Raw genomic sequence first — 113,171 nt, 5'->3', positions numbered from 1 at the left:
GGCCATGTCCAGCGGGAAATTCCACGGCACCACCGCAGCGACCACACCCAGTGCTTCGCGGGTGATGGTCGCCAGCACGTTTTGCGCACTGGGGGCGATCTGGTCGTAGAGTTTGTCGAGGCTTTCGGCGTACCAGCGAAACACCCCGGCGGCGCCCGGCACGTCGATGTTGTAGGCGTCCATCACCGGCTTGCCCATGTTCAGCGAGTCGAGCAGCGCCAGTTCTTCGCGGTGGGTCATGATCAGTTCCGCCAGACGCAGCAACACGTGCTTGCGCTCGCTCGGCGAACGCGCCGACCAGGTGCCGGCTTCGAATACCCGCCGCGCATTGAGTACCGCCGCGTCCACCTCTTCATCACCGCAAGCGGTCACGTTCGCCAGACGCTGGCCAGTGGCGGGGTCGATTGCTGTGAAGGTCTGACCCGACTGCGCCGAACGGGGTTTGCCGTCGATCAGGGCCTGGTCGGGAAACCGCAGCGCGGCGGCTTTGTTTTGCCAATATGCAAGCTCGAACACGTTCAGATGCTCCATGGGCTTTTCTTGTGTCTGAATGGTGGCCCAGGCCCGAGTCCAGTAAAAATAGTAAAAAGGTCTTCGCAGACCATGAAAAAACTGGGCAGCCAATCTCCCCGGTGGCGCGGTATGTGGTTATTGTTCAGGCACAACAACACCGTCGTCAGAACGGATGCAGTCGGCGCGAAAATTGCCTGGATGTCGAGTCCATCCACCCCGAGGTTTGCCGTGGCTGCCTACAACCTGCGTCAATTGAAATACTTCATCACCACCGTCGAATGCGGCAGCGTCGCCGAGGCCTCGCGCAAGCTGTACATCGCCCAACCGGCGATCTCCACGGCGATCAAAGGCCTGGAAGACAGCTTCGGCGTGCAACTGCTGATCCGCCATCACGCTCAGGGCGTGTCCCTGACACCAAGCGGCGCACGCTTCTATCGCAAAGCCCAGGAACTGCTGCGCATGGCCAAGGAGTTCGAACAGAATGCCCTCGCCGACAACGACGTGGTGGCCGGGCAAATCGATATCGGCTGCTTCGAAACGGTCGCACCGCTGTACCTGCCGCAACTGATTGCCGGGTTTTCGGCGCTGTATCCGGGGGTGAAAATCCGCATCCGCGACGGCGAGCAGCAAGAGCTGGTGCAAGGCCTGACGTCGGGCACCTTCGACCTGGCGATCCTGTATGAGCACGAGCTCGACGCCACCATTCAGACCGAACCGCTGATGCCGGCGCAACGGCCATATGCGTTGCTGCCGGCGGACCATCGCTTCGCCCAGCTCAAGCAAGTGTCGCTACGTGATCTGTGCCTGGAACCGATGATTCTGCTGGACGTGCAACCGAGCCGGACCTACTTCGTCAGCCTGTTCGAAGAACTGAACCTGTCACCGAACATCGCCTTCAGCTCACCGTCGATCGAGATGGTGCGGGGGATGGTCGGGCAAGGGTTCGGCTTCTCGATCCTGGTGACGCGGCCGCATTCGGAATGCACTTACGACGGGAAGAAAGTGGTGTGCGTGGATATCGTCGAAGAGGTCACTGGTTCGGGATTGGTGGCGGCATGGTTGAAGCGCGGGCAACTGACCAAACCAGCGCAGTTGTTTGCCGATTATTGCCGGGAGCAACTCACTGCCAAGGCCGGGGCAAGCACATGAGCCAAGTGAAATCCTGTGGCGAGGGCGCTTGCTCCCGTTCGACTGCGCAGCAGTCGCATCTCCATTGCATGCGGTGTATCTGACACATTCAGGCGGCCTGATTATGGGGCCGCTTCGTGGCCCAACGGGAGCAAGCTCCCTCGCCACAGTTTTTGTGTTCTACCCCAAGAGTTACTTGCGGGGTTTGATCCGAGCGGTGGCTTCGGCCACCAACGGATCATCCGGCCAATAATGCTTCGGATACCGTCCCTTCAAATCCTTCTTCACCTCGGCGTAGGTACTGCGCCAGAAGTTCGCCAAGTCCTGAGTCACCTGCACCGGCCGCCGCGCCGGGGACAGCAGATGCAGCTTCACCACTTGCCGGCCCCCGGCAATGCGCGGGGTATCGGACAGGCCGAACAGCTCCTGTAAACGCACCGCCAGAATCGGCGGCTGTTCGCTGTAGTCCAGACGAATCGAAGAACCCGACGGCACACTCAGGTGATGCGGCGCCTGTTCATCCAGCCGTTGCGGCAGCGGCCAGGGCAGCAAGTTATGGACGATGCTCGACAGGTCCAGATTGGCGAAATGACTGAGGCGCGAGACTTTGCCCAGGTACGGCATCAGCCAGTGCTCAAGGTTTTTGAGCAGTGCGGCATCGCTGACATCCGGCCATTCACTTTCACCCTTACTGCCGAGGTCCAGCTGTCGCAGCAATGCCACGCGCGCCTGCCACTGACGCAGCTCCGGGGTCCACGGCAACAACTCCAGCCCCTTGCGGCGTACCAGATTGACCAGCGCCTGGCTGCGCGCTGTTTCGTCGAGGCCGGTCAGCGGTTCGCGGCTGAGGATCAACTCACCAACCTTGCGCTGACGCTCGGCGCGCAACACACCTTCGCGCTCATCCCAATCCAGTTGATCGACCACGCGCACTTGCTCGGCCAGTACGGAATCGAACAGCGCCGGATCAAAATCCGCCGCCAGATAAATCCGTTCCTCGCGCTGCCCCTGACGACTGCCCAGATCCGCAATCACCAACCACGCTTGCTTCATCAGACTGTCTGCTTCAGCGAACAACGCCGCACGGCCGTTGGCCAGGCGATATTCAGCGCCACCGGCGCGGCGTTGCTGGGCGACACGGTCTGGATAGGCCAACGCCAACAGGGCGCCGAGCCAGCGTGGATGATCCGGATCGCTGACCGGCTCCGTCGCTTTGCCACGCAGGTAACCGCGATACTGCCGCGCCAGTTGCCGGGCACGTTGCACGCCACCCTGAGCACCGCGAGCCGCACGCTCTTCGCCGGACAACAGCACCAATCGGCTGTGCAGATCCGCTCCGGCGCCACGCAAGATGTCCCGCTCACCGAGCAATGCCGCAACATCGCAGGCCATGTCGGCCAAACCGAGCGCCTGACCGCGCAACAACAAATGGGCGATGCGCGGATGCGCCGGCAATTCGGCCATGGCCTGACCGTGACGGGTCAGCGCGTCGCCGTCCAATGCGCCCAGACGATCAAGCAGATCCTGAGCCTGTGCATAAGCGGCGGCGGGCGGCACGTCGAGCCACACCAATTGCGTCGGTGTCACGCCCCAGCGCCCGAGCTGCAAGGCCAGACCGGCAAGGTCGGCCGAGAGAATCTCCGCGCTGGCATAGGCTGCCAATTGCTCGTGCTGATCCTGCGACCACAACCGATAACACACGCCCGGCTCCAGACGCCCTGCTCGTCCTGCGCGCTGAGTGGCACTGGCTTTTGAAATTCGTTGGGTATCGAGCCTGGTCATGCCGCTGCCGGGATCGAAACGCGGCACCCGCGCCAGCCCGGCATCAATCACCACACGCACGCCGTCGATGGTCAGGCTGGTCTCGGCGATGTTGGTCGCCAGCACCACTTTGCGCTTGCCCGCCGGTGCCGGATCGATTGCCGCTCGTTGGGCGGCGAGGTCCAGCTCACCGTGCAACGGGCAGAGCAAAACCTGTGTGCTCTCGCCCAGCGCATCCGCCAATTGTTGATGCACGCGACGGATTTCCGCCTGCCCCGGCAGGAACACCAGCACGCTGCCGGTCTCATCATTCAAGGCTTCGAGAATCGTCTGCACCAGGCGCGGCTCGATGAATTCGCCGGGCTGGAGCGGCCGACCCCAGCGCATCGCCACCGGGTACATACGGCCTTCACTGCGCAGGATCGGCGCGTCATCGAGCAACCCGGCCAGGCGTTCGCCTTCAAGCGTTGCAGACATCAAAAGGATTTTCAGCGGCTGGTCGTCGCGAAACAGCTCCCGGCCATTCAGGCTCAGGGCCAATGCCAGGTCCGCGTCGAGGCTGCGCTCGTGGAATTCGTCGAAAATCAGCAGGCCAACGCCGTCGAGTGCCGGGTCATCCTGCAAACGTCGGGTGAGAATGCCTTCAGTGACCACTTCAATACGGGTCTTGGGGCCGACTTTGCTGTCCAGCCGGATCCGGTAGCCAACGGTTTCACCGACCTTCTCGCCCAGCTCACTGGCCAAGCGCTCCGCCGCCGCCCGCGCTGCCAAACGGCGCGGCTCAAGCATCAGAATGGTCTGCCCGGCCAGCCACGGCTCGTTGAGCAAGGCCAGCGGAACACGGGTGGTTTTACCGGCGCCGGGCGGTGCTTCGAGCACGGCTTCGTGACGTGTAGCCAAGGCTTCACGCAGGGCGGGTAAAACTTCATCAATCGGCAAAGAAATCATGCTGGCTCCAAAACAGAGCGGCGAGTATAACGGCGAACTGCTCGGCGTTAATGACGGTCCTAATTCATACAGGCGTCCTTTCGTTTTGAAATTACCCAGGAGATTTCATATGCGTGTTCCCTTTCGCTTGATTGGCGGTGTATTGGTCGCGACGTTGCTGACCCAGGTGACCGCTTGCGGATCGATTTTCTATCCTGACCGTCGTGGTCAGATTGACGGCAAGATCGACCCGGCCATCGCCGCGCTCGATGCCGTGGGCCTGCTGTTCTACATCATCCCCGGCCTGATCGCGTTCGCCGTGGACTTCGCCACTGGCGCGATTTACTACGCGCCCGGTGAGACCGCACAGGTAGCCCCGGAAAAACTCAAGGAAGCGATCGGCGCCGACGGCAAAGTTGATAACCATAAGTTGCAGACTATTCTCGAAACCGAGTTGGGCCGTAGCTTCCCGCTGGATGACCCACGCCTGATTCAACACAAAGGCAGCACCCAGCAACTGGCCCTGTTAGGCCTGCAACCCGCCGCGTAATCCGTGCACGTAAAGGAATAGCCGCCCCTATGATTTCCAGCTCCGAACACGCCCGCCTGCTGCGGCTGGCGACTCGTGCCTCGGTGGCGGTGGCGTGTACGCTGATCGTCGCCAAAGCCATCGCCTGGTGGTTGAGCGGTTCGGTGAGCATGCTCGCCGGATTGACCGACTCGGCGCTCGACGGCGTCACCTCCCTGCTCAATCTGCTGGCGGTGCATTACGCGTTGCGCCCGGCCGATGACGATCACCGTTACGGGCACGGCAAGGCCGAGTCGCTGGCGGGCATGGCTCAAGCGTTGTTCATTGGCGGCAGTGCGGTGCTGATTTCTTTGCAGGCGATCGAGCGGCTGAAACATCCGGAACCAGTGGGCGCGCCGTGGATCAGCATCGGCGTGATTGTGTTCTCCCTGGCGCTGACCGTGGCGTTGCTGATGTTGCAACATCGGGTGGTCAAGGCCACCGGCTCCAACGCGGTGCGCGCCGACTCCCTGCACTACCGCTCGGACTTGCTGCTCAATGGCAGCATTCTGCTGGCGCTGGTGTTGGCCGGGTTTGGCTGGCATCAGGTCGACCCCTGGTTCGGCCTGGCAATCGCTGCGTACATCTTCTGGAGCGCGATTCAGATCGCCAAGGAAAGTTTTACGGTGCTGATGGATGAGGAACTGCCGCCGGAGGTGAGCCAGCACATGCTTGAGCTGGCCTGCGGCGTTCCGGGGGTGCTGGGCGCGCATGACCTGCGCACGCGGATTTCCGGCAACCAGTGGTTCGTGCAGTTGCACCTGGAATTGCCGGGGGACCTGACCCTGTCAGTCGCCCACGGCATCAGCGATCAGGCCGCCGATGCGATACACGCCGCTTACCCGCGAGCCGAAGTGCTGGTGCACGCCGACCCGCAGGAAGTGGTACTGGCGGCAAAGACTCAGAAAGAAACCTGATAGCCGCGACTGCTCAGGCAGTTACCTTGAGCCTGGCGGTAGGCTTGCACCACCGACGGGTCTGGCTGGTAGGTGGCCGTCCGCGGACTGAAGCCACTTTGCTGCACCGCGTATTGATAACACTCGTAACCGTCCTGGTTGACCTGCTCCGGCGACTGGCCGTTGGCCGGATAGGCCTCCACGTCGTAGCTGTTGCTGACCGGCTGCGGCTGCATTTGCACCGGCGGCTCGACCACCACGTAGTCCTGAGTGTTTTCCTGATAGGCGTAATACGAACCGGCCGCCAGGAACAGCAGCGCCCCACCGATCCACACCTCACGCGCGTAATCGGGCAAGTAACTGACTCGAATCCCGCGAGGCGGTTGAACCACCACATAACGCGGGCCTTGTGGGCGATACCAGTAGCCGCCGGAATAGAAATAATCCCGACCACCGTAAGGCACGCGGTAGTCACGGTCCGGGAAGCGGTCGATCACATGACCCGGGCGATATTGCGGGCCGGGGCCCCAGCCATTACCGTGCCCATCCGGACGACCCGCCCAACGACGATCATCGGGACGCGGACCGTTGTTCTGCCATTGCTGGTTGTAATTGTTGCGCTGTGGATTGTCCTGATAGTAACCACGCTGTGGCTGCTGGGTCTGGCGCACCGCGTCGGGGCGACCCTGGATCGGCAGGTCATTGGCCGGGAGCTGCGGGGGTGGCGGCGGTGAGCGAACAGGATTGTTGTAGTCGGGCTGCGGACGGTTCTGCCACTGGCCATTGTTCTGAGTCTGGCCGTTGTGCTCGAACTGGCGGCTGTTGTCGCCACGAATGATGTCGTTGTCCTGCGGGCGCGGCTGATTATTGCCGCCATGCCCCTGATTGTTGCCCTGATGGCCGTCCGATCCACGTTGCCCGCCATCGGGGCCACGGTTTTGCTGATCATCGGCCAGCGATTGCGCAGTGACACTCACACACAGCAAACCAACACCGGCCAAACGCCAGATGCGCGACTTCATGCTTTTCCTCACTGCGGGTTAGAGCCTGTACGTAAGACTTGGAAAGTACAGGGCGGTTCTGCAACAGGTTATCAGTCGCGCAACTTATTTATTGAGGGCCGCTCTCAAATTCCAGGCAAAAGAAAAGGGAGACCCGTCGGCCTCCCTTAGAGAACTTCGTCCGTGCTCGACGCTTATGACGTCGGCTCACCTCACGCCGTCTTCTGGACAGTGTGTAGCTCGGAGGCCGGCACATCCCCTGTGGGGGTGGCGGCCGCCGCCGGCCTGATTCGGCGAGCGGCTGTGGACTGTTTGTCCGAGCAGTGATTCTGGTGATAAGAATAGGCCGCGAGTGCCGGCAGAGGATTGCGAAGATTGCTCAATTAAACATCACTTGCGCAATTTTTAACCCTGGATAGATAATCTGCCGCAATAGTTATGACAAAGGCCTGATTGATGAGCAAACTCGACCGATACGACTTGAGCATTTTGGCGGAATTGCAGCGTGACGCGCGCATCTCCAACCAGGAGCTGGCCGAACGCATCGGCCTGTCGCCTTCGCCTTGCTCGCGCCGGGTCAAGCAACTGGAAGACGACGGCTACATCACCCGCCAGGTGGCGCTGCTGGACCGCAAGATGCTCGGCTTGAGCCTCACGGCTTACGTGCTGATCGGCATGGACCGCCATACGCCTGAGCGTTTCGAGAACTTTGAAGCCGCGATTCGAACGTTGCCCCAGGTGCTGGAATGCAGCTTGGTGACGGGGATGGATGCAGATTATCAACTCAAGGTTGTGGTGCCGGACATGGATCACTACCAGAAACTGCTGCTGGGGCATTTGACCCGGATTGAAGGGGTGACCAGCGTTCGTTCGAGTTTTGTGTTGAATCAGGTGCTCAATAGTACCGAGCTGCCGTTAACTCATCTGCGCAGCTGATGTCCCCATCGCGAGCAGGCTCACTCCTACAGTGGATCTCCTGAACACCGAAGATCCCTTGTAGGAGCCTGCTCGCGATAAGGCCGGCACAGGCGACGAATGACTGCGACACACTGCCGCAGGTCAATCCTCCAGCCCGTCCCCATGCCGTATACTCCAGCGCCTTTTAGCCCCGCCCGCGCTGGAGATATTCAATGGATCCTGCCGTACTCGAAGAGTGGATGATGACCGGACTGGTCAGCGTCCTGATCATTTTCATGGGTTTCATCGTCTGGGATCTGGCGAAAAAATCCAAGGCCGGACGTTTTGGCTCGTTCATTCTGTTCTTCGTACTGGGTCTGGGCGTGGCTGCGTTCGTGATCAAAAGCGTGGTCATCGGCCTGATCGAAACCGGCACGCTATAAGCGCGCCGGCACTTCCTTCCACTGGCCCTGATCGAGTCCTTCGATTGTCCAGTCGCCGATTCTGACCCGTACCAGGCGCAACGTCGGCAAGCCGACGGCCGCTGTCATGCGCCGCACCTGACGGTTGCGCCCCTCGCGAATCACCAACTCCAGCCAACTGGTCGGCACGCTTTTGCGAAAGCGCACCGGCGGGTTGCGTGGCCACAGCTCGGGCTCCTCCAATTGCCGCGCCTCGGCCGGCAAGGTCATGCCGTCATTCAGTTCGACGCCGTCACGCAAACGCTGCAACTGCTCAGCGCTCGGCTCACCCTCCACCTGCACCCAATAGGTCTTGGCCAATTTGTGTTTCGGGTCGGCGATTCGCGCTTGCAGCTGGCCATCGTTGGTCAGCAGCAGTAATCCTTCGCTGTCGCGGTCCAGCCGTCCTGCCGGATAGATCCCCGGAATCTCGATGTAATCCTTGAGCGTCGCCCGCCCTCCTTCGTCACTGAACTGGGTCAGCACATCGAAGGGTTTGTTGAACAGGATCAGCTTCGGCTCGGCCGGCGGCGCTTTGGCGACACGGCGCGGGGCTGGGGAGGATGGCGCAGGCTTCGCGCCAGGGCGGCGAGAAACGGGACGTTGTGGACGGGACATGGGAAAGAGGAGCATCTAACGGTCAGGGCTGCCAATGCTAGTGCCCTGACCGTCAAATGACCATCACGAATCAGCGGAACGGCGGCTCGTCGAAGCTGCGCAGTTTGCGCGAGTGCAACGAGTTGAGTTCGGTGCGCAACAGATCCACCGCCTCGATGCCGATCTTCAAGTGCTGGCTGACCGCGCGCTCATAGAAGGCGTTGGCCGAACCCGGCAGCTTGATTTCGCTGTGCAGCGGTTTGTCCGACACACAGAGCAACGTGCCATAGGGCACCCGCAGGCGATAGCCTTGGGCGGCGATGGTGCCGCTTTCCATGTCCACCGCCACGGCGCGGGACAAGTTGATCAGCGGACGCTCCTGCGCCCAGCGCAATTCCCAGTTACGGTCGTCGTAGGTCAACACGGTGCCGGTGCGCAGGCGTTTTTTCAGCTCGTCGCCCTTTTCGCCGGTAATGTTGGCGGCCGCTTGCTGCAAGGCCATCTGCACTTCGGCCAGGGCCGGGATCGGAATGTTCGGCGGCACCACCCGGTCGAGAATCCCGTCACGACGCATGTAAGCGTGCGCCAACACGTAGTCGCCAATGGTCTGCGACTGACGCAAACCGCCACAGTGGCCGATCATCAACCAGCAATGTGGACGCAACACCGCCAAATGGTCGGTGATGTTCTTGGCGTTGGATGGACCGACGCCGATGTTCACCAGGGTCACGCCATGGCCATCGCTGGCAATCAGGTGATAGGCCGGCATCTGATAGCGGTGCCACACCACGCCCGCAGCAATCGCCGAGGCTTCGCCGTGGTCCATGCTCTTTTCGATGATCACGTTGCCGGGCAATACCATGCGCACGAAACGCGGGTCACTGCGCAACTGCTCCAAACCATGGACGATGAATTGGTCAACGTACCGGTGGTAGTTGGTCAGCAGAATCCACGGCTGCACATGACGCCAGTCGCTGCCGGTGTAATGCACCAGTCGACGCAGGGAGAAATCCACCCGCGCGGCATCGAACAGGGCCAGTGGCAGCGGATCGGTGTTCTCCCAGTCGTACAAGCCATCGGCAATGCCGTCGGTCGCGGCGGACAAGTCGGTGCTTGGGAACACCCGCGCCAGCACGGCGGCGGTGACGCCGGAGCCGGCCAGTTCATCGCCCTGCTCGACCACGTAAGGATAAGGAATGTTTTGCTGGCTGATGCCGACTTCGACGGTCACGGTGAAGTCGTGCATCAACGGCACGAGTTGTTCCAGCAGGTATTTACGGAACGCCGCCGGATGGGTGACGGTGACACTGTAGGTCCCAGGCAACTGAACCTTGGCGTAAGCGCGGGTGGTCTGTGGGACTTCGCCCTGGCAGTGGTAGGTCAGACGCAGTTCGGGATAACGAAACATCGCACGCTGTTCAGCGTCCGGCTCGACTCGGTCCTTGAGATAACGCTTGAGCGCCTGGTTCAGCGCAGTGGTTGCACGATTGTGCAAGAGCGCAAGCCGGTCCACGGCTTGCTCGGCGGTTTGAACGACAATAAAAGCTTCGGTCACGATCAGCATCCTGTGTTCTGACTTGCAGAGCTTCATCTTGCCTGCATCGTCGCTTCACGGGAACAGTGGCGTGTTGGCTATATGTCACTGATAGCCCCTGTAGGAGTGAGCCTGCTCGCGATAACGGCTTGTCAGTCACATCGATGTTGGATGTGCCAACGCTATCGCGAGCAGGCTCACTCCTACAGGGGTTCTGTGTGGTTCATGCCATCGTGGTCAAAAACCCTGCGGAGTCGAGCGGGCGACGATCGCCTCAACATCCAGCCCACGCGGCAACGCGCCATACACCCGACCGGCCGAGCCGAGGCGACTGGCGATGAACGCATCGCTGACTGCCGAGTTGCCGGCTTCCAGCAACAGTTTGGCCTGAAGCCCCAGCGCAATGTCTTCAGTGAGCTGCCGCGCACGGTATTGAATGTCGCTGGTGTCCTTGAACGCCGTCTGCAACTGGCTGATGTGCGCAGCCAGGCGCTTATCGCCCTGACCATCACCCAACTCGCTGAACAACACATCAAGCACACCTGGCTCCTTCGATAGCGCCCGCAGCACGTCCAGGCACTGCACGTTACCGGAACCTTCCCACGTCGAATTGACCGGCGCCTCACGGTACAGGCGCGGGAGGATGCTTTCCTCGACATAGCCCGCACCGCCCATGCATTCGGCGGCTTCGTTGATCATTGCCGGGGCGCGCTTGCAGATCCAGTACTTGCCCACCGCCGTTACCAACCGGGCGAATTTGGCTTCGTGGCTGTCATCCAGATGATCCAGCGCCTTGCCCATGCGCAGGCTCAAGGCCAGGGCCGCTTCGCTTTCCAGCGCCAGATCGGCGAGTACGTTTTGCATCAACGGCTGTTCGCTGAGCAACTTGCCGCCGACCATGCGATGTGCGCAGTGATGGCTGGCCTGGGTCAGCGCCTGACGCATCAGCGAGCTGGAACCGACCATGCAATCGAAGCGAGTCATCGCCACCATCTCAATGATGGTCGGAACCCCGCGCCCTTCTTCACCGACCATCCACGCCAGCGCGCCACGGAACTCCACTTCGCTGGAGGCATTGGAGCAATTGCCGAGTTTGTTCTTCAGGCGCTGGATGTAGAACTGATTGCGCGTGTCGTCCGGGCGATGGCGTGGCAGCAGGAAACAGGTCAAGCCCTTGTCGGTCTGCGCCAACGTCAGGAAGGCATCGCACATCGGCGCGGAACAGAACCACTTGTGTCCGACCAATTCATAAGCCTGGCCCGGGCCACTGGCGCCGACCGGGTACGCCTTGGTGGTGTTGGCACGCACGTCGGTGCCGCCCTGTTTCTCGGTCATCGCCATGCCGATGGTGACACCGGCCTTGTGGGCCATGCCGACATTGCGCGGGTCGTATTCGGTCGAGAGGATTTTCGGCAGCCATTGCTTGGCCAAGTCCGGTTGCAGGCGCATCGCCGGGACGCTGGCGAAGGTCATGGTCAACGGGCAACCGCTGCCGGCTTCGGCCTGGCTGTGCAGGTACGTCATCGACGCGCGAGCCACATGGGCGCCAGGTTGCGGATGTGCCCAGGGTAATGAGGTCAAGCCGTGCTCGACCGCCGTGCGCATCAACTGGTGATACGCCGGGTGAAATTCCACCAGGTCGATGCGATGCCCGTATCGGTCATGGCTGACGAACATCGGTTTGTTCTGATTGGCCAGGAACCCTGCTTCCATCAGCGGCCCGCCGGCCAATGCACCATAAGCGTCGATCCGCGACTCGGCCCAACCCGCCCCGAAACGCCGAGACCATTCTTGCAAAGGCAGGTCGATGCGATAGAGGTTGACGCCGTCCAGCGACGGGGGCTGATTGGTGACTTCGTGGGTTTCGGCGAACTGATGCAGGTTCATGACGGGGCTCCTTTGGTCAGCCAAGGGATTCAGTTAAGCACCGCCTCTTGGCCGAACAAAGTGTCATACCCGCCTAAATGTCGGCGCTTTCGCCTTGCCCCGAACAGAGTACCCGGCGATAGAGCGCCGCTTGCAGATCCTCGAATTTCACCGGTTTGCTCAGGTGATCGATCAAGGCTCCCGTCGGGCAGCGCTCACGGTCGGCGCTCACGGCAATCACGAACACCGGCAAGTCGGCACAGCCCGGCAAGCCGCGGATCTGGCAGCAAAAGGCGGTGCCATCCAGCGTCGGCAACTGACCATCGAGCAGGACCGCATCGAAGCTTTCACGCTGCAAGAGGTCGAGCGCGGCAGCGCCGCTGTCGGTGGCGCGCACCCGGAACCCGAGCTTGAGCAACATGCCACGCATCACCAATTGATTGATGCTGTTGTCATCCACCAGCAGCACTGTGCAGTCCTGTGGCAATCGAAGACGCGGAAACTCGCGGGTCATCAAGGGCACTGCCGGCCGCTCGACCACAGGCAGTTCGAACTCGACGTCCAACTGGAAACGGCTGCCGCTGCCGGGCTCGGATCGATGGGTCAGGCGTCCGCCGAGCAATTCGACCAGTTGCCGACAGATCGCCAGGCCTACGCCCAGGCCGCCGTATTCACGGGTCATCGAGCCGTCGAGCTGGAAGAAGCGCTGATACAGCGTCGCCTCTCCCAGATCGGTAAAACCGATACCGGTGTCGATCACCGCAAACGACAGCGATATCCGACCGGTTTCCACCGGTTTGCCCGTCACGCGCAGTGCCAGCCCGCCGACCCGGGTGAACTTGATGGCGTTATCCAGCAGGCATTCCAGGCATTGCGCCAACTTGGCGCTGTCACCGTTCAAGCGATCCGGCAGGCCCGGCATCACTTCGACTTTGAAGTCCAGGGACTTGCCTGAAGCATTGCCCTCGAATTGGGTGCGCAAGGTGTCGACCACGCCACGCAGACTGAACGTTGCCGGGATGACTTTAAGCTTGCCGGCCTGCAACTCGGTGAGGGTCAGGATGCCGTTGACCATGCGCATCATGTCCCGTGCGGAGCCGGCGGCGGTTTGCTGGTATTGCTCCAGCTCCGGGTCCATCTCGACGGTTTGCATCAACTCCAGCGAACCGATCACACCGTTCATGGGCGTGCGCAATTCGTGGGTCAGGGTGGCGAGGAATTCATCCTTGAGCTTGTTACTGTGGGCCAGTTGCTGGTTCAGCACCTCGAGTTTCTGACCGGCATCGAACAGCGTCTGCGCTTGCTGCTCGCGCATGGCGTTGATGCGGTCGGCCAAGGCGAGGGACAGCAGCGCCACTTCGATGGCCGAACCGATCTGGCTGGAATACATGGTCAGGAACACGTTCGGCAGGTATCCCAACACCATGAGGGTGTTGACGATGCCGCCGAGCAGGAAGGCCGACCAGGCAATGATGAAATATCGGGCCACCCGCAAGCCACCGAGCCATGCGCATAGCCCGGCGATGAAAATCGCCACGGTGAAAACCAACGCCAAGGCTGTTGCCAGGCGCAAGGCCAAGGCGTAGCTGGTCATCAACGACAACCCGACCACGAGCGCACTGAACGCCACCAGCGCCAACAGTAAACGGTCGAGCCAGCGACTGTGGTTGGCCGTCTGCAAGAAGCTGCGGGCAAACTGGCTGCCGAACAGTCCAGCACAACCGATGAAGAATGGCGTCGCGGCGTTGGCCCACCACGGATTGTCCGGCCAGAAATACTCCACGGCTGCGCCGTTCACTGACAGTTGATACAGGCCGAAGGAAGCGATGTAGAAGATGTAATAGAGATAGCTGGTGTCGCGCACGCTGAGGTAGATGAACAGGTTGTAGACCAGCATCCCCAACAACACACCATAAATCAGCCCCAGCACATAAAGGCGGACCGGCTGTTCTTCGAGGTAAGCGGTGCTCGACCACAAGGTGACGGGCGCCTGGATCGACCCTTCGCTTTGCAGGCGCAAGTACACGGTTTGCGCCTGGTCAGGCAGGAAATCGAGATCGAACAGGTAGTTGTTCTGGCGGAACTCGCGACTGGCAAACGGCAACGCATCGCCTGTTTGCCGGGCCAATCGAAAGTCACCGCCAGCATCGGGCAAGTAGAGATCGAGGTGATCGAGGGGCGGATAGGCCAGTTCCAGCAGCCAGGTCCGTTGCGCCGCCGGGTTCGACGGACGGTAATGCAGATCGATTTTCAGCCAGAACACCGAACGCGAGTAACCGGCGTTGAGGGTGGCTTTATCGTGGGGCTTGAAGTTACCCGCCGCGGCTTGCGCACGGACATCGGCGATGGTCGCCTGACCGCCCGCGTCTTCGTAGACCTGCAGGGTTCGGCCCAGGGGAAGGCTCTGGGTGAATTCATCGAATTCGACGGCGCTCGCCATGAGGGGCAAGCACAACAGCAACATCAGCAAATAGCGCATTTAAGCCCCAGCGTGGCCTGTCCGGTTATCTCAGGAAGCCCCTCATTCCCTTTGAGTAGACGTAAAACCGGTATTACCTGTTATTGGTTTGGATCCACTCTAGCATAGCCGCTGATGGCCATTGAGCACCATTGAAATTTTTCCTGCAATGGCTCTAGTACGGGCGTTCCAGCGGCACACCTCAGGAAAATCTGTTTATACGGTCAGCTTATGGCTATGTGCAACACCTGAGGCGAGGGAGCTTGCTCACATGGAGGTGCGCAGCGCCCCACCCTTTGCATTCGGTCGGTAACATTGCGTCGCCAGATTCACCACGGCTTCGCAGCGGAACGGGGCAAGCCCTCTCACCACAATGTATCGGCAGACCTGGCGACCACTGCACCCGAAAATCGATGTTTGGTGGTAAGCTCGCGCACCATGAATATCTACAGCTCTCGCCCCGTTGTCCTCTGTCTCTCCGGCCACGACCCCAGTGGTGGCGCCGGCTTGCAGGCAGATATCGAAGCCCTGCTCGCCCAGGGTTGTCATGCGGCCCCGGCCGTCACCGCCCTGACCGTGCAAGACACGGTCAACGTCACTGACTTTCGCGTGCTCGACCGCGAGTGGGTGCTGGCCCAGGCCAACGCCGTGCTCAACGACTCCGAAGTCGCTGCCGTGAAACTGGGCATGCTCGGTTCCCTGGAGATGGTCGACACTGTCGTCGAACTGCTCTCGGCACACCCGCACTTGCCGGTGGTCTGCGACCCGGTGCTGCGCGCCGGTGGCGGCGGACGCCTGGGTAAGGATGAAGTCGGCTACGCCATGCGCGAACGCCTGCTGCCCCTGTCCATCATCGCCACCCCCAACCTGCCCGAAGCCCGGATCCTCGCCGAACTGCCCGAAGGCACCGCGGACGAGTGCGCTGAAAAACTCCTGCCGTTCGTCAAGCACCTGCTGATCACGGGCGGCCATGGCGACGAACACGAAATCCACAATCGCCTGTACAGCCGCGATGGTCACCGCGAAACCTTTACTTGCCAGCGCTTGCCCGGCAGTTATCACGGCTCCGGTTGCACCTTGGCCAGCGCCCTGGCCGGTCGTCTGGCCCAGGGTGAAAATCTCGTCAGTGCCGTGCAGACCGCGCTTAACTACACGTGGCGTACCCTGCGGGATGCCGAGCAGTTGGGCAAAGGCCAGTTCGTGCCGCGTCGCCTGCCGCTGGATTTCTGTTCGTAACTTTCTATTCGCACTGCGGTGAGGCTTGTCCGATGAAACTACGTGGCCTGTACGCCATTACCGACAGCCAGTTGCTGGCCGGTAAATTTCTTTCGTACGTGGAGGCGGCGCTGGAAGGCGGCGTCACCCTGCTGCAATACCGCGACAAAAGCAGCGACGAGGCCCGACGTTTGCGTGAGGCCGAAGCCCTGCGCAATCTGTGCGACCGCTACAAGACTCAGCTGATTATCAATGACGACGCCGAACTGGCCGCTCGCCTGAATGTCGGCGTACACCTGGGCCAGACCGATGGCCCGCTGTCGCCGACCCGTGCGCTGCTCGGTCGCCAGGCGATCATCGGTTCGACCTGTCACGCGCAACTCGAACTCGCCGAGCAAGCAGCCAAGGAAGGCGCCAGTTACGTCGCCTTCGGCCGCTTCTTCAATTCCAATACCAAACCCGGCGCACCGACCTGCAGCCTCGAATTGCTGGACCAGGCCCGCAGCAAACTGCACCTGCCGATCTGCGCGATCGGCGGCATCACCCTCGACAACGCCGCCCCGCTGGTGGCCCACGGGGTCGACTTGCTGGCGGTGGTGCATGGCCTGTTTGGCGCCGAGAGCACGGCTGAAGTGACACGCCGTGCCCGCGCCTTTAACGAATTACTGAAAATCTGATTTGAGAGCCCGATCATGTCTCGTTCCGAAACCCTGTTTGCCAACGCCCAGAAACACATCCCCGGTGGCGTGAACTCGCCTGTTCGCGCGTTCAAAAGTGTGGGCGGCACGCCGCTGTTCTTCAAACACGCCGAAGGCGCCTACGTCACCGATGAAGACGACAAGCGTTACGTTGACTACGTTGGTTCCTGGGGCCCGATGATTCTCGGTCACAGCCACCCGGACGTGCTGGACGCTGTGCGTAAACAACTGGAGCACGGCTTGTCCTACGGCGCCCCGACCGCGATGGAAACCGAGATGGCCGACCTGGTCTGCTCGATCGTGCCGTCGATGGAAATGGTGCGCATGGTCAGCTCCGGCACCGAAGCGACCATGAGTGCCATCCGTCTGGCCCGTGGTTTCACCGGTCGCGACAACATCATCAAGTTCGAAGGCTGCTATCACGGTCACTCCGACAGCCTGCTGGTCAAGGCCGGCTCCGGCGCGCTGACCCAAGGCGTGCCGAGCTCGGCCGGTGTGCCGGCGGATTTCGCCAAGCACACCCTGACTCTGCCGTTCAATGACATCGACGCGGTCGAAGCCATGCTCGCTGACGTCGGCCAGGACGTGGCCTGCATCATCGTCGAACCGGTGGCCGGCAACATGAACTGCGTTCCGCCGGCGCCAGGTTTCCTCGAAGGCCTGCGGACCCTGTGCGACAAACACGGCGTAGTGCTGATTTTCGACGAAGTGATGACCGGTTTCCGAGTTGCCCTCGGCGGTGCACAAGCGCACTTCGGCGTGACGCCGGACCTGAGCACATTTGGCAAGATCATCGGTGGCGGCATGCCGGTCGGCTGCTTCGGCGGCAAGCGCGAAATCATGTCGCACATCGCGCCACTGGGTCCGGTGTATCAGGCAGGCACCTTGTCGGGTAACCCATTGGCAATGGCGGCAGGCCTGACGACGTTGCGCCTGATCAGCCGTCCCGGTTTCCACGACGAGCTGACCGACTACACCAGCCGCTTGCTCGATGGCCTGCAACAGCGCGCCGATGCTGCTGGCATTCCGTTCGTGACCACGCAGGCTGGCGGTATGTTTGGCCTGTACTTCAGCGGTGCCGACGACATCGTGACTTTCGATGACGTGATGGCCAGCGACGCCAAGCTGTTCGGTCGTTTCTTCCACTTGATGCTCGAGGGCGGCGTGTACCTGGCGCCGAGCGCTTTCGAAGCCGGCTTCACCTCGATCGCTCATGGCGAAGCCGAGTTGAAACTGACGCTGGATGCCGCCGAGCGTGCCTTCGCCGCATTGAAATAACGCTGTGCCCGCTGACGTTGGCGATTGCCAGCGTCAGCTTTCACCTGGATTTACACCTTTATTCCTACGCTTCTGCTAATAATCCCCCGTCAATCGGGCGATATATTCCCCGTGCAGCAGAAAAACGAGTAAAGACTTTGTAAGGTTGGCCCTGCTTATTTCATAATGCGCGCTTATTGGATCCCCTCGATGGGTCCGCGCGCCCTTCAGAGGTAAGTCGATTCCCATGAACCGCACCGGCCGCGCCCTTGCACTGGGCTGCCTGTTGCTCCTTCAGCCCCTGCTCGCGCTCGCACAAGCAGGCGGCAACTCGTTGTTAATCCCAGCGATGGGTCGCTGCACCCTCAATACTCAGCCGCAAGACCTGACGCAAGCGCTCGCTGCCTGCCAGAAAGCGTCGGATGAAGGGGATGCACAAGCGCAATACGAGTTAGGTGAGTTCTACTACGACGGCAAAAACACCCCGCGCGACCTCAATAAGGCCCTGGGCTATTTTGAAAAAGCTTCGTTGCAAGGCCACGCCCAGGCGCAATTCAAACTCGGCACCATGTTCTTTCACGGCGAAGGCGTACCGGCCAATAACGTTCAGGCGTATATCGTGCTGAAAATGGCCGCGGTCAACGGTGCTGAAGAGGCACTGGATACGGCCGACGAAGTGGCCGAGAAGATGCCCCGCGAAGACCTTGAGATGGCGACTCAGGTGCTTGGGCAAATCTTCCGTAAATACCTGATGGAATTGCAGAGCGCCGATGGGCGTACGCCGTTTTCGCCGCTGCCCTGATTGACGCAGGCCCCTGTGGCGAGGGAGCTTGCTCCCGCTCGGCTGCGCAGCAGTCGTAACGTCAAACAATGCGGTGAATCAGAAAAACGGTGTTTGCAGAGTTTAGGGCCGCTTCGCGCCCCAGCGGGAGCAAGCTCCCTCGCCACAAACAACCCAGTTCATTTCAAAAGCTTTCCTGCTTACTTCTCAGGCATCGGCATCGGAAACGGCATGACATTGCCGACCGCGCCGCGGGCTTCGCTGATTTTCGGTGTGCCGAGGCGTTCCACTTCGTCGATGCGCACAATCGAATGCATCGGCACAAAACTGCGCACCACGCCTTCGAACTGAGCTTTCAACTTCTCTTCGCTCGGGTCGACGACCACTTGCGTGCGCTCGCCAAAGACGAACTCTTCCACTTCCAGGAAGCCCCACAGATCACTTTGATAGATCTGCTTGGCATACATTTCGTACACCTGGCCCTGGTTGAGGAAAATCACCTTGTAGATTGGGGCTTCACGTTTGGTCATGGTGGGCGGGCAACACATAGGGGATAAAAATGAGGGCGCGAACTATAGCATAGCCGCCGGACGCACAGCGGTAGGAACCTTGGGACATGTTCCCTATAATGCGCGGTTCTTTGAATCACGTGATGACACTGTCCATGGCCAAGAAGCTTTACATCGAAACCCACGGTTGCCAGATGAACGAGTACGACAGCTCGCGCATGGTCGATCTGCTGGGTGAACATCAGGCCCTGGAAGTGACCGCTCGCGCTGAAGACGCCGACGTGATCCTGCTCAACACCTGCTCCATTCGTGAACGCGCCCAGGACCGGGTGTACTCCCAGCTCGGCCGCTGGCGCGAACTGAAACTGGCCAACCCGGACATGGTGATCGCCGTCGGCGGCTGCGTGGCCAGCCAGGAAGGCGCGGCCATTCGCGATCGCGCGCCGTATGTGGACGTGGTGTTCGGCCCGCAAACCCTGCATCGCCTGCCGGAAATGATCGACGCCGCGCGCGCCACCAAGCTGCCGCAAGTCGACGTCTCGTTCCCGGAAATTGAAAAATTCGACCATCTGCCCGAGCCGCGCATCGATGGCCCGAGCGCTTATGTGTCGGTCATGGAAGGCTGCAGCAAATACTGCACCTTCTGCGTGGTGCCTTATACCCGCGGTGAAGAAGTCAGTCGGCCGTTTGATGACGTCATTGCCGAGATCATGCACCTGGCCGAAAACGGCGTGCGCGAAGTGACGCTGCTGGGCCAGAACGTCAACGGCTATCGCGGGACCACGCACGACGGACGTTTGGCCGATCTGGCCGAGCTGATTCGTGTGGTGGCCGCCGTCGATGGCATCGACCGGATTCGCTACACCACCTCGCACCCGCTGGAGTTCTCCGACAGCCTGATCCAGGCCCACGCCGACGTGCCGGAACTGGTAAAACACCTGCACTTGCCGGTGCAATCGGGCTCGGACCGCATTCTCTCGGCGATGAAACGCAACCACACCGCGCTGGAATACAAATCCAAACTGCGCAAGCTGCGGGCAGCTGTCCCAGGGATCTGCATCAGTTCGGACTTCATCGTCGGCTTCCCGGGCGAGACCGAGAAAGACTTCGAACAGACCATGAAGCTGATCGAAGACGTCGGTTTCGACTTCTCCTACTCGTTCGTCTACAGCCAGCGCCCTGGCACCCCGGCTGCGGATCTGGCCGACGAGACGCCGGAAGAACTGAAGAAAGAACGGTTGAACGCGCTACAACATCGCTTGAACCAGCAAGGTTTCGAGATCAGCCGACAAATGGTCGGTTCGATCCAGCGGATTCTGGTCACGGATTATTCGAAAAAAGACCCCGGCGAACTGCAAGGCCGGACCGAGAATAACCGGATCGTCAACTTCCGCTGCGACAATCCGACCTTGATCGGCCAGTTCGCCGACGTGCACATCGACGCCGCACAGCCGCACTCGCTGCGGGGCTCGCTGATTTCGTAACACCGTTAAACCTGTAGGAACGAGGCTTGCCCGCGAAGGCGGACTGACACTCACCACATGAGTCGTCTGAAATACCGCCTTCGCGGGCAAGCTTCGCTCCTACAGGGCCGGTGTTTGGCGCTGGATTATTTAAGAGCTTTCGCACCCAGCCCACTGGCGTTATCCTTGATTTCATCTTAATTGCCCCAGGGCGGCTAAATACGACCTTGAACGCACCCATAGAACCACATCGTTTTATCCTCGAGCCCTTTGAGGCCCGTCGCTTCGCCAATCTGTGCGGGCAATTCGACGAGCATCTGCGCTTGATCGAACAGCGCCTGACCATCGAGATCCGCAACCGCGGAAACCAGTTCGAGCTGATCGGCGAGCCCAAACACACCACCTCCGCGGAAAATCTGATTCGTCGTCTGTATCGGGAAACCAAAGGTACAGAGCTGTCGCCGGACACGGTTCACCTGTTCCTGCAGGAATCGGCCGTCGAAGAGCTGGACAACGTCTCCCCGTCCGAACCCTCCGTCGCCCTGCGCACCAAAAAAGGCATGATTCGCCCTCGCGGCTTGAATCAGCTGCGCTACGTGAAGGAAATCCTCGGTAACGACATCAATTTCGGCATCGGCCCGGCCGGTACCGGCAAGACCTATCTGGCCGTTGCCTGCGCGGTAGACGCGCTGGAACGCGAGCAGATTCGCCGCATCCTGCTGGTGCGTCCGGCGGTTGAAGCGGGCGAGAAGCTTGGCTTCCTGCCCGGCGACCTGTCGCAAAAGATCGACCCATACCTGCGCCCGCTCTACGACGCACTCTACGAGATGCTCGGCTTCGAACACGTCGCCAAGCTCATCGAACGCCAGGTGATCGAAGTTGCGCCACTGGCCTACATGCGCGGTCGTACGCTGAACAACAGTTTCATCATCCTCGACGAAAGCCAGAACACCACCGTCGAGCAGATGAAGATGTTCCTGACCCGAATCGGCTTCGGCTCCACGGCCGTCATCACCGGTGACATCACCCAGGTCGACCTGCCGAAAGGCACCAAGTCCGGGCTGCACCATGTGATTGAAGTACTCAAAGACGTGCCGGGTATCAGCTTCACCCATTTCATGCCCAAGGACGTTGTGCGCCATCCATTGGTGCAACGCATCGTCGAAGCCTACGAGCGCTTCGAGAATCGCGCGGCAGACGAAACACCAAAGGACAGTCGCCGCGATGCTTGAGCTTGATCTGCAACTGGCTACCCAGGCGCCTGCACCCAGCGAAGCCGAGTTCCGCCAATGGTGCGAACTGGCCCTGCGCCAGCGCACTGCCGACTCTGAAATGACCATTCGCCTGGTCGATGACGAAGAGGCCCGCGAGCTGAACCACACCTGGCGGCAAAAGAATTACGCCACCAACGTCCTGTCGTTTCCGGCCGATGTGCCTGACGAGTTTCTCGACATCCCGCTGCTGGGCGATCTGGTGATCTGCGTGGCCGTGGTCGAGCGCGAAGCCGCCGAACAGGGCAAGGAACTAAAGGCCCATTGGGCGCATCTGGTGATTCATGGCTGCTTGCATCTGCTGGGTTACGACCATATAGATGATGACGAAGCCGAAGAAATGGAAGCACTGGAACGAACGTTGCTTGCCGAGTTGGGCTTTCCCGACCCTTATGCGGACGACGAAACAGACACAACCCCTATCGTTACAACAAAGGATTCAGAGTAATCGCTATGAGCGAAGATCGATCGAGCAACGGGCAAAAGTCTTGGCTGGGTAAGCTCACCCAGGCTTTTGCCCACGAGCCGAAGAACCGCCAGGAGCTGCTGGAGCTGCTGCGCGACGCACACCAGAACAAACTGTTGGACAGCGAAGCGCTGGCCATCGTCGAAGGCGCCATCCAGGTCGCTGACCTGCAAGTACGGGACATCATGGTCCCGCGCTCGCAGATGATCAGCATCAAGGCGACCCAGACACCTCGCGAGTTCCTGCCTGCCGTGGTCGACTCGGCCCACTCCCGCTACCCGGTCATCGGCGAAAGCCACGATGATGTGATGGGCGTGTTGCTGGCCAAGGACTTGCTGCCGCTGATCCTCAAGGAGAACGGTGACAGCTTCAACATCAGGGACCTGCTGCGTCCGGCGACCTTCGTGCCCGAGTCCAAGCGCCTGAATGTGCTGCTGCGCGAGTTCCGCGCCAACCACAATCACATGGCCATCGTCATTGACGAATACGGCGGTGTGGCAGGCCTGGTGACCATTGAAGATGTGCTGGAACAGATCGTCGGCGACATCGAAGACGAGCACGACGTCGAAGAAGACAGCTACATCAAGCCGCTGCCCAGCGGTGACTTCCTGATCAAGGCCCTGACGCCGATCGAGAACTTCAACGAGTTCTTCGACAGCGAATTCTCCGACGACGAGTTCGACACCGTTGGCGGCCTGGTGATGAGCGCGTTCGGACACTTGCCAAAACGCAACGAAATCACTGAAATCGGTCCATATCGCTTCCGCATCCTGAACGCCGACAGCCGTCGGATTCACTTGCTGCGCCTGACCCCTATCGCCCGATAAATCCAAGGATTGAAATGCATCGTATGACCCGCCCCGGCTGGCCCGGTAACCTGCTGGCCGTGGCGGCCGGTGCACTCACCACCCTGGCCCTGGCGCCGTTCGATATCTGGCCGTTGGCATTGCTGGCGGTCGGGTTCTTCTATGCCGGCTTGCGCGAACTGAGTCCCCGCCAGGCCCTGGGCCGTGGCTGGTGTTTCGGTTTTGGCTTGTTTGGCGCGGGTACCAGCTGGATCTATTACAGCATTCACCACTTCGGCGGCGCGTCAGTGCTGCTGGCCGGTTTCCTGATGCTGATCTTCACGGCCGCGATTGCCTGGTTCTTCGCCCTGCCCGCCTGGATCTGGGCGCGCTGGCTGCGTCGTAACGAAGCGCCGCTGGCCGATGCCTTGGCGTTTGCCGCGCTGTGGGTTGGCCAGGAAGCTTTTCGTGGCTGGTTTCTCACCGGTTTCCCATGGCTCTATTCCGGTTACAGCCAGCTCGACGGCCCATTGGCGGGGCTCGCACCCGTCGGCGGAATGTGGCTGATTTCCTTCACCCTGGCCCTGACGGCGGCGCTGATCTATAACGCCATGCGCCTGGTGCGCACGGGCCGTAAAGGTTTCATCGCCGCCGGCGTATTGCTGCTGGTCGGCCCCTGGGTGGCCGGCATGGCGCTGAAGGAACACGCCTGGACCAGCCCGGCGGGCCCGGCGCTGAGCGTTGCCGCCCTTCAGGGCAATATCGAACAAAGCATGAAGTGGGACCCGGCGCAGCTCAACGCGCAGCTGGCGCTGTACCGCGACATGAGTTTCAGCTCCAAACGGGTCGACCTGCTGATCTGGCCGGAAACAGCCGTCCCGGTGCTCAAGGAGTCCGCCGAGGGATACCTGAACATGATGGGGAATTTCGCCGCCGAGCGTAAATCTGCGCTGATTACCGGCGTACCGATCCGTCAGGAAGTCCGACACGAGAAGCGCTTCTTCAACGGCATCACCGTCCTCGGTGAAGGCGACGGCACTTATCTCAAGCAGAAGCTGGTGCCGTTTGGCGAATATGTTCCGTTGCAGGAAGTACTGCGTGGGCTGATCGCGTTCTTCGACCTGCCGATGTCCGACTTTGCCCGTGGCCCGGCTGACCAGCCGATGCTGCAAGCCAAGGGTTATCAGATCGCGCCGTTCATCTGCTACGAAGTGGTCTACCCGGAATTCGCCGCCAGCCTGGCGGCCCGCAGTGAATTGCTGCTGACCATCAGCAACGACACCTGGTTCGGCACCTCCATCGGCCCACTGCAACATTTGCAGATGGCGCAGATGCGCGCACTGGAGGCAGGCCGCTGGATGATCCGCGCCACCAACAACGGCGTCACCGGCCTGATCAACCCGTTCGGGCAGATCACGGTGCAGATCCCGCAGTTCGAACGCGGCATCCTGTACGGCGAAGTCGTGCCAATGCATAACCTGACGCCTTACCTGCAATGGCGCTCGTGGCCGCTGATCATCGTTTGTGTGTTGTTGTTTGGCTGGGCACTGGTGGCGAGCCGGATGGCCAAGACCGTCTGACTCTGGCGAGGGAGCATGCTCCCGCTCGGCTGCGCAGCAGCCGCAATACCGGTTAATGCGCTTTGTCAGCCAGAAATGGATTAGCCGGACTCAGGGCTGCTTCGCAGCCCGGCGGGAGCATGCTCCCTCGCCACAGGTCATCAGTAAAACATTGAATACCCGATCTGCCCCACCGCCTCATTCAACAATTGCCCGCTCTGCCAGATCGACTTGAACTCCGGCATCCAGCCGCCCAGTGGCCGGGCGTTGTCCACGCCTAAAAAGCCCACCGGTGCCGGCACCACTTCAAATCCCGCCTGCTGAAAGCTCCAGACTGATCGCGGCATGTGCCAGGCCTGCGTCACCACCACCACCCGTTTGATTCCCTGCGGCAGCAACACCTCGGCGCTGAACTGCGCGTTCTCCCACGTCGTGCGGCTGCGCCCTTCCTGCCAGCGCACGGTGACGCCAAAATCATCAAGCAATGAATCCGCCATCAACTTCGCTTCGGTCGGCGGCGTACCGTAATGCAGGCCACCGCTGGTAAGAATGGGCAACCCGGAGGCCTTGGCCAGGCGTGCCGCATACCGTTCGCGCTCAAGACCTACGCCCGTCGGCTGATCAGCCCCCCAGGCAATATCGCCCCGCTCACGCCCCGAACCCAACACCACAATCGCATCCGCACGCTGACTCAGGGTGGCCCATTCCTCGCGCGCCAGTGGCGGCTCACTTTCCAGGGCCTTGGCGCCCCACTGCACCACCACCGGCAAACTCATTAACAGGAAGCCGCCGAACCCCAAGGCAAAGCACACACCCGCAAGCCGCGGCCTTGAGCGGCGCAACCACCACGCGAGCATCAACAGCAGCAAAAGAATGCCGGGAGGCAACAGAAGTTGTTTCACGAAATAACGAAAAGGCATCGAGCATCTCCATAAGATGCCCGAAGCCTAAGTGGGTTGACGCAATGCGACAACAAATGCGGAAGGACTATGCTTTAAAAAACATGGGTAATGGCTTGCAGCCGTTATTTGAATTGCAGAGACCGGACCTTTTCCGCGTCCCTGCCAGGTGCCTTGTCCTTGAGCCAGATGATCTTGGCCGAACGTGGTGCGTCGAGTTGCTTCACTGCTGCAGACAAGCATCCGTGCGTCTCACGTTCACTGCGATCCAGATAGGCTTTGACCAGTGCAAACTCTGCGGGGCTCAAACCACGCAGTTCCAGCTCCAGGGGACGCTCATCGCGTAGCCGGTCAGCGGTTTTTGCAGCGTCCAGGGCCATCCCCAGACGATCGATCAGTCTTTCGTACAGCTGCGGTTTCGTGACTTTTTGCTGTGACTCAACCATCCCTCACCTCATTGAAGATAAGACTCGCTCCCCATTTAGAGCTTAGCTTCCATGAACAAACCGGCTGGATGCCGCGACCAACGGCCCTCGCGGCAGTTTTCGCAAGACGCGCGGCAGTAATCAGGGTTTCCCTCGGTAGAGTGCGGTCATGTATGCTACGGCGCTTCCTGTAACTCCACTTCCAGCTCGTTCGGGCACTGAAACGTCGATTTGGCGTCGTCACCGTCCAGCGTTGCATTGAAGAGGATTAGGCCACCCCTATTCAGTTCAAAAGTAGCCATGCACGAACAATATCAGCCCCGTGAAATCGAAGCCGCCGCCCAATCGTTCTGGGACGAGCAAAAGTCCTTTGAAGTCAGTGAACAGCCAGGCAAGGAGACGTTCTACTGCCTGTCGATGTTCCCTTACCCCAGCGGCAAGCTACACATGGGGCACGTGCGCAACTACACCATCGGCGACGTGATCTCCCGCTACCAGCGCATGCAAGGCAAGAACGTCCTGCAACCCATGGGTTGGGACGCCTTCGGCATGCCGGCGGAAAACGCCGCGATGAAGAACAACGTAGCGCCCGCCAAGTGGACCTACGAAAACATCGCCTACATGAAAACCCAGCTGCGCAGCCTGGGCCTCGCGGTGGACTGGTCTCGCGAAGTCACCACCTGCAAGCCTGATTACTACCGCTGGGAACAATGGCTGTTCACTCGCCTGTTCGAAAAAGGCGTGATCTACAAGAAAAGCGGCACCGTGAACTGGGACCCGGTCGACCAGACCGTCCTGGCCAACGAACAGGTGATCGACGGTCGCGGCTGGCGTTCCGGCGCGCTGATCGAAAAGCGCGAAATCCCGATGTACTACTTCAAGATCACCGCCTACGCGGATGAGCTGCTGGAGAGCCTCGACGAACTGACGGGCTGGCCTGAACAGGTCAAGACCATGCAGCGCAACTGGATCGGCAAATCCCGCGGCATGGAAGTGCAGTTCCCGTACCACGTCGATTCCATCGGTGAAACCGGCGCGCTGAAAGTCTTCACCACCCGTCCAGACACCCTGATGGGCGCGACTTACGTCGCCGTGGCCGCCGAACACCCGCTGGCCACCCTGGCCGCGCAGAACAACCCTGAGCTGCAAGCGTTCATCGCTGAATGCAAAGGCGGCAGCGTTGCCGAAGCCGACGTCGCCACCCAAGAGAAAAAAGGCCTGCCGACCTCGCTGTTCGTCGAGCACCCGCTGACCGGTGAGAAGCTCCCGGTGTGGGTCGCCAACTATGTGCTGATGCACTACGGCGATGGCGCGGTGATGGCGGTTCCGGCTCACGACGAACGTGATTTCGAGTTCGCCACCAAGTACAACCTGCCGATCAAGTCCGTGGTGCGCACAAGTGCAGGTGATACCAACCCGGCTCCATGGCAGGACGCTTACGGCGAGCACGGCACGCTGATCAACTCCGGCGAGTTCGACGGCCTCGACTTCGCTGGCGCGTTCGACGCCATTGAAGTGGCGCTGATCAAGAAAAACCTCGGTGCCTCGCGCACCCAGTTCCGCCTGCGCGACTGGGGCATCAGCCGTCAGCGCTACTGGGGCTGCCCGATTCCGATCATCCACTGCACCACCTGCGGTGATGTGCCGGTCCCGGAAGATCAACTGCCTGTGGTACTGCCGGAAGACGTGGTGCCGGACGGCGCGGGCTCGCCATTGGCGCGCATGCCTGAGTTCTACGAGTGCGCTTGCCCGAAATGTGGCGCACCGGCCAAGCGTGAAACCGACACCATGGACACCTTCGTCGAGTCCTCGTGGTACTACGCCCGTTACGCCTCGCCACACTATGAAGGCGGTCTGGTTGAAAAATCGGCGGCTGACCACTGGTTGCCGGTGGATCAGTACATCGGCGGTATCGAACATGCCATTCTTCACCTGCTGTACGCGCGTTTCTTCCACAAGTTGATGCGCGACGAAGGCCTGGTGAGCTCCAACGAGCCGTTCAAGAACCTGCTGACCCAGGGGATGGTGATCGCCGAGACTTACTACCGTCGTGAAGCCAACGGCGCCTACACCTGGTTCAACCCGGCGGACGTCGAACTTGAACGCGACAGCAAGGCCAAGGTCATCAGCGCCAAGCTGATTGCAGACGGTCTGCCGGTGGAAATCGGCGGCACCGAGAAGATGGCCAAGTCGAAGAACAACGGCGTCGACCCACAGTCGATGATCGACCAGTTCGGCGCCGACACCTGCCGTCTGTTCATGATGTTCGCCTCGCCCCCTGACATGAGCGCGGAATGGTCCGACTCTGGCGTCGAGGGTTCGCACCGTTTCCTCAAGCGCGTCTGGCGCCTGGCTCAAGCCCATGTCACTCAGGGTTTGCCGGGCAAACTGGACGTCGCCAGCCTGAACGACGAGCAGAAAGCCATTCGTCGTTCGATCCACCTGGCCATCAAGCAGGCCAGCCACGACGTCGGCCAGAACCACAAATTCAACACCGCCATCGCCCAGGTGATGACGCTGATGAACGTGCTGGAAAAAGCCGCACAAGGCACCGAACAGGATCGCGCACTGGTTCACGAAGGTCTGGAAGCCGTGACGTTGCTGCTGGCTCCGATCACCCCGCACATCAGCCACGAGCTGTGGCATCAACTGGGTCACGCTGGCCCGGTGATCGACGCCGGTTGGCCGGTGGTGGACGAAACCGCGCTGGTGCAGGACAGCCTGACGCTGGTCATCCAGGTCAACGGCAAGCTGCGCGGCCAGATCGAAATGCCGGCGACCGCGACTCGCGAAGAAGTCGAAGCCGCTGCCCGGGTCAACGAGAACGTGCTGCGCTTCGTCGACGGCCTGACTATTCGTAAAGTGATTGTAGTGCCCGGGAAACTGGTCAATATCGTCGCCAGCTAAAATTGGATCAGGCGCCAGGTGAGCCTGGCGCCGAGTAAAACCTTTCGGGCCGCACGATCGGCCCACATGGTTTCAAGGGGAGCAACAAGATGATCAAACGCAATTTGCTGGTGATGGGCCTCGCGGTCCTGTTGAGCGCCTGCGGGTTCCAGCTGCGCGGCACCGGCACCAATGAAATGGCGATCAGGGAGCTCGATCTGAGCGCCCGCAACGCCTACGGCGAAACCGTGACGCAATTGCGTCAGGTACTGCAAAGCAGCGGCGTCAAGGTTTACGCCGGAGCGCCGTACAAGCTTGTGTTGACGGATGAGCAGGAAAGCCAGCGCATCCTCAGCTACGCCGGTGCCGGCCGTACTGGCGAGTATCAGGTGAGCACCGTGCTGAGCTACGACATCCGGGGTGCGCAAGGCCTGCCGCTGCTGAGCGACAAGCTCGAAGTGCAGAAGATGTTCATCCACGACGGCAACAACCTGGTGGGTTCCGACCAGGAAGCCAATACGGCTCGCACAGAAACCCGTCGCGAGTTGGTTCAACGCATGATGCTGCGCCTGTCACAACTCACGCCGACTCAGTTGGATCAGTTGCAACAGACCGCCGACGCCAAGGCAAAAGCCGAAGCCCAGGCACTGGAAGCGGCGCAGAAAGCTGAAGCGGAAACCCCGCGTCAGTCGCCTATCGAAATCCCGCAGCAATAAGACTTACGGGGCGCCCAGGCGCCCCGTTCGCCCTTTCTTATGAAACTCGCCCCCGCCCAACTCGCCAAACACCTGCAAGGTGCCCTCGCGCCGGTCTACGTCATCAGCGGCGATGACCCGTTGCTGTGCCAGGAAGCCGCCGACGCCATTCGTGCCGCCGCTCGCCAACAGGGTTTCGACGAACGCCAGGTCTTCGCCGCCGACGCCAGTTTCGACTGGGGGACGTTGCTGCAAGCCGGTGCAAGCATGTCGCTGTTCGCTGAAAAGCGCCTGCTGGAGCTGCGGTTGCCATCCGGCAAACCCGGTGACAAAGGCGCCGCTGCCTTCATCGAGTACTGCTCGCGCCCGGCCGAAGACACGGTGCTGCTGATCAGCCTGCCCAAGCTGGATGGCAGTGCACAGAAGACCAAGTGGGGCAAGGCGCTGGTCGAAGGGCAGCAGACGCAGTTCGTGCAGATCTGGCCGGTGGATGCCAACCAGTTGCCCAGCTGGATTCGTCAACGGTTGTCCCAGGCCGGGCTTTCCGCCAGCCAGGACGCCGTGGAACTGATTGCCGCGCGGGTCGAGGGCAACCTGCTGGCCGCCGCCCAGGAAATCGAAAAACTCAAGCTGATGGCCGAAGGTGGACAGATCACCGTCGAAACCGTGCAAGCAGCAGTGGCCGACAGTGCGCGCTTCGATGTGTTTGGCCTGACCGACGCGATTCTCAACGGCGAAGCCGCCCATGCCCTGCGCATCCTCGAAGGGTTGCGGGGTGAAGGCGTCGAGCCACCGGTGATTCTCTGGGCGCTGGCCCGGGAGCTGCGTCTGCTGGCCAACCTTTCGCTGCAATACAGCCAGGGTGTGCCGCTGGACAAAGCCTTCAGCCAGGCTCGACCGCCGGTCTGGGACAAGCGCAAACCGCTGATGAGCAAAGCCCTGCAACGCTATCCGGCGCAACGCTGGGCGCAGTTGTTGCTGGAAGCGCAGCGGATTGATGCGCAGATCAAGGGTCAGGCTGCCGGGTCGCCTTGGATGAGTTTGAGTCGGTTGTCGTTGTTGATGGCAGGCCAGAGATTGTCGCTACCCGCCGAGTGAGCTTTCCGAACGCATAACGGCCATTCGCGGGCAAGCCCCGCTCCTACAGGCCTCAGTCGGCCCATCATTATGTGTACGACTCCAACCTGTAGGAGCGAGGCTTGCCCGCGAACGCATCCGAAAGGTCCTACGCAATGTGGGGACTAGACAGAACCCCAACTTCAGCAGATTATTTCCCCCGCAAAACCCACTCAATCGAGAGATCTGATCATGAGCAAAAAGCCATCCAAGCATGGCCCCAACAAGGCCAAATCCATCATCGCCCAGCCACTGTTCCGCAGCCGTCAGGAACGAGCCGGCAAGGGCAAAGGCAGCTACCGCCGCGAAGCCTTCCAGTCTAATAGCTGGGAGGCTTCTTACTTTCTGGCGGCCTGAAAGGCAAGCCATCGCTCAACATGTTAAGGTCTGCACCTGATTCGTATTCCCTGGACCTGTGCATGCCCCTTTGTATTTCCCGTCGTTGGCCCCTGCGCCAACTGATCGCTGCCTCCAGCCTCATTTTGCTTGTCGCCTGCGCGGAAAAACCGACCGCCGCCGACGCCCAGCCGCTTCAGACCCTTCCCGTATCGACAGCCCCTGCGGTCATTCCGCCCGTGGTGCCGACCGGTGAAAACCTCGACCTCCAGCCCACCCAGACCTTCGCCGAATGGCAGGCGGGTTTCCGCAAAGACGCGCTAACCGCCGGCATCCGCGCCGATCTGTTCGACCGCGCCTTCGCCAATGTCAGCCTCGACACCAGCGTGATCCGTGCCGATCGCAGCCAACCCGAGTTCTCCCGCCCGGTGTGGGAATACCTCGATGGCGCCCTGTCGCCGCTGCGGGTACGCAAAGGTCAGGCGCTGGTCGGCCAATACGCTGACATTCTGCAAAGCATCGAGCAGCGCTACGGCGTTGATCGCCAGGCCTTGGTGTCGGTGTGGGGCATGGAGAGTAATTTCGGGCAGTTCCAGGGCAACAAGTCAGTGATCAACTCCCTGGCGACCCTGGCCTACGAAGGCCGGCGTCCGGGCTTTGCTCATGCGCAACTGATCGCCGCCCTGCAAATCCTGCAACAAGGCGATATCGAACCGGAGAAAATGCTCGGTTCCTGGGCCGGCGCCATGGGTCAGACCCAGTTCATCCCGACCACCTACAACACCCACGCCGTGGATTTCGACGGTGACGGCCGCCGCGACATCTGGGGCAGCCCGGCCGATGCGCTGGCCTCGACGGCGCACTATCTGCAAAGCTCCGGCTGGCAGAAAGGTCAACCGTGGGGCTTTGAAGTGCAGCTACCAGGCAGTTTCAACTACGTCCTGGCCGACGGCACGATTCGCAAGAGCGTCGCCGAATGGCAACAGTTGGGGGTCTCGCTGCCTAATGGCGCCCAGGTTCCGGCAGGTTCCGAACACCTGTCCGCCGCCCTGCTGCTGCCGGCCGGTTATCGTGGCCCGGCGTTCCTGGTGCTCGACAACTTCCGCGCAATCCTCAAGTACAACAACTCGTCGTCTTATGCATTGGCGGTGAGCCTGTTGTCCGAGCGCTTCAGTGGTGGCGGCCTGATCAACGGCACCTGGCCAAAAGATGACTTGCCGTTGAGCCGCACTGAGCGAATCGAACTGCAAAGCCTGCTGAGTGCGCAGAATTACGATGCGGGCACTGCTGACGGGATCATCGGCGCGAACACTCGCAAAGCGATCCGCAGTGCACAACAGTCGTTTGGCTGGCCGGCGGATGGGTATCCGACGCACAAGTTGCTTGAAGGCCTGCGTAACCGCTAAAAAGCTTCGCGGGCAAGCCTCGCTCCTACGGGATCACACTATCCTGTAGGAGAGAGATTTGCCCGCGAAGACTTACTGACAGGCGCTATCGCACTACCGCTTGACGACCACATCCTGTTCCAACACCAATTCCTTCTTCCCCGCATCCAGCCGAACCAGCGCGCCCATCGGCAACGTCAGGTTCGGATCGCAATGCCCGCTGCGCCACCCTGCCAACACCGGTATCCGCAACGGCTCGAACGTCTGCTTGAGCAACCGCTCCAGCGCAACCGTATCAACCCCCGCCACATCGCCCACCAGCACGCCGCGCAACTTGCCCAGCGTGCCGGCCAGGCGCAGATGAGTCAGCAAGCGGTCGATGCGATACAGCGGTTCGTTGATGTCCTCAATGAAAAGAATGACGCCTTCAGCCTCCATCTCAAATGGCGTGCCCATGGTTGCGGCAATCATCGACAGATTGCCCCCCAGCAACCGCCCGTGAGCGATGCCGGGCTCGATCGTGGTCAGCGGCCAGGCCACCGGGTGCGAAAGCACACTGCCCGCCTTCACCTGCCCTCTGAGTATGTTGAAAAACGAAGACTCGGTCGGTTTTTGCTTTTCGCCCAGCAAATCGGCATTAAGCAGCGGACCATGAAAGGTCACAAAACCGGCGTAACGGCTGATCGCCAGGTGCAGCGCAGTGATGTCGCTGTAGCCGATAAACGGCTTGGCGTTGTTTTGCAGCAATTCGAAATCGATGCGATCGAGCAGACGCGGCGTACCGTAACCGCCCCGCAGGCAAATGATCGCGTCGACTTCCGTGTCGGCGAACGCGGCGTGCAAGTCATTGAGCCGCACGTCGTCGCTGCCGGCCAGGTAGCCATCCTGTTCGTACACCCCGGGAAATATCCGCAGCGCATAACCGCGAGCGCGCATCCAGGCAACGGCTTTATCGGTGTCCAGCCCGGCAGGCCCGGCGGGCGCAATCACGCCGATCAGCCCTTCCGAGGGCAAGGCCGGAACGGCTGAGTGAGGAAACAGCGTGTGGGTCGGTCGAACAGTCATCCATGAATCTCCCTGCGTGAAAAGCTTCAGCACACAGTAGTCAGGAACGGGGACAAACAGAAGAGGATCAATCGCCCCGCAGGTTGCAGGAAAAGACGGTTGCGGCCGTAGGCACGGCCAACAAAAACGCCCGCAAGGCTGAAAAGCCTTGCGGGCGCTTTATTACAGAGACAACATCAATTCAGCTTTGACCAGCTTCGCCTGCTCGTCGGCGTGGTACGAGGAACGCACCAACGGGCCGGAAGCGACGTTTTTGAAGCCCATTTTGTAGCCTTCCTCGGCGAACCAGGCGAAGGTATCCGGATGCACAAAACGCTCCACCGGCAAGTGACTGCGCGACGGTTGCAGGTATTGGCCCAGTGTCAGCATGTCGATGTCGTGTTCGCGCATGCGCTTCATGACTTCGATGACTTCTTCGTCGGTTTCGCCCAGACCCAGCATCAGGCCGGACTTGGTCGGAATGTGCGGCATCATCTGCTTGAAGCGTTGCAGCAGGGTCAGCGACCACTGGTAATCCGAACCCGGACGCGCAGCCTTGTACAGGCGCGGCACGGTTTCCAGGTTGTGGTTGAACACATCCGGTGGCTCGGCGGCGGTGATTTCCAGCGCAACGTCCATGCGGCCACGGTAGTCCGGGACCAGAGTTTCGAGCTGCACGTTCGGCGACAGTTTGCGGATCTCGCGGATGCAGTCGGCAAAGTGCTGGGCACCGCCGTCACGCAGGTCGTCGCGGTCGACCGAGGTGATCACCACGTACTTGAGTTTCAGGTCGGCGATGGCGATGGCCAGGCTTTCCGGCTCATTGACGTCCAGAGGCTTCGGACGACCGTGGCCAACGTCACAGAACGGGCAGCGACGGGTGCAGATGTCGCCCATGATCATGAAGGTCGCAGTGCCGCCGGAGAAGCACTCGCCGAGGTTCGGGCAGGACGCCTCTTCGCACACGCTGTGCAGCTTGTGTTTGCGAAGCAGGGCCTTGATGCGGTCGACTTCCGGCGAAACCGGGATGCGCACGCGGATCCAGTCAGGTTTTTTCGGCAGTTCGGTGGTCGGAATGATCTTTACCGGGATACGTGCAACCTTCTCGGCGCCGCGCAGCTTGACGCCGGCTTCAACCTTGGCACGCGGGGCCGGACGCTCGGTAACATCCAGCGTCGGGATCATGGTTTGCACTGCATCAGTAGTCATATCAGTCGATTCCGCCCGTTAGGGTCGTCTGCTCAGCATAGTCGAGGTGTTTGACGAGCTGCGCGCGCAGCCGGGCACTTACCTCGGCAAATTCAATCGATCCTGCGTGATCGCTCAGCTGGGTCATCGCCAGCCCAGCGTAGCCGCAGGGATTAATCCGTCGAAACGGTTCCAGGTTCATGTCCACGTTCAGGGCCAGGCCATGAAAGGAACAACCGTGGCGGATCCGCAGACCCAGGGAGGCGATTTTCGCCCCATTGACATAGACACCCGGCGCATCAGGCTTGGCCGCTGCGGTCACGCCATAGCTGGCCAGCAGCTCGATCAGGCAGTGTTCCATGCGGGTGACCAGGTCACGCACGCCGAAACCCAGTTTGCGCACGTCGAGCAACAGGTAGGCCACCAACTGGCCGGGACCGTGGTAAGTCACCTGACCACCGCGATCGACCTGCACCACCGGGATATCCCCCGGCAGCAGCAAGTGCTCGGCCTTGCCGGCCTGGCCCTGGGTGAACACCGGCGGGTGTTCGACCAGCCAGATCTCGTCCGCGGCATTGCTGCCGCGTTCGTTGGTGAAGCGTTGCATGGCATGCCAGACCGGCTCGTAAGCCATCTGGCCGAGCTCGCGAAAGCCCAGCGTGCCAGACATCACAGCACCATGTGCACGAAACCGGTAGCCCGCAGTTCGCTGTTGATGTCGTACAGCTGGTCTTGACCGGTGGCGATGATGTGCAACTGGATGGTGGTGTACTTGCCGTTGCTGCTCTGGCGTTCGTCCACCCTTTCATCGTTGATCGTTGCGTGCTTCTTAACGATATCGATGATCTTTTGCTTGATGTCCACAATGGTGTCGCCGATCACTTTGATCGGGTAATCATTGGAAGGAAATTCGATCTTTGGCGCCTTTACTTCGGTATCTGTCATGGCGTAACGGCCTCGTAAGCCGTGGCAACGGACATGGCCCCGCTCCGGATTGGAACGGGGCCATGCAAGTCCACACTAATTCAGTTGAACAAGCCGTAGAAGAATAGACGGATGCTATCCCACATGCGGCGGAAGATACCACCCTCCTCGACAGCGTCCAGGGCGATCAGGTCGGCGCTATGCACCACTTTGTCGTCCAGTTTCACTTCGACTTTACCGATTACGTCGCCCTTGGCGATAGGCGCAACCAGTTGCGGGTTCATGGTCATGCTGGCGGCGAGCTTTTTCAGCTGGCCTTTTGGCAGGGTCATGGTCAGGTCTTCAGCCAGGCCGGCCTTGACTTGATTGGTGCTGCCTTTCCAGACAGGGGCCTGAGCCAGCTCGGCGCCTTTCTGATAGAAGGTCTGGGTTTCGAAGAAGCGGAAACCGTAGGTCAGCAGCTTCTGGGTTTCAGAAGCACGGGCCACTTCGCTGTTGGTGCCGAACACCACGGCGATCAGGCGCATGCCATCACGTACGGCCGAAGACACCATGCAGTAGCCGGCTTCGTCGGTGTGACCGGTTTTCAGACCGTCGACGGTCTTGTCACGCCACAGCAGCAGGTTGCGGTTAGGCTGCTTGATGCCGTTCCAGAAGAACTCTTTCTGCGAGTAGATCGCATAGTGAGCCGGGTCTTCGTGGATGATCGCGCGAGCCAGCACCGCCATGTCGTGAGCCGACGAGTAGTGCTCAGGGTTCGGCAGACCGGTCGGGTTCATGAAGTGGCTGTTGGTCATGCCCAGATCGGCCACGGTTTTGTTCATCATGTCGGCGAACGCGTCTTCGCTGCCGGCGATGTGCTCGGCGAGCGCAACACTGGCGTCGTTACCCGACTGGATGATGATGCCGTGCAGCAGGTCGCTGACAGTGACTTGCGAACCCACCTTGATGAACATCCGCGAACCGCCGGTACGCCAGGCGTTTTCGCTGACGGTCACCGGATCGTTTTCACCGATCTGGCCACGACGGATTTCCAGGGTCGCGATGTACGCGGTCATCAGCTTGGTCAGGCTGGCCGGTGGCAGACGCTGGTCACCGTTGTTCTCGACCAGCACGTTGCCGCTGCTGGCGTCCATGAGTACGTAGGATTTAGCGGCCAGTTGTGGTGGCGACGGCATCATCTCGACCGCGAACGCGGCAGGCGAGAGGAGCAGCGGGACTAGCAGACACAGGCGTTTGGCAAAGGTGGTGATGTTCATCCGTCTCTCGAAATCGCTAATGGAAACTGCCCGAAGGCAAAACTAATCAGATGGCCTTCTAACGGGCCATCGCGTGTTCAGTTGCTCACTCAGAACCCTTGCCGGGCTTTTGTTCTTCAACGAGCCAACAACCAGGTCCACCCCCCAAACCGCAAGCGAACCGTCAATCAAGTACTACGTATTATTCGGCGGTGACCACGCTCGGCGAACCGAGATTGGCCAGGCGCACACTGTTCTGCACTTGCTGGATTTCACCCGGCGAACCGATCGGCCCCAGGCGCACCCGATGCAGCGTCTGTTGATTACGCACGATCGAGCTGATGAACACCGGAGCGCTCACCATCCCGCTGAGCTTCGATCTCAGGAGTTCGGCAGCGTCCGGGTTGGCGAACGCGCCCACCTGCAGATACTGGCCAGAGGCTGGTACAGAAGCGTTTTTTTTTGCATCAATCTGCACGGGCACCACGGCTGCCGCGTGTTGCTGCGGCGGTGGCGTCCATTGCTCGACGGTGCCCGCCGAAGCGGTAATCGTCGGCGCGGCATTTTGCGCTACCTGCGGTTCGTTGAGCATCAAAGGCGCCGGACGGCCCTTTTGTGCCCACCACTGTTGCGGATCGATACCCTCGACTTTCACCCGTGCGGTGCCGGTTTCGGCGTAACCGAGTTTTTTCGCGGCGGCGTAGGACAAGTCGATGATGCGGTCCGAGTAGAACGGCCCGCGGTCGTTGACCCGCAGGATCACGGTCTTGTGGTTGTCCAGGTTGGTCACCCGGACGTAACTTGGCAGTGGCAATGTCTTGTGGGCGGCACTCATGCCGTACAGGTCGTACACCTCGCCATTGGCGGTGTTCTGACCGTGGAATTTGGTGCCGTACCAGGACGCCGTGCCCGAGGCGACGTAGGTCTTGGATTCTTGCAGCGGAAAGTAAGTCTTGCCCAGCACGGTGTAAGGATTGGCTTTGTAAGGACCGGAGTGCAGGGTCGGCGTGGCATCCGGGATGCGCGATACGTCGACGTCCCACCATGGCGCGCCGTCTTTGTGCGCCCGGTTGATGTCCAGGCCAGGCGTTGCGCGCACGGCCGTTGAAGGCTTTTGCGTCGGCGCGCGGCTGGTCGAACAACTGGCGACCAGCACCGCCAACGCGGCGAATGCCATCAGCTTCAGGGGTTTATTCATAGGCAATGCCCGCATTACTTGACGCCCCGTGCTTGGACCAGCTGTTCAGACAGTTGATGTACCGCCATGGCGTACATCACGCTGCGGTTATATCGCGTGATTGCGTAAAAATTCTTCAGGCCCATCCAGTACTCCGGGCCATTGTCACCTTCCAGGCGGAAAGCCGTGACCGGCATATCATCGCGCAGCGCATCATGACTCGACCAGCCCAAGGCTCGCAACTCCCCGACCGTTTTAGTCGGCTCGATGCCCGTCGTCAAACCTTCATCCACTTGCTCGCCACGCACATCCGCGCGACTGACCACCGGCTCGCCGGCGACCCAGCCGTGACGCTTGAAATAACTGGCGACGCTGCCGATGGCATCGTCCGGGTTGGTCCAGATATTAATGTGGCCGTCACCGTCGAAGTCCACCGCATAGGCGCGAAAGCTGCTCGGCATGAACTGCGGCAAACCCATGGCGCCGGCGTAAGAGCCTTTGAGGGTCAGCGGATCGACCTGCTCCTCACGGGCCAGCAACAGGAACTCACGCAACTCCTTGCGGAAGAATTCGGCACGGGGAGGATAGTCGAAACCCAGGGTCGACAAAGCGTCGATTACCCGGAAATTGCCGGTATTGCGGCCGAAAAAGGTCTCAACCCCGATGATCGAGACGATAACCTGAGCCGGCACGCCATATTCCTGCTCGGCACGGGCCAGTACCGCTTCGTGCTGACGCCAGAAGTCCACACCACGGGCGATGCGCGCGTCGGTGATGAACATCGGGCGATATTCGTTCCACTGCTTGACCCGCTCGGCGGGTTTCGAGATCGCGTCCAGAATCGACTGCTTGCGCTCGGCTTCGCGGAACACGCCCATCAGCTGTTCACCGGCAAAACCGTAGTCGCGGGTCATTTCACCGACGAATTCGGCCACCTGGGGTGAACCTTCGTAATCGCCGGCCAACGCGTCCTGCGTTGTGCCAAGGATGCTTACCAGGCCGACCCATGGCGCGTATCGAGTCGCCCAGCCGCGCATTACTTGCATTGACATCTTCACCTTATTCAAACCTGTGCGATCCACTTACGATGGGTATGGATCGACATCAAAACCCCAAACGCTGACAGCAGCGTCACCAGCGAAGTTCCTCCGTAGCTAATGAACGGCAACGGCACCCCCACGACCGGCAACAGGCCACTGACCATACCGATGTTGACGAAAACGTAAACAAAAAACGTCATGGTCAGGCTGCCCGCGAGCAATTTGCCGAACAATGTCTGGGCCTGGGCGGTTATCACCAGCCCACGACCGATCAACAACAGGTAAATCAACAGCAGTGCGCAGATGCCCACCAGGCCGAATTCTTCGCCCATCACCGCAATAATGAAGTCGGTGTGGCTTTCCGGCAGGAAGTCCAAGTGCGACTGAGTACCGAGCAGCCAGCCTTTGCCGAACACGCCGCCGGAACCGATGGCGGCTTTCGACTGAATGATGTTCCAGCCGGTGCCGAGCGGATCGCTCTCGGGATCAAGGAACGTCAGGACGCGCTGCTTCTGGTAGTCGTGCATCACGAAGTACCACATGGCCACAGACACCGGCACGGCGGCAGCAATCACGCTGAGAATCCAGCGCCAGCGCAACCCGCCCATGAACAAGACGAAGGCGCCACCGGCGAGAATCAGCAGCGAAGTGCCGAGGTCCGGCTGACGCACGATCAGGATGAAGGGCAAGCCGATCAGGAACAGACTGACCCCCACATGCTTGAGCTGCGGCGGCAAGGTGCGTTTGGACAAGTACCAGGCGATGGTCGCCGGCATCAGGATCTTCATGAACTCCGAAGGCTGGAAACGGATCACCCCCGGGATGTTGATCCAGCGCGTGGCGCCCATGGCGTTGTGGCCCATGACGTCCACCACCACCAGCAACAGCACGCCGATCACGTAACCGACCGGCACCCAACGCGCCATGAATCGCGGCTCGAACTGGGCGATGACGATCATCGACACCAGGCCGATGCCGAACGAAGTGGCTTGCTTGGCCAGCAGGTCCCAGCTCTTGCCACTGGCCGAATACAGCACGAACAGACTGCCGGCGGCGAGGGTCAGCAACAGGATCAGCAACGGGCCGTCGATGTGCATGCGTTGCAACAGCGTCGCACGGCGACGCATCACATCCTCACTGGAGAGAATGCGATCGAAATTACTCTTCACGGGCCGTAGCCTCCGCACTGATAGGGCTGGCGTATTCGGCCTTCAACCGACCGTCCTGGTCCAGAAGCCAGGCGTCCATGATCTGACGCACCACAGGCGCTGCGACGCCGGAACCGGACTCGCCGTTCTCGACCATCACCGACACCACGATTTGCGGGTTGTCAGCCGGTGCGAAGCCGACGAACAAGGCGTGGTCACGATGGCGCTCCTGAACCTTGGAGCGGTCGTACTTCTCACCCTGCTTGATCGCGACCACCTGGGCCGTACCACTTTTGCCCGCGATGCGGTATTGCGCACCGATCGCCGCTTTGCGCGCCGTACCCCGGGCACCGTGCATCACCTGCTGCATGCCATGGTTGACCTTGGTCCAGTCGGACGGGTCGCGCAGGATGATGTCCGGCATCGGGTTGTCATCCTTCGGCCGCTCGCCTTCGACGGTCTTGGCCAGGTGCGGACGGTTCCAGACACCCTTGCTCGCGACCAGCGCTGTGGCTTGGGCCAATTGCAAGGGCGTTGATTGCATGTAGCCCTGACCAATCCCGAGAATCAGCGTTTCGCCCGGGAACCAGGCCTGACGCCGGGTTGCACGCTTCCACTCACGTGTTGGCATCAGCCCCGGCGACTCCTCGAACATGTCCAGCGAAACCTTCTGGCCGATACCGAACTTGCTCATATACGCCGACAGCCGATCGATCCCCAGTTTGTGAGCCAGATCGTAGAAATAGGTGTCGTTGGACCGCATGATCGCCGTGTCGAGGTCCACGTAGCCGTCACCGGTACGGTTCCAGTTACGGTATTTGTGGTCATAGTTGGGCAGCTGGTAGTAGCCGGGGTCGTACACCCGACTTGATGCAGTCACGACACCGGCATCCAGGCCGGCAATCGCCACCGCCGGCTTGATGGTCGAACCCGGCGGGTACAAACCGCGCAGCACGCGGTTGAACAGCGGCCGGTCGATGGAATCGCGCAGTTCGGCATAGGCCTTGAAGCTGATGCCGGTGACGAACAGGTTCGGATCGAAACTCGGCGCACTGACCATCGCCAGCACCTCGCCGGTTTTCGGATCGAGCGCCACCACGGCGCCACGACGACCGCCAAGTGCGGCTTCGGCGGCTTCTTGCAATTTGATGTCCAGGCTCAGGACGATGTCCTTGCCGGGAATCGGATCGGTACGCTTGAGTACGCGCAATACGCGGCCGCGAGCGTTGGTTTCGACTTCTTCGTAGCCCACCTGACCGTGCAGCTCCGGCTCGTAGAAACGCTCGATGCCGGTTTTGCCGATGTGATGCGTGCCGCTGTAATTGACCGGATCGAGAGACTTCAGCTCTTTCTCGTTGATCCGCCCCATGTAACCCACCGAGTGCGCAAAGTGCGGGCCCTGCGGGTAGTGACGCACCAACTGCGCGACCACTTCCACGCCCGGCAGACGGAACTGATTCACCGCGATACGGGCGATCTGTTCCTCAGACAGCTCGAACAGGATCGGCACCGGCTCGAAAGGACGACGCCCCTGACGCATGCGCTTCTCGAAAATCACCCGGTCCTCGGGCGTCAGCTCCAGCACTTCGACGATCACGTCGAGCACTTGCTGCCAGTCACCGGACCGTTCGCGGGTCATGCTCAGGCTGAAGCTGGGCCGGTTATCGGCCACCACCACGCCATTGCGGTCGAAGATCAACCCGCGGGTCGGCGGAATCGGCTGTACGTGGACGCGGTTGTTTTCCGACAGGGTCGAGTGGTACTCGTACTGAATCACCTGGAGGAAATACAGCCGCGCGATCAGCACGCAGATCAGCAACACCACCGCAATAGCCCCGAACACGACGCGGCCACGCACCAGACGGGCGTCTTTTTCGTGGTCCTTGATGCGGATCGGCTGGGGCATGAGGGCAGAACTACTTGTGGTAAGGGTGGCCGGACAGAACTGTCCAGGCACGATACAGCTGTTCACCGATCAGAATCCGCACCAGCGGGTGCGGCAACGTCAACGGCGACAACGACCAGCGCTGATCGGCCCGCGCACAGACTTCCGGCGCCAGCCCTTCGGGGCCGCCGACCATGAAGTTCACCGTGCGCGAGTCCAGCCGCCAGCGATCGAGCTCGACCGCCAACTGCTCGGTGCTCCAAGGCTTGCCGTGGACTTCCAGGGTCACAACACGCTCATTCGGCCCGACCTTGGCCAGCATGGCTTCGCCTTCCTGACGGATGAAGCGCGCCACGTCGGCGTTCTTGCCACGGGTGTTGAGCGGTATTTCCACCAGTTCCAGCGCCAGCTCGGACGGAAGACGCTTGGCATATTCATGCCAGCCTTCTTCCACCCACTTGGGCATGCGGGAGCCGACGGCGATCAGTCGCAGTCGCACAGCGGTCCCTTATTGCTGGTCTTTGTTGAGCTTGACGAAGTGCTCATGGGTGTTTTCCGGGCTGTGGTGAGCCGCGTTCAGAGCACGGCTCTGCTCTGCACCGGACCACAGACGCTCGAGGTCGTAAAACTGACGAGCCGAGGCGGTCATCATGTGCACGATGACATCATCCATATCCAGCAGCACCCAGTCGCTGTCGCCCTTGCCTTCTTCACCCAGTGGCTTGACGCCCAGGGCTTTGACGGCTTCGCGAACCTTGTCCAGCATCGCGCCGATCTGGCGGTTGGAGGTACCGGTCGCGATGATCATGTAGTCAGTGATGCTCTGCTTTTCACGAACGTCGATGACCTGGATGTCCTGGCCCTTCACGTCTTCCAGGGCGGCTACGGCCACCTTGACCAGCTCGTCACCTTTCAGAGGTTCAGTGGTGAGAACCGGCTCAGGCAGCGGGGCGCTTTTGAACGTGCCTTTGCGCTTTACTTTAGTTACGTCTTTGTTCGTCATATAAAACTCGTTTTGCTCGTATGTTCGGGCGCTTCAATACACGTCATTACGTGCCTGGAAGCGTGCCCTCTTTTCAGTTCGACGCACGGTAGAGACCGTGCGCATCGATGTAGGCCAGGACCGCGTCGGGCACCAGGAAACGTACCGACTTACCGCTGGCCAGCAGTTGACGGATCTGGGTGGCGGATACCGCGAGCGGCGTCTGCCAGACGAATGCAATCTGTCCGCTCGGCCCTTTGAGGGCCAGCGGGTCGCTCACCGAGCGTGCCGCCAACAGATTGCGCAAGGCATCCGGCGGTTCGCTGTCGGCATCCGGGCGTTGCAGCACCAGGATGTGGCAATGCTGGAGCAACTCTTCCCAGCGGTGCCAAGTGGGCAGGCCGCAAAATGCGTCCCAGCCCAAAAGTAGAAAAACCTGGTCAGAGGCGGCCAGTTCGGCGCGCATCAGTTCCAGGGTGTCGATGGTGTAGGACGGTTTGTCCCGCTGCAATTCGCGGGCGTCCACCACCAACGGCGCCACACCGGCCACCGCGCACTCGACCATCGCCAGACGGTCCTTTGCCGACACCTGCGGCGTACCGCGATGCGGCGGCCTGGCACTGGGTGTCAGGCGTAACTCATCGAGCGACAGCGACTCGGCGACTTCCAGCGCACCGCGCAAATGGCCGATATGCACCGGGTCGAACGTCCCGCCCAGCACGCCAATGCGTCTTGGCGCAGGCTCGCTGGCAGTTTGCGGTGCTGACGGTTTGAGGTCGCCCAAGTCAGACCGACGCCTGGCCGCGCAACTGGCCATCACCGACCACGATGTACTTCTCGCAGGTCAGACCTTCGAGACCCACCGGGCCGCGGGCGTGCAGCTTATCAGTAGAAATGCCAATCTCGGCACCCAATCCGTATTCAAAGCCATCGGCGAAGCAGGTCGGCGTGTTGATCATCACCGATGACGAATCGACCTCCGCCACAAAACGCCGGGTGTCGGCGAGGTTTTCGCTGACGATCGAGTCGGTGTGATGCGAACCGTACTGATTGATGTGTTCGATCGCCTGGTCCAGCCCGTCAACGACGCGGATCGAAAGAATCGGCGCCAGGTATTCGGTGCTCCAGTCTTCTTCGCTGGCCGCCACGGCATCGATGATCGCCCGGGTACGTTCGCAACCGCGCAGTTCGACGCCTTTTTCGCGGAACTGTGCAGCCATCGACGGCAGGAAATCCTTGGCAACGGCTTGATCCACCAGCAGCGTCTCCATCGCACCGCAGATGCCGTAACGGTAAGTCTTGGCATTGAAGGCGATGCGCTGGGCTTTCGGCAGATCGGCGTGGGCGCTGACGTAGACGTGGCAGATGCCGTCCAGATGTTTGATCACCGGCACGCGGGCATCGCGGCTGACGCGTTCGATCAGGCCACGGCCACCACGGGGCACGATGACGTCGACGTATTCCGGCATGGTGATCAACGCGCCAACGGCCGCACGATCGGTGGTTTCGACCACTTGCACCACGGCAGCCGGCAGCTCGGCTTCGGCCAGGCCGCGCTGGATGCAGGCGGCAATGGCGCGATTGGAATTGATTGCCTCGGAACCGCCACGCAGGATCGTCGCATTGCCCGACTTCAGGCAAAGGCTCGCGGCGTCGATGGTTACGTTCGGCCGGGATTCGTAGATGATCCCGATCACGCCCAACGGCACGCGCATCTTGCCGACCTGGATGCCCGACGGCCGGAAACTCATGTCGCGAATCGCGCCAACCGGGTCCGGAAGTGCCGCCACCTGACGCAAACCGACGATCATGCCGTCGATGCGCTCCGGGGTCAGCGCCAGACGCTCAAGCAATGCCGGTTCAAGACCATTGGCGCGGCCTGCGGCCAAATCCAGTTCATTGGCAGCCGTCAGCTCGGCGCGTGCAGCGTCCAGCGCATTGGCAGCCGCCTGCAACGCGCGGTTCTTCTGCGCAGTGCTGGCACGGCCAATGACGCGAGAAGCCTCGCGGGCGGCGCGACCCAGGCGGGTCATATAGTCAAGAACGGACTCAGTCATGGTCTGTGGGGGTCTTTGCTAAGGTCTTGGTAAAGAGTAAAGCGGCAGATTATAGCTGTCGCGTCCCGGGACTAACAGCGGTGACGGGCGGATGGTCGAAATGGAGGGCAATTTGCCGACGTTCAGCCGGGATTAAGCTGCACATTGTTATCATCACGACTCAATCAGCCTTGATAAACACCGTTCATCATGTCCAACCTGACTGTTCGAGCGTCCGCTGCACGCCTGCCCATGGGGCTCCCGGACGCATTTTTTGACCGCGATGCGCAAACCCTGGCCCGGGATTTACTGGGCAAGGTCATCCGTCATAGGGTCGGCGACCTGTGGCTGAGCGCCCGGATTATCGAAACCGAAGCCTATTACTGCGAAGAAAAAGGCAGCCACGCGTCCCTCGGCTACACAGAAAAGCGTAAGGCTTTGTTTCTGGATGGCGGGCACATCTATATGTATTACGCCCGCGGCGGTGATTCCCTGAACTTCAGCGCCCATGGGCCGGGCAACGCGGTGCTGATCAAATCTGCCTATCCGTGGGTCGACGAGCTAAGCGGGCCGGCGAGCCTGGCGCAGATGCTGTTGAACAATCCCGACGCCCAGGGTCGTCCTCGCCCGACGCAAAAGCTCTGCGCCGGGCAGACGTTGTTGTGCAAGTCGCTGGGGTTGAAGGTGCCCGTCTGGGATGCCAAGCGTTTTGACCATGATGTGTTGCTGGTCGAAGACGTCGGCCCGGCGCCTGCTCACATCATCCAGACCACGCGCTTGGGCATTCCCCACGGACGCGACGAACATTTGATGTATCGCTTCGTCGATGCGGCTTACGCGCCATATTGCACGCGGAACCCGCTGCGACGGGGACAGGTCGAAGGTCGCGATTATTTTTTGCTGACTTGAAGATGGAAAATCCCTGTGGGAGCGAGCCTGATCGCGATAGCAAGTATCAGGCGACATCGGTTTCGAATGTCCGTCCGCTATCGCGAGCAGGCTCGCTCCTACAGGGGACTTGTGGTGCCTGGAAGGTTGCGTGCGCGCCTTTCGAGCCCAATTGAACATCAGAGGGAGTTGTTTTTATGGGCCCATGGCTCGATAGCGTGACCGGTTGGCTGGCGGCTAACCCGCAATGGCTGGCCGCGGCGGTGTTCATCGTGGCATTCGTGGAGTGCCTGGCGATTGCCGGGCTGATTGTGCCCGGCACAGTGTTGCTGTTCGCCGTGGCGGTACTGGCCGGCAGCGGGGCGCTGTCATTGAGCGAAACGCTATTGCTGGGATTTACCGCTGGCGTTCTGGGCGACATCGTTTCGTACTTCATCGGTCGACATTTCCACCAGAATATCCGGCGCCTGCCGGGGTTACGCCACCATCCGGAATGGATCGCCGGCGCCGAGGCGTATTTCCAGCGATACGGTATTGCCAGCCTGTTGGTCGGACGTTTTATCGGCCCGCTACGCCCGATGCTGCCGATGGTTGCCGGGATGTTCGACATGCCGTTCCCGCGTTTCGCCGCTGTCAGTTTGCTGGCCGCCGCGGGCTGGAGCGTCGCGTACTTGCTGCCTGGCTGGGCCACGGGCGCAGCGATTCGCTTGCCATTGCCCGACGGGTTCTGGCCTGAGGCAGGGATCGTCGCCGGCAGCATTGCGGTAATGATCGGCTTGAGCGTAACCAGCAGCCTGCGCCGCCATCGCCACGCCACCGCCTATATAGCCGGCCTCGGCCTGTTAATTCTGGCAGGGCTGTTTATCGGCTACCCGCACCTGACCGCGCTCGACCAAGGCGTGATGACCCTGGTGCAGGAACATCGCAGCCCGATGCTCGATGAACTGGCCGTCACCTTCACGCTGATCGGCGAATTCCGCAACATGCTGGTGTTCAGCGCCCTGCTGACCGGCTTGCTGTTGCTCACCCGGCAGTGGCGCCAGGCGATTTTCGCCGGTGGCACCCTGCTCTTCACCGCGCTCGGCAACACGTTCACCAAACAATTTTTCGCCCGCGTGCGCCCGGAAGTACTGAGCGATCCACTGACCAGCTACAGCATGCCCAGCGGCCATGCATCGGGCGCCTTCGCGTTGTTCCTGACCCTCGCCGTGCTGGCCGGTCGCGGTCAGCCGCCGCGGATGCGCCTGACCTGGTTGCTGCTGGGTTGTTTGCCGGCCCTGACAATCGCCCTGTCCCGGGTGTACCTGGGCGCACATTGGCCAACGGATATATTGGCCGGCGCGATGCTGGCGGCGTGCGTGTGTGCCGCCAGCTTGTGGCTGAGCCAGCGCCAGACACCGCTCAATGCCATGCCACCCAAGATCTGGTGGCTGGTATTGCCGGCGATGGTGGCGTTGTTCGGGTTCTTTGCATTGCGACATTTGCCGAATGCAATGTTGAGATATGCGTATTAGGCTGTTGCCTGATGAGGTACACGCCATCAGCTTGCAAAACTGATGGCGTTTTTTTATTTGCGCTCCTCACCCGGCTTATCAACAATCTTGATCACGAAGTTGACGGGATCATTGTTGAACGCATCATGCTTGGAGGTATTAGGATCAACATCTTTAAAATGCACTTTCCCCTTGTCGTTTGCCAGATAGAGCGGCCGACCATTAAGCTCACTCACGAGCTGCACATACCCTGGACCGGCAGCAAAATCATCAAAACTCGCTTGGTCCACCCCATGCTTACGTATCGAAAACCTGGCACCTTCCGAACCGCTATTCATATATAGATGACGGGTTCCGACATTAACCGTCAAATGACCACCTTCATAGGCGCCTCGAATAACGGCCAGCACTTCATACTTGCCAGCCTTGGGCACAAACTTCAACAATAGAGGCTTGTCATCCTCATGATCGGCGAGCGTCAGAATACTTGTGCTGTCGTCACTCGCCAATGCCACCTCCACGTCCAGGCGTTCGCGCCGGGTGATTCGCGGGTCACGCAGCCTAAGCTTCAGGCGCTGCTGGTTAAGCACCACCGGCGTGCCGTTGACGTAAAGGTTAGCGGTAAATGCACTGCTTTGATTTTCCAGGGACATCAATCACCTCAAGATGCTGTTCACTCAATTTTTTTCAGCAAGACGCGCAAAACCCAGTCCGTTGCCGAATAGTTTATAAGTCGTGTACTAAAGAGCCGTCGGAGCGTTTGAAGTATCGACAGCAGTACCGGAGACTGGAAGTTTTACGCGCTTGCGCTTACGTCGAGCGACAACCATTGAATCGGCATAGTAAGCAGCGGCATCAATAATATTAGCCGTATTCGGATCGTTGCTCGCGTGCTTTAAAATATAGCGCCCGGCAATATCATCCCAGAACATCCATTCATCTTCATATAGCGTCATAACCACATCCATATAGTTAACCGTTATCCGCTCCATGCGAATAACTGCAAACTACTGACTGAGCTTTACGAAGACAATAGTGGCGAACCGAAGAACTTAATACAAAGTACAACTAGGCAAACAACTCACCCTGCAACTCGTCCAACAGCGCCTGGATCGCATCCAGCCGCTGCTGGGGATCATCGAGTTGCAGCAGGTCGATCTTGTCCACTTCGGCAAACGGCAGCAGATAGGCCAGCTGATTGGCCAGTGACTGTTGCCCGGTCGCTTCGGTGCCCATGTTCAAGGCTTCGACCATCGGGTGTTCGGCCAATGCCTTGAGCAGGGCGACCAGGTCCGCATCCTCATCCTGCAGCGGCTGTTCAGGTTCGTCTTCCAGCCACTCGACCTCAGCGACGGTCAATTGATCGCGCTGTACCTCGGTGCGCAACACATGAAAACGCCGCCCGCCCTGCACGCGAATGCCCAGCAGGCCATTGTCCTGTTGTTTGAAATCAGTGATCAACGCTTCGCAGCCGACCAGCGCATAGCCCGCAGGTGCGATGCCCACTTCTTCGCCGTCGAGAATGCACACAACGCCGAAGCCGACGCCCTTTTTCATGCAACTGCCGATCATGTCCAGGTAGCGCGCCTCGAAGATCTGCAAGTCGAGGATGCAGCCAGGAAACAGCACAGTGTTCAGCGGAAAAAGCGGCAAGCTCATAGACATATCCTTAAACCACCATCGACACCGCCAACGGCAGGAACACCGCCGTGGCCACGCCCATCAGACTCATCGCCAGCGCCGCGAAAGCGCCGCATTCTTCACTTTCCTGCAAGGCCACCGAGGTGCCGACCGCATGGGCGGTCATGCCCAGCGCCATGCCCCGGGCTTCAGGGCTGTGCACGCCCAGCCGGGTCAGCATACTCGGACCGAAGATCGCACCGATCACGCCGGTGATCAACACGAACACAGCGGCCAACGCCGCGACACCACCGATCTGCTCAGCCACCAACATGGCAATCGGCGACGTCACTGACTTCGGCGCCATCGTCATCAGGATCATGTGTTCGGCGCCAAACCACCAACCCAGCAACACGCCCATGCCCGTGGCAACCACGCCGCCTATCACCAGCGTAGTAAAAATCGGCCAGAACAACTGCCGAATGCGTCGCAGATTGAGATACAGCGGCACTGCCAGCGCAACGGTCGCAGGTCCGAGCAAGATGCTGAGGATCTCGGTGCTCTTGCGGTACTCGACAAACGTGATCCCACAGACCGTCAGCACACCGATCACCAACAGCATGGAGACCAGCACCGGTTGCAGAAAGATCCAGCGGGTTTTTTCAAAGGCTGCCAGCACCAGTTGATAAGCGCCCAACGTAATGCCGAGGCCGAACAACGGGTGATGAATCACCGAGTCCAGCGCACCCTGCCAATCGAGGATCATGAGCGATCTCCGCGATGGGCATGACGCTTGACCATGCGCTGCATCAGCACCCCGACAAACGCCATGGACAGCACCAGCGACAACACCAGCGCGCCGGCAATGGCCCAGAAGTCTGCGGCGATGTCCTTGGCGTAAACCATCACGCCCACGGCCGGCGGCACCAACAGCAAAGGCAAATAGCGCAGCAGGCTGCTGGCGGCCAGGTTCAACGGCTCGCCGACTTGCCCGCGCGAAATCAGGTACACCAGCAACAGCAGCAGGCCGACAATCGGCCCGGGCAGTACCGGTAAAAACAAATGGTTGATGGCTGTGCCCAGCAATTGGAACAGCACCAGCCAGGTCAGGCCACGTAACAACATCCAGCATCTCCCGCACGCGCGCCCCACCAAAAAGGGGCCGGGCATTATAAGCACGTCAACGCTATGGATCGGCATTCGCCAAAAGCATGGTCAGTTGACCGGAGCAATTTGCCATGTTGATCTAAAGTGGTTCACAGGGAGGCCAAATCCCCCCACTCGAAAAACTATAAATCCGATGAAACCCAAGGAGAGTCTCAATGCCCTATGTTCCCGTTGCAGAGCTCAAAGATTATGTCGGCAAGGAACTCGGACGTTCCGAATGGCTCACCATCGATCAGGAGCGCATCAACCTGTTCGCAGAAGCCACAGGCGATTATCAGTTTATTCACGTCGACCCGGTCAAAGCCGCGCAAACGCCATTTGGCAGCACCATTGCACACGGATTCCTGTCACTGTCGCTGATCCCGAAACTGATGGAAGACATCCTGATCCTCCCTCAAGGGGCGAAGATGGTGGTCAACTATGGCCTGGACAGCGTGCGCTTCATCCAGCCAGTAAAGGTCAACTCCAGGGTTCGGCTCAAGGTCGACATGAACGAAGTCATCGAGAAAAAACCCGGCCAATGGCTGCTCAAAGCCACCGCCACGCTTGAAATCGAAGGCTCGGACAAACCGGCGTATATCGCCGAGCCGCTGTCCCTCTGTTTCGTCTGACACAGGTCTGATTGCGAAACAGCTCACGCTGTTTCGCGCCGTGTCTCTGCCGTGTCTCTATAAATGCGACACATAGCTGCGGCATACTCCGTCGCATAATTGCCCGGATCCCGCTATGCGCTCACTTGCACTCCTCGCCCTGACCCTGTTACTCACCGCTTGCGGCGATGGCGAATCGCTGCTGCCCCCGGACGCCCGCTTGCCGGACGGCGGGCGCTATCGCGGTGATCTGGTCAACGGCTTGTTGCAAGGCCAGGGCCGCATCGACTACCCCAACGGCAGTTGGTACGCCGGCGAGTTCGACAAGGGGCAATGGCATGGCCAGGGCGAGTGGCATGGCAGCAACGGCGAAGTCTATCGGGGCCAATTCAATCAAGGCCTGTTTGACGGCAAGGGCACACTGACCACCAGCGGCAGCAGCTACACCGGCGGATTCAAACTCGGCCGCCGTGACGGTGAAGGCACGCTAAAAGAAAACGCGATGACCTATCGCGGTGAATTCAGGGCCGATCAATATTCAGGGCTCGGGCGTCTCGAACTCGACGACGGCAGTTCCTACCAGGGCCAGTTCGCCAATGGCAAACCCAACGGTGAAGGGCAGCGCGGCGACGCCAGCGGCAATCAGTTCACCGGGCACTTCAAGGACGGTCAGCTGGAAGGCAACGGGACCTTCAACAGCGCCGACGGCGACATCTATGTCGGCGGCTTCAAGAACAATCAACTGCACGGCAAGGGCCGCTACGAAAACGCCGACGGCGATGTCTGGCTGGGCCAGTTCAAGGAAGGCTCGCTGAACGGCAAGGGCGAGTTGATCGGCGCTGACGGCAGTCATTACATCGGCCAGTTCAGCGACTGGCGCTTTACCGGCCAGGGTCGATTGAACCTGCCCGACGGCAGCTTCTACATCGGCCAGTTCGACAATGACAGCTACTCGGGGCGCGGCACCCTGGTGCTCACCGACGGCACGGTGCAAAGCGGAACGTGGGTCAATGGCCAGCGTGTTCGCGATGCCGACGGCAAGTTGCTGCCCGACACCCTGGAGCTCGGCTTGCTGGCCCAGGGCCGGTTACTCGATGACGCTCTGTCCAACGTGCCAGCCTCGACCCCGATGGTCGAGCTGTACACCTTGACCCTGGGCGGCGACGGCAAGCAGAGTGTGTTCCTGCGCGAGTCCGATTACGTCAGCAACATGCTCAGCAGCCGCTTCGGCGCCTTCGGCCAGATCCGCCTGGTGAACCATCGCGATCACCTCGTCGACCGGCCGATGGCCACCCGGGAAAACCTGCGCCGCGCCGCGATGACCCTGGCCGAACGCAGTGGCCCGGAAGACTTGATCTTCATCTACCTGACCAGCCATGGCAGCAGCGAACATGAACTGGTGCTCGACCAGCCGCGCATGGAACTGGCCGACCTGCCGGCCGACGAACTCGCCGCCGTGCTCGCGCCCTTGAAGAACCGCGACAAGATCGTGGTGATTTCGTCCTGCTATTCCGGCGGCTTCATCCCCGCGCTCAAGGATGAACGCACGCTGATCATGACCGCCTCGCGCGCTGATCGGGTGTCCTTCGGTTGCTCGGAAGAAGCCAATTTCACCTACTTCGGCGACGCGCTGTTCGCCCAGGCGCTGAACCAGACCGACGACCTGGAGCATGCCTTCAAGCTGGCCAAGGCCACGGTGGCAGAGCGTGAACTCGCTGACGGCTTCGAGGCCTCTGAACCGCAGCTCTGGGCGCCGAAAACGGTCCTCTCGCACTGGCAACTCTTGCGCAAACAGCAGGCACGAAAAGCGCTACAAAGTGTCTCTATCAGCAGCAAGGATGCAAAGAGCAACTAAGCTGAACAGTATCAAGGGGGAAACACTATGTACTTGACGCCTCAGCATGTACTGCTTGCCGGAGCTACCGGGTTGACCGGCGAACATCTGCTTGATCGCCTGCTCAATGAGCCAACGATTTCAAGGGTACTGGCCCCCTCACGCCGGCCACTGGCCGAGCATCCCCATCTGGAAAACCCGGTCGGCGACGCGGCGGCGTTTCTGCCGCAACTGAACGGTCGCGTCGACATCGCCTACTGCTGCCTCGGCACCACAATCAAGCAGGCTGGCTCCGAACAAGCCTTTCGTGCGGTCGACCTGGACATGGTGGTGGCGTTCGCCAAACGTGCACGGGAAATGGGTGCCCGGCACCTGATCGTGATCAGTGCCCTGGGGGCCGATCGCAGATCCTCGATTTTCTACAACCGGGTCAAAGGCGAGATGGAGTACGCATTGCGCGCGCAGGACTGGCCGCAGCTGACCATTTGCCGACCTTCGTTGTTGCTGGGCGATCGACTGGAACCGCGCACGGCCGAGCAACTCGTCGGGCCGTTGTCGCGCTTGATCCCTGGCAAGTACCGCGGCATCGAAGCCTGCCAACTGGCTCGCGCCATGTGGAGACTGGCGCTGGAAGAGCAGGATGGGGTACGGATTGTCGAATCGGATGAACTGCGCAAGCTAGGCAAATAATCCTTTGGTGTCTGAGAGGGCGCCTTCGCGGGCAAACCTCGCTCCTACACAGGCAACGGAGAACCCGTAGGAGCGAGGCTTGCCCGCGAAGGGCGCACACCGATTCAAAGCCGAACGCTACAACCCGCCCGTCGCCTGGAAACTCACCCCGATCACCGTCAGCAATGACAACGGCAATAACAGCGTGTCGAGCAACGCGCTGGCCGGCAGGTCGACGCCGGGGTAGCTCGGCGCTTCGGCGCCAAACCGGTCCATGGCGCAGCAACCGCCATTCAGGGCATACAAATCCAGGCGCGTCCCCGCGTACACCACTGGCGCCCCAGGCTTGGCCGCGTCCAGCGTGCGCGCCGTGGCGCAGCCCCCCAATTGCAGGGCCAACAGAACAATCAGCAGCTTATTCATCGCTGCTCAAATGGTGTTCGCCCCAGCGCGGCAGCATGTCTTGCGGGATGTTCAGCAGATTGAGAATCCGCGCCACGACAAAGTCGATCAAGTCATCGATCGTCTGCGGCTGATGATAAAAGCCCGGTGACGCCGGCAATATCGTCACGCCCATGTTCGACAGCTTGAGCATATGCTCCAGATGAATGCTCGAATACGGCGCTTCACGCGGCACCAGAATCAGCTGGCGACGCTCTTTCAACGTCACGTCGGCAGCCCGCTCGATCAGGTTGTTGCAGGCACCGGTCGCGATCGCGGACAAGGTTCCGGTGGAACACGGCACCACCACCATCGCCGCGGGCGCACCAGACCCCGAGGCCACTGGCGACATCCAGTCTTCCTTGCCGTACACCTTGATCTGCCCGGCGGCCGCACCGGTGTACTCAGTGAGGAAGGCCTGCATCGTCTGCGGTTTGGCCGGCAGCGTGACGTCAGTCTCGGTGGCCATCACCAGTTGCGCCGCCTTGGAGATCAGGAAATGCACCTCGCGGTCTTCGCGGATCAGGCAGTCGAGCAGACGTAAACCGTACTGGGCGCCCGAAGCGCCCGTCATCGCGAGGGTGATGCGTTCCGGGCCGTTGTTCATTGCAGCGCCTCGGCGAGTTTGCCGTGCAGGCCGCCGAAGCCGCCGTTGCTCATGATCACCACGTGGGTGCCGGGCTGGGCCTGGCTCTTCACGCGCTCGATGATGCCTTCCAGGGAGTCGCTGACGATCGACGGCACCGTGCACAACGCGGCGGTCGCGCCCAGGTCCCAACCGAGGTTGGCGGGGGCATACCAGATCACTTGATCGGCATCGACCACGCTTTCCGGCAAGCCGTCGCGGTGAGCGCCGAGCTTCATGGAGTTGGAGCGCGGCTCGATGATCGCAATCAACGGCGCATCACCGATGCGTTTGCGCAGGCCGTCGAGGGTCGTCGCAATGGCCGTCGGGTGGTGAGCGAAGTCGTCGTAGATGGTAATGCCGCGAACCTCGGCGACTTTCTCCATCCGGCGTTTCACGCTTTTAAAGACGCTCAATGCAGCGATGCCCATCGACGGTACAACGCCGACGTGGCGAGCAGCCGCCAGGGTGGCCAGGGCGTTGGCGACGTTGTGCTGGCCGGTCATGTCCCAATCGACGACGCCTTGGGCGACGCCTTCGAACATCACTTCGAACCTGGAGCCGTCTTCGCTCAGCAGCTTGACCTGCCACTGACCGCCGGCACCGGTGGTTTGCACCGGGGTCCAGCAGCCCATCTCGATGACGCGCTGCAACGCTGGCTCGGTGGTCGGGTGAATCACCAGGCCTTCGCTCGGGATGGTTCGCACCAAGTGGTGGAACTGCCGCTCAATGGCGGGCAAATCCGGGAAGATGTCGGCGTGATCGTATTCCAGGTTGTTCAGAATGGCCGTGCGCGGGCGGTAGTGAACGAACTTGGAGCGCTTGTCGAAGAACGCGCTGTCGTACTCGTCGGCTTCGATGACGAAGAACGGTGTGTCACCCAGACGCGCCGACACCGAGAAGTTCTGCGGCACGCCGCCGATCAGGAAGCCCGGGCTCATGCCCGCGTGCTCCAGGACCCAGGCAAGCATGCTGCTGGTGGTGGTTTTGCCATGGGTGCCGGCGACGGCCAGGACCCAGCGACCTTGCAGCACGTGGTCGGCCAGCCATTGCGGGCCGGAGACGTAGGGCAGGCCTTTGTTCAACACGTATTCGACGGCCGGGTTGCCGCGCGACATGGCGTTGCCGATCACCACCAGATCCGGCGCCGGATCGAGTTGGGTGGGGTCGTAGCCTTGGGTCAACTCAATGCCCTGCGCTTCAAGCTGAGTGCTCATCGGCGGATAGACGTTGGCATCGGAGCCCGTCACGTGATGGCCCAGCTCTTTGGCGAGAACCGCCATCGAACCCATGAAAGTGCCGCAGATACCAAGAATATGAATATGCATAGTCGACCTCGTAAAACATGGCCGCAGGTTAGCGTAGGGTGGGAAAATTCGCACCTTTGTTTCGGGTCAACGCAAAACCCGCAGCAGCGAGGCTTGCCCGCGAAGGCCATAACACGATTCCGCCAGTACACCGCGTAATCGTTCTTCGCGGGCAAGCCTCGCTCCTACAGTGTGACGGCGTGCCTAGCGGGCGATGCCGTGTTTGCGCAGTTTTCGATAGAGGGTGTTACGGCTGACGCCGAGCTGCTCGGCGGTATGGGTCATGTGCCAACGGGTCTGCTCCAGCGCATTCAGCAACGCCAGCCGCTCGGCATCGTCCAGCGGATGTTCGGAAGTCTCTTCAACGGCCACAACCGGCACCGGTCGAACCTGACGAATCATCACCGGCAAATCCTCCAGCCCGATCCGCCCGTCGTCACACAACGCCGCCAAGGTGCGCAGCACATTGCGCAACTGCCGCACGTTCCCCGGCCAGGCGAAACCCAGCAAGGCTTGCCGGGCCGGCTCATCGATCAGCACCGTCTCTGCGCCCGCTTCCTCGGCCAGCAGAAAATCAAGCAACTGCGATTTATCACTTCGCTCACGCAACGCCGGCAATGCGATCTCCAGCCCATTGAGCCGGTAATACAAATCCTCGCGGAAGCTGCCGTCCTGCACCCGCTCCAGTAAATGGCGGTGAGTGGCGCTGATGATCCGCACATTGACCGACTCCGGCTCGCCGCCAATCGGCACCACCTGACGATCTTCCAGCACCCTTAATAGCCGGGTTTGCAACGCCAACGGCATGTCGCCGATTTCATCGAGGAACAGTGTGCCGCCGTCCGCCTGCTGCAACTTGCCGCGCATGCCTTCCTTGCGCGCGCCGGTAAAGCTGCCGCCGCGATAACCAAACAGTTCGCTCTCGATCAGGCTTTCAGGGATCGCCGCGCAGTTCAGGGCGACGAAGGCCTTGTCGGCCCGCTGGCTGGCCTGATGCACGGCTTTGGCAAAGGCTTCTTTGCCGGAACCGGTTTCGCCATTGATCAACAGCGGCACGTCTCGCTCGAAAACTCTCAAGGATTTTCGGAAATCTTCCTGCAACGCGGCGTCGCCCAGGCAGATGCCCGACAGGCGCGGACGCTCGGCAATTGTCGGACCTGGCACCACCGGCACCGGAATGCTGCGCGGCTGCCCGCGCAACACGGCAAACAGACTCCGCCCATCACGGGTGCGCAACGGCCAACTGGCGCTGGCGTTGACACTGGCGCGGCCGAGCAAGTCATCCAGCGAGCAATCGAAAAACGCCTCCACCGGCTTGCCCAGCAATCCACCGCGAATATGCCCCAGCAAGTTCAGCGCACTCTGGTTGACCGCGCTGATCCGCCCTTCCCCGTCGAACGCCAGCAAGCCTTCGCTGAACAGCCCGACGGATTCGGCTTGCAGGTGAAAGCGCAGCAACCATTGATTGTCGAAGTAGCGCAGGAAATAGCAGCTCTCGATCATCTTCGCCGAGAGATTGACCAAGGCCATGGTGTGGAACTGGCTTTGACGTGAGACTTCGTGACGCGCCGAGGACACATCGAGAACCGCCAGCAGCTCGCCGTGAGGGTCGAACACCGGGCTCGCCGAGCACGTCAGGCCGGTGTGGCGGCCGCGAAAGTGTTCATCCTGGTGAATGGTCAGCGACTGGCGCTCCACCAGGCAGGTGCCGATGCCGTTGGTGCCTTCGCAGGCTTCGCTCCAGTCGGCGCCAAGCCACAGGCCGGCGCGCTCGAAGATTTTCCGTTCGGCCGGTGCGGTGACGCAGTTGAGGATCACCCCACGGGCGTCGGTGAGTAGCACGGCGTGGCCGGCGCCGGAAAGTTGCTGATGCAGACTGGTCATTTCGCTGCCGGCGATGTGCAGCACTTGCTGCAAGCGTTCGCGGCTTTCCAGCACCCGACCGTGTTCCAGCACCGTCGGTGCCATCGTCAGGGCCGGGTCGAGGTGATAATCCTCAAGGCAGCGCAGCCATGAACGGGCGATGGACGGGTCGCTGCCAGGACCGTGCAGGTGGGATTTGCCCTGGGTGACGGTCAAGACTTGTTGGGCATGGCGACTCAAATGGTTGTCGTGCATTTCTTATTGTTCTCTCCGAGAGCTGTGCTGAACCCCATCAAGGGCTGACACACATCTTGTGGCCCAGCATCCTCCAGCCATCGGCGCATTGCAATGCTGGCAAGACCGCCCGGTCACAAGCTGTGCCACAAGCGGTACAAAGTGTCACGAGGGCTGTACCGGAATCGTCACAGGCGCCGCCCGCCCGTCCGACAAAAAACGCGCAAGACCTTGATTTGCCTGACCTGCAGGGCAGTGGCCCGACCTTTGCTCTACGCTTATAGCAAGCGCACATGCGCTCTCCCTTATAAGCACAAAAAGCCAAGGAGAAATCACCATGCGTTACGCTCACCCCGGTACTGAAGGCGCTATCGTTTCGTTCAAGAGCAAATACGGTAACTACATCGGCGGCGAGTTCGTCGCGCCTGTCAAAGGTCAGTACTTCACCAATACCTCGCCAGTGAATGGCCAACCGATTGCCGAATTCCCGCGCTCCACGGCCGAAGACATCGACAAAGCCCTGGACGCCGCCCACGCCGCCGCCGATGCCTGGGGCGCCACGTCCGCCCAGGCGCGTTCGCTGGTGCTGCTGAAAATCGCCGACCGCATTGAACAGAACCTGGAAGTCCTGGCAATCACCGAATCCTGGGACAACGGCAAAGCCGTGCGTGAAACCCTCAACGCCGACATCCCGCTGGCCGCCGACCATTTCCGCTACTTCGCCGGTTGCATCCGCGCCCAGGAAGGCAGCGCCGCCGAGATCGATGGCAACACCGTGGCCTATCACATCCACGAACCGCTGGGCGTGGTCGGGCAAATCATCCCCTGGAACTTCCCGATCCTGATGGCCGCCTGGAAACTCGCCCCGGCCCTGGCCGCCGGTAACTGCGTGGTGCTCAAGCCTGCCGAGCAAACCCCGCTGGGCATTACCGTGCTGATGGAGCTGATCGGCGACCTGCTGCCGCCGGGCGTGCTGAACGTCGTTCAAGGCTTCGGCAAAGAAGCCGGCGAAGCCCTGGCCACCAGCAAACGCATCGCCAAGATCGCCTTCACCGGCTCGACCCCGGTCGGCTCGCACATCATGAAATGCGCCGCCGAAAACATCATTCCGTCCACCGTGGAGCTGGGTGGCAAGTCGCCGAACATCTTCTTCGAAGACATCATGAAGGCCGAACCTTCCTTCATCGAAAAAGCCGCCGAAGGCCTGGTGCTGGCGTTCTTCAACCAGGGCGAAGTCTGCACCTGCCCTTCCCGCGCGCTGGTGCAGGAGTCGATCTACGACGACTTCATGAAAGTGGTGATGAAAAAAGTCCTGTCGATCAAACGTGGCGACCCGCTGGACACCGACACCATGGTTGGCGCCCAGGCGTCCGAGCAGCAATTCGACAAAATCCTGTCGTACCTGGAAATCGCCAAGGGCGAAGGCGCCGAGCTGCTGACCGGCGGCAAGGTGGAAAAACTCGAGGGCAACCTGGCGACCGGGTATTACATCCAGCCGACCCTGCTCAAGGGCACCAACAAAATGCGCGTGTTCCAGGAAGAAATCTTTGGCCCGGTGGTGAGCATCACCACCTTCAAGGACGAAGCCGAAGCCCTGGCCATCGCCAACGACACCGAGTTCGGCCTGGGTGCCGGCCTCTGGACCCGCGACATCAACCGCGCCTACCGCATGGGCCGAGCGATCAAGGCCGGTCGTGTGTGGACCAACTGCTACCACCTGTACCCGGCGCATGCCGCGTTCGGTGGTTACAAGAAGTCCGGCGTCGGCCGTGAAACTCACAAGATGATGCTCGATCACTATCAGCAGACCAAAAACCTGCTGGTGAGCTACGACATCAATCCGTTGGGCTTCTTCTAAACCGACTGTCGCAGGCAAGCCACTCTCCTTGGGAGTGGGCTTGCCTGCACATTGGGCCTTCGCTCCCACCCGGCAACCACGCCGGTCAAAAACAATAAGAACAGGTGAAACCTATGCCTAGCGATCAAGCCAGCGTGCAGCCGGCTACCTCCTCGGTCGACTTTGAAAAAGTCGGCTCCGACTATTTCCAACAACGGGAACTGAAAAAAGGTGCAGCAGGCTGGGTCCTGCTGGTGGGTCTGGGCGTGGCCTACGTCATCTCCGGCGATTACGCGGGTTGGAACTTCGGCCTGGCCCAGGGTGGCTGGGGCGGCATGTTTCTCGCTACGTTACTGATGGCGACCATGTACCTGTGCATGTGCTTCTCCTTGGCGGAACTGTCGTCGATGATCCCTACCGCGGGTGGCGGCTATGGTTTTGCCCGTAGCGCATTCGGACCGTGGGGCGGTTTTCTGACCGGCACCGCGATCCTGATCGAATACGCCATCGCTCCGGCGGCGATCGCGGTGTTTATCGGCGCCTATTGCGAGTCACTGTTCGGCATTGGTGGCTGGATGATTTACCTGGCGTTCTACATCATCTTTATCGCCATTCACATTTTCGGGGTCGGCGAAGCCCTGAAACTGATGTTCGTTATCACCGCCATCGCCGCGCTGGCATTGGGCGTGTTCCTGGTGTCGATGGTGCCGCACTTCGACGTCGCCAATCTCCTCGACATCCCAGTGACTGACGCCAAGGGCGCCAGCAGCTTCCTGCCTTTCGGCTACGTCGGCGTTTGGGCGGCAATTCCTTACGCGATCTGGTTCTTCCTCGCTGTCGAAGGCGTGCCGTTGGCAGCAGAAGAAACCAAAAACCCGAAACGCGACCTGCCTCGCGGCTTGATCGGCGCCATGCTGGTGCTGGTGAGCTTTGCCCTGCTGATTCTGGTCATCGGCCCGGGCGGTGCGGGCGCCAATGCACTGCTGACCTCGGGCAATCCGTTGGTCGAAGCATTGAGCAAGGCCTATGGCGGCTCGACCTGGATGGGCCACTTCGTCAATCTGGTGGGCCTGGCCGGGCTGATTGCCAGTTTCTTCTCGATCATCTACGCCTATTCGCGACAGATCTTCGCGCTGTCCCGCGCCGGCTACCTGCCGCGCAAACTGTCAGAAACCAACAAGAGCAAGGCGCCCGTACTGGCTCTGATTATCCCCGGCATCATCGGATTCGGCTTGTCACTGACCGGTCAGGGTGACTTGCTGATTCTGGTAGCGGTGTTCGGTGCGACCATTTCCTACGTCCTGATGATGGCGGCGCACATCACACTGCGCATTCGACGCCCCAAAATGGATCGGCCCTATCGCACGCCCGGCGGTATTTTCACCTCCGGTGTAGCGTTGGTGCTGGCTTGCATCGCCGTAGTAGCGGGTTTTCTGGTAGACCCACGCGTAGTGATTGGCGCTGCGATCATCTATGGAGTGTTAATTGCTTACTTTGCTTTCTACAGTCGGCATCACTTGGTAGCAGGCACGCCCGAAGAAGAATTCGCGGCCATTCAGAACGCTGAAAAAGCCCTGCACTAACGGCCAGAAATTACGGCGCAGGCCCTGTCTGCGCCGTCACGGAGAATCTGTATGGCAAGTTTTGCTCACACGGTCGGCGCCCTGACCTTCCGTTTCGACAGCCTCAAGGACGTCATGGCCAAGGCCAGTCCGGCGCGCTCCGGGGATTTTCTGGCCGGCGTCGCCGCCCTCAACGATGGCGAGCGCGTAGCGGCGCAAATGGCCCTGGCTGACATTCCGCTGACTCACTTCCTGCAGGAAGTACTGATTCCCTATGAGGCTGATGAGGTCACCCGACTGATCATCGACACTCACGACAAACATGCGTTCATGGCCGTCAGCCACCTCACCGTCGGCGGCTTCCGCGACTGGCTGCTGAGCGACGCGGCCGACGAACAGAGCCTGCGCGCCCTGGCGCCCGGGCTGACCCCGGAGATGGTCGCCGCTGTCTCCAAGATCATGCGTGTGCAGGATCTGGTGCTGGTGGCGCAAAAGATTCGCGTGGTCACGAAATTCCGCGGCACGATGGGCTTGCGCGGGCGTTTATCCACGCGCCTGCAACCCAACCACCCCACCGACGAACCGGCCGGCATTGCGGCGAGCATTCTCGACGGCCTGCTGTATGGAAACGGGGACGCGATGATCGGCATCAATCCGGCCACCGACAACATCGCGTCGATCTGCGCCATGCTGGAAATGCTCGATGCAATCATTCAGCGCTACGAAATCCCGACCCAGGCCTGTGTGCTGACCCACGTCACCACCTCCATCGAGGCGATCAATCGCGGGGTTCCGCTGGACCTGGTGTTCCAGTCGATCGCCGGCACCGAAGCGGCCAACGCCAGTTTCGGCATCAACCTGAATGTCCTGCAGGAAGGTTACGACGCCGGGCTGAGCCTGAATCGCGGCACCCTGGGCCAGAACCTGATGTATTTCGAGACCGGCCAGGGCAGTGCCCTGTCAGCCAACGCCCACCACGGCATCGATCAACAGACCTGCGAGACCCGTGCCTACGCTGTGGCGCGTCATTTCAAGCCGTTTTTGGTCAACACCGTCGTAGGATTCATCGGCCCGGAATACCTCTACAACGGTAAACAGATCATCCGCGCCGGCCTTGAAGATCACTTCTGCGGCAAGCTGCTCGGCGTACCGATGGGCTGCGACATCTGCTACACCAACCACGCCGAAGCCGATCAGGACGACATGGACACGTTGCTGACCCTGCTGGGCGTCGCCGGGATCAACTTCATCATGGGCATCCCCGGCTCCGATGACATCATGCTCAACTACCAGACCACCTCGTTCCACGACGCCCTTTACGCCCGCCAGACCCTGGGCCTGAAACCGGCGCCGGAGTTCGAACAATGGCTGGCGAGAATGGGCATCCTGACCCAGGCGGATGGCAAGATTCAATTCGGCGACAGCCTGCCGCCGGCCTTCCGTCAAGCCATGGCGCAATTGGGATGAGCGTTGAAATGGATAAACCACCTGTTGACCCAGAGAATCCGTTGCTGGAGCTGCGTCGCCTGACCCCGGCGCGGATTGCCCTGGGCCGCACCGGCACCAGCATGCCGACCAGCGCGCAACTGGATTTCCAGTACGCCCACGCACAAGCCCGGGACGCGGTGCACTTGCCGTTCGATCATGCCGGGCTCAGCTCGCAACTGGCCGAGGTCGGGCGCGAGAGTTTGCTGCTGCACAGCGCCGCCACGAACCGGGACAGTTACTTGCAGCGGCCTGATCTGGGGCGAAAGTTGAGCGATGAATCGGCGCAGACCCTGCGCGAATACGCGCAGGCGAACCCGGGTGGCGTGGATCTGGTGATCGTGGTCGCCGATGGCTTGTCGGCGCTGGCCGTTCATCGCCATACCTTGCCGTTTCTGGCGCGGATGCAGGAGCAAATCGAGGCTGAAGGCTGGTCCGTTTCACCGGTGGTGCTGGTGGAACAAGGGCGGGTCGCGGTGGCCGACGAGATTGGCGAACTGCTCGGCGCAAAAATGGTGGTGATCCTGATCGGTGAACGCCCGGGTCTCAGTTCGCCGGACAGCCTGGGGTTATATTTCACCTACAATCCAAAGGTCGGGCTGACGGACGCCTGCCGCAACTGCATCTCCAATGTCCGGCTCGAGGGCCTGAGCTACGCAATGGCGGCACACCGCTTGCTGTACCTGATGCGCGAGGCTTGCCGCCGCCAGCTGTCGGGGGTCAATCTGAAGGACGAAGCCCAGGTTCAGACGCTGGAGTCGGACGCAGGTGCGGACATGAAAGGTAATTTCCTACTGAGCCCGCCGAATGCCTGAACCGTTTCCGCATTGCGTTTCTGTTCCGGTTTCAGGCAGGATCGATGCACGGCTGCCCGAGTGAAGAACCGTTCGCCGTCAGAGCACGTGAAGACAGCCACTTGAAGACGAGACCTATCGATGCGGATTATTCAAGCGACCCTCGAACACCTGGACCTGCTGACCCCGTTGTTCGTCAAATATCGCGAGTTTTATGGCTCATTGGCTTATCCAGACTCCTCCCGGGCATTCCTTGAAAAACGTCTGCGCCGCAAGGAATCGGTGATCTATCTGGCGCTGGCCGATGACAAAGACAAGCTGATGGGTTTCTGTCAGTTGTACCCGAGCTTTTCATCCCTTTCGCTCAAGCGCGTGTGGATCCTCAACGACATCTATGTCGCCGAAGACGCCCGCCGTCAGCTGGTGGCCGATAACCTGATTCGCACCGCGAAGAAAATGGCCAAGGAAACCAATGCCGTGCGCATGCGCGTTTCCACCAGCAGCAACAACGAAGTGGCGCAGAAAACCTACGAATCCATCGGGTTCAAGGAAGACACCGAGTTCAAGAACTACGTATTGCCGATCAGCGACGAGCTCTGATCCTGACTTCTGTGATGAGGGAGCGCGCTCGTTCATCACAGAAAGGGTTATTTATTGTCACCAGACTTCCGGCCGCGCCATAGACATCCCCCGCTACAATCTCGACGCGCGCTTCATCACTCAGCCCGTATAATGCCGGCCTTTTCGGCTTGTAAGAAAAACTACACTCGTCTGTAGGCTTTCGCGAAGTCATCCGCACAGGCCTGCTGAGTCCGGCCGTCACCACAGGTGCCCCTCCATGGATTTCAACCCGATCGACCTTATCCTGCATCTCGATGTTTACCTCGATTTGCTGGTGAACAACTACGGGCCATGGATCTACGCCATCCTGTTTCTGGTGATCTTCTGCGAAACCGGTCTGGTGGTGATGCCCTTCCTGCCGGGCGACTCCCTGCTGTTCATCGCGGGCGCCGTTGCGGCCGGCGGCGGCATGGACCCGGTGTTGCTGGGCGGTTTGCTGATGCTCGCAGCGATCCTCGGTGACAGCACCAACTATGTCATCGGCCGAACAGCGGGCGAACGCCTGTTCAGCAACCCGAACTCGAAAATCTTCCGTCGCGACTACCTGCAACAGACCCACGATTTCTATGACAAGCACGGTGGCAAGACCGTGACCCTGGCGCGCTTCCTGCCGATCATCCGCACCTTTGCGCCGTTCGTCGCCGGCGTCGCCAAAATGCCTTACCCGCGTTTCTTTGCCTTCAGTGTGCTCGGCACCATTCTGTGGGTCGGCGGTCTGGTGACCCTGGGTTACTTCTTCGGCAACGTGCCGTTCATCAAGAAAAACCTTTCGCTGCTGGTGGTGGCCATCATCCTGCTGTCGCTGGTACCGATGATCATCGGCGTGGTCCGCAGCCGTTTCGGCAACGCCGCGTCCAAAACCCAATCGCGCTGACCCGCGATGTGGTCCCTGAGCGCCTGGCGTCGCCGGCGCATCCTGGCCAGACACCCGATTGCCGACGACGTGTGGCAGCGGGTGCGCCATCACTTGAGTTTTCTTGACGGCATCAGCGCCGCCGAAGACCAATGGCTGCGTGAAGCCTGCGTGCTGTTCCTGGAAGATAAACACCTGACCGCCCTGCCCGGCGTCGAACTCCATCAGGAACAACGCCTGTTGCTCGCCGCTCAAGCGCAACTGCCACTGCTGCACTTGGGCGATCTGAACTGGTATCAGGGTTTCCACGAAATCGTCCTCTACCCCGACGACTTCCTCAGCCCCCAACGGCATCGCGATGCCAGCGGTGTCGAACACGAGTGGGACGGCGAACACAGCGGCGAAGCCTGGCAGCAAGGCCCGATCATCCTGGCCTGGCCCGGCGTGATGGCCAGCGGTGGCTGGGAAGGCTACAACCTGGTGATCCACGAGCTCGCGCACAAACTCGACATGCTCAACGGCGACGCCAACGGCTTGCCGCCGCTGCACCCCGACATGCGGGTCAGCGAGTGGGCAAAGGTCATGCAACACGCCTACGACGACCTCAATCGGCACCTTGACCGCAATCCGGACGCCGAAACGGCCATCGATCCCTATGCGGCGGAAAACCCCGCCGAATTCTTCGCCGTCACCAGCGAATACTTCTTCAGCGCTCCGGATTTGCTGCACGAGGCGTATCCTCAGGTCTACGAGCAACTGAAGCTGTTTTACCGCCAGGACCCGCTGGCCCGGCTACGGCAACTTCTGGCCGAGAACCCGGTCTATCAGGCACACGACTAGTGCCCAGCCTCACCGATACGTTGCTCTTTTGACGAGTGGTCGTTGTGGTCAGGCAAGGCGCCGCGACGAGTCATAGCTGGCTATGGCGAGGAGCGGCAACGCAGCATGACCGCAACGGACGCCGTCAAAAAGCAACAGTATCGGTGAGGCTGGGCACTCGGGTCTACACGACCTCTGGCACATAGCAACGGTGGCGGAATATGCCTATAATCGCCGCCACTTTTTGGTCAATCCGGCCAAGTGTTTTTGGTCAACTAACGGGGGCACCGCCCAATGAGCTACAGCAAGATTCCGGCTGGCAAAGACCTGCCGAACGACATCTACGTCGCGATCGAGATCCCGGCCAACCACGCGCCGATCAAATACGAAATCGACAAAGACAGCGATTGCCTGTTCGTTGACCGTTTCATGGCCACCCCGATGTTCTACCCGGCCAACTACGGTTACATCCCGAACACCCTGGCCGACGACGGTGACCCCCTCGACGTGCTGGTCGTTACCCCTTACCCGGTAGCGCCAGGCTCGGTGATCCGCGCTCGTCCGGTCGGCATCCTGAACATGACCGACGACGGCGGCGGCGATGCCAAAGTCATCGCAGTCCCACACGACAAGCTGTCCCAGCTGTACGTCGACGTGAAGGAATACACCGACCTGCCACCCCTGCTGATTCAGCAGATCGAGCACTTCTTCGCGAACTACAAAGATCTCGAAAAAGGCAAATGGGTGAAGATCGAAGGCTGGGCCGGTGCAGATGCCGCTCGCGACGCCATCACCAAGTCGGTTGCTGCCTACAAAGGCTGAGACGCCACTGGCCTCGCGCCTGTGACGACTTGAAAAAAAACCCCGGTTGATCCGGGGTTTTTTGTGGGCGTCTATCAAGGGCCTTTTAAACGCAGCGTTTAATTTCAGAACGCTACGTTTTTTCTTGTTTAATTTGTTCCAAATACGTCTTACATCCGGTCGTAAATTTCCCTCGAAATTTGAACGGCTCGTTTATTCAAAGCCCGGCGCAGCAGCCGTAGACTCGTGTTTATGAAAAAGAACACTAGCGGCCCACGGTTTAAAGCGCTCCTCGAAAAAGCGAAAATAACGACGACAGGTTTTGCCGCTTTCTTCGACACGGAGCCGCAAAATATCCATAACTGGTACACCCGCGGCGTGCCCGCCTACCGCATGGAAGAGGTCTCCAGATTACTCTCGGTAAACAGTGACTGGCTCAAAACAGGTGAAGGCCCACAAGACTCCAAACACCTGCGCCTTCTCGACGAGGCCGGCAACACCTTCGACGCCCAGGCCATTCGCGGCATCTACACGGTGGTCGAGCCCTCCGACGTCAAACTGCCCCTCTTCAAGGAAATCCCCATCGCCCCGGGGTCCTGTAAAACCCACGTCGCCGAAGACCCCGGCCAATTCATCCGTCTGCCCAAAAGCCACCTCGACTCCCTGGAAATCAAATACACGGATGTCTTCTGCGTCCACATGATCGGCAACGGCATGGGCGAGCGCATTGAGGACGGCTCGACCCTCGCCATCGACCGAGGACTGACCAAAGTGATTGACGGGGAAATCTATGCCATCGAGCACGACGGGATGCTGCGGATCAAATACCTGCACCGGATGCCGGGCAACGCCCTGCGGCTGCGCAGCTACAACAAAGCTGAACACCCGGATGAAATCTTCAATGCCGAGCAGATTGATAAGCAGAACATCAGGGTGCTGGGGTGGGTGTTCTGGTGGTCGACCCTGAACAAACGGCGGCCGGCGGTGCCATTTTTGTAGCACCGCGCCGTACTCGCGAGCGCTCCCACAGGTACTGCGCAATCCATGTGGGAGCGAGCCTGCTCGCGATGAGGGCGGAACATTCACGCTAAAATTCCGGGTGGGTCACTTAATCCCGAGCTCCGATAGCTCTAAGACGCACACCGCACTGGGAATTCCCCAAAAAAATCAGTATGCTGCGCCCCACATTTGCGCATCACCCCGCCCCGCGGCTCTGATCGCACCGACAAGGCAGATGACTTTCTCGCCGAGTCCCACAGCCGGACGCAAGATCCGGGTGTACGTTTTGAAGGCTGGTGAGGTTTACCAAAAATGAACCAAGCCAGTCCCCGAGAAGCCGGCCACAAGCCGGCTTTTTAATGCCCGGAAAAAGTAAATAGTGCAGCAAGCTGCTGCACAATTCCTCACGGATAACTAAACCCCTTAACCAACGTCAACTCCCCCACCGCCCGCATCGGCACCAGAAAAGTCTCCATCTTCTCGTTCGGCGTCCCTTCCTCCGTAATCACCGTCACCTGCGCCGTCGTCAGCGCTTGAACCGCCTCTTCCTGCCCGTCCTCATCACTCCGATACCCACCCCCGAAGTAATTCACATAGACGAGGTATTGGCCTTTGATTGGCGCCGGCATGGCGAAGATTTCCGGGCCGTATCCCGTCGTCACGTCGACATCGAGCGCAGCGCCATTGGGAACAGCGCGGTCGCCGTACCAGATGTGGGCGCCATCAGGCGTGATGAGGTGCAGGTCCAGATCCGTCCCATCGCTGTCCCACGCCAGCAGCACGCGCAACTTGGCCGGCGTAGCCCCACCACTGACATTAAGAAACTGCGTCCGAGACCGTTGCTGCCCATCAGGGCTGCGAACTTCAACGCTGTTGCTGCCATTGGGAAACGAGAACGGTCGATCAAAACGCCCAGACGGATCAATCTTCAGCGGCATGCTGACGCCGTTGACGATCAACCGCCCAGGTTCACTGGACTTTGGCGTGGCGTTGATCTGCCCGGTGATACGGGCGGTATTGGCTTGGCCGACCGGCGTGTTCACCGAGGAGGCTGGATAGTTAACGGTTTGACGAAAGTTTTCACCTTCACCTTCGGACGCGCCAGTGCGCCAGCCACCAACGGGCGTATTGAGTTTCACGCCACTCTCAGCCGCAAAAACTGCGGGCAATACACAAAAAGAACAAAGGAACAGGAAGACCTGTGGATAACGGAGTTTCATGGCCTATTCCAGCAAGAGGTGGCGGGCGAGCCCTTCGATGTAGGTTTCATCCTGGCCGTTGGGGTGTGCTTCGAAGGCCAGGTGCAGGTATTCGTGGGTCAGGTCGAGACGGTCTTGCAGTGACAGCACGCCGCGCACGTAGATGCGCTGGCGTTCGCGGTCGACGTAGGGGCGGCCGAAGGCCAGGCGGCAGACGGCGAAAGTGCTGACGTCGTTGTAGCCGACCTCGCTTTCCAACTGCGCACGCCAGCCGCGGCGTTGCTTTAGTAGCCAATCTTGCGCGGCGGGCAGAGCTTCGCAGGAGGCGACGGGGTTGTCCCAGCGGCTGAGGCTGGCGCGTGGGTAGGCGTGCAGCAGGATGGCGTCGTAGCGCTGGCCAGCGTTGGCTTGTTCGATGGCGTGCTGCCAGGACAGTTTGTCCGGGCCGGGTTGGTCGGAGTGATAGGTGACGCTGGTGCCGGCGAGGACGAGGTCGCTGGTCCAGGCGGCGATGTGGCGTGATTCAGCGGTGGCCGGGCGTGGGGCGACGCGTTGGCGGTTGCTGCTGTCGTCGATGCTCAGGCAGTCGCCATGACGGGTGGCGTTTTGCAGCAGGTAGGTTCTGATCGCGACAGCCAGGGCTTTGGCGGCTTCAATGGGTTCGGGTTTGGCTTCCCTTTGCAGGACGCGGGCGACGTATTCTTCACGGTCGAGTCGAGCGACGAGTTTGCCCTTCAGCAAAAACAGTTCGCCGTCGCTGTGGATATCCAGTTGATTGCCATTGGCGAATTCGACGCGATAGTCGCCCTGCAGAGGCCCGGAAGAAACAACCCGATCCCCCGCAAGAACACGCCCGATCGGATAACGGGAAAACAGACCGACTTCGACGCAACGTCCCGCATCCAAAGGCCACTCAACCGGCAACACAGAAGCCAACACCCCACCGTAGTGACGCAAGACCATTTGACTGGTCCCCCGGCCACCCGCCCAGATCGGCGTACCGTCCGCCATCCATCCGGCAAACCCGCCCTGACGCGACGCAGGGTCCTGATCGCCCAACCAGCTCCAGGTTTTCACCCGCAACCGGCCACCGAGTTCGCCCACGACATTGCCGTCAGCGGCGCTTAGCACCACATCGAGCAACACCCGCCGCGCCTGATCCTGCGCCGGCATCACGGCCAGCACTTTCAGCAATTCAGCCACGGAAACTCGCGTAGAAGGCTGTAACGAAGGCAGGTTCAGCAACCATTCCGGCGCCTGCCGTGCTTGCCAATATTCCCGCCAGCCAGCCTCAGAAATACCCAACCGCGCAGGCTCAAAGTACAAGCCACATGACTTCACCAACGCCTGATCGCGCTCGATCTTGCCGCCAGCAGCGCAGCAATACACTTCCTCTTTCGACTGCCCGCGACACTCGTAAGCGGGCTCACGAGCGCCGGTGTCCACCAGCCAGCCGTACACAAACAACTTCCACAAACTGCCGAGCGGTGTCTGCACATCAGCAGGCAATGGCTCACGTGAAATCACTTGAGTCTGGCTTAACGAAATCAATTCACCCTTGAAGCCCAGACGCAGCGGCTCCTCCTGCGCTGTCGCCAGCGCAGGGATCAAACACAGCAGCCACCAGACCAGCGGTCGGGTCATGTCAGTTGACCGTGACCTGGCCGAGGGCCGGTTTCTGTTCCTGGGCTTGATGCTGCGGCGCGTAGACCTGAGTGAAACGCACCGGCGGCAGGTTGAATTGGCCTTTCTGCGAGAAGCGGACCAGATGACGCAGGCGCAGCTCGCCGCTCAAGGCATCGACTGGAATCGCATAAGCCATCTGGCCCGGCTCGAAACGCGCTTTCTCCAGCGCGGTCGGCTCGGTGCCGGCCTTGCCCATGAGCTTGATGCCCCACGTCGTGCGTTCGACATCGGCGCCCGGTGGCAGCGGCACTTCGAGCATGCCGTAGCGCAGCGGTTTGGCGGCTTTACTGGTGATGATCACTTCGTCCAGGTACAGGCTGTCGCTGGACAACGGCTGGGTGCCGACGGCTTCCAGTTTGAAGGTGAAGGCTTCGTCACCCGGCACCAGACGCGACAGGCGACGGGTGATGGTCACGGCCATCGGATCGACCGGTGGTTGTTTGCTCTGGAAGCTCAATGCCGCTCGCAACGGACGTTCTTGCGTCCCGGTCAGCGACAACACCGCCGGTACGGGTGAAGCGCCCTGCCACGTCCAGTACATTTCACCGGTAGCACCGTGTTGTTTTTTCCAGCCTTCACCCGGCGCCAGTGCGATGGTGGGCGAGGCCTGCTCGATGCTGCGTTGCAACCAGGTCAGCGCCAGAGCGCGCTCCAGGGTCGATTGCTGCGGCAGCAAACGCTGCAACAACGCTTGCGCACGAGCCTGATCGAAGGGCTGTAGCGACAGGTTCAAGGCTTCGGCAAATGGCTGAGAACTGACCGCCAATCGCTGCTGGGCATCCGGCAGTTGACGATTGAATGCGTCCGGCAGAGTCACCTTCGATTGTTTCGCCAACGAGGCAGTCAGCGCACGAGCAGTCGCCAAGCCAAGCGCCGAATCAGGATCGCTCATGACAAGGCTGTCCTCGCCATCTTCCATCAGATTCGCCGCGCTGCCCTCGCCTGCTTTCGCCAGGTCATCCATCAACCCACTGAGCAAGGTGTTGACCGGCAATTGCATCTGCCTGGCGAACGAAAGAATCAGCGCCCGCTGCAGCAACGGCGTGTTTTTCGCCTGCTTGGAATACACCTCCAGCACCCGCTGCCAATGCTCCGGCGGCAGGCTCAGTTCCAGCGCTTTGCTGGCGTGCCAGTCGGCGTAATAGGCGTAGGCAGTGAGGAACGCATCCGGCTCGCCGGCCATGCCCCACCAGGTGAAACTCGCCGACGGCCCGGCCATTTGCACCAGGCGCAGACGGCTGTTTTGCATGATCAGGCGCAAGCGATCGCGGATCTGCGGGTTCGACGACAAGGTCGGGTACGCAATGCTCAATGGCAGCAAACGGCTGGCGGTTTGTTCGACGCCACCGTACGGATAGCTCAGCAGATCATCGAGCGCCGAGCGGAACAGCGCTTGCGGACTGTCATCCAGACGCAGGCGAATATCCGTCGCGTCCGCCGGCAAGGTCAGCGGCGTGTCACCGCTGGCCACGTCCAGGCTTTGGCTTTGCGTGACCTGCCAGCCTTCGCCGGTCGCGGTCAGGCGCACGGCGAGGGCGTCGGCGGTTTTGCCGTCCTGCACCAGTTCGGCGGTCCACTCGCCGGAGGTCAACGCGAACGCCGGCAGCGCGATGTAGTTGATGCCGTTGTTCAGGGTCACCGGCACGCGCTGTTCGGCGCCGCCGTAATGGATCACCAACTCGGCCTTGACCGGTTTTTCCGCCTGGCTGAAGGCGAACACACCGAGATCCGGTTTGTCACCATTGCGGAATTGGGTCGGGCCGCTCCATTTCAGGTACAGCGGTTTCTCCGAGCGCAGGAATTGCTTCTTCTGCCCGACCTGGCCGTCATCGGCAATGGCTCGGGCAGTGATGCGCCAGCGGGTCAGCGAGTCCGGCATCTTGAAGGTGAAGCGGGTTTTGCCGTTGGCGTCGGTGATCAACTCAGGTTCCCACGCGGCGGTGTCGACGTCTTCCCGGCGCGGCCGTTCCAGCACTTTCACGCCACGCTCGCTGCGGTTGGCTTTACCCGGTGCACCGGGGCTGCCCGGCAACGCAACGTCGTAGCTGATGAACGACAAGCTGGCGCTGGTACGCACGTTGTTGCGGCGTGGGTGGTAGAAGAATTGGTCGATGGTCGGCGCGACTTCCGGTTGCAGCGCGTAGACCATTTCATCGACCACGCTGACCGTCAGGTGTGCCGGAATCGGCTTGCCGGCGAACTGGGTAGTCAGGTCCACCGACACGGTATCGCCCGGCTGATATGCCTCTTTATCAGTGGCAATGGCCACGTCGATCTGCGGCGCGATCACCTTGATGCCGGCGTTCTGGAAGCTGTACTGACCGCCCTTGGTGTACAGCACCGAGAAGGTCAGGTTCGGCGCGAAAGTGTCCTTCACCGGGATGCGCGCGCGGTATTGGGTGTCGCTGAGTTTTTCCATCTTCAGCCAGTCGCCGCCCTTGGACAGCAACGCTGTGGACTCGACCTTGTCACGCTCCAGCGACAGCAATGCATCGCTGACTGGCTCAGGGAAAGTGATCAGCGCCAAGGCTTCGTCGCCCGCCTTGTACTCGGGCTTGTCGAGGACGATTTCCACAGTGCCGGGCACGGCTTTGACGCCATCGCCGGTCACCGAATGGCCGGTGGCGCCGACGACTCGGCCATGGTCATCCTTCAACGTCAGGTTGTAGGTGCCTGGACGGTCGAAGGCCAAGGTGAAGCTTTTATCCGTCGTGGCGAGTTTGCCTTCGCCAGTGCTCTGATCCTCCAGACGTACCCAAACGTAGCTGCCCGGCGTGACGGCTTTGGCCTGCTCGCTGCCACCCTCATTCAAATAGCTGAACGCAACCTTGTCACCCACTGCGCTGAAGCGCTGCGGTGCACTCAAGCGGAAACTCGCGGCGCCACGGTCGATGAGGATTTCCTTGGTGGTCTTGACCCGGTACGCCGCGCCATCGCTGGCAAACACGGTGAGCATGTATCGGCTCGGTTTCTCGGCGGCCGGCAGGTCGAGGGTCGCGTTGCCTTTGCTGTCGGTGGTCAGTTCGGTGCTGGTCAGCTCCACCGGGAATTGCCCGAGGTATTGCAGTTCGTTGTCGACCATCGACAGTTGCTGGGCGCGCAGACTCAGGCTCAATTTTGCGTTCGCCACCGGTTTGCCGTCCGGGTACAGCAGCACCAGGCTGCCCTTGACCGGTTCGCCGGTGCGGTAATCCTGCTTGGCCAGGTTCAGCGAGATTTCGAAATGCGGCTTGATGTATTCGGCCACGCGGAAGGCGCTGCTGTAGGCCTGGTCCTTGTAGCTGAAACGCAGTTCATAACCGCCGGCCATGGCGTTATCCGGCAACTGGAATCGGCCTTGGGTGCCAGCCTTGGAATCAAGCTTCAGCGCCAGCGATTGCAGCGCCGTGCCGGTGGCATCGAGTACCGTCACGTTGACGTCGGCAGCGGTCGGTGCCACGGAATCCCGGGCGTTCTTGAACTCGCGACCGACGATTTTCAGCGACACCCAATCCCCCGGCCGATACAGCGGCCGGTCGGTGAAGGCATAGAGTTTGGTGTCGTAGATTTCGCTGTCGTAATAGAAGTTCTCGGAGACAAACACCCCACCCTCTTCGTCCTCGCCAATCACGAACGAACGCTCGGGGCTGACGTGTTTCAGGCGCAGCAAACCATCGGCATCGGTGGCGCCGCTGCTCATCACGCCGAGGCCATCGGTCCACAGCACATTGACCTTCGGCACCGAACTGCCTTCGTGCTTGCGCGCAGCCCAGACCACCAGTTCATCACCGGCAATCTTGCTCACGGCCACAGTGTTGGAAACGAACACCATGGTGGTCGCACGGTACTTGCCGATCAGCGCTTCCACCAGGTACAGACCGGGTTTCAAATTGCCCAGCGGAATGTAAACGTTGCCCGGCGCGACGCTGACGAACTCACTGGAAGAACCGGCCAGATTCACACCGGTAGGTGGCTGGATCGGTTTGGCTTGCCACAGCGGATAACGGAACTGGCTGACCACCGGCAAACCCGGAATCAGCGCGAATTGCGGCTGAGCGTCGTAAGGCGTGGGCGCGGCAATCGCGCTGCCCATCTTCAGCTCCGGCACTTCCTCGGTGACTTGTTTGCGTGACTCGTAGGAAAACGCCCGCTGCATCACCCGACGGGATTTTCGATACCAGTTGTCCCACAGGTACGCGAGCGTATTCGACAGGCCTTCACCCTTGAACTGACCGTCGCTGACCACGCGGTGCAGGTTCTTCTGGCGCTTGAGGAAATCCAGCGGTTTGTCGATGCGGTACACGCGAATGTCGGCGCCGCCGTAAGGCTCCATGCGGAACCGACGGTAATCGCGTCCCGGCGCTTCGAGGCGGACCATCGCCTGTTCGTCACTGGCGAAACTGCTGTCCGCCAGCAGGAAAAAGCTTTCACCGGCCACCGGCGTGTAGCCGCTCGGCTCGACGGTGTCTTCGGCGTTGACCGCCGAAAACGGCAGCACCAAAACCAACAGCAGAGGCAGGAAACGCAACATGCGGGCACCGATCATTGGGAGAGAAAGTTCAGTCGATAGACGCCGATGAAGTTGGGGTTGGCTGCGTCGGGTATCCATCGGGTGTCCTTCCATGTCATGAGTTGCTGCAGGCTCGCGGAACGCATGCCGTTGTCAGTGGGGGTGGTGGTGCCGGTGTGATAGGCAATGAAGCGGCCCATCCAGATCATCAGGTGCTGGTCGTCGCCCTGATCGAAAAACATCAGGTCGCCGGGTCGGGCTTGCGCCAGATCGCGACCGACCAGATGGCTGTTGAACTGAATCAACTTGATCGCGTTGACGTAGGGCCCGACCTTGCCGCCGCCCTGCTGCCACTGCTGGGCGAGGCTGCGTTGAGCCTCGCTCAATTGCAGTTCCGGCGGCAGGTAGCGGTTGCTCAGGCCATTGCTGCGCAGCCATTTGTCGTCATGGACTTTCAGCGCTTCGTTGGCGGCGAAGCGCACCAGCCCGGCGCAGTCCTGCTGATACCAGCGCGGGCTGGGGCCTTGGGTCAGTTGCTCTTGGGCGATGCGCACGAACCAGGCGCGGAACACCTGGGATTGCTGCGGATCCAGCGCTGCGGCTTCTCCCGCAAACGCGCGACTGCCCAGCAACATCGCCAGCAGGCCGAGGCCTCGGATAAGTGCGGTCACAGCGCTTTCCACTCCAGCGGCAGCCACTGCCAATGGCCGTCAGGCTCGCTGCCTTCGGGCAAAGTCAGGGCGTACTTGCCATAGCCGCCAAGCTTGCGCAGTTTCGGGATCAGGTAGGTTTGCGCGGCGTTGTAGAACACCGGCTCCATGTCCTGCGGCAGGCTGTCGAGGGTTTCCTGCTGCATCAGTTGCGCCATGGATTCCGGGCCGAAGTAGACCGGCATCAGCAGGTCTTTCGGCACCACATCAGCCATCGGCGGGAAACGTTTGTCGAGGGTGCCGAGGGCCTTGTCCACGAGCTTGTCATCGAGGGAGAACAGCAACGTCGAACCGTGACGCGCCAGGCTGACTTTCATGAACGCCTTGCCGGTGATCGCCTCAGGGTTCTCGGCGTCCTTGGCTTTGTAGGGACCGAAGTTGGAGCTGACCTGGCGCTGCCACTGATGGCTTTGGCCTTCCTGTTTCTCGACCACCGGGAACGCGTGTTCTTCGACGTTGCCTTCATAGGCGCCAACCATCGAGCCGAACAGGTTGCCCAAGTCACCGTCGAGTTTGGCGCTGTCGTCGTCATTCAGGCTGGCCACCAGCAACGGCGTGTACAACCGCGAATCGGCGTACCAGCACAGTCCGGCGGCCCCGGCCATGTGTTCGGTCAGCGCCTGGGCGACGGATTCTTCGGCACCGAGTTTCACCAGCAGCGGTTTCTGCTGTTCGGCGGCGAGCGGCAGGGCCACGCAAGCGCTGGCGCCCATTGGCATGGCTTGCCAGATCGGTTTGAAATCGAAGTCCGGCTGGTTGTCCAGTTCGTCCATGGCGAGGAAGCTGTGCCAGCCCTTGTCGTCCATGTCGAAGCGCAGGCCGGCGAAATTCGGGATGAAACGCTGGTAACCCATGGCCAGGACGCTCGCGTTGACCGACAGGCGTTGTTTCACCTCGCGCGCGCGCGGTGGCAGGCCGAAGGCTTCGGGGAACAGTTTGTCACCGTTGAGCAACGCGGCGATGGACTGGGTCGAGACGCTGCCCGGTTCTTCCGAAGCTCCGCCTTCTGAATCGTAGAGTTTGGTCGGGTTGGACAGCACCACCAGTTTGTCGCCATGGGAGGCGAACAGCAGCGCCTTGCTGGCGTTGTAAGTGAGTTGATAAAGCGTCACATCGTCGGTGCCGACTTTCACTGTGGCGACGGTGGTCAGCTGCGAATCATCCAGCGCCACTTTCGCCAGCGGCTCCAGCAGCTTGGCCAGGCCCCCTCGGTCCATCACCAACAGAAAGTCTTTCAAGCGACCGTCCGCCCCGCGCCACAACGCCACATCCGCCGGTTGATCGAAGAGCTGCTCGATCAAACTGTCCTGCAACTTCAGGTCATGTTCGTAAATGATCCGCCGCAGACTGCCGATCAGGCCGAGGCGATCCGCATGCGCTTCGTAATAGAAGACGAAATCCTCGGTCAGGGTTTCCTTGAGGAACGGCACCGCCAGCAAGTCTTTGGGCAATTGGCTCAGGGAATGGGTTTCGAGCAGACCGTCCGGGCGGCTCATGCCCAGCTTGTCGCTGGCCAGTTCGGCCGGTGGCGTCTTGGGTTTGTGCATGAACCAGCCTAAGCCGGCCGCGACGCCAGCCACCAGGATCAGCCCGACCAGTAGCGCCGGCCAGCGGCGAGGAGTTTTGGCAGCTGGCGTTTCGGCGGCCGGAGAAACAGTGTTATCGCTCATGTTCACAAAACCCGATGTCATCCGTAGAGCGGGATGCTTAATAGTTGAAAGTCTTGACCAGCAGCAGATCACCGATGGCCCGCAGGGGCACGATGAAGGTCTCGCGTTTTTCGTCGACGGTGTTTTCGTTGAGCACCAGGTTGATCTGCGAGGTGATCACCTCGTTCTGGTTGCTGGTCTCCTCGAAGTTATAGCCGCCGCTGCCGAAGTTGCCCCAATAGTTCACGTAAACCAGATAGGTGCCATGCATCGGCGCGGTCATGGTGAACATTTCCGGGCCGGGGCCATCGACGCCGTCCGGATCCAACCCGCCGCCATTGCTCATCGCCGGGCGAGCCCAGAACGCGTGTTGGCCGTCGGGGGTAATGATGTGCAGATCGAGTTCGGCTTTCGGGTCATCCCAACCCAGCACCACGCGAATCCGCGCCGGGGTGCGCAGGTTGTTGGCTTCATAGAATTGAACGCGCTTGAGCGATTTGCCTTCAGAGCTGCGCACTTCGACGCTGTTGGAACCGGCGCCGAACGCATACGGCCGGGCGAATCGCCCCTGGTCGTCGGTGTACAGATTCAGGGGATTGCCGTTGACGGCCAGCGTATGAGGCCCGCGTTGCGTGCCGATGGCCTTGAGCTGGCCTTGGATCATCGTGCGATTGCGCTGCACGCCCCGGTCGATGGGCGGCGTCGGATAGGCGACTTGAGGATATTCGCTGCGGTCCAGCAGGCCGTTGAAGCGCCAGCCGCCCACCGGCTCCGACAACTCAGCCGTCGGCTCGGCCCAGGCAGCGGTCGCGAAGACCAACGCCATCAGCACCAGAAGAAATGAACGCATGTGACGCCTCCTGCCATGCATAACGAAACCTTGCACCCGATCCTCGGCGCGTTACAGATCCTAAAACTGCGTTTCGTCAGAAAGACCCGTGACTATTGGGTCGTAGAAGGCGCGAAGGTTAGCCATTTGGCGGTTTTTTAACAATCGGATACATCTATATTTGCGGTAGGAATCACGCTCATTTGAGTCCGTGAGCCGAATAGCGCGTTTATTCGGCTCACGAAATGAGCCGAATAATCCCCATCACTCACGGAAGCGACATTCCTTTGCGGCGAGGGGCTTGCCCCCGCTCGGCTGCGCAGCAGTCGTAAATGGCTGAATGCGGTATTCCTGAAAACCCTGGGCAAATGGTTTTTGGGCTGCTGCGCGACCCAGCGGGAGCAAGCTCCCTCGCCACAAGGGGTGTTTTCAACTTGGGATCAAGGCTCAAAAACCCGCCCTCATTTGCCCATACCCCCCATGTCTGCTAGTGTCGCGCCGGTTTAACGTCAACCGGAAATAGCCGCCATGGCCCGCAAAAAAGCTGCACTGGATTTCGAACAATCCCTCGCTGACCTGCAAACGCTGGTTGAGCGACTGGAGAACGGCGAATTGTCGCTGGAAGACTCGCTGACGGCTTTCGAGCAAGGCATCGGTCTGACCCGCGATTGCCAGGCGGCGCTGGCCCAGGCCGAGCAAAAGGTTCAAGTGCTGCTCGAGCGTGATGGCGAGCTGGCCGAGGAACCCTTCGACGCGGATCAGCCGGAATGATTGCTGCGTATTCGGCGACCAGCCAGGCCCGCGTCAACGCTGCACTGGAAACCCTGTTCAACGCGCCGAGCCCTGAGCTCGCGCGGTTGTACGAAGCCATGCGCTACAGCGTGATGAATGGTGGCAAACGGGTTCGCCCGCTCCTGGCCTACGCCGCGTGCGAAGCGCTCGGTGGCAAGGCTGAGCAAGCCAACGGCGCGGCCTGCGCGGTGGAGCTGATTCACGCGTATTCCCTGGTACACGACGACCTGCCAGCCATGGACGACGACGATCTGCGTCGCGGCCAGCCGACCACTCACAAAAAATTCGATGAAGCCTGCGCGATCCTTGCCGGTGATGGCTTGCAGAGCCTGGCGTTCAGTGCCCTGCTCGACCCGCGCCTGAGCACGTCGGACGCTGCTCTCACCTCCGACCACCTCCGCCTGCAGATGGTCAGCGCCCTGGCATTGGCGGCAGGCCCGGCCGGCATGGTCGGCGGTCAGGCCATCGACCTTGGTTCGGTCGGTCTGAAACTTGACCAAAAAGCCCTCGAAACCATGCACCGGCACAAGACCGGCGCGCTGATCGAGGTCAGCGTCAAACTCGGCGCCCTGGCCAGCGGCCGTGCCGAGAAGGACGAACTGAAGTCCTTGCAGACTTATGCACAGGCCATCGGCCTGGCGTTCCAGGTGCAGGACGACATTCTCGACGTCGAAAGCGATACCGAAACCCTCGGCAAACGCCAGGGTGCCGACATCGCGCGCGACAAACCGACCTACCCGGCCCTGCTCGGCCTCGACGCGGCCAAGGCCTACGCCCTGGAACTGCGCGATCAGGCCCTGCACGCACTGCGACCGTTTGACGCGGCAGCCGAGCCATTGCGCGATCTGGCCCGCTACATCGTCGAGCGACGCAGCTGACGGCGTATCCGCCAAGTTAAAAGCAACGCGTGGGCAGGGGGCGATGCATCAGGTAAACTGCCGCATCTTTTATACCTATAACGATTCGCCTGATGCCCACGACGTTTCATGAGATTCCCCGCAAGCGCCCGACCACGCCCCTGCTCGACCGTGCCAACACGCCGGACGGCCTGCGCCGGTTAGGCGAAGCCGAGCTGGAAACCCTGGCCGATGAGTTGCGCCTGGAATTGCTCTACACGGTCGGTCAGACCGGCGGGCATTTCGGTGCCGGCCTGGGCGTCATCGAGCTGACCATCGCGTTGCATTACGTCTTCGACACCCCGGACGACCGGCTGGTGTGGGACGTGGGTCATCAGGCCTATCCGCACAAAATCCTCACCGGCCGTCGCGAGCGCATGGCCACCCTGCGCCAAAAGGACGGCGTCGCCGCCTTCCCGCGTCGTTCCGAGAGCGAGTACGACACCTTTGGCGTCGGCCACTCCAGCACTTCGATCAGCGCAGCGCTGGGCATGGCCATTGCCGCCCGCCTGCAGAACAGTGATCGCAAGGCCATTGCCGTGATCGGCGACGGCGCACTGACCGCGGGCATGGCCTTCGAGGCGCTGAACCATGCGCCGGAAGTGAACGCCAACATGCTGGTGATCCTCAACGACAACGACATGTCGATCTCGCGCAACGTCGGCGGGCTGTCGAACTACCTGGCGAAGATCCTTTCCAGCCGCACTTACGCCAGCATGCGTGAAGGCAGCAAAAAGGTCCTGTCGCGCCTGCCCGGCGCCTGGGAAATCGCCCGTCGCACCGAAGAATACGCCAAAGGCATGCTGGTTCCCGGCACGCTGTTCGAAGAGCTGGGCTGGAACTACATCGGCCCGATCGATGGCCACGACCTGCCGACCCTGATCGCCACCCTGCGTAACATGCGCGATCTGAAAGGCCCGCAATTCCTGCACGTCGTCACCAAGAAAGGCAAAGGCTTTGCCCCGGCGGAAATCGACCCGATCGGTTACCACGCCATCACCAAGCTTGAGCCCGTTGATGCGCCGGCCGCTGCACCGAAGAAATCCGGTGGGCCGAAGTATTCCGGTGTGTTCGGCGAATGGCTATGCGACATGGCCGCCTCTGATCCGCGTTTGGTGGGCATCACCCCGGCGATGAAAGAAGGCTCCGACCTGGTGGCGTTCAGCGAGCGTTTCCCGCTGCGTTACTTCGACGTGGCGATTGCCGAGCAACACGCCGTGACCCTCGCCGCCGGCATGGCCTGCGAAGGCGCGAAACCTGTTGTGGCGATTTATTCGACCTTCCTGCAACGCGGTTACGATCAACTGATCCATGACGTCGCGGTACAAAACCTCGACGTGCTGTTCGCCATCGACCGCGCAGGGCTGGTGGGTGAAGACGGCCCGACCCATGCGGGCAGCTTCGACCTGTCGTTCCTGCGTTGCATCCCCGGCATGCTGGTGATGACCCCGAGCGACGAAAACGAATTGCGCAAAATGCTCACCACCGGTCACCTGTTCAACGGCCCGGCGGCGGTGCGTTATCCGCGCGGCACCGGCCCGAATGCAACGATCGAGAAAGACTTGCAGCCGATTGAAATCGGCAAAGGCGTGGTTCGTCGCCAGGGCAGCAAAGTCGCCCTGCTGGTGTTCGGCGTGCAACTGGCCGAGGCGCTGAAAGTCGCCGAGACGCTGGATGCAACCGTGGTCGACATGCGTTTCGTCAAACCGCTGGATGAAGACCTGGTTCGCGACATTGCCGGCAGCCATGAGTTACTGGTGACGATCGAAGAGAACGCGATCATGGGCGGCGCCGGTGGCGCGGTCAGCGAGTTCCTGGCGCGTGAAAACATCCTCAAGTCGATGCTGCATCTGGGCTTGCCGGACAGTTACGTCGAGCACGCGAAGCCTGCGCAGATGCTGGCCGAGTGCGGGCTGGATGAGGCCGGGATCGAGGCTTCGGTTCGCCAGCGCCTGCAACTACTCAACATCTGAACAAATGCAAAACCCCTTGTGGGAGCGAGCCTGCTCGCGATAGCGGTCTGCCAGTCACCTCTTCTTTGACTGACACACCCTCATCGCGAGCAGGCTCGCTCCCACATTGGTTTTCTGTGCCTTTCAAAATTTGTGTTCGCTTTAAAGCGCCAACGGATTACCGATGAAACTCTCCCCCCTCGCCCTGACGCTGACCCTGCTGCCGGCCGGCCAACTCCTGGCCGACACCTTCGAACGCGATCAAGCCCTGAAACTCCCTGAAGTGCTGATCAGCGCCAACCGTCAGGTCGAAGCGCGTAACGACAGCAGCGCCGCCAACACCGTTTTCACCCGCGACGACATCGACCGCCTGCAACCGGGCAGCGTCACGGACTTGCTGAGTCGTGTACCCGGTGTGCAAGTCGTGCAAACCGGCGGGCGCGGCAGTCTGCCGGGGATCTACATTCGCGGCACCCAGTCAGCGCAGAGCCTGGTGCTGGTGGACGGCCAACGCATCGGCAACTCAACCTCCGGCGACAGCAACCTGCAACACATCAACATCGACCAGGTCGAGCGCGTGGAAGTGCTGCGCGGCTCCCGTTCGGTGATTTATGGCAGTGATGCGATTGGCGGCGTGATCCAGATTTTCACTCGCCGTGGTGGCGAACAAGGCCTGCAACCCCGTATGCACATGGGGTTTGGCAGCCATCAGACCTGGGAGCGCAGCCTCGGATTATCCGGTGGCGATGAGAAAACCCGCTTCAACCTCGGCGCCAGCCTCGATGAAACCGCCGGGATCAACCGCACCCACGAGTCCTATCCCAGCGACGGCGATCATGACGAATACCGCAACAAATCGGTCAGTCTGAGCCTGAGCCATGCCCTCACCGACGACATCGAAATCGGCGCCAACCTGCTGGATAACCGCGGCAAAAGCGAGTTCGACAATCCATTCGGGCGCTTTGACACGACGACCTTCGAATCGCTCCAGCAGCAGCCTTACAGCGACTTTGCCGTGAGCAGCATCAGCAGCTATGTCGATGCCCGGGTCAACGACATCTGGAAAACCCGCGTCGAATTCGGTCACAGCGAAAACCGCGAGAAGACCCTCGACAAACTCAGCGATGAACGCAGCGTGTTCAACACGTACCGTGATTCGGTGAACTGGCAGAACGACCTGACGCTCAATGAGCGCAACAGCCTGATTCTCGGCGGCGACTGGTACGAAGACCGGATCAACAGCAGCACCCCGTTCGACGAGGACAGCCGTTGGAACCGCGCAGCGTTTATCCAGCATCGCTACCAGGCGGACAGTTTCTCCACGGAACTGGGTCTGCGCCGGGACCAGAACCAGCAGTTTGGCGGCCAGAACAGCTGGAGCGGCACCTTCACCCTGCCGCTGAACCCGGACAACGACGTATTACTGACCTACAGCGAAGGTTTCCGCGCACCGACCTTCAATGACTTGTACTACCCGGATTTCAGCAACCCGGACCTCAAGCCTGAAACCTCGAAAAGCTACGAGCTGCAATGGCGCAGTCAGTTGACCGAGACTAGTCGTCTCGAAACGTCGCTTTATCGCACGGACCTTGAAGACGCGATTATTTTTGGCAGCAACTCACGGCCACAGAACGTGGCTTCGGCTCGGATCAACGGGTTCGAAGCGGCTCTGAAACAAGAACTGTTCGGCTGGCAGAGCAACCTCGGCGTGGCGATCATCGACCCGAGGGATCGCGACAGCGGCCATACCCTGGCCCGTCGTGCGCGGCGCACCTTGAGCCTGGACCTGGATCGTCAGTTCGACCGGTTCGGTCTCGGCGCCAGCTGGCAAGCGGTGAGCAGCAGCTATGACGACTTGAACAATCAACAGCCGTTGGGTGGCTATGCCCTGCTGGGGTTGCGCAGCAGCTGGGAATTGAATCGCGAGGTCAAGCTTGAGCTGAAAGTCGATAACCTGCTGGACAAGGGCTATAGCCGGGCGCTGTACACCCATGATGGCAGTCAGTATGGGTATCGCGAGGAAGGTCGGGCGTGGATGTTTGGGGTGACCTGGACGCCTGGACTCTGAATGTGCGGTGTTCGGGCGGGCCTCTTCGCGGGCAAGCCTCGCTCCTACAAGGATCACCCCGGACCTGTAGGAGCGAGGCTTGCCCGCGAAGGACGCACCTTGGTCTTAGCGGTCGGGCGCGATGACCTGGCAAAGTTTGGACGTCGCCTCGATCATCTGCCCACTCGGCCGCTCCAACCCCTTGTCCGTCACCAACAGCAACCGCCCCTGCGCCACCGCCGCCACCTGCGGCCAGGCTTTCCACGCCTCCAGCTGCGCCTGATCACTGGCCAGAATCACGTCGGGATTACGCTGCAACACCGCCTCGACGCTGACCTGCGGCGCCGGCAATGTCAGGTCGGCGAATACATTGCGCGCCCCGCACAACTCCAGCGCATCACTGATGATCTGCCCGCCGCCAACGGTGTACAGCGGCCGATCCCAAACCTGATAAAACACCCGCAACGGTTGATCCCGGCGATATCGCTGGCGCAGCACATCCAGGCGCTGGCGTAATTGCGCGGCCAATGAAACGCCACGCTCAGGCCGACCGAGTTGCGTGGCAATCGCTTCGATCTGCGCAGTCAGTTGTTCGAGGTTGTGGGGTTCGGCGACATACGTAGGGATGTTCAGGCGCTTGAGTTGTTCACGCTGGGCCGGGCCAACGCTGCCGGGCCAGAGCAGAAGTAAATCGGGTTTCAGGCTGAGCAACTGCTCCATATCCAACTGGCCATAGCGGCCAACCGATGGAAGCCCGTTGAGTTCGGCAGGACGTTCACCGGCATCCAGCACGCCGACCAGAAGGTCCGCGGAGCCCAGTTCGACAACGATTTCAGACAGAGACGGCGCCAGGCTGACAACGCGCTCAACAGCGCAGGCCATGCCGCTGCCGGCCAGCAGCATCAGCGCCAGCCAGAAGCGATACATCAGCCGAGTTGACGCGGGATACGGTAGAGGTAGAACAGCACGGTGGTCGACAGCGCCAGCAGCACCAACGGCACCGCTTCAAGGCCGACGAACACCGCCAACGCGCCGATCCAGGCCGGCAGGCTCGCAACCAGCAACGCCGTGCGGCGCTTGGCGGCCAGGGTAATCCAGGCGGCGGGTTCTTCCGGGGTGTCGAGGGCTTTCTGGGTGGAGATCAATGCGTGCTTGTAGCCACCAAAAAACTTCAGGCTGACAAACATCGAGGCGACACCAGCGATGAAAAACGGCATCGCCAGCACCGGCAGGAGCGCCTCGCCCTGGCCGAACACGCCATTGATCACGAACAGGGGCAGCAGGGCCAGAGCCAGGTATTGCCACCAGTTGAAGGACAATCGCCGCCGTACTTGACCGCGCGTCACGCCCGGTCTGCCTCGCCCTGATGCTCGTTGCCCATCATGTGGTCGAGCTTGCTGGCCTTGGTGGCCAGGTAGAGTTTGTTGTGCGGATTGTGACCGGTGTGCAACGGCACACGCTCGGCGACCACGATGCCCATGTCGGTCAAGGCTTTGACCTTGCGCGGATTGTTGGTCATCAGGCGCAGGGATTTCACGCCCAGGTGTTCCAGCATCGGCAGGCACATGGCGTAGTCACGCTGGTCGGCGGCAAAGCCCAGACGCTCGTTGGCTTCAACGGTGTCGGCACCGCCATCCTGCAACTCATAGGCGCGGATCTTGTTCAGCAAGCCGATGCCACGGCCTTCCTGGCGCAGGTAAAGCAACACGCCACGGCCTTCACGAGCGATGGCCTGCAAGGCGGCCTCAAGCTGCGAGCCGCAGTCGCAACGCTGGCTGAACAAGGCGTCGCCGGTCAGGCATTCGGAGTGCAACCGACCCAGTACCGGGGCACCGTCGGCGAACTCACCCAGGCTCAGCACCACGTGCTCGCGTCCGTTCTCTTCGTCGAGAAAGCCGTGCATGGTGAATTGCGCAAAAGGCGTTGGCAGCTTGGAAGCGGCGACAAAAACGACAGGCACCGGTGTGCTCCTGATCAATGAGTACTGGAGTTTCGCAGAGGCGGCATTGTAACAGCAGGTTCCTACAGACGCTTAGGCTGAATTATGGGGCATAACGATCAAAAAGTTAGATCTCAGGTCCGCCCAAGCACCCTGTGGGAGTGAGTCTGCTCGCGACAGCAGTGTGTCGGAACACCGATCTTTAACAGATAGTCGCCATCGCGAGCAGGCTCACGCCCACAGGAAATCATCAGTGCCACAGGGACTTGTGTTCATTTCGAATCGAACGGATAGGGTTGTTTCCAGCGTTCGAAGATCGGTTTCAACCGGCCGCTTTTCACCAGCAACTCCATGCGCTCATCGAACAGCGCCATCAACGTCCGAGCCTTGGGCGTATCGGCGAAGCACAGGTACAGCGGCAATTCCGCGATGTGGGTGCGACGAAACTTCGAAGGATCCTTGGCCCACTTGAGGACATAGTCGACTTCGGTCAGCGCATCGATGTAGTAGTCGGCGCGGTTGTGGGTCAGCATCGACAGAATCCCGGTGCGCCGGATGACTTCGTTATAGCGCTGCACGTTGGGCAGGTAATCCTGGTAGTCGTAGCCGCGGACCCAGGCCAGTCGATAGTTGCCCAGCGTCTCCAGGGTCGGTGCCGGATTGCTCGCCAGGCCCAGGGCGTAGATGTGATCGGTATCGAAGTTCCAGCGCGGATAAAGCAGATCGCTGTTTTCATCGCGGTAGGAGCCGACACAGGCATCCACTTCGCGGAGTTGGGCCAGGCCTACGGAGCGGGTGTAAGGCTCGGTGCGGATGTCCAGTTTGACACCGGCCGGCTCGAACACTTCCCGCAGCACGTCCCAACCCAGGCCATGACCGTCAGCGGCGGTGTAGTCTTCCCAGTCTTCGCTGGCCAGATGAATCACGGACGGCGTCGTCGTGGCATCGCCCGCTCGGACGATCGAGCAAAACATGGCGAACACCATCACAACCCACCAGCGCCGAGCCATCCCTAGTCCCCTGCCTCGCCCGTCAGGCGAAAATCCACACCAGCCCTTGCATGGCCAACCACGCAAACACGCCTGCCAATACGTCATCGAGCATGATCCCGACGCCACCGTGCACATGCCGGTCGATCCAGTGAATCGGCCAGGGCTTGAGAATGTCGAAGAAGCGGAACACCAGGAACCCCGCCAGCAACCAGTACCAGCCTTCCGGTACCAGCCACAGGGTGATCCACATCCCGACCATTTCGTCCCAGACGATGCCTTCGTGATCGTGTACCCGCAAATCGTCGGCGACCTTGCCGCACAGCCAGAAGCCGAACAGCATGGTGATGCCGAGCATCAGCCAGTAACCCCAGTCGGGCAGCATCTGCCACAACGGGATAAAGGGTAGCGCAACTAACGAACCCCAGGTGCCCGGTGCCTTTGGCAAGGTGCCCGAGCCGAAGCCGAACGCCAGGAAATGCCAGGGATTGCGCCAGACCGAAGGCGGTACGAATTCCGCCGGGACCTGTTTGGGATGATCTGTCACGGTGTCTCCCGAAAATGTTGATAGCCCCGGGTTTGCGGGGTGATGTCCTGTCCATCGGCGTCCAGCAGTACCACGCCCTGCCCGGCCTCTACCCTGCCGATCACATGGATCGGCCAGCCGGCGGCCAGCAACGCGGGTAACTCGACGGACGGTAGGGTGAAGGCCAGCACGTAATCGTCCCCGCCGCTCAACGCTGCCGCTTCGGCGCCCGATTGGCCGAGGAAGGCCACTAAAGCGTTCGACAGCGGCAATCGGTCCCGTTCAACTTGAATGCCGACCTTCGACGCCAGGGCAATATGCCCGCAGTCAGCGAGCAGGCCGTCGGAGATATCCAGCGCCGACGTGGCTTTGCCGCGTAGCGCCTGGCCCAACGCCAGCTGCGGCCGCGGCGACCAGTAATGGGCCAGCAATGGATCAGCGATGGCGGCGTCAGCCGTCCGCTGCCCCAGCACCAGCGGCAAGGCACCCGCTGCATTGCCCAACTCACCGCCCACGCAGAGCAAATCGCCGGGCTGCGCACCGCTGCGGGTCAACGCCTTGCCGGCCGGCACACGACCAAACACGGTCATGGTCAGGCTCAGCGGCCCGCGCGTGGTATCACCGCCCACCAGCGCCACGCCACAGTGCTGCGCCATGACGTTCAAACCACGGGCGTAAGCGTCCAGCCAATCGGCGGTCACCGTCGGCAAGGTCAGGGCAAGGGTAAAGGCAACGGGGGTGGCGCCCATGGCGGCCAGATCACTGACGGCCACAGCCAGCGAACGCTGACCGAGCAGAAAAGGGTCGCAAGGCTCTGCGAAATGCACGCCGGTAACCAGCGTGTCGGTGGAAATGGCCAACTGCTCCCCGGGGGGAAAAGCGAGCAAGGCGCAGTCATCACCGATCCCGAGGGCAACGCCTTCGCCGCCTTGCGCACAAGGCGCGGCGGCGAAGAAATTGCGGATCAGCTCAAACTCGCCCATGTGGCAGCTATCAAGCGCCGATTAGCGCTTGAACGCCTTCACTTCAGCTTCACGCAGACGCGGGGCCAGCTTGTCGAGTACGCCGTTGACGAATTTGTGGCCATCGGTGGAACCGAAGACTTTCGCCAGCTCGATACCTTCGTTGATCACAACGCGGTACGGCACGTCGACGCGCTTGAGCAGTTCCCAGGTCGACAGGCGCAGAACAGCCAGTTCAACCGGGTCCAGCTCTTCGATGGTGATGTCCAGGCACGGCGTCAGTGCAGCGTCGATTTCAGGCTTGTTGGCCGGAACGCCGTGCAGGATGTCGTGGAAGTACGCGGCATCGACATCGCTGAAATCGTTATCGACCCGAAACTGCGCTTCGATCTCGTTCAGCGACTGCTTGGCCATGTGCCATTGGTACAGCGCTTGGGTCGCGAGCTGACGGGCTTCGCGACGCTTGACGCTTTTCGATGGCTTGCCGGCATCCGCAGGCTTTGGATCGCGCGGGTTGAAACGATCACTTTCGTCGCTAATCACTTGGCCTCCAACTGCGCCAGCAGGCTGACCATTTCCAGAGCGGACAGGGCAGCTTCGGCGCCTTTGTTACCGGCCTTGGTGCCGGAACGTTCGATGGCTTGCTCGATGGAATCAACGGTCAGCACGCCAAATGCGACTGGAACGCCAAACTCCATGGACACCTGGGCCAGGCCCTTGGTGCATTCGCCAGCCACGTATTCGAAATGCGGAGTACCGCCACGAATGACCGCGCCCAGGGCGATGATTGCCGCGTACTCGCCCTTCTGAGCGACTTTCTGCGCAACCAGCGGGATTTCGAAGGCGCCAGGCGCGCGGATGATGGTGATGTCGCTTTCGCTCACGCCGTGGCGAACCAGGGCATCAACTGCACCGCTGACCAGGCTTTCAACGACGAAGCTGTTGAAGCGGCCCACTACCAGAGCGTAGCGGCCTTTAGGGGCGATGAAGGTACCTTCGATGGTCTTCAGGGTCATTCGTTAGATCTCTTAAAGAGCCGGGACGCGTTTTCTACGCATCCCTCGGTGATGTGTTAGCCGCGAATCAAGGACTGGAAACAACCGGTCATTATTCGGAGGGCACGTATTCTACAACTTCCAGATCGAAACCGGATATCGCATTAAATTTCATTGGCGCAGACATCAAGCGCATTTTGCGCACGCCCAGGTCCCGAAGGATCTGCGAACCGGCACCGACGATGCTGTAGGTGGTCGGTTTTTTCACGATGGCCTGATCCGCGGTTTCACGGATGTGCGCCAGCAATACGTCGCCATCCAGCGGGTGACCGAGCAACAGCACCACGCCGCTGCCGGCCTCGGCCACCGCGGCCATGGCGGCGCGCAGGCTCCAGCGGCCCGGTTGCTTGACCATCAACAGGTCGCGCAGCGGGTCCATGTTGTGCACGCGAACCAGGGTCGGTTCTTCGGCGCACACGGTGCCCAGGGTCAGGGCCATGTGCACGTCACCTTCCACGGAATCACGATAGGTCACCAGGTTGAACTGGCCCAGTTCGCTGTCCAAAGGCTGCTCGGCAATCCGCTGAACGGTACGTTCGTGGATCATCCGGTAGTGAATCAGGTCGGCAATGGTGCCGATCTTTATGTTGTGTTCGGCCGCGAAGGCTTCGAGCTCGGTGCGACGGGACATGGTGCCGTCGTCGTTCATCACTTCGCAGATCACGCCGCTTGGCTCGAAACCGGCCATGCGCGCCAGGTCGCACGCCGCTTCGGTGTGGCCAGCGCGGGCCAGGGTACCGCCGGCCTGGGCCATCAGCGGGAAAATGTGGCCGGGGCTGACGATGTCTTCAGCCTTGGCGTCTTTCGCCGCAGCCGCTTGCACGGTGCGTGCGCGGTCGGCAGCGGAAATACCGGTGGTCACGCCTTCGGCCGCTTCGATGGACACGGTGAACTTGGTGCCGAAGCCGGAACCGTTGCGCGGCGCCATCAAGGGCAGCTTGAGCAGCTCGCAACGCTCGCGGCTCATCGGCATGCAGATCAGGCCACGGGCGTGCTTGGCCATGAAGTTGATGTGTTCGGCCTTGCAGCACTCGGCGGCCATGATCAGGTCGCCTTCGTTCTCGCGGTCTTCGTCATCCATGAGGATGACCATCTTGCCTTGGCGGATGTCTTCAACCAGTTCTTCGATGCTATTGAGCGCCACAAGGCACCCCCTTGGGTCAGGATTTGAGGTAGCCGTTGGCGGCCAGAAAGCTTTCGGTGATGTTTCCGGAGGTTGGCTCTGCGGCCTTGTCGCCCAGCAACAGGCGCTCCAGATAACGTGCCAGCAAGTCAACTTCAAGGTTTACCCGGCGACCTGGCTGGTATGACGCCATGATGGTTTCGCTCAGGGTGTGCGGAATGATCGTCAGCATGAACTCGGCGCCATCGACCGCGTTCACGGTCAGGCTGGTGCCGTCGACGGTGATCGAGCCTTTATGGGCAATGTACTTGGCCAGGTCCTTCGGCGCACGGATGCGGAATTCCACGGCGCGCGCATTCTCGGTACGCGAAACCACTTCACCCACGCCATCGACGTGACCGCTGACCAGGTGCCCGCCGAGGCGAGTGGTCGGGGTCAGGGCTTTTTCCAGGTTCACCGGGCTGCCGCTTTTCAGGTCGTTCATGGCGGTGCAGTCGAGGGTTTCGCGACTGACGTCCGCCGCAAAGCCGTTGCCCGGCAGCTCAACCGCCGTCAGGCACACGCCGTTGACCGCGATGCTGTCGCCCAGTTTGACGTCGCTCAAATCGAGCTTGCCGGTTTCTACGTGGACCCGCACATCACCGCCTTTTGGGGTCAATGCACGAATACTGCCGATGGATTCGATGATGCCGGTAAACATGGAGTTCTCCTCGAGAACAAGGCCGTCGCGTGGCGCAGGCCGGGAATTATACGCTCGCCGCTGGCGCAGGAATGGCGATGACTCGCCAGTCATCGCCAACCGCGCGAATTTCGGTGATTTTGAGCTCAGGCGCATCCTTCATTTGCGCGATCGGCCAGTCCAGCAGCGGCCGTGCCGAGGAGCCGAGGAACTTGCCGGCGATGAAAATCTGGAACTCATCCACCAGACCTTGCTGGGCAAAAGCCCCGGCCAGACGTGGGCCTGCCTCAACCAACACTTCGTTAACCCCGCGTGCAGCGAGTTCGACCAGCAATTTTCGCAGGTCAACCAAACCATCGTCGCCCGCCACGATCAGGCATTCCGGGCCGTTCGCGTACTGCTCTTCAATCGCCATACAGGTGGCGACCAATGCCGGACCGGCCTTGAAAAACGGTGCATCCAGCGGCACTCGCAGACGGCCGTCGATCAGCACGCGCAGCGGCGGACGGCTCATGGCCTGGGCCGTTTGTTCGGCGTCCAGGCCCAGCTCATCGGCACGCACGGTCAAGCGGGCGTTGTCCGCCAGCACCGTGTCGGCGCCGGTCAGCACCACGCTGGCCTGCGCCCGCAGGCGTTGCACCGCCGAACGTGCGGCCGGGCCGGTGATCCATTGGCTCTCGCCGCTTTCCATCGCCGTGCGACCGTCCAGGCTCATGGCCAACTTGACCCGCACGAACGGCAAGCCGTGTTCCATGCGCTTCAGGAAGCCTTCATTAAGCTTGCGCGCCTCGCCTTCCAGCACGCCACTTTCGATGGCGATGCCGGCCTGGGCCAGGCGCTGCAGGCCGCGACCGGCCACCGACGGGTTCGGGTCTTGCATCGCTGCGACGACCCGCGCAAGGCCAGCATTCACCAGCGCATCGGCGCAAGGCGGCGTATGGCCGTGGTGGCTGCACGGTTCGAGGGTCACGTAAGCGGTGGCACCTCGAGCCTTGTCGCCTGCGGCACGCAGTGCGTGGACTTCAGCGTGGGGCTCGCCGGTGCGCACATGCCAGCCTTCGCCGACAATCTGCCCGTCACGCACGATCACGCAGCCAACGCGAGGGTTGGGGTGTGTCGTGTAATGGCCTTTGCGCGCCAGTTCCAGGGCGCGGGCCATGTAATGGGCGTCGAGGATGGCTTGTTCGGGGGACGTGGTCATTCTTTCACCGGCTCACGGGCCAGGCGATCGATCTCTTCCCGGAACTCGTTGAGGTCCTGGAAGCGCCGATACACGGAGGCGAAACGAATGTAGGCGACTTCGTCGAGCTTTTGCAGCTCGGCCATCACCAGTTCACCGACCACGAGGGATTTGACCTCGCGCTCGCCGGTGGCGCGCAGTTTGTGTTTGATATGCACCAGCGACGATTCGAGGCGCTCGACACTCACCGGGCGCTTCTCCAGCGCACGCTGCATGCCCGCGCGAAGTTTTTCTTCATCGAAGGGCTGACGGCTACCGTCGGTTTTGATCAGGCGCGGCAACACCAGTTCGGCGGTCTCGAACGTCGTGAAACGCTCGCCGCAGGCCAGGCATTCACGCCGGCGGCGCACCTGTTCGCCCTCGGCGACCAGACGCGAGTCGATGACCTTGGTGTCGTTGGCACCGCAGAAGGGACAGTGCATGGTGGCAGGCAACAAAAAAAGGGAGGGCCATGGTAGCGCATCCCCGTGGCAAGACAAGACATAGGGTTTACGGTATACAGACTGGCTATAGAGCCTGATCCATGGATTTCACCTTGCTGGAGCCGCAAATGTCCCTAAGACCACTCGTATTGCTCAGTGTTTTCAGCCTGCTGGTGGCCTGCAGCAGTGATGCGCCCAAGCCCCAGCCGCCAACACCAGGGCCCGCCCCACAGGCCGCGCAGAAAAAAGCCAAGGAGTCCGCCAACCTCGGCCCGCTGCCCGCCTATCAGCGTGAACTGAGCGGCACCCTGCAAGGCATACCGGCCGGCGCCGAAGTTGAACTGGCGCTGCTGGTGATCGATGCCCAGGACCGCCCGCAACAATTGCTCGCCAGTTCGAGCCTGATCGGCACCAATCAGCTTCTGCCGTTTCACCTGCGCTTCAACCCGGAATCGTTCCCTGCCGGCGTTCGCGTTGAATTGCGCGGTCGCGCCAGCCAGTCCGGCCAGTTGATTTTGCACCTGCCTTCGCAGGTCATTACCCAGCCGACGACCCAGGCCTTGGGTCAGCTGCAATTCGTCAAAGCCCCATGATTGCACCGCTCGACCTGCAACGGGCGTTGGGTGAATTGCTCGGTGATGCGCAGCTTGTGCCTGTTGCGTTGCCCGATACCGAGCTGAAACTCTGGCTGATCGACGGCGATAACATGGACCGCGCGTTCAGCCCGGAAGAAACCCGGCGGATTCTGCATGAACCGCCCTACTGGAGTTTCTGCTGGGCCAGCGGCCTGGCGGTTGCCCGCTATCTCGCCGCATTCCCTGAATGGGTCGAAGGCAAGCGGGTGCTGGATTTCGGTGCTGGCTCCGGTGTGGCGGGGATTGCGGCAGTAAAGGCCGGCGCGCTGGAAGTGGTGGCCTGTGACCTCGACCCGCTGGCGATTGCCGCGTGTCGGGCGAATGCTGAACTCAATGGCGTACACCTCAACTACTCGACGGATTTTTTCGCCGAAGCGGATCGGTTTGATCTGATTCTGGTGGCCGACGTTTTGTATGACCGGGCGAACCTGCCGTTGCTTGATGAGTTTTTGAGCCGGGGCCAGGAAGCGTTGGTGGCGGATTCGCGGGTGAGAGATTTCAGGCATCCGCTCTATCAACGTATCGAAATGCTGGAAGCGATGACCCTGCCGGATCTGGCCGAGCCTGAAGAGTTTCGGCATGTGAGCCTCTACCACGCGCGGCGCCGCTAAAAGCTTCGCGAGCAAGCTTCGCTCCTACAGGTTCGGCGTCGGTCTTCAAATCGGCGTGGGCCTGCAGGAACGAGCAGTGCGACGATCCGACTTGCCCGCGAAAGCGCCCTGTCAGACCGCCCACACTTTCAGCGATACCCTGCCAAGCCTTATAGTTGCCCCATTCACGCTTTTACGAGATCCCCCATGAGTCAGGAAACGCCGTACATCTTCGACGCCACGACCGCCGATTTCGACCAGTCGGTGATCGAGAACTCTTTCCACAAACCGGTGCTGGTGGATTTCTGGGCCGAATGGTGTGCGCCGTGCAAATCGCTGATGCCGCTGCTGCAAACCATTGCCGAGAGCTACCAGGGCGAATTGCTGCTGGCCAAGGTCAACTGCGATCTCGAACAGGACATCGTCGCCCGCTTCGGCATTCGCAGCCTGCCGACCGTGGTGTTGTTCAAGGACGGTCAGCCAGTGGACGGTTTTGCCGGTGCGCAGCCTGAGTCCGCCGTGCGGGCGATGCTTGAGCCTCATGTGCAAATGCCGCCACCCGCAGCGGCCGATCCATTCGAACACGCCCAGGCCCTGTTCGACGACAGCCGTTTCGCCGATGCCGAAGCCGCGCTCAAAGTGCTGCTGGGCGAAGACAACACCAACGCTGCCGCCTTGATCCTCTACGCCCGTTGCCTGACGGAACGGGGCGAACTGGGCGAAGCGCAAACCGTGCTCGACGCAGTGAAAAGCGACGAGCACAAAGCGGCACTGGCCGGCGCCAAGGCGCAAATCCAGTTCCTTGGCCAGGCCAAGGATTTGCCGGATGCCGCAGACCTGAAAGCGCGCCTGGCGAAAAACCCGCAGGACGATGAAGCGGTGTATCAACTGGCGATCCAGCAACTGGCCCGCCAGCAGTACGACGCCGCGCTGGATGCGCTGCTGAAGCTGTTCGTCCGCAATCGCAGCTACAGCGAAGGCTTGCCGCACAAGACCTTGCTGCAGGTGTTCGAATTGCTGGGCAATGATCACCCGTTGGTGACCACCTACCGCCGCAAGTTGTTTGCTGCGCTTTATTAACCTGCGTTGATCCAGCTATAGAGCGGCGTATCCCCGCCGCTCGACACCTTCACATCCGTGCAATGACGCAAACGCACCAGCAAGCGCTTGCCCGACGCCGCGCTGCCGGTCAGTCCTTCCAACTGATCCAGCAGATCCGGCCCGCTCAATTGCCCGGCCTTGCGCAGCAAATCCTTGGCGATTTGCCACAGCGCATCATCCTGATTCACCGGCTTGGCCGGGGCGTCACTGGCCTCAGGCTTGACCACCTGCAACTGCGCACCAAGCCGCGCCCAATCGCCGTCGTCCATCTCCAGCGTCAAATCCACCGGCCAGTCGCCGATGCTTCCGCGTATACGCAACATAAGTCTGCTCCTGCACATTTCTGACGAGCATGCTCCCATGTGACTTGCGCAACGCCAAGCAGACGGTCAAACTCCCCGCACTTTCGTTATAAGATTACATAACAAACTCTTCATTTTACTTTCGGAGACCCGCCATGCGCCGTCTGCTGCTCGCTCTGCCGTTCGCCCTGTTGCCGCTGACCGTCGCCCACGCGGCTGAAGAACATGATCATGACCATGAACACGGCAGCCTCAGCGCCCACGAACATGGCGTCGCTCGCCTGAATGCAGCGCTGGACGGTCAGACCCTGGAGCTGGAGCTGGAAAGCCCGGCGATGAACCTGGTGGGCTTCGAACACGCTGCCACCACTGACGCCGACAAGGCCAAAGTGGCCGCCGCTCGTGCGCAGCTTGAGAAACCGTTGGCACTGTTCAACTTGCCGAAAGCCGCCGGTTGCGTAGTGGCGACCCAGGAACTGGAAAGCCCGTTGTTCGGTGACAAGCCGGATGCTGATGACGATCACGATGCCAAAGACGAACATCATCACGACCACAGCGAAATCCACGCCCATTACCAATTCACCTGCTCAGCCCCGGGCGCGCTGAAAACCCTGGACTTGGCCAATATCTTCAACACTTTCCCAGCCACTCAGAAGATTCAGGTACAGCTGATCAGCCCGAGCGGGCAGCAAGGGGTTGAAGTGACGGCCAAGGCTGCCGCTCTCAAGTTCTGAATTCACCACCGCCCCTGTAGGAGCGAGGCTTGCCCGCGAAGGCATTCTAATAGTCAACATCTCTGTTGAATGAGATGGCCTCTTCGCGGGCAAGCCTCGCGCCTACAGGGATCGGTGTTGGATGTGACATTGAGACAAGTACCCAAAACCCATGAAATCGGCGCTATGACCCAAGCACTCATCGAACTGTCCGACCTGGGCTTCAGCTGGCCCGGTCACCCGCCGCTGCTGGACATCCCGGCGTTTCGCCTGGAGCCCGGCGAAACCCTGTTCCTCAAAGGCCCCAGCGGTAGTGGCAAGACCACCCTGCTTGGCCTGCTTGGGGGCGTTCAGAAACCCGATCGCGGCAGCATCCGCCTGCTGGGCCAGGAGCTGACCGAACTCGGCGCCGGCGCGCGTGACCGCTTTCGCGTCGATCACACCGGCTATATCTTCCAGCAGTTCAACCTGCTGCCGTTTCTCTCGGTGCGCGAGAACGTCGAGTTGCCCTGCCACTTTTCCAAACTGCGCGCCGAGCGGGCGAAACAGCGCCACGGCAGCGTCGACCAGGCCGCCGCCACTTTGCTGGCTCACTTGGGTCTGAAGGATGAAAGCCTCCTCAGCCGCCGCGCCGATTCGCTGTCCATCGGCCAGCAGCAACGGGTCGCCGCCGCGCGCGCGTTGATTGGTCAGCCGGAGCTGGTGATCGCCGACGAACCGACCTCGGCCCTGGACTACGACGCTCGCGAAAACTTCATTCGCCTGCTGTTCGCCGAATGCCGTGAAGCCGGCTCGAGCCTGTTGTTTGTCAGCCACGATCAAAGCCTCGCGCCGCTGTTCGATCGCCATCTGTCGCTGGCCGAACTCAATCGCGCCGCCACCCCGTTCGAGGTCTGAGATGTATTTGTTTCGTCTAGCCCTGGCCAGCCTGGCTAACCGCCGCTTTACCGCGATCCTCACCGCGTTCGCCATTGCCCTGTCGGTCTGCCTGCTGTTGGCCGTGGAACGGGTGCGCACCGAAGCCAAGGCCAGTTTCGCCAGCACCATCAGCGGCACCGACCTGATCGTCGGCGCGCGTTCCGGTTCGGTGAACCTGTTGCTGTACTCGGTGTTCCGCATCGGCAACGCCACCAACAACATTCGTTGGGACAGCTTCGAACACTTCGCCAACAACCCGAAAGTGAAGTGGGCGATCCCGATGTCCCTCGGCGATTCCCATCGCGGTTATCGCGTGATGGGCACCACCGAGGCGTACTTCGAGCACTACCAATACGGGCATCAACAGCACCTCGAAGTGGCCGATGGCCGCGCCTTCGCCAGCGATCCGTTCGAAGTGGTGCTCGGCGCCGAAGTGGCCGATGCGCTGCATTACAAACTCGGCGACAAACTGGTTCTGGCCCACGGCGTGGCAGTGATCAGCCTGGTCAAGCACGACGACAAACCGTTCACCGTAGTCGGCATTCTCAAACGCACCGGCACCCCGGTGGACCGCACGCTGCACATCAGCCTCGGCGGCATGGAAGCGATTCACGTCGACTGGCACAACGGCGTGCCGGCCCAGGGCAAAGGCCGGATCAGCGCCGATCAGGCACGCAACATGGACCTGACGCCACAAGCGATCACCGCCTTCATGCTCGGCCTCAACAGCAAGATTTCGACGTTCGCCGTGCAGCGCGAGATCAACGAATTCCGTGGCGAGCCGATGTTGGCGATCCTGCCCGGTGTGGCGCTGCAAGAGCTGTGGAGTTTGATGAGCACGGCGGAAAAAGCCTTGTTCGTGGTGTCGCTGTTTGTGGTGCTGACCGGTCTGATCGGCATGCTCACAGCGATTCTCACCAGCCTCAACGAACGACGGCGCGAGATGGCGATTCTGCGCTCGGTCGGCGCCCGGCCCTGGCACATTGCGACGTTGCTGGTGCTGGAGGCGTTTGCCTTGGCGCTGGCCGGCGTAATGGCCGGGCTGGGGCTTTTGTATGTGGGCATCGCCCTCGCCCAAGGCTATGTGCAAGCCAATTACGGTTTGTACCTGCCACTCGCCTGGCCCAGCGAGTATGAATGGACGCTGCTCGGTGGCATCCTGATCGCCGCGTTGCTGATGGGCAGCGTGCCGGCGTGGCGCGCGTATCGCCAATCCCTGGCCGATGGCCTGTCGATCCGACTATGAGGACGTTAATGATGCCCCGCGCTCTGCTTGCGCTGTTGATGCTGGTCGCCCTGCCGCTGTGGGCGGCCGAGCCGAAAGAGCTGACCTGGTCGGAAATGATCCCGCCGGACGCCGCACCGGAAGTGCCGAACATGACACCGCTGCACGACCTGTCGCAGATGAGCAGCGCGCTGGAATCGGCGCCCGCCGCCAAACAAGACATGCCCAATGCACCTGTGGTGAAAAACCTCGACGGGCAGAACATTCGCTTGCCGGGTTACATCGTGCCGCTGGAAGTGAGCGAGGAAGGTCGTACCACGGAGTTTTTGCTGGTGCCGTATTTCGGCGCCTGCATCCATGTGCCGCCACCGCCGTCGAACCAAATCGTGCACGTGAAAAGCGAAGTGGGCGTGAAGCTGGATGAGCTGTATCAGCCGTACTGGATCGAGGGCGCGTTGCAGGTCAAAGCGTCGACCAGCGAGTTGGCGGACGCGGGGTATCAGATGGAGGCGGACAAGATTTACGTGTATGAATTGCCGGAGTGAATCCGGCGATTCTGTATTGCTTGATCGATAGCTATCGCGAGCAGGCTTGCTACCACAGGGGATCACCAAATCTCTGTGGGAGCGAGCCTGCTCGCGATGAGGCCATCTGCCGCACAACAAAAACAAGGCCATCACTGTTTCATTGAGCTGAGTCAAAAGACCGTATCAGACGCCTCCGTACCATTGGACATCGAATATTTTTAACGTCCTTTGGAGCTCCTATGCACAAGTCCTTGCTCAGCGCTTCGCTGTTTGCCGTCGCGCTCGCAGCCCCGCTCGCTTACGCCCACGAAGCCGGTGACATCCTGGTTCGTGCCGGTGCAATCACCGTCAACCCGAAAGCCGACAGCTCCAGCGTCAAGGTCGATCAAGGCCCTCTGGCCGGCGCCGACCTGGGTGGCAAGGCGACCATGAGCAGCGACACGCAACTGGGTCTGAACTTCGCTTACATGATCGACAGCCACTGGGGGATCGAACTGCTCGCCGCCTCGCCATTCGAGCATGACGTGAAGATCAAAGGCACCGCCCTGGGCGCAGCCAACGGCAAACTCGGCACCCTGAAACACCTGCCGCCAACCCTGAGCGTTGTGTACTACCCACTGGACGCGAAGTCTGTATTCCAGCCATATGTCGGCGCCGGCATCAACTACACCTGGATCTACGACGAGCACGTCGGCAGCGAAGCACAAGCCAACGGCTTCAGCAATTTCAAGGCGGATAACTCTTGGGGCATGGCGTTTCAGGTTGGTGCTGACTACATGATCACCGACAACATCATGCTCAACGCCCAGGTGCGCTACATCGACATCGACACCACGGCGACCGTGGAAAACAACGCCGTGGCGCCGGGTACTCGTGCCAAGGTCGATGTGGACGTCGACCCGTTCATCTACATGGTTGGTCTGGGTTACAAGTTCTAAACCCACACACACAAAAAAGGCGCCTCGAAAGGCGCCTTTTTCATGATCGTTCCCACGCTCCGTGGTGGGAACGATCTATCGTCCCAACAACCGCGCCAAGCCAACATTCATCGGTGTCTGCTCAGGGTAGGTAAACCGCTCCAGCAACCGCCGATTGTTCGCTCGCGAGTGGCGGATGTCACCGGAACGTGCCGGGCCGTAACTCACCGGGGGCAATTGACCGACCACCACCTCCAGCGCCTCAAGCATTTGCTTGAGAGAAGTTGCCTGGTTCCAGCCAACATTGACCGCGCCGACTTCGACCTGCGGTTGCTCGATGGCTTGCACCAACAAATCCACCAAATCTTCAACGTAGACGAAATCGCGTGTCTGCTCGCCATCGCCAAACACGGTGATCGGCAGGCCTTTCTGCGCGCGCTCGCTGAAAATACTGATCACGCCGGAATACGGCGAGGATGGATCCTGACGCGGGCCGAAAATGTTGAAGAAGCGGAAAATCACCGGCTCCAGACCATGCTGGCGACGGTAGAAATCGAAGTAATACTCGCTGGCCAGTTTGTCCGACGCATACGGTGTCAATGGCGCCTTGGGCGTGTCTTCATCGATCGACTCGCCTTCGCCATTGTTGCCGTAGACCGCCGCGCTGGAGGCGTACAGCACTCGCTTGACGCCAGCCTGACGCATGGCTTCGCAGACATTCAGCGAGCCGATGAAATTGCTGCGGTGAGTCTTCACCGGATCGTCCACCGAGGCCTGCACTGACGCCACCGCGGCCAGATGCGCCACGGCGCTGCAACCGAGCATGGCCTGGGCCACCAGCGCAGCATCGGCGACGTCACCCACAACGAGTTCGACCTTGGGATTGTCCAGCGGCAGGTTGCTGCGTTTGCCGGTGGACAAGTCATCAAGAATTCGCACCGAATGGCCTTTGGCAAGCAAGGCATCGGTCAGGTGCGAGCCGATAAAACCGGCGCCGCCGGTGATTAAAACAGGGCCGTCAGCCATGGCGATAGAACCTATCCAGTAAGCCCGGGAGTGCCGCGCGCCAGGCGCGGGGCTTGATTCCGAAGGTGTGCAGTATTTTCTTGCAGGCCAGCACCGCGTGTTGCGGCTCTTCGGCGGCGTCCGGGCGCGCGGCGTGAGCCTGGGCGGTCGGCGCTTCGATGGCCAGCGGATGCAGGCTGCGGGCTTCGGTCAGGATCGCCTGCCCCAGCGCCAGCGGCGTGGTCGCCTCATGCCCGGCGTAATGATAGGTGCCCCACAGCGGCGCCGCACAATCGAGCTGCTTGAGTACCGAAATGATCACCCGCGCCGCGTCGTCGACCGGAGTCGGGTTGCCCCGGCGGTCGTCGGCCATCAGCAATTCTTCAGGCTGTTCGGCGCGACCGAGGAAGCGCCCGAGTGTGCCGTCGGGGCTGTCATCGAGCAGCCAGCCGAAACGCAACAGCACGTGTTGCGGGCAGGTAGCGCGCACGCTTTGTTCGATCCGCCACAAGGCCTGACCGCGCAAGCCCAATGGCACCGGTTCGTCTTTTTCGCTGTAGGCGGTCGCCCGGGAGCCGTCGAACACGCGATAGCTCGACGGTTGCAGCAGCACGATGTTGTGATGCTGGCACAGTTCGGCCAGACGCTCGATCGCCCGCTCCTGCCCGGCCAGACGCTGTTCGCTGACCGTCTCCGCCTGAAACCAGTCGAAGTAGTAGGCGAGATTGATCAACGCGTCCGGGCGGGTGTCGTCGAGCAGTTGCGTCAGGCTCGCGGCATCCCAGCCGTCTTGCGGTGGGCGGGGGGCGAGGAAACCGATGTCTTCCTCCGCACCGAGGCGAATCAGCGCCTGCCCAAGGGCATTTCCGCCGCCCAGTAACATAAGGCGCATTCGCATAGAGTCAGCAGGCCCAGTCTGATTGGAACGATGGCTTTATCGACAGCGCCCGTGGGCGATGTCGTTGATAGTTGCCGGAATCGTTGCATTTTGCGGGTTTAGTGCGCAACCGTCATCCGTAAAGTGTAGATCCCCGGGATTTGTGGTGCCTGTCCCGACCCCATCGCGAGCAGGCTCGCTCCCACAGGGGGCTGCGGCGCACACAAATCCAATGTGGGAGCGAGCCTGCTCGCGATGAGGCCATTGGAAACAATGAAGGTCTTGAGCGGTACTTGCATCTTCAGTCCCCCACCCGCATAAATTACCCAATGAATCTGCCCATCCCCACGGACGCGGCCCTGGCAGGCTTCCACCCCGCCGTCAGCGCCTGGTTCAGCAATACCTTCCCGACGGTCACCGCCGCCCAGGCCCGGGCGTGGCCGTTGATCCGCCAGCACCGCTCGACCCTGATCGCCGCGCCCACCGGGTCCGGCAAAACCCTCACGGCCTTCCTCGCGGTCATTGACGACCTGGTCCATCGCGGCCTGAAAAATGAAGGCGGGTTGCCCGACGAAACCCTGGTGGTCTACGTCTCACCGCTCAAAGCCCTGTCCAACGACATCCAGATCAACCTGCAAAACCCGCTGGCCGGCATCACCGAGCAATTGCGCGTCATGGGCCTGCCCGAATTGCAGATCAACACCGCCGTGCGCACCGGCGATACGCCGCAAAAAGACCGCTCGGCCATGCGCCGAACAGCGCCGCACATTCTGGTGACCACCCCGGAGTCCCTCTACGTGCTGCTTGGTTCCGATTCCGGCCGGCAGATGCTCGGTACCACGCGCACGGTGATCGTCGACGAAATCCACGCCATCGCCGCCAGCAAACGCGGCAGCCATTTGGCCTTGAGCCTCGAACGACTGCAGGCGCTGTGCGCGGTCCCGCTGATGCGGATAGGCCTGTCTGCCACGCAAAAACCCATCGAAGCGGTCTCGCGCTTCCTTGTGGGCCGTGACCGCGAGTGCGAAATCATCGACATCGGTCACGCCCGCCCAAGGGATCTGGACATCGAAGTGCCGCCAGTGCCGCTCTCGGCAGTGATGGCCAACGATGTCTGGGAACGGGTCTACGACCGCCTCGCCGCCCTTGCCCGCGAACACCGCACCACGCTGATTTTCGTCAACACCCGACGCCTGGCCGAACGCTTGAGCCGGCACTTGAGCGAACGCCTCGGCAAGGAGGCCGTCGCCGCGCACCACGGCAGCCTGGCCAAGGAGTTTCGCCTCGACGCGGAACAGCGGCTCAAGCGCGGCGAGCTGCAAGTGCTGATCGCCACGGCCTCGCTGGAGCTGGGGATCGACATAGGCGACGTCGACCTGGTGTGCCAGATCGCCTCGCCGCGCTCGATTGCCGGTTTTCTGCAACGGGTCGGCCGCTCCGGGCACCAGGTCGGCGGCACGCCCAAGGGCCGTTTGTTCGCCACCACCCGCGATGACTTGATCGAATGCGCCGCCCTGCTCGACTGCGTGCGCCGTGGCGAACTCGACACCCTGCAGATTCCCAAGGCGCCGCTGGATGTCTTGGCGCAGCAGATCATCGCCGAAGTCAGCTGCCAGGAATGGCGGGAGCAGGCCTTACTGGAGATGTTCCGCAAAGCCTCGCCCTACGCCGACCTCGACGAAAAGCATTACCAGGCGCTGCTGAATATGCTCGCCGAGGGCTACAACGGTCGCCAGGGGATTCGCAGCGCCTACCTGCACCGCGACGCCGTGACCCGCACGTTGCGCGGTCGTCGGGGCAGCAAACTGACGGCGGTGACCAGCGGCGGAACGATTCCGGACAACGCCGATTACAGCGTGCTGCTGGAGCCTCAGGGGCTGAACATCGGCAGCGTCAACGAAGATTTTGCCGTGGAAAGCATCGCCGGGGATATCTTCCAGTTGGGCAATACGTCGTACCGGATCCTGCGCGTCGAAACCGGCAAGGTCCGGGTCGAAGATGCTCAGGGCCAGCCGCCGACCATTCCGTTCTGGCTTGGGGAAGCACCGGGACGCAGCGCTGAATTGTCATTCGCCGTCGCGCGCCTGCAAGCGCAGCTCGATGACCTGCTCGGCGCCACACCGGGTAACTTGCAACCGGCCATCGACTGGCTGACCGACACCCTCGGCCTGAACCTCGCCAGCGCCGAGCAACTGGTGGATTACCTGGCCCGCGCACGCCTGACATTGGGCGCCCTGCCCTCGCAAGACACGCTGCTGATGGAACGGTTTTTCGACGAATCCGGCGGCACGCAACTGATCATCCACTCGCCGTTCGGCAGTCGCATCAACCGCGCCTGGGGCCTGGCCTTGCGCAAGCGGTTCTGCCGCACCTTCAACTTCGAATTGCAGGCCGCCGCCAGCGAAGACGCAATCGTGCTGTCGCTGTCCACCAGCCACAGCTTCGAACTCGACGACGTCTGGCGCTATGTTCACAGCAACACCGCCGAGCACCTGTTGATACAGGCGATACTCGATGCGCCGCTGTTCGGCGTGCGCTGGCGCTGGAACGCCGGGGTCGCACTGGCGCTGCCGCGTTACACCGGAGGGCGCAAAGTCGCGCCGCAGATCCAGCGCATGAAAAGCGAAGACCTGATCGCCAGCGTGTTTCCCGATCAGATTGCCTGCGTGGAAAACCTCGCCGGTGAACGCGAAGTGCCCGAGCATCCGCTGGTGGAGCAAACCCTCGACGATTGCCTGCACGAGGCCATGGACAGCGAAGGCTGGCTGGCGTTGTTGCGGCGTATGGAAAGCGGCGACGTCCGACTGATCAGCCGCGATTTGCCGGCGCCCTCGCCGCTGGCAGCAGAAATCCTCAGCGCCCGCCCCTATACCTTTCTCGACGATGCGCCGCTGGAAGAACGCCGCACCCAAGCGGTGCTCAACCGGCGCTGGACCGACCCGCAGTCCACCGACGACCTCGGTGCGCTGGATGCCGAAGCGATTCAAGCGGTGCGCGACGAAGCCTGGCCAGCCCCGACAGGCGTCGATGAAATGCACGAAGCCTTGATGAGCCTGGCGTGCATCACCGATGCCGAGGCACAGGCCAATGCGCATTGGCTCGACTGGCTCAACGTCCTCGCTGCAAGCGGTCGCACCAGCCGTTTGCAGCTCAATGCCGGGCAATCGCTGTGGTTGGCGTTGGAGCGTCTGACCTGCCTGCGGGCGATTTATCCACAGGCAGATTTGCTGCCTCCGCTGGAGGCGCTACCGGGATTTGATGAGGTCTGGGAAACGGACGAAGCCGTGCTGGAAGTGATTCGCGCGCGGCTCAGTGCGTTTGGCCCACTGCCGTTGCAAGCGATTGCCGAACCTTTGGGATTGCCGGCCATTGAAGTCACCCAAGCGCTGGCGCAACTGGAGCGCGAAGGTTATGTGCTGCGTGGTCAATTCACCCCTGGCGCCATCGAGGACGAATGGTGTGAGCGGCACCTGCTGGCGCGGATTCATCGCTACACGGTCAAGCGTCTGCGACGGGAAATCGAACCGGTGGCGTTGCAGGATTTCATGCGCTTTCTGTTCGACTGGCAGCACTTGTCCGCCGCGACGCAAGGCCAGGGCAACGCGGTGCTGCCGGCCATCGTCGCGCAGTTCGAAGGCTATCCCGCTGCCGCTTCAGCCTGGGACAGCGACATTCTGCCGATGCGGATCAAAGGCTATTCGGCAAGTTGGCTGGACGACCTGTGCCGCAGCGGCAAGCTAGTCTGGACCCGCCTGACCGCGCGCAACAAGACGGCCGGCACGGCGTTGCGCAGTACACCGATTCTGCTGCTACCGCGCAGCCAGGTCGGGTTGTGGAGCAGCCTGACCGAGCAGACCCCGGTCAGCGAACTGTCGCCCAAAACGCAAAAGGTCTACGAAGCACTCAGCCAACATGGCGCGCTGTTTTTCGATGAGCTGATTCACGAGGCGCACCTGCTGCGCACCGAGCTGGAAATCGCCTTGCAGGAACTGGTCGGCGCCGGACTGGTGAACGCCGACAGTTTCGCCGGCCTGCGAGCGCTGATCACCCCGGCCAGCAAGCGACAGAACCGCAGCAGCCGACGTGGGCGTGGGGCGTTTGTCGGCGGGATGGACGATGCCGGGCGCTGGGCCTTGCTGCGACGTGGTCCTGCCGCGCCGGTTGTGGATAACAAGCGCCCGACGCCGACGCCGAGCGACACCCTGGAACACATCGCCATGACGTTGCTGAGACGCTACGGCGTGGTGTTCTGGCGCTTGCTGGAACGGGAAGCGGATTGGTTGCCGAGTTGGCGGGAATTGCTGCGCACGTTCCATCGGCTGGAGGCTAGGGGGGAGATTCGCGGTGGACGGTTTGTCAGCGGTTTGGCTGGCGAGCAATTTGCGTTGCCTGAGGCCATTCCATTGCTGCGCGAAGTCCGGCGCCGACCGCATGACGGGAGTTTGATCGCGGTATGCGGGGTTGATCCGCTGAACCTTGCCGGGACGTTACTGCCCGGAGCGAAGGTGCCGGCGTTGGCGAGTAATCGGCTAGTGTATCGAGATGGGTTGCCGGCGGCGGCCGAGATTGCCGGCAAGCAGGTTTTCTGGGTCGAGCTGGATCAGCAATCGGCTGCTGAATTACACAGCAAGCTGATCCGCCACAATCCCCTGTAGGAGCGAGGCTTGCCCGCGAAGAACGAAGACACTGTTCTACTGATACACCGCGGTGCGCACTTCGCGGGCAAGCCTCGCGCCTACAAGGTTTGCGGTGTTATTGAGTACGCGGCTGATCCGGTAACAACACCGGCGAATTCTCCGGCGCCGGCCCGTCGTCTTCCTGCCCGGCCATCGCCTGCCTCGGCATCAAAACCTGCTGTGGATAAGTCTGCGCGAAATGCACGCACGGGCTGTTATCCACAAGCTTCTTCAACCGTTGGTTAAATGCCCGGCTCACCGCATATTGCCCCCCCGACACCGTGCGGAACTGCGCCGTCAGCACCACGCCGTTGAGGTCCATTTTGTCGACGCCAAACACATCCAGTGGCCCTTGCAGGTTGTACTTGAGAAACGCGTCCTCGCGGATCGAATCCCCCGCCTCACGGATCAGTTCGATCGCTTTGTCGACATCGGTGTCGTAGGTGAACTGCACCGAGAAAAACGCATAGGCAAACTGCCGCGATTGGTTGGTCACGGCCTTGATCTGCCCGAACGGCACCGAGTGCACGAAACCCTTGCCGTCCCGCAGGCGCAAGGTGCGGATGGTCAGGCCTTCGACCGTCCCGGCATGGCCGGAGTCGAGCACCACCCAGTCGCCGATCGACAGCGTGTCTTCGATGATGATGAACAACCCGGTGATCACGTCCTGCACCAATTGCTGCGAACCAAAACCGATGGCCAGGCCGACCACCCCGGCACCCGCCAGCAACGGCGCAACGTTGATCCCAAGGTTGGCCATGGTGGTAATTGCGCAGATCACCACCAGGATGATTTTGATTGCGTTGCGCAGCAGCGGCAGGATGGTTTTGACCCGCGTACTCGGCTGCGTCGTGCGTTTGTTGACCGGTGGTTTCAGCGCTTCCTGGATCGCCGTATCGAGCACCACCCACAGCAACCAGGTCACCAGAAAGATCAGCCCCATGCTGCTCAACGAATCACTGATCGCCCGCCCTACCTTGTTTTGCTCGGCGAATTCGAACAGCGACACGCCCCAGATCCGCCCAAGGATTTCGATGAAAGCCACGGCCATGATGATTCGTAGCAGCGCATGCAGCAGACTGAGAAAACGCTCCTTGTAAGCGCTGCTGCGCTGGATCGCTTCAACCTGGCGCGACTTGAACATGTGCTGGAAAATCGTGCTGAGAAACACCGTGGCGATCAGCAGGATAGTGGTGAACAACGCACAGCGCAGCGCCTTCTGATTGTCATCGCCGACGCCGAGCAGGTTGATCGCCGAAACCATCACCATCAGCAGGATCGGCCAGTACCAGAGCCCGGAAAAGATCCGCAGGGATTCCTGCAGCGACGGCTGTTTGAGGCGCTGGGCCAAGGGCCGGTTACGGATCAGATGCGCCACCGGGCGCCTCAATCGAATCACCAATAAGCCGAAGATGATCGAGACGAAAAAACCGGTGAGCACGGCAGCGCTGCTGGTGATGTTACCGCCCAGTTGCCGGGCGATCTGCGGGCTGGTCAGCGCATCGCTGAGCGCGGCAAGGAAACCGATCAGGAACAGCGGTCGTGGGCAGAAATCGCGGATGATCTGCACCGCCGTGCGCTTGTGGCCGGTGTTGAACATGACAATCACGCAGAGCAGCATCGAGGTAGAAAAAATGCCGCTGCTGGTGGCGTAGGCGAAACACAGCGCCAGCGCACGGCCCACCGAGGCAGGCAGGAAATGGCTGACGTAAAGGGTCAACGGCAAGCAGATCAGGGCCGGTAGAGTGTAAGGCAACACATAATTGAGCAGGTCCTGACTGCGCTGGCGGGTTCGCAGAAAGCGGCCCTGATTCAAGCGTTTGGCGAGTATCCCGCCGAGCACGGTGAGCAAGGCAAAGCTGCCGAGCCAGACGCCGGACAGCATCAGGAAGTCGCCAATCACGCTCCAGCCGGAACGGTTAGAAGGTCGATTGACCAGTTTATCCACCTCATTCGCCGCCCGGTCCGCCCGCAGGCGCCAGGCATCGACCAGGTCTTCGTTGAGGTCGAGCTTGTCCTGAACGTCGTCGATGCTGGAGCTGATGGCCCCGAGCAGGCCGCCCTGGACCAACGGTTCAGGCGTAGCAGGCTCCTCGGCAGCGGCGGGGACACCCGGCAGCGTGACGGCTTCCAACTCGTTGCTGCCCAGAAACAGCAACGCCCCCAGCAGTATCGCGGTCTTGAACTTGAGCAAAACGGGAAGCTCCTTGGGAAGGGTCTGTAAGGAACTGATCGGGAAATGGCGGGCAAGTTCGGTTTTCACCCCGAGATAACGGCCAGCAAGTTCCCCTGTGGCGAGGGAGCTTGCTCCCGCTGGGGTGCGAAGCGCCCCCCAAAACCTGCAAACCTGGCTCCTCAGATACAGCGTGCGATATGGCATTTGCGACTGCTGCGCAGCCGAGCGGGAGCAAGCTCCCTCGCCACAGGGTTTCATTTGCCCGCGAGATATTTGACCTGCACGCAAATATCAAATGCCCACCCCTCTATTTTTCCGCACAACCCAAACCCCGACACTGCGCTCCATCAATCAAACCCACCGGAGTTGCAGTCATGCCCATTGCCTTGCTCGCGCTGACCCTCAGCGCCTTCGCCATCGGGACGACCGAGTTCGTCATCGTTGGCCTGTTACCCACCATCGGCGCCGACCTCGGCGTCAGCCTGCCGTCCGCCGGCCTGCTGGTCAGTCTCTACGCCCTGGGCGTCGCCATTGGCGCCCCGGTGCTGACCGCCCTCACCGGCAAAGTCCCGCGCAAATTGCTGCTGTTGTCGCTGATGGTGCTGTTCACCCTTGGCAACCTGCTGGCCTGGAAAGCCCCCAGCTACGAATCGCTGATCCTGGCGCGGATCGTCACCGGCCTCGCCCACGGGGTGTTTTTCTCGATTGGCTCGACCATCGCCACCAGCCTGGTGCCAAAGGAAAAAGCCGCCAGTGCGATCGCTATCATGTTTACCGGCCTGACCGTGGCGCTGGTCACCGGCGTACCGCTGGGAACCTTCATCGGTCAGCATTTCGGCTGGCGTGAAACCTTCCTCGCCGTGTCCGCCTTGGGCGTGATCGCCTTTATCGGCAGCCTGCTCTACGTGCCGGAAAACATCGCCCACAGCAAACCGGCTTCGCTGTTGCAGCAATTGCAGGTGCTCAAGCAGCCACGTCTGCTGCTGGTGTACGCCATGACCGCGGTCGGTTACGGCGGCTCGTTCATCGCTTTTACCTTCCTGGCGCCGATTCTCCAGGACATCTCCGGCTTCAGCGCCAGCACGGTCAGCCTGGTGTTGCTGGTCTACGGCATCTCGGTGGCGGTCGGCAACATCTGGGGCGGCAAACTGGCGGACAAGCGCGGCCCGATCAGCGCCCTGAAAATCATCTTTGCCTTGCTCGCGGCGGTGCTGTTCGTGTTGACCTTTACCGCTGGCAACCCATGGCTGGCGCTGGCTACCGTGCTGGTCTGGGGCGCAGTCGCGTTCGGTAACGTGCCGGGGCTGCAAGTCTATGTGGTGCGTCAAGCCGAACATCACACCCCGCATGCGGTGGACGTGGCGTCGGGGCTGAACATCGCGGCCTTCAACCTTGGCATTGCCGGTGGCGCGTGGGGTGGCGGCTTGATCGTGGCTCACATGGGCCTGATCCATACCGCCTGGATTGGCGGGCTGGTGGTGTTGGCGGCCTTGGCGCTGACGGCGTGGAGTGGACGTCTTGACCGACTCGGCCCGGTCTACGCCGAAAGCACGACCCGCATCGTCGCCGGACACTAACCCCACAGAAGGTCGGTATGGTTTTCCGGAACGCACACCGTCCGTAGCCCCGTCGAAACTTTCTCGGTTGCCCCACGGTCATCAAAAGACAGAGGCAACCGAGGACCATTAGACGGGAGGCGACATGGCGGCGATTCACATTGGTATTTCAGGCTGGCGCTACACACCCTGGCGGGGAGGTTTCTACCCGAAGGGGCTGACCCAGAAGCGCGAATTGCAATTTGCGTCCCGGGCGGTCAACAGCATCGAAATCAATGGATCGTTTTACGCCCTGCAACGGCCTGAGCGTTACGCCCAATGGTACGCCGAAACCCCGGCGGACTTCGTGTTCAGCGTCAAAGCCCCACGTTTCATCACCCACATCAAGCGTCTGCGGGACATTCATACACCGCTGGCGAATTTCTTTGCCTCCGGGATCCTGGAGCTGAAAGAGAAACTCGGCCCGATCCTCTGGCAGTTTCCGCCCAACTTCAAATTCGATGTCGAGTTGTTCGAAAGCTTCCTCAAGCAATTACCCCACGACACCCAGCAAGCAGCCGCCCTCGCCCGCCAGCACGATTCGCACCTGCACGGCCCCGCCAGCATGAAGGCGTACAAGAAAAAGCCGCTGCGCCACGCCGTTGAAATCAGAAACGAGAGCTTTATTGATCCAGCATTCGTGCGCCTGCTCAAGCGCTACAACGTGGCCTTGGTTATCGCCGATACCGCCGGGAAATGGCCGTACCGCGAAGACGTCACCAGTGATTTCGTCTATCTGCGCCTGCACGGTGCCGAAGAACTCTACGCCAGCGGCTACACCCCTGAGGCGCTGGAACGCTGGGGCGAACGGATCGACGCCTGGAACCATGGCCAGCAACCGGCCGATCCGCAGCTGATTGCACCTGGGCAAAAGCCGAAAGCACGCAAGTCCCGGGAAGTGTTCTGCTATTTCGACAACGACATCAAAGTCCGCGCGCCTTTCGATGCGCGGCGTTTGCTTGAGCACTTCCACCTCGACAAAGACCTCGCCACCCGTCCCGGTGAACCGGTCGCCGAAGGAGTGCTGTCATGAGTATTTCCGAACCGGTCGGCAGTACCGACGAACAGCAACCCGTCATCACCGCCGTGCGCCGTTTCACCGTACTGACGGTCAACACCCACAAGGGGTTCACCGCGCTCAATCGGCGTTTCATCCTGCCGGAATTGCGCGAAGCAGTGCGCAGCATATCCGCCGATGTGGTGTTTTTGCAGGAAGTCCACGGCACCCACGAGGACCATCCGCAGCGCTACAGCAACTGGCCGACGATGCCGCAGTACGAATTCCTCGCCGACACGCTGTGGCCACAATTTGCCTACGGCCGCAACGCGGTGTACCCGGCGGGTGATCACGGTAATGCGCTGCTGTCGAAGTTCCAGATCATTCGCCATGACAACCTCGACGTCTCGATCAGCGGCCATGAGAACCGCGGCATCCTGCATTGCGTGCTGCGCCTGCCGGGCGATGGCCTGGAAGTGCACGCCATTTGCGTGCATCTGGGGCTGCGTGAGAGCCACCGCACGGAACAGCTGAAGTTGCTGGCGCGACGGCTCGAATTCCTTCCGGTCGACGCCCCGGTGATTGTCGCCGGCGACTTCAACGACTGGCGCCAGCGTGCCGATGCGTTGCTCAAGCCCTGTGGCCTGCGCGAGGTATTCGCCGAGCACCACGGCAAACCGGCGCGCAGTTTTCCAGCGCGACTCCCAGCGCTACGCCTGGACCGCATCTATGTGCGCAACCTCAAGGCCAGCCGTCCGCAAGTGCTGGCGGCACGTCCCTGGTCACACCTTTCCGACCACGCACCGCTGTCGGTGGAGATCGAGCTATGAGCAGCGCCCCGATGGAAAAAGCCACCGTTGAACACGTGCCGACTACCCCGCCGGTGCGTGAGCCCGGCGTGGTCGACGTCGAATACGGCTGGCAGGGCAACAACCTCGTGGAAATGCTGGAAAACGGCGAAGCCTATTTCCCGCGAGTGTTTGAGGCCATGCGCCAGGCCAAGACTGAAATACTCCTGGAAACCTTCATTGTGTTCGAGGACAAGGTCGGCAACGAGCTGCAGCAAGTGCTGGTCGAAGCCGCGCAACGCGGTGTACGGGTCACCGTCAGCCTCGACGGGTTTGGCTGTGGCGAGTTGAGCAACGGCTATCTCGCAACGTTGAGCGAGGCCGGCGTTCGCCTGCAAATATTCGATCCGGCGCCCAAGCTTCTGGGGATCCGCACCAACTGGTTCCGACGTCTGCACCGCAAGATCGTGGTGGTGGACGGCACGATTGCGTTCATCGGCGGGATCAACTTTTCCGCCGACCATCTGGCCGATTTCGGCCCCGAGGCCAAGCAGGATTACTCGGTTGAAGTGCAAGGCCCGGCGGTGGCCGATATCCATCACTTCGCGCTGCTGCAATGTGGCCGCCCGGCCCGCGCCAAATACTGGTGGCAACGCCGCCGGCAGCGACGCTCGGAACTGGCCTTCAGCGACCACGACGGCCAGGTTCGCCTGGTGTACCGCGACAACGGTGACCACCGGACGGATATCGAAGAGGTTTACCTTCAGGTGCTGCGAAGCGCCCAACGCCGGGTCGTGATCGCCAACGCCTATTTCTTTCCGGGTTACCGCTTGCTGCGCGAAATCCGCAACGCCGCTCGTCGTGGCGTCGACGTGCGCCTGATTCTGCAGGGGCAACCGGACATGATGGTGGCCAAACTGGCTGCGCGCATGACCTACGACTATTTGCTCAAGTCGGGCGTGCAGATCTTCGAATATTGCGAACGCCCGCTGCACGGCAAAGTCGCGCTGGTGGATGAGGACTGGAGCACCGTCGGCTCAAGCAATCTCGACCCGTTAAGCCTGTCGATGAACCTGGAAGCCAACGTGTTGATCCGCGACCGAGCCTTCAACCAAGATCTGTTCGAACGGCTTGAGGTGCTGAGCAATAACCACTGCAAAGCCATGTCAGCGGACACGTCGCCGCGCGGAAGGATCTGGCACATGACCGTCGGCTTTCTGGTGTTTCACTTCCTGCGTCACTTCCCGGCATGGGCCGGTTGGCTGCCTGCGCATAAACCACGCCTGAAACCCTTCACCCATCCGGCCGGGAGTGACCACCATGAACCGCGTTGAAGCGCACTCGGCACCTCAAGACGGCAGCACAACACCTGTCCCGGAAAAGAAGACACGCTGGAGCCGCTGGAAAAAACCGCTGACGATGCTGTTT

105 protein-coding genes (2 of these 105 cut by a window edge) are annotated in these 113,171 nt (G+C 61.0%); 51 read left to right on the top strand and 54 right to left on the bottom strand.

Features of this window, described 5'->3' with window-relative positions; all coding sequences use genetic code 11:
* Positions 1–516: the 5' end (the start) of an aldehyde dehydrogenase gene (locus tag AC1ROI_RS16530; protein ID WP_102594343.1), read on the bottom strand. It extends 978 nt beyond the left edge of the window; the window shows 516 of its 1,494 coding nt (coding positions 1–516); it begins with the start codon at positions 514–516; its stop codon lies off the left edge, out of view.
* A gap of 225 nt (positions 517–741) precedes the next feature.
* Between AC1ROI_RS16530 and AC1ROI_RS16525 the strand changes: the two genes are divergently transcribed.
* Positions 742–1,662 (top strand): LysR substrate-binding domain-containing protein, encoded by a 921-nt coding sequence (locus tag AC1ROI_RS16525; protein ID WP_083377264.1) that lies wholly within the window; start codon positions 742–744, stop codon positions 1,660–1,662.
* A gap of 171 nt (positions 1,663–1,833) precedes the next feature.
* On the opposite strand, the gene hrpB is transcribed toward AC1ROI_RS16525, so the two are convergent.
* Complete coding sequence (gene hrpB / locus AC1ROI_RS16520; RefSeq protein ID WP_102594328.1) at positions 1,834–4,350, bottom strand: ATP-dependent helicase HrpB; 2,517 nt, start codon at positions 4,348–4,350, stop codon at positions 1,834–1,836.
* A 109-nt stretch (positions 4,351–4,459) separates the two neighbouring features.
* On the opposite strand from hrpB, the gene AC1ROI_RS16515 reads away from it, so the two are divergent.
* The gene (locus AC1ROI_RS16515) at positions 4,460–4,879 is read left to right on the top strand and encodes a hypothetical protein (protein WP_010467395.1); all 420 of its coding nucleotides are present in this window, start codon (positions 4,460–4,462) and stop codon (positions 4,877–4,879) included.
* A 29-nt stretch (positions 4,880–4,908) separates the two neighbouring features.
* Positions 4,909–5,814, top strand: a complete 906-nt coding sequence (locus AC1ROI_RS16510; protein WP_010467394.1) for a cation diffusion facilitator family transporter — start codon at positions 4,909–4,911, stop codon at positions 5,812–5,814.
* Here the strand turns inward: AC1ROI_RS16510 and AC1ROI_RS16505 are convergent.
* Complete coding sequence (locus tag AC1ROI_RS16505; RefSeq protein WP_102594329.1) at positions 5,799–6,815, bottom strand: DUF6515 family protein; 1,017 nt, start codon at positions 6,813–6,815, stop codon at positions 5,799–5,801. The two genes, AC1ROI_RS16510 and AC1ROI_RS16505, sit on opposite strands and share 16 nt — an antisense overlap.
* Before the next feature lie 435 nt (positions 6,816–7,250).
* On the opposite strand from AC1ROI_RS16505, the gene AC1ROI_RS16500 reads away from it, so the two are divergent.
* Both AC1ROI_RS16500 and AC1ROI_RS16495 read left to right on the top strand, forming a co-directional pair.
* Positions 7,251–7,730 (top strand): Lrp/AsnC family transcriptional regulator, encoded by a 480-nt coding sequence (locus AC1ROI_RS16500; protein WP_007894448.1) that lies wholly within the window; start codon positions 7,251–7,253, stop codon positions 7,728–7,730.
* A gap of 194 nt (positions 7,731–7,924) precedes the next feature.
* A complete protein-coding gene (locus tag AC1ROI_RS16495) occupies positions 7,925–8,134 on the top strand; it encodes a DUF2788 domain-containing protein (protein ID WP_010467392.1) in 210 nt (69 codons plus the stop codon).
* Here the strand turns inward: AC1ROI_RS16495 and AC1ROI_RS16490 are convergent.
* From AC1ROI_RS16490 to AC1ROI_RS16475, 4 genes are all read right to left on the bottom strand, one after another.
* On the bottom strand, positions 8,129–8,770 hold the full coding sequence (locus AC1ROI_RS16490) for a pseudouridine synthase (RefSeq protein WP_010467391.1): 642 nt from the start codon (positions 8,768–8,770) through the stop codon (positions 8,129–8,131). The genes AC1ROI_RS16495 and AC1ROI_RS16490 overlap by 6 nt on opposite strands.
* A gap of 70 nt (positions 8,771–8,840) precedes the next feature.
* Positions 8,841–10,340 carry an AMP nucleosidase gene (gene amn, locus AC1ROI_RS16485; RefSeq protein ID WP_169858286.1) on the bottom strand — a complete coding sequence of 500 codons (1,500 nt, stop codon included), beginning with the start codon at positions 10,338–10,340 and terminating at the stop codon, positions 8,841–8,843.
* A 180-nt stretch (positions 10,341–10,520) separates the two neighbouring features.
* Positions 10,521–12,170 (bottom strand): acyl-CoA dehydrogenase family protein, encoded by a 1,650-nt coding sequence (locus AC1ROI_RS16480; protein WP_102594330.1) that lies wholly within the window; start codon positions 12,168–12,170, stop codon positions 10,521–10,523.
* Between the two features lie 73 nt (positions 12,171–12,243).
* Positions 12,244–14,628, bottom strand: coding sequence for a hybrid sensor histidine kinase/response regulator (locus AC1ROI_RS16475; protein ID WP_102594331.1), 2,385 nt, complete (start codon positions 14,626–14,628; stop codon positions 12,244–12,246).
* A 417-nt stretch (positions 14,629–15,045) separates the two neighbouring features.
* Here AC1ROI_RS16475 and AC1ROI_RS16470 point away from each other — a divergent pair, with 417 nt between their 5' ends.
* The 4 genes from AC1ROI_RS16470 (at position 15,046) to AC1ROI_RS16455 (ending at position 18,579) form a co-directional block, all read left to right on the top strand.
* The gene (locus AC1ROI_RS16470) at positions 15,046–15,843 is read left to right on the top strand and encodes a hydroxymethylpyrimidine/phosphomethylpyrimidine kinase (protein ID WP_010467387.1); all 798 of its coding nucleotides are present in this window, start codon (positions 15,046–15,048) and stop codon (positions 15,841–15,843) included.
* A gap of 32 nt (positions 15,844–15,875) precedes the next feature.
* Positions 15,876–16,499, top strand: a complete 624-nt coding sequence (thiE, locus tag AC1ROI_RS16465; protein ID WP_010467386.1) for a thiamine phosphate synthase — start codon at positions 15,876–15,878, stop codon at positions 16,497–16,499.
* Between the two features lie 15 nt (positions 16,500–16,514).
* Positions 16,515–17,798 (top strand): glutamate-1-semialdehyde 2,1-aminomutase, encoded by a 1,284-nt coding sequence (hemL, locus tag AC1ROI_RS16460; RefSeq protein WP_010467385.1) that lies wholly within the window; start codon positions 16,515–16,517, stop codon positions 17,796–17,798.
* 226 nt (positions 17,799–18,024) lie between these two features.
* Positions 18,025–18,579, top strand: a complete 555-nt coding sequence (locus tag AC1ROI_RS16455; protein ID WP_010467384.1) for a tetratricopeptide repeat protein — start codon at positions 18,025–18,027, stop codon at positions 18,577–18,579.
* Positions 18,580–18,758: 179 nt separating this feature from the next.
* On the opposite strand, the gene AC1ROI_RS16450 is transcribed toward AC1ROI_RS16455, so the two are convergent.
* Complete coding sequence (locus tag AC1ROI_RS16450; protein ID WP_007894425.1) at positions 18,759–19,088, bottom strand: DUF1820 family protein; 330 nt, start codon at positions 19,086–19,088, stop codon at positions 18,759–18,761.
* A gap of 134 nt (positions 19,089–19,222) precedes the next feature.
* Here AC1ROI_RS16450 and miaB point away from each other — a divergent pair, with 134 nt between their 5' ends.
* The 5 genes from miaB to lnt all read left to right on the top strand — a co-directional run bounded on the left by miaB (position 19,223) and on the right by lnt (position 24,632).
* Positions 19,223–20,551 carry a tRNA (N6-isopentenyl adenosine(37)-C2)-methylthiotransferase MiaB gene (miaB, locus tag AC1ROI_RS16445; RefSeq protein WP_010467383.1) on the top strand — a complete coding sequence of 443 codons (1,329 nt, stop codon included), beginning with the start codon at positions 19,223–19,225 and terminating at the stop codon, positions 20,549–20,551.
* A 206-nt stretch (positions 20,552–20,757) separates the two neighbouring features.
* Positions 20,758–21,762, top strand: a complete 1,005-nt coding sequence (locus AC1ROI_RS16440; RefSeq protein ID WP_010467382.1) for a PhoH family protein — start codon at positions 20,758–20,760, stop codon at positions 21,760–21,762.
* Positions 21,755–22,249: an rRNA maturation RNase YbeY gene (gene ybeY / locus AC1ROI_RS16435; protein WP_102594332.1), complete on the top strand. Its 495-nt coding sequence runs from the start codon at positions 21,755–21,757 to the stop codon at positions 22,247–22,249. Before AC1ROI_RS16440 ends, ybeY begins: the two co-directional genes overlap by 8 nt.
* 5 nt (positions 22,250–22,254) lie before the next feature.
* Positions 22,255–23,094, top strand: a complete 840-nt coding sequence (locus AC1ROI_RS16430; RefSeq protein WP_010467380.1) for a CorC family transporter — start codon at positions 22,255–22,257, stop codon at positions 23,092–23,094.
* Positions 23,095–23,108: 14 nt separating this feature from the next.
* A complete protein-coding gene (gene lnt, locus AC1ROI_RS16425) occupies positions 23,109–24,632 on the top strand; it encodes an apolipoprotein N-acyltransferase (RefSeq protein ID WP_102594333.1) in 1,524 nt (507 codons plus the stop codon).
* Positions 24,633–24,772: 140 nt separating this feature from the next.
* On the opposite strand, the gene AC1ROI_RS16420 is transcribed toward lnt, so the two are convergent.
* A complete protein-coding gene (locus AC1ROI_RS16420; RefSeq protein WP_010467378.1) occupies positions 24,773–25,531 on the bottom strand; it encodes a YdcF family protein in 759 nt (252 codons plus the stop codon).
* A gap of 104 nt (positions 25,532–25,635) precedes the next feature.
* Positions 25,636–25,956, bottom strand: a complete 321-nt coding sequence (locus tag AC1ROI_RS16415; protein WP_010467377.1) for a hypothetical protein — start codon at positions 25,954–25,956, stop codon at positions 25,636–25,638.
* Between the two features lie 279 nt (positions 25,957–26,235).
* On the opposite strand from AC1ROI_RS16415, the gene leuS reads away from it, so the two are divergent.
* The 5 genes from leuS to AC1ROI_RS16390 all read left to right on the top strand — a co-directional run bounded on the left by leuS (position 26,236) and on the right by AC1ROI_RS16390 (position 32,374).
* Positions 26,236–28,842 carry a leucine--tRNA ligase gene (leuS, locus tag AC1ROI_RS16410; RefSeq protein WP_083375690.1) on the top strand — a complete coding sequence of 869 codons (2,607 nt, stop codon included), beginning with the start codon at positions 26,236–26,238 and terminating at the stop codon, positions 28,840–28,842.
* Positions 28,843–28,931: 89 nt separating this feature from the next.
* Positions 28,932–29,537 carry an LPS-assembly lipoprotein LptE gene (locus AC1ROI_RS16405; RefSeq protein ID WP_102594334.1) on the top strand — a complete coding sequence of 202 codons (606 nt, stop codon included), beginning with the start codon at positions 28,932–28,934 and terminating at the stop codon, positions 29,535–29,537.
* 39 nt (positions 29,538–29,576) lie between these two features.
* Positions 29,577–30,614 (top strand): DNA polymerase III subunit delta, encoded by a 1,038-nt coding sequence (gene holA, locus AC1ROI_RS16400; protein WP_010467374.1) that lies wholly within the window; start codon positions 29,577–29,579, stop codon positions 30,612–30,614.
* Between the two features lie 210 nt (positions 30,615–30,824).
* Positions 30,825–30,989: an alternative ribosome rescue factor ArfA gene (gene arfA, locus AC1ROI_RS16395; protein ID WP_003176285.1), complete on the top strand. Its 165-nt coding sequence runs from the start codon at positions 30,825–30,827 to the stop codon at positions 30,987–30,989.
* A 62-nt stretch (positions 30,990–31,051) separates the two neighbouring features.
* Positions 31,052–32,374, top strand: a complete 1,323-nt coding sequence (locus AC1ROI_RS16390) for a lytic murein transglycosylase (protein ID WP_010467373.1) — start codon at positions 31,052–31,054, stop codon at positions 32,372–32,374.
* Positions 32,375–32,467: 93 nt separating this feature from the next.
* Here AC1ROI_RS16390 and AC1ROI_RS16385 read toward each other — a convergent pair whose 3' ends face one another.
* From AC1ROI_RS16385 to AC1ROI_RS16325, 13 genes are all read right to left on the bottom strand, one after another.
* The gene (locus tag AC1ROI_RS16385) at positions 32,468–33,418 is read right to left on the bottom strand and encodes a S66 peptidase family protein (protein WP_102594335.1); all 951 of its coding nucleotides are present in this window, start codon (positions 33,416–33,418) and stop codon (positions 32,468–32,470) included.
* Between the two features lie 162 nt (positions 33,419–33,580).
* Positions 33,581–34,606, bottom strand: a complete 1,026-nt coding sequence (gene lipA / locus AC1ROI_RS16380; RefSeq protein WP_102594336.1) for a lipoyl synthase — start codon at positions 34,604–34,606, stop codon at positions 33,581–33,583.
* 1 nt (position 34,607) lies between these two features.
* Positions 34,608–35,255 (bottom strand): lipoyl(octanoyl) transferase LipB, encoded by a 648-nt coding sequence (lipB, locus tag AC1ROI_RS16375; protein ID WP_010467370.1) that lies wholly within the window; start codon positions 35,253–35,255, stop codon positions 34,608–34,610.
* Entirely contained in the window at positions 35,255–35,530 is a 276-nt protein-coding gene (locus AC1ROI_RS16370; RefSeq protein ID WP_010467369.1) for a DUF493 domain-containing protein, read from the bottom strand. Before AC1ROI_RS16370 ends, lipB begins: the two co-directional genes overlap by 1 nt.
* Positions 35,531–35,610: 80 nt before the next feature.
* Complete coding sequence (locus AC1ROI_RS16365) at positions 35,611–36,768, bottom strand: D-alanyl-D-alanine carboxypeptidase family protein (RefSeq protein ID WP_010467368.1); 1,158 nt, start codon at positions 36,766–36,768, stop codon at positions 35,611–35,613.
* Positions 36,769–36,949: 181 nt separating this feature from the next.
* On the bottom strand, positions 36,950–37,960 hold the full coding sequence (locus AC1ROI_RS16360; RefSeq protein WP_102594337.1) for a septal ring lytic transglycosylase RlpA family protein: 1,011 nt from the start codon (positions 37,958–37,960) through the stop codon (positions 36,950–36,952).
* Positions 37,960–38,970 carry a lytic murein transglycosylase B gene (gene mltB, locus AC1ROI_RS16355; protein ID WP_010467366.1) on the bottom strand — a complete coding sequence of 337 codons (1,011 nt, stop codon included), beginning with the start codon at positions 38,968–38,970 and terminating at the stop codon, positions 37,960–37,962. Before mltB ends, AC1ROI_RS16360 begins: the two co-directional genes overlap by 1 nt.
* A 17-nt stretch (positions 38,971–38,987) precedes the next feature.
* Positions 38,988–40,091, bottom strand: a complete 1,104-nt coding sequence (gene rodA, locus AC1ROI_RS16350; RefSeq protein WP_049870746.1) for a rod shape-determining protein RodA — start codon at positions 40,089–40,091, stop codon at positions 38,988–38,990.
* 31 nt (positions 40,092–40,122) lie between these two features.
* The gene (gene mrdA, locus AC1ROI_RS16345; protein WP_010467364.1) at positions 40,123–42,018 is read right to left on the bottom strand and encodes a penicillin-binding protein 2; all 1,896 of its coding nucleotides are present in this window, start codon (positions 42,016–42,018) and stop codon (positions 40,123–40,125) included.
* Between the two features lie 10 nt (positions 42,019–42,028).
* Positions 42,029–42,496: a 23S rRNA (pseudouridine(1915)-N(3))-methyltransferase RlmH gene (gene rlmH / locus AC1ROI_RS16340; RefSeq protein ID WP_007937439.1), complete on the bottom strand. Its 468-nt coding sequence runs from the start codon at positions 42,494–42,496 to the stop codon at positions 42,029–42,031.
* Between the two features lie 9 nt (positions 42,497–42,505).
* Entirely contained in the window at positions 42,506–43,000 is a 495-nt protein-coding gene (gene rsfS / locus AC1ROI_RS16335; protein ID WP_010467363.1) for a ribosome silencing factor, read from the bottom strand.
* 73 nt (positions 43,001–43,073) lie between these two features.
* Positions 43,074–43,763, bottom strand: coding sequence for a nicotinate-nucleotide adenylyltransferase (gene nadD, locus AC1ROI_RS16330; RefSeq protein ID WP_169858290.1), 690 nt, complete (start codon positions 43,761–43,763; stop codon positions 43,074–43,076).
* Between the two features lies 1 nt (position 43,764).
* Positions 43,765–45,036, bottom strand: a complete 1,272-nt coding sequence (locus AC1ROI_RS16325; RefSeq protein WP_102594339.1) for a glutamate-5-semialdehyde dehydrogenase — start codon at positions 45,034–45,036, stop codon at positions 43,765–43,767.
* A gap of 189 nt (positions 45,037–45,225) precedes the next feature.
* Here AC1ROI_RS16325 and AC1ROI_RS16320 point away from each other — a divergent pair, with 189 nt between their 5' ends.
* Together AC1ROI_RS16320 and AC1ROI_RS16315 are read left to right on the top strand one after the other, a co-directional pair.
* Positions 45,226–45,924, top strand: coding sequence for a DNA-3-methyladenine glycosylase (locus AC1ROI_RS16320; RefSeq protein WP_102594340.1), 699 nt, complete (start codon positions 45,226–45,228; stop codon positions 45,922–45,924).
* Positions 45,925–46,100: 176 nt separating this feature from the next.
* Positions 46,101–47,417 (top strand): bifunctional DedA family/phosphatase PAP2 family protein, encoded by a 1,317-nt coding sequence (locus AC1ROI_RS16315; RefSeq protein ID WP_010467359.1) that lies wholly within the window; start codon positions 46,101–46,103, stop codon positions 47,415–47,417.
* Between the two features lie 53 nt (positions 47,418–47,470).
* On the opposite strand, the gene AC1ROI_RS16310 is transcribed toward AC1ROI_RS16315, so the two are convergent.
* The 5 genes from AC1ROI_RS16310 to AC1ROI_RS16290 form a co-directional block, all read right to left on the bottom strand.
* Entirely contained in the window at positions 47,471–48,049 is a 579-nt protein-coding gene (locus AC1ROI_RS16310) for a hypothetical protein (RefSeq protein ID WP_010467358.1), read from the bottom strand.
* Between the two features lie 87 nt (positions 48,050–48,136).
* Entirely contained in the window at positions 48,137–48,352 is a 216-nt protein-coding gene (locus tag AC1ROI_RS16305) for a hypothetical protein (protein ID WP_102594344.1), read from the bottom strand.
* 112 nt (positions 48,353–48,464) lie between these two features.
* Positions 48,465–49,055, bottom strand: coding sequence for an LON peptidase substrate-binding domain-containing protein (locus tag AC1ROI_RS16300; RefSeq protein WP_010467356.1), 591 nt, complete (start codon positions 49,053–49,055; stop codon positions 48,465–48,467).
* A 10-nt stretch (positions 49,056–49,065) separates the two neighbouring features.
* The gene (locus AC1ROI_RS16295) at positions 49,066–49,782 is read right to left on the bottom strand and encodes an LrgB family protein (protein ID WP_010467355.1); all 717 of its coding nucleotides are present in this window, start codon (positions 49,780–49,782) and stop codon (positions 49,066–49,068) included.
* Positions 49,779–50,141, bottom strand: a complete 363-nt coding sequence (locus AC1ROI_RS16290) for a CidA/LrgA family protein (RefSeq protein WP_010467354.1) — start codon at positions 50,139–50,141, stop codon at positions 49,779–49,781. Before AC1ROI_RS16290 ends, AC1ROI_RS16295 begins: the two co-directional genes overlap by 4 nt.
* 197 nt (positions 50,142–50,338) lie before the next feature.
* Here AC1ROI_RS16290 and AC1ROI_RS16285 point away from each other — a divergent pair, with 197 nt between their 5' ends.
* The 3 genes from AC1ROI_RS16285 to AC1ROI_RS16275 all read left to right on the top strand — a co-directional run bounded on the left by AC1ROI_RS16285 (position 50,339) and on the right by AC1ROI_RS16275 (position 53,297).
* A complete protein-coding gene (locus AC1ROI_RS16285) occupies positions 50,339–50,794 on the top strand; it encodes a MaoC family dehydratase (RefSeq protein ID WP_010467353.1) in 456 nt (151 codons plus the stop codon).
* A 115-nt stretch (positions 50,795–50,909) separates the two neighbouring features.
* The gene (locus AC1ROI_RS16280) at positions 50,910–52,628 is read left to right on the top strand and encodes a C13 family peptidase (RefSeq protein ID WP_102594341.1); all 1,719 of its coding nucleotides are present in this window, start codon (positions 50,910–50,912) and stop codon (positions 52,626–52,628) included.
* A gap of 27 nt (positions 52,629–52,655) precedes the next feature.
* A complete protein-coding gene (locus AC1ROI_RS16275; protein WP_010467351.1) occupies positions 52,656–53,297 on the top strand; it encodes an oxidoreductase in 642 nt (213 codons plus the stop codon).
* Between the two features lie 117 nt (positions 53,298–53,414).
* Here the strand turns inward: AC1ROI_RS16275 and AC1ROI_RS16270 are convergent, their stop codons facing one another.
* From AC1ROI_RS16270 to AC1ROI_RS16255, 4 genes are all read right to left on the bottom strand, one after another.
* Positions 53,415–53,699: a YceK/YidQ family lipoprotein gene (locus tag AC1ROI_RS16270; protein WP_010467350.1), complete on the bottom strand. Its 285-nt coding sequence runs from the start codon at positions 53,697–53,699 to the stop codon at positions 53,415–53,417.
* On the bottom strand, positions 53,692–54,324 hold the full coding sequence (gene ubiX / locus AC1ROI_RS16265) for a flavin prenyltransferase UbiX (protein WP_010467349.1): 633 nt from the start codon (positions 54,322–54,324) through the stop codon (positions 53,692–53,694). The genes AC1ROI_RS16270 and ubiX overlap by 8 nt, the downstream gene beginning before the upstream one ends.
* Positions 54,321–55,670: a UDP-N-acetylmuramate:L-alanyl-gamma-D-glutamyl-meso-diaminopimelate ligase gene (gene mpl / locus AC1ROI_RS16260; RefSeq protein ID WP_102594342.1), complete on the bottom strand. Its 1,350-nt coding sequence runs from the start codon at positions 55,668–55,670 to the stop codon at positions 54,321–54,323. Before mpl ends, ubiX begins: the two co-directional genes overlap by 4 nt.
* Positions 55,671–55,853: 183 nt before the next feature.
* Positions 55,854–57,767, bottom strand: a complete 1,914-nt coding sequence (locus AC1ROI_RS16255) for a sigma-54-dependent Fis family transcriptional regulator (RefSeq protein ID WP_010467347.1) — start codon at positions 57,765–57,767, stop codon at positions 55,854–55,856.
* A 316-nt stretch (positions 57,768–58,083) separates the two neighbouring features.
* Here AC1ROI_RS16255 and exaC point away from each other — a divergent pair, with 316 nt between their 5' ends.
* The 9 genes from exaC (at position 58,084) to AC1ROI_RS16210 (ending at position 67,517) form a co-directional block, all read left to right on the top strand.
* A complete protein-coding gene (gene exaC, locus AC1ROI_RS16250) occupies positions 58,084–59,604 on the top strand; it encodes an acetaldehyde dehydrogenase ExaC (protein WP_010467346.1) in 1,521 nt (506 codons plus the stop codon).
* A gap of 113 nt (positions 59,605–59,717) precedes the next feature.
* Positions 59,718–61,166 carry an ethanolamine permease gene (gene eat / locus AC1ROI_RS16245; protein WP_077749222.1) on the top strand — a complete coding sequence of 483 codons (1,449 nt, stop codon included), beginning with the start codon at positions 59,718–59,720 and terminating at the stop codon, positions 61,164–61,166.
* Between the two features lie 51 nt (positions 61,167–61,217).
* Positions 61,218–62,612, top strand: coding sequence for an ethanolamine ammonia-lyase subunit EutB (locus tag AC1ROI_RS16240; RefSeq protein WP_102593825.1), 1,395 nt, complete (start codon positions 61,218–61,220; stop codon positions 62,610–62,612).
* An 8-nt stretch (positions 62,613–62,620) separates the two neighbouring features.
* Positions 62,621–63,445: an ethanolamine ammonia-lyase subunit EutC gene (eutC, locus tag AC1ROI_RS16235; RefSeq protein WP_172962174.1), complete on the top strand. Its 825-nt coding sequence runs from the start codon at positions 62,621–62,623 to the stop codon at positions 63,443–63,445.
* A gap of 120 nt (positions 63,446–63,565) precedes the next feature.
* On the top strand, positions 63,566–64,024 hold the full coding sequence (locus tag AC1ROI_RS16230) for a GNAT family N-acetyltransferase (RefSeq protein WP_010467342.1): 459 nt from the start codon (positions 63,566–63,568) through the stop codon (positions 64,022–64,024).
* 238 nt (positions 64,025–64,262) lie between these two features.
* Positions 64,263–64,919 carry a DedA family protein gene (locus AC1ROI_RS16225; RefSeq protein ID WP_010467341.1) on the top strand — a complete coding sequence of 219 codons (657 nt, stop codon included), beginning with the start codon at positions 64,263–64,265 and terminating at the stop codon, positions 64,917–64,919.
* A gap of 6 nt (positions 64,920–64,925) precedes the next feature.
* Positions 64,926–65,738 (top strand): M90 family metallopeptidase, encoded by an 813-nt coding sequence (locus tag AC1ROI_RS16220; RefSeq protein WP_010467340.1) that lies wholly within the window; start codon positions 64,926–64,928, stop codon positions 65,736–65,738.
* 273 nt (positions 65,739–66,011) lie between these two features.
* The gene (gene ppa, locus AC1ROI_RS16215; RefSeq protein WP_008052339.1) at positions 66,012–66,539 is read left to right on the top strand and encodes an inorganic diphosphatase; all 528 of its coding nucleotides are present in this window, start codon (positions 66,012–66,014) and stop codon (positions 66,537–66,539) included.
* A 231-nt stretch (positions 66,540–66,770) separates the two neighbouring features.
* Complete coding sequence (locus AC1ROI_RS16210) at positions 66,771–67,517, top strand: S24 family peptidase (RefSeq protein ID WP_102593823.1); 747 nt, start codon at positions 66,771–66,773, stop codon at positions 67,515–67,517.
* 404 nt (positions 67,518–67,921) lie between these two features.
* Here the strand turns inward: AC1ROI_RS16210 and AC1ROI_RS16205 are convergent, their stop codons facing one another.
* From AC1ROI_RS16205 to AC1ROI_RS16180, 6 genes are read right to left on the bottom strand one after another with little or no spacing between them, the layout of a single operon-like run.
* Positions 67,922–68,737: a YfaP family protein gene (locus AC1ROI_RS16205; protein ID WP_083375667.1), complete on the bottom strand. Its 816-nt coding sequence runs from the start codon at positions 68,735–68,737 to the stop codon at positions 67,922–67,924.
* 3 nt (positions 68,738–68,740) lie between these two features.
* Positions 68,741–70,360, bottom strand: a complete 1,620-nt coding sequence (locus tag AC1ROI_RS16200) for a DUF2300 domain-containing protein (RefSeq protein ID WP_102593822.1) — start codon at positions 70,358–70,360, stop codon at positions 68,741–68,743.
* Between the two features lies 1 nt (position 70,361).
* Entirely contained in the window at positions 70,362–74,927 is a 4,566-nt protein-coding gene (locus AC1ROI_RS16195; RefSeq protein ID WP_102593821.1) for an alpha-2-macroglobulin family protein, read from the bottom strand.
* The gene (locus AC1ROI_RS16190) at positions 74,924–75,526 is read right to left on the bottom strand and encodes a DUF1175 domain-containing protein (RefSeq protein WP_186353740.1); all 603 of its coding nucleotides are present in this window, start codon (positions 75,524–75,526) and stop codon (positions 74,924–74,926) included. The genes AC1ROI_RS16195 and AC1ROI_RS16190 overlap by 4 nt, the downstream gene beginning before the upstream one ends.
* 32 nt (positions 75,527–75,558) lie before the next feature.
* Positions 75,559–77,271, bottom strand: a complete 1,713-nt coding sequence (locus AC1ROI_RS16185) for a DUF2138 domain-containing protein (RefSeq protein ID WP_102593819.1) — start codon at positions 77,269–77,271, stop codon at positions 75,559–75,561.
* Between the two features lie 37 nt (positions 77,272–77,308).
* On the bottom strand, positions 77,309–78,100 hold the full coding sequence (locus AC1ROI_RS16180; protein WP_102593818.1) for a YfaP family protein: 792 nt from the start codon (positions 78,098–78,100) through the stop codon (positions 77,309–77,311).
* 507 nt (positions 78,101–78,607) lie between these two features.
* Here AC1ROI_RS16180 and AC1ROI_RS16175 point away from each other — a divergent pair.
* The 4 genes from AC1ROI_RS16175 (at position 78,608) to AC1ROI_RS16160 (ending at position 83,787) form a co-directional block, all read left to right on the top strand.
* A complete protein-coding gene (locus tag AC1ROI_RS16175) occupies positions 78,608–78,850 on the top strand; it encodes an exodeoxyribonuclease VII small subunit (RefSeq protein ID WP_007894317.1) in 243 nt (80 codons plus the stop codon).
* On the top strand, positions 78,847–79,749 hold the full coding sequence (locus AC1ROI_RS16170; protein WP_010467332.1) for a polyprenyl synthetase family protein: 903 nt from the start codon (positions 78,847–78,849) through the stop codon (positions 79,747–79,749). Before AC1ROI_RS16175 ends, AC1ROI_RS16170 begins: the two co-directional genes overlap by 4 nt.
* A gap of 92 nt (positions 79,750–79,841) precedes the next feature.
* Positions 79,842–81,740 carry a 1-deoxy-D-xylulose-5-phosphate synthase gene (gene dxs, locus AC1ROI_RS16165; protein WP_102593817.1) on the top strand — a complete coding sequence of 633 codons (1,899 nt, stop codon included), beginning with the start codon at positions 79,842–79,844 and terminating at the stop codon, positions 81,738–81,740.
* A gap of 163 nt (positions 81,741–81,903) precedes the next feature.
* Entirely contained in the window at positions 81,904–83,787 is a 1,884-nt protein-coding gene (locus tag AC1ROI_RS16160; RefSeq protein ID WP_010467330.1) for a TonB-dependent receptor domain-containing protein, read from the top strand.
* A 105-nt stretch (positions 83,788–83,892) separates the two neighbouring features.
* On the opposite strand, the gene AC1ROI_RS16155 is transcribed toward AC1ROI_RS16160, so the two are convergent.
* The 12 genes from AC1ROI_RS16155 to nrdR all read right to left on the bottom strand — a co-directional run bounded on the left by AC1ROI_RS16155 (position 83,893) and on the right by nrdR (position 92,701).
* On the bottom strand, positions 83,893–84,693 hold the full coding sequence (locus AC1ROI_RS16155) for a cobalamin-binding protein (RefSeq protein ID WP_102593816.1): 801 nt from the start codon (positions 84,691–84,693) through the stop codon (positions 83,893–83,895).
* Entirely contained in the window at positions 84,693–85,112 is a 420-nt protein-coding gene (locus AC1ROI_RS16150) for an MFS transporter (protein WP_102593815.1), read from the bottom strand. The genes AC1ROI_RS16155 and AC1ROI_RS16150 overlap by 1 nt, the downstream gene beginning before the upstream one ends.
* Entirely contained in the window at positions 85,109–85,726 is a 618-nt protein-coding gene (ribA, locus tag AC1ROI_RS16145; RefSeq protein WP_027924335.1) for a GTP cyclohydrolase II, read from the bottom strand. Before ribA ends, AC1ROI_RS16150 begins: the two co-directional genes overlap by 4 nt.
* Positions 85,727–85,977: 251 nt before the next feature.
* Positions 85,978–86,715 carry a substrate-binding periplasmic protein gene (locus tag AC1ROI_RS16140; protein WP_102593814.1) on the bottom strand — a complete coding sequence of 246 codons (738 nt, stop codon included), beginning with the start codon at positions 86,713–86,715 and terminating at the stop codon, positions 85,978–85,980.
* A 22-nt stretch (positions 86,716–86,737) separates the two neighbouring features.
* A complete protein-coding gene (locus AC1ROI_RS16135; protein ID WP_008033735.1) occupies positions 86,738–87,241 on the bottom strand; it encodes a phosphatidylglycerophosphatase A family protein in 504 nt (167 codons plus the stop codon).
* A complete protein-coding gene (gene thiL, locus AC1ROI_RS16130) occupies positions 87,238–88,203 on the bottom strand; it encodes a thiamine-phosphate kinase (protein WP_102593813.1) in 966 nt (321 codons plus the stop codon). The genes AC1ROI_RS16135 and thiL overlap by 4 nt, the downstream gene beginning before the upstream one ends.
* A 21-nt stretch (positions 88,204–88,224) precedes the next feature.
* Complete coding sequence (nusB, locus tag AC1ROI_RS16125) at positions 88,225–88,725, bottom strand: transcription antitermination factor NusB (protein ID WP_077749235.1); 501 nt, start codon at positions 88,723–88,725, stop codon at positions 88,225–88,227.
* Positions 88,722–89,198 carry a 6,7-dimethyl-8-ribityllumazine synthase gene (ribH, locus tag AC1ROI_RS16120; RefSeq protein WP_003185938.1) on the bottom strand — a complete coding sequence of 159 codons (477 nt, stop codon included), beginning with the start codon at positions 89,196–89,198 and terminating at the stop codon, positions 88,722–88,724. Before ribH ends, nusB begins: the two co-directional genes overlap by 4 nt.
* Before the next feature lie 91 nt (positions 89,199–89,289).
* Complete coding sequence (ribBA, locus tag AC1ROI_RS16115) at positions 89,290–90,381, bottom strand: bifunctional 3,4-dihydroxy-2-butanone-4-phosphate synthase/GTP cyclohydrolase II (RefSeq protein ID WP_010467323.1); 1,092 nt, start codon at positions 90,379–90,381, stop codon at positions 89,290–89,292.
* 16 nt (positions 90,382–90,397) lie between these two features.
* The gene (locus tag AC1ROI_RS16110; protein ID WP_010467322.1) at positions 90,398–91,060 is read right to left on the bottom strand and encodes a riboflavin synthase; all 663 of its coding nucleotides are present in this window, start codon (positions 91,058–91,060) and stop codon (positions 90,398–90,400) included.
* Between the two features lie 46 nt (positions 91,061–91,106).
* On the bottom strand, positions 91,107–92,240 hold the full coding sequence (gene ribD / locus AC1ROI_RS16105; protein ID WP_102593812.1) for a bifunctional diaminohydroxyphosphoribosylaminopyrimidine deaminase/5-amino-6-(5-phosphoribosylamino)uracil reductase RibD: 1,134 nt from the start codon (positions 92,238–92,240) through the stop codon (positions 91,107–91,109).
* Positions 92,237–92,701 carry a transcriptional regulator NrdR gene (gene nrdR, locus AC1ROI_RS16100; protein ID WP_003228656.1) on the bottom strand — a complete coding sequence of 155 codons (465 nt, stop codon included), beginning with the start codon at positions 92,699–92,701 and terminating at the stop codon, positions 92,237–92,239. Before nrdR ends, ribD begins: the two co-directional genes overlap by 4 nt.
* 128 nt (positions 92,702–92,829) lie before the next feature.
* Here nrdR and AC1ROI_RS16095 point away from each other — a divergent pair, with 128 nt between their 5' ends.
* The 3 genes from AC1ROI_RS16095 (at position 92,830) to trxA (ending at position 95,006) form a co-directional block, all read left to right on the top strand.
* On the top strand, positions 92,830–93,294 hold the full coding sequence (locus AC1ROI_RS16095; protein ID WP_042932997.1) for a YbaY family lipoprotein: 465 nt from the start codon (positions 92,830–92,832) through the stop codon (positions 93,292–93,294).
* Entirely contained in the window at positions 93,291–93,947 is a 657-nt protein-coding gene (locus AC1ROI_RS16090; RefSeq protein WP_102593810.1) for a class I SAM-dependent methyltransferase, read from the top strand. Before AC1ROI_RS16095 ends, AC1ROI_RS16090 begins: the two co-directional genes overlap by 4 nt.
* Before the next feature lie 186 nt (positions 93,948–94,133).
* Complete coding sequence (trxA, locus tag AC1ROI_RS16085; protein ID WP_077749238.1) at positions 94,134–95,006, top strand: thioredoxin; 873 nt, start codon at positions 94,134–94,136, stop codon at positions 95,004–95,006.
* Here trxA and AC1ROI_RS16080 read toward each other — a convergent pair.
* Positions 95,003–95,350, bottom strand: coding sequence for a hypothetical protein (locus tag AC1ROI_RS16080; protein WP_102593809.1), 348 nt, complete (start codon positions 95,348–95,350; stop codon positions 95,003–95,005). The genes trxA and AC1ROI_RS16080 overlap by 4 nt on opposite strands.
* Before the next feature lie 134 nt (positions 95,351–95,484).
* Here AC1ROI_RS16080 and AC1ROI_RS16075 point away from each other — a divergent pair, with 134 nt between their 5' ends.
* The 5 genes from AC1ROI_RS16075 to AC1ROI_RS16055 all read left to right on the top strand — a co-directional run bounded on the left by AC1ROI_RS16075 (position 95,485) and on the right by AC1ROI_RS16055 (position 99,650).
* Complete coding sequence (locus tag AC1ROI_RS16075; protein ID WP_077749239.1) at positions 95,485–96,063, top strand: DUF2796 domain-containing protein; 579 nt, start codon at positions 95,485–95,487, stop codon at positions 96,061–96,063.
* A gap of 165 nt (positions 96,064–96,228) precedes the next feature.
* Entirely contained in the window at positions 96,229–96,939 is a 711-nt protein-coding gene (locus AC1ROI_RS16070; protein ID WP_010467315.1) for an ABC transporter ATP-binding protein, read from the top strand.
* A 1-nt stretch (position 96,940) separates the two neighbouring features.
* Positions 96,941–98,206 carry an ABC transporter permease gene (locus AC1ROI_RS16065; RefSeq protein WP_102593808.1) on the top strand — a complete coding sequence of 422 codons (1,266 nt, stop codon included), beginning with the start codon at positions 96,941–96,943 and terminating at the stop codon, positions 98,204–98,206.
* 11 nt (positions 98,207–98,217) lie between these two features.
* Positions 98,218–98,730 carry a DUF3299 domain-containing protein gene (locus AC1ROI_RS16060; protein WP_102593826.1) on the top strand — a complete coding sequence of 171 codons (513 nt, stop codon included), beginning with the start codon at positions 98,218–98,220 and terminating at the stop codon, positions 98,728–98,730.
* 221 nt (positions 98,731–98,951) lie between these two features.
* Positions 98,952–99,650: an OmpW/AlkL family protein gene (locus tag AC1ROI_RS16055; RefSeq protein ID WP_010467312.1), complete on the top strand. Its 699-nt coding sequence runs from the start codon at positions 98,952–98,954 to the stop codon at positions 99,648–99,650.
* A 75-nt stretch (positions 99,651–99,725) separates the two neighbouring features.
* On the opposite strand, the gene AC1ROI_RS16050 is transcribed toward AC1ROI_RS16055, so the two are convergent.
* Both AC1ROI_RS16050 and AC1ROI_RS16045 read right to left on the bottom strand, forming a co-directional pair.
* A complete protein-coding gene (locus AC1ROI_RS16050; RefSeq protein WP_010467311.1) occupies positions 99,726–100,655 on the bottom strand; it encodes an NAD-dependent epimerase/dehydratase family protein in 930 nt (309 codons plus the stop codon).
* Positions 100,648–101,532: a sugar nucleotide-binding protein gene (locus AC1ROI_RS16045; RefSeq protein WP_010467310.1), complete on the bottom strand. Its 885-nt coding sequence runs from the start codon at positions 101,530–101,532 to the stop codon at positions 100,648–100,650. Before AC1ROI_RS16045 ends, AC1ROI_RS16050 begins: the two co-directional genes overlap by 8 nt.
* Positions 101,533–101,840: 308 nt before the next feature.
* On the opposite strand from AC1ROI_RS16045, the gene AC1ROI_RS16040 reads away from it, so the two are divergent.
* Entirely contained in the window at positions 101,841–106,166 is a 4,326-nt protein-coding gene (locus AC1ROI_RS16040) for a DEAD/DEAH box helicase (RefSeq protein ID WP_102593807.1), read from the top strand.
* 97 nt (positions 106,167–106,263) lie between these two features.
* Here AC1ROI_RS16040 and AC1ROI_RS16035 read toward each other — a convergent pair whose 3' ends face one another.
* Positions 106,264–108,381 carry a mechanosensitive ion channel domain-containing protein gene (locus AC1ROI_RS16035; RefSeq protein ID WP_010467308.1) on the bottom strand — a complete coding sequence of 706 codons (2,118 nt, stop codon included), beginning with the start codon at positions 108,379–108,381 and terminating at the stop codon, positions 106,264–106,266.
* Between the two features lie 356 nt (positions 108,382–108,737).
* On the opposite strand from AC1ROI_RS16035, the gene AC1ROI_RS16030 reads away from it, so the two are divergent.
* From AC1ROI_RS16030 to AC1ROI_RS16010, 5 genes are all read left to right on the top strand, one after another.
* The gene (locus AC1ROI_RS16030) at positions 108,738–109,940 is read left to right on the top strand and encodes an MFS transporter (protein WP_102593806.1); all 1,203 of its coding nucleotides are present in this window, start codon (positions 108,738–108,740) and stop codon (positions 109,938–109,940) included.
* A gap of 124 nt (positions 109,941–110,064) precedes the next feature.
* The gene (locus tag AC1ROI_RS16025) at positions 110,065–110,991 is read left to right on the top strand and encodes a DUF72 domain-containing protein (protein ID WP_010467306.1); all 927 of its coding nucleotides are present in this window, start codon (positions 110,065–110,067) and stop codon (positions 110,989–110,991) included.
* Positions 110,988–111,785 (top strand): endonuclease/exonuclease/phosphatase family protein, encoded by a 798-nt coding sequence (locus tag AC1ROI_RS16020; protein WP_102593805.1) that lies wholly within the window; start codon positions 110,988–110,990, stop codon positions 111,783–111,785. The genes AC1ROI_RS16025 and AC1ROI_RS16020 overlap by 4 nt, the downstream gene beginning before the upstream one ends.
* Positions 111,782–113,077, top strand: a complete 1,296-nt coding sequence (clsB, locus tag AC1ROI_RS16015) for a cardiolipin synthase ClsB (protein WP_083375656.1) — start codon at positions 111,782–111,784, stop codon at positions 113,075–113,077. Before AC1ROI_RS16020 ends, clsB begins: the two co-directional genes overlap by 4 nt.
* Positions 113,064–113,171 carry the beginning of a lysylphosphatidylglycerol synthase domain-containing protein gene (locus AC1ROI_RS16010; protein ID WP_102593804.1) on the top strand. Its footprint extends 894 nt past the window's final position, so the window shows 108 of its 1,002 coding nt (coding positions 1–108); the start codon lies at positions 113,064–113,066; the stop codon falls past the right edge of the window. Before clsB ends, AC1ROI_RS16010 begins: the two co-directional genes overlap by 14 nt.

It is taken from the genome of Pseudomonas sp. GW823-FHT02C02, assembly GCF_058797635.1.
Note: the sequence above shows the minus strand (reverse complement) of the source record. Positions and strands in the feature narration are given on the sequence as shown.

What these genes read in the sequence shown, in the direction of transcription:
- AC1ROI_RS16390 (WP_010467373.1), top strand. Translation starts at nt 31,052, where the DNA reads ATGCCCCTTTGTATTTCCCGTCGTTGGCCCCTGCGCCAACTGATCGCT.
- eutC (WP_172962174.1), top strand. Translation starts at nt 62,621, where the DNA reads ATGGATAAACCACCTGTTGACCCAGAGAATCCGTTGCTGGAGCTGCGT.
- ppa (WP_008052339.1), top strand. Translation starts at nt 66,012, where the DNA reads ATGAGCTACAGCAAGATTCCGGCTGGCAAAGACCTGCCGAACGACATC.
- clsB (WP_083375656.1), top strand. Translation starts at nt 111,782, where the DNA reads ATGAGCAGCGCCCCGATGGAAAAAGCCACCGTTGAACACGTGCCGACT.
- trxA (WP_077749238.1), top strand. Translation starts at nt 94,134, where the DNA reads ATGAGTCAGGAAACGCCGTACATCTTCGACGCCACGACCGCCGATTTC.
- hemL (WP_010467385.1), top strand. Translation starts at nt 16,515, where the DNA reads ATGTCTCGTTCCGAAACCCTGTTTGCCAACGCCCAGAAACACATCCCC.
- AC1ROI_RS16075 (WP_077749239.1), top strand. Translation starts at nt 95,485, where the DNA reads ATGCGCCGTCTGCTGCTCGCTCTGCCGTTCGCCCTGTTGCCGCTGACC.
- AC1ROI_RS16415 (WP_010467377.1), bottom strand. Translation starts at nt 25,956, where the DNA reads ATGGTTGAGTCACAGCAAAAAGTCACGAAACCGCAGCTGTACGAAAGA.
- lipA (WP_102594336.1), bottom strand. Translation starts at nt 34,606, where the DNA reads ATGACTACTGATGCAGTGCAAACCATGATCCCGACGCTGGATGTTACC.
- AC1ROI_RS16155 (WP_102593816.1), bottom strand. Translation starts at nt 84,693, where the DNA reads ATGTATCGCTTCTGGCTGGCGCTGATGCTGCTGGCCGGCAGCGGCATG.
- AC1ROI_RS16180 (WP_102593818.1), bottom strand. Translation starts at nt 78,100, where the DNA reads ATGCGTTCATTTCTTCTGGTGCTGATGGCGTTGGTCTTCGCGACCGCT.
- leuS (WP_083375690.1), top strand. Translation starts at nt 26,236, where the DNA reads ATGCACGAACAATATCAGCCCCGTGAAATCGAAGCCGCCGCCCAATCG.
- ybeY (WP_102594332.1), top strand. Translation starts at nt 21,755, where the DNA reads ATGCTTGAGCTTGATCTGCAACTGGCTACCCAGGCGCCTGCACCCAGC.
- AC1ROI_RS16325 (WP_102594339.1), bottom strand. Translation starts at nt 45,036, where the DNA reads ATGACTGAGTCCGTTCTTGACTATATGACCCGCCTGGGTCGCGCCGCC.
- AC1ROI_RS16270 (WP_010467350.1), bottom strand. Translation starts at nt 53,699, where the DNA reads ATGAATAAGCTGCTGATTGTTCTGTTGGCCCTGCAATTGGGGGGCTGC.
- AC1ROI_RS16385 (WP_102594335.1), bottom strand. Translation starts at nt 33,418, where the DNA reads ATGACTGTTCGACCGACCCACACGCTGTTTCCTCACTCAGCCGTTCCG.
- AC1ROI_RS16305 (WP_102594344.1), bottom strand. Translation starts at nt 48,352, where the DNA reads ATGACGCTATATGAAGATGAATGGATGTTCTGGGATGATATTGCCGGG.
- ribH (WP_003185938.1), bottom strand. Translation starts at nt 89,198, where the DNA reads ATGACCCTGAAGACCATCGAAGGTACCTTCATCGCCCCTAAAGGCCGC.
- AC1ROI_RS16195 (WP_102593821.1), bottom strand. Translation starts at nt 74,927, where the DNA reads ATGATCGGTGCCCGCATGTTGCGTTTCCTGCCTCTGCTGTTGGTTTTG.
- AC1ROI_RS16190 (WP_186353740.1), bottom strand. Translation starts at nt 75,526, where the DNA reads ATGTTGCTGGGCAGTCGCGCGTTTGCGGGAGAAGCCGCAGCGCTGGAT.
- exaC (WP_010467346.1), top strand. Translation starts at nt 58,084, where the DNA reads ATGCGTTACGCTCACCCCGGTACTGAAGGCGCTATCGTTTCGTTCAAG.
- AC1ROI_RS16470 (WP_010467387.1), top strand. Translation starts at nt 15,046, where the DNA reads ATGAATATCTACAGCTCTCGCCCCGTTGTCCTCTGTCTCTCCGGCCAC.
- AC1ROI_RS16290 (WP_010467354.1), bottom strand. Translation starts at nt 50,141, where the DNA reads ATGTTGTTACGTGGCCTGACCTGGCTGGTGCTGTTCCAATTGCTGGGC.
- AC1ROI_RS16040 (WP_102593807.1), top strand. Translation starts at nt 101,841, where the DNA reads ATGAATCTGCCCATCCCCACGGACGCGGCCCTGGCAGGCTTCCACCCC.
- AC1ROI_RS16500 (WP_007894448.1), top strand. Translation starts at nt 7,251, where the DNA reads ATGAGCAAACTCGACCGATACGACTTGAGCATTTTGGCGGAATTGCAG.
- lnt (WP_102594333.1), top strand. Translation starts at nt 23,109, where the DNA reads ATGCATCGTATGACCCGCCCCGGCTGGCCCGGTAACCTGCTGGCCGTG.
- AC1ROI_RS16255 (WP_010467347.1), bottom strand. Translation starts at nt 57,767, where the DNA reads ATGCACGACAACCATTTGAGTCGCCATGCCCAACAAGTCTTGACCGTC.
- AC1ROI_RS16505 (WP_102594329.1), bottom strand. Translation starts at nt 6,815, where the DNA reads ATGAAGTCGCGCATCTGGCGTTTGGCCGGTGTTGGTTTGCTGTGTGTG.
- lipB (WP_010467370.1), bottom strand. Translation starts at nt 35,255, where the DNA reads ATGTCTGGCACGCTGGGCTTTCGCGAGCTCGGCCAGATGGCTTACGAG.
- arfA (WP_003176285.1), top strand. Translation starts at nt 30,825, where the DNA reads ATGAGCAAAAAGCCATCCAAGCATGGCCCCAACAAGGCCAAATCCATC.
- AC1ROI_RS16360 (WP_102594337.1), bottom strand. Translation starts at nt 37,960, where the DNA reads ATGCGGGCATTGCCTATGAATAAACCCCTGAAGCTGATGGCATTCGCC.
- AC1ROI_RS16200 (WP_102593822.1), bottom strand. Translation starts at nt 70,360, where the DNA reads ATGACCCGACCGCTGGTCTGGTGGCTGCTGTGTTTGATCCCTGCGCTG.
- AC1ROI_RS16320 (WP_102594340.1), top strand. Translation starts at nt 45,226, where the DNA reads ATGTCCAACCTGACTGTTCGAGCGTCCGCTGCACGCCTGCCCATGGGG.
- AC1ROI_RS16315 (WP_010467359.1), top strand. Translation starts at nt 46,101, where the DNA reads ATGGGCCCATGGCTCGATAGCGTGACCGGTTGGCTGGCGGCTAACCCG.
- AC1ROI_RS16050 (WP_010467311.1), bottom strand. Translation starts at nt 100,655, where the DNA reads ATGGCTGACGGCCCTGTTTTAATCACCGGCGGCGCCGGTTTTATCGGC.
- AC1ROI_RS16450 (WP_007894425.1), bottom strand. Translation starts at nt 19,088, where the DNA reads ATGACCAAACGTGAAGCCCCAATCTACAAGGTGATTTTCCTCAACCAG.
- AC1ROI_RS16060 (WP_102593826.1), top strand. Translation starts at nt 98,218, where the DNA reads ATGCCCCGCGCTCTGCTTGCGCTGTTGATGCTGGTCGCCCTGCCGCTG.
- mpl (WP_102594342.1), bottom strand. Translation starts at nt 55,670, where the DNA reads ATGCATATTCATATTCTTGGTATCTGCGGCACTTTCATGGGTTCGATG.
- AC1ROI_RS16490 (WP_010467391.1), bottom strand. Translation starts at nt 8,770, where the DNA reads ATGTCCCGTCCACAACGTCCCGTTTCTCGCCGCCCTGGCGCGAAGCCT.
- AC1ROI_RS16495 (WP_010467392.1), top strand. Translation starts at nt 7,925, where the DNA reads ATGGATCCTGCCGTACTCGAAGAGTGGATGATGACCGGACTGGTCAGC.
- AC1ROI_RS16370 (WP_010467369.1), bottom strand. Translation starts at nt 35,530, where the DNA reads ATGACAGATACCGAAGTAAAGGCGCCAAAGATCGAATTTCCTTCCAAT.
- AC1ROI_RS16095 (WP_042932997.1), top strand. Translation starts at nt 92,830, where the DNA reads ATGTCCCTAAGACCACTCGTATTGCTCAGTGTTTTCAGCCTGCTGGTG.
- AC1ROI_RS16020 (WP_102593805.1), top strand. Translation starts at nt 110,988, where the DNA reads ATGAGTATTTCCGAACCGGTCGGCAGTACCGACGAACAGCAACCCGTC.
- AC1ROI_RS16310 (WP_010467358.1), bottom strand. Translation starts at nt 48,049, where the DNA reads ATGTCCCTGGAAAATCAAAGCAGTGCATTTACCGCTAACCTTTACGTC.
- AC1ROI_RS16220 (WP_010467340.1), top strand. Translation starts at nt 64,926, where the DNA reads ATGTGGTCCCTGAGCGCCTGGCGTCGCCGGCGCATCCTGGCCAGACAC.
- AC1ROI_RS16055 (WP_010467312.1), top strand. Translation starts at nt 98,952, where the DNA reads ATGCACAAGTCCTTGCTCAGCGCTTCGCTGTTTGCCGTCGCGCTCGCA.
- AC1ROI_RS16455 (WP_010467384.1), top strand. Translation starts at nt 18,025, where the DNA reads ATGAACCGCACCGGCCGCGCCCTTGCACTGGGCTGCCTGTTGCTCCTT.
- miaB (WP_010467383.1), top strand. Translation starts at nt 19,223, where the DNA reads ATGGCCAAGAAGCTTTACATCGAAACCCACGGTTGCCAGATGAACGAG.
- AC1ROI_RS16170 (WP_010467332.1), top strand. Translation starts at nt 78,847, where the DNA reads ATGATTGCTGCGTATTCGGCGACCAGCCAGGCCCGCGTCAACGCTGCA.
- mltB (WP_010467366.1), bottom strand. Translation starts at nt 38,970, where the DNA reads ATGCAAGTAATGCGCGGCTGGGCGACTCGATACGCGCCATGGGTCGGC.
- holA (WP_010467374.1), top strand. Translation starts at nt 29,577, where the DNA reads ATGAAACTCGCCCCCGCCCAACTCGCCAAACACCTGCAAGGTGCCCTC.
- AC1ROI_RS16225 (WP_010467341.1), top strand. Translation starts at nt 64,263, where the DNA reads ATGGATTTCAACCCGATCGACCTTATCCTGCATCTCGATGTTTACCTC.
- ubiX (WP_010467349.1), bottom strand. Translation starts at nt 54,324, where the DNA reads ATGAACAACGGCCCGGAACGCATCACCCTCGCGATGACGGGCGCTTCG.
- thiL (WP_102593813.1), bottom strand. Translation starts at nt 88,203, where the DNA reads ATGGGCGAGTTTGAGCTGATCCGCAATTTCTTCGCCGCCGCGCCTTGT.
- AC1ROI_RS16475 (WP_102594331.1), bottom strand. Translation starts at nt 14,628, where the DNA reads ATGCGCTATTTGCTGATGTTGCTGTTGTGCTTGCCCCTCATGGCGAGC.
- AC1ROI_RS16480 (WP_102594330.1), bottom strand. Translation starts at nt 12,170, where the DNA reads ATGAACCTGCATCAGTTCGCCGAAACCCACGAAGTCACCAATCAGCCC.
- AC1ROI_RS16080 (WP_102593809.1), bottom strand. Translation starts at nt 95,350, where the DNA reads ATGTTGCGTATACGCGGAAGCATCGGCGACTGGCCGGTGGATTTGACG.
- AC1ROI_RS16280 (WP_102594341.1), top strand. Translation starts at nt 50,910, where the DNA reads ATGCGCTCACTTGCACTCCTCGCCCTGACCCTGTTACTCACCGCTTGC.
- AC1ROI_RS16090 (WP_102593810.1), top strand. Translation starts at nt 93,291, where the DNA reads ATGATTGCACCGCTCGACCTGCAACGGGCGTTGGGTGAATTGCTCGGT.
- AC1ROI_RS16365 (WP_010467368.1), bottom strand. Translation starts at nt 36,768, where the DNA reads ATGAACATCACCACCTTTGCCAAACGCCTGTGTCTGCTAGTCCCGCTG.
- amn (WP_169858286.1), bottom strand. Translation starts at nt 10,340, where the DNA reads ATGAAGCTCTGCAAGTCAGAACACAGGATGCTGATCGTGACCGAAGCT.
- AC1ROI_RS16045 (WP_010467310.1), bottom strand. Translation starts at nt 101,532, where the DNA reads ATGCGAATGCGCCTTATGTTACTGGGCGGCGGAAATGCCCTTGGGCAG.
- AC1ROI_RS16420 (WP_010467378.1), bottom strand. Translation starts at nt 25,531, where the DNA reads ATGCCTTTTCGTTATTTCGTGAAACAACTTCTGTTGCCTCCCGGCATT.
- AC1ROI_RS16070 (WP_010467315.1), top strand. Translation starts at nt 96,229, where the DNA reads ATGACCCAAGCACTCATCGAACTGTCCGACCTGGGCTTCAGCTGGCCC.
- AC1ROI_RS16285 (WP_010467353.1), top strand. Translation starts at nt 50,339, where the DNA reads ATGCCCTATGTTCCCGTTGCAGAGCTCAAAGATTATGTCGGCAAGGAA.
- AC1ROI_RS16030 (WP_102593806.1), top strand. Translation starts at nt 108,738, where the DNA reads ATGCCCATTGCCTTGCTCGCGCTGACCCTCAGCGCCTTCGCCATCGGG.
- AC1ROI_RS16230 (WP_010467342.1), top strand. Translation starts at nt 63,566, where the DNA reads ATGCGGATTATTCAAGCGACCCTCGAACACCTGGACCTGCTGACCCCG.
- AC1ROI_RS16275 (WP_010467351.1), top strand. Translation starts at nt 52,656, where the DNA reads ATGTACTTGACGCCTCAGCATGTACTGCTTGCCGGAGCTACCGGGTTG.
- AC1ROI_RS16510 (WP_010467394.1), top strand. Translation starts at nt 4,909, where the DNA reads ATGATTTCCAGCTCCGAACACGCCCGCCTGCTGCGGCTGGCGACTCGT.
- AC1ROI_RS16140 (WP_102593814.1), bottom strand. Translation starts at nt 86,715, where the DNA reads ATGGCTCGGCGCTGGTGGGTTGTGATGGTGTTCGCCATGTTTTGCTCG.
- AC1ROI_RS16205 (WP_083375667.1), bottom strand. Translation starts at nt 68,737, where the DNA reads ATGAAACTCCGTTATCCACAGGTCTTCCTGTTCCTTTGTTCTTTTTGT.
- rsfS (WP_010467363.1), bottom strand. Translation starts at nt 43,000, where the DNA reads ATGACGAACAAAGACGTAACTAAAGTAAAGCGCAAAGGCACGTTCAAA.
- dxs (WP_102593817.1), top strand. Translation starts at nt 79,842, where the DNA reads ATGCCCACGACGTTTCATGAGATTCCCCGCAAGCGCCCGACCACGCCC.
- AC1ROI_RS16405 (WP_102594334.1), top strand. Translation starts at nt 28,932, where the DNA reads ATGATCAAACGCAATTTGCTGGTGATGGGCCTCGCGGTCCTGTTGAGC.
- AC1ROI_RS16515 (WP_010467395.1), top strand. Translation starts at nt 4,460, where the DNA reads ATGCGTGTTCCCTTTCGCTTGATTGGCGGTGTATTGGTCGCGACGTTG.
- AC1ROI_RS16025 (WP_010467306.1), top strand. Translation starts at nt 110,065, where the DNA reads ATGGCGGCGATTCACATTGGTATTTCAGGCTGGCGCTACACACCCTGG.
- AC1ROI_RS16430 (WP_010467380.1), top strand. Translation starts at nt 22,255, where the DNA reads ATGAGCGAAGATCGATCGAGCAACGGGCAAAAGTCTTGGCTGGGTAAG.
- AC1ROI_RS16175 (WP_007894317.1), top strand. Translation starts at nt 78,608, where the DNA reads ATGGCCCGCAAAAAAGCTGCACTGGATTTCGAACAATCCCTCGCTGAC.
- rodA (WP_049870746.1), bottom strand. Translation starts at nt 40,091, where the DNA reads ATGCGTCGCCGTGCGACGCTGTTGCAACGCATGCACATCGACGGCCCG.
- AC1ROI_RS16065 (WP_102593808.1), top strand. Translation starts at nt 96,941, where the DNA reads ATGTATTTGTTTCGTCTAGCCCTGGCCAGCCTGGCTAACCGCCGCTTT.
- AC1ROI_RS16185 (WP_102593819.1), bottom strand. Translation starts at nt 77,271, where the DNA reads ATGAGCGATAACACTGTTTCTCCGGCCGCCGAAACGCCAGCTGCCAAA.
- mrdA (WP_010467364.1), bottom strand. Translation starts at nt 42,018, where the DNA reads ATGCCCCAGCCGATCCGCATCAAGGACCACGAAAAAGACGCCCGTCTG.
- thiE (WP_010467386.1), top strand. Translation starts at nt 15,876, where the DNA reads ATGAAACTACGTGGCCTGTACGCCATTACCGACAGCCAGTTGCTGGCC.
- AC1ROI_RS16110 (WP_010467322.1), bottom strand. Translation starts at nt 91,060, where the DNA reads ATGTTTACCGGCATCATCGAATCCATCGGCAGTATTCGTGCATTGACC.
- eat (WP_077749222.1), top strand. Translation starts at nt 59,718, where the DNA reads ATGCCTAGCGATCAAGCCAGCGTGCAGCCGGCTACCTCCTCGGTCGAC.
- nrdR (WP_003228656.1), bottom strand. Translation starts at nt 92,701, where the DNA reads ATGCACTGTCCCTTCTGCGGTGCCAACGACACCAAGGTCATCGACTCG.
- AC1ROI_RS16240 (WP_102593825.1), top strand. Translation starts at nt 61,218, where the DNA reads ATGGCAAGTTTTGCTCACACGGTCGGCGCCCTGACCTTCCGTTTCGAC.
- hrpB (WP_102594328.1), bottom strand. Translation starts at nt 4,350, where the DNA reads ATGATTTCTTTGCCGATTGATGAAGTTTTACCCGCCCTGCGTGAAGCC.
- AC1ROI_RS16300 (WP_010467356.1), bottom strand. Translation starts at nt 49,055, where the DNA reads ATGAGCTTGCCGCTTTTTCCGCTGAACACTGTGCTGTTTCCTGGCTGC.
- AC1ROI_RS16210 (WP_102593823.1), top strand. Translation starts at nt 66,771, where the DNA reads ATGAAAAAGAACACTAGCGGCCCACGGTTTAAAGCGCTCCTCGAAAAA.
- AC1ROI_RS16160 (WP_010467330.1), top strand. Translation starts at nt 81,904, where the DNA reads ATGAAACTCTCCCCCCTCGCCCTGACGCTGACCCTGCTGCCGGCCGGC.
- ribD (WP_102593812.1), bottom strand. Translation starts at nt 92,240, where the DNA reads ATGACCACGTCCCCCGAACAAGCCATCCTCGACGCCCATTACATGGCC.
- AC1ROI_RS16295 (WP_010467355.1), bottom strand. Translation starts at nt 49,782, where the DNA reads ATGATCCTCGATTGGCAGGGTGCGCTGGACTCGGTGATTCATCACCCG.